The 115,343-nt window shown below is 46.2% G+C and carries 98 protein-coding genes, 1 tRNA gene, 2 pseudogenes, 1 riboswitch and 1 other annotated feature (2 of these 103 running past the window's edge); of the genes and pseudogenes, 82 read left to right on the top strand and 19 right to left on the bottom strand.

The genetic code is table 11. The features are described from left to right. Positions 1 to 258 (bottom strand): annotated as a pseudogene (locus ACGTIC_RS13445) (ISLre2 family transposase) (it extends 824 nt beyond the left edge of the window). A gap of 207 nt (positions 259 to 465) precedes the next feature. On the opposite strand from ACGTIC_RS13445, the gene ACGTIC_RS13440 reads away from it, so the two are divergent. The 9 genes from ACGTIC_RS13440 (at position 466) to ACGTIC_RS13400 (ending at position 12,798) form a co-directional block, all read left to right on the top strand. Continuing rightward, complete coding sequence (locus tag ACGTIC_RS13440) at positions 466 to 1,476, top strand: transposase (RefSeq protein ID WP_113856319.1); 1,011 nt, start codon at positions 466 to 468, stop codon at positions 1,474 to 1,476. Between the two features lie 465 nt (positions 1,477 to 1,941). Next, the gene (locus ACGTIC_RS13435) at positions 1,942 to 5,172 is read left to right on the top strand and encodes a helicase-related protein (protein WP_113856317.1); all 3,231 of its coding nucleotides are present in this window, start codon (positions 1,942 to 1,944) and stop codon (positions 5,170 to 5,172) included. Then, positions 5,173 to 5,805, top strand: a complete 633-nt coding sequence (locus ACGTIC_RS13430; protein ID WP_113856316.1) for a DUF4391 domain-containing protein — start codon at positions 5,173 to 5,175, stop codon at positions 5,803 to 5,805. Then, positions 5,792 to 6,145: a hypothetical protein gene (locus ACGTIC_RS13425; RefSeq protein ID WP_394522364.1), complete on the top strand. Its 354-nt coding sequence runs from the start codon at positions 5,792 to 5,794 to the stop codon at positions 6,143 to 6,145. Before ACGTIC_RS13430 ends, ACGTIC_RS13425 begins: the two co-directional genes overlap by 14 nt. 35 nt (positions 6,146 to 6,180) lie before the next feature. Continuing rightward, positions 6,181 to 7,680, top strand: a complete 1,500-nt coding sequence (locus ACGTIC_RS13420; RefSeq protein WP_257536553.1) for a site-specific DNA-methyltransferase — start codon at positions 6,181 to 6,183, stop codon at positions 7,678 to 7,680. Then, complete coding sequence (locus tag ACGTIC_RS13415; protein WP_113856315.1) at positions 7,680 to 8,756, top strand: YhcG family protein; 1,077 nt, start codon at positions 7,680 to 7,682, stop codon at positions 8,754 to 8,756. The genes ACGTIC_RS13420 and ACGTIC_RS13415 overlap by 1 nt, the downstream gene beginning before the upstream one ends. A gap of 1 nt (position 8,757) precedes the next feature. Then, entirely contained in the window at positions 8,758 to 11,862 is a 3,105-nt protein-coding gene (locus ACGTIC_RS13410) for a type III restriction-modification system endonuclease (protein ID WP_113856314.1), read from the top strand. 163 nt (positions 11,863 to 12,025) lie between these two features. Continuing rightward, positions 12,026 to 12,226, top strand: a complete 201-nt coding sequence (locus ACGTIC_RS13405; protein WP_113856313.1) for a 4Fe-4S binding protein — start codon at positions 12,026 to 12,028, stop codon at positions 12,224 to 12,226. After that, entirely contained in the window at positions 12,223 to 12,798 is a 576-nt protein-coding gene (locus ACGTIC_RS13400; protein WP_113856312.1) for a 4Fe-4S binding protein, read from the top strand. Before ACGTIC_RS13405 ends, ACGTIC_RS13400 begins: the two co-directional genes overlap by 4 nt. Here ACGTIC_RS13400 and ACGTIC_RS13395 read toward each other — a convergent pair whose 3' ends face one another. Beyond that, positions 12,799 to 13,743 (bottom strand): alpha/beta hydrolase, encoded by a 945-nt coding sequence (locus ACGTIC_RS13395; protein WP_257536552.1) that lies wholly within the window; start codon positions 13,741 to 13,743, stop codon positions 12,799 to 12,801. Positions 13,744 to 14,144: 401 nt separating this feature from the next. On the opposite strand from ACGTIC_RS13395, the gene ACGTIC_RS13390 reads away from it, so the two are divergent. Next, positions 14,145 to 14,705 (top strand): phosphatase PAP2 family protein, encoded by a 561-nt coding sequence (locus ACGTIC_RS13390; protein ID WP_059075634.1) that lies wholly within the window; start codon positions 14,145 to 14,147, stop codon positions 14,703 to 14,705. On the opposite strand, the gene ACGTIC_RS13385 is transcribed toward ACGTIC_RS13390, so the two are convergent. Beyond that, positions 14,696 to 15,793: a mandelate racemase/muconate lactonizing enzyme family protein gene (locus ACGTIC_RS13385; protein WP_113856310.1), complete on the bottom strand. Its 1,098-nt coding sequence runs from the start codon at positions 15,791 to 15,793 to the stop codon at positions 14,696 to 14,698. The two genes, ACGTIC_RS13390 and ACGTIC_RS13385, sit on opposite strands and share 10 nt — an antisense overlap. 395 nt (positions 15,794 to 16,188) lie before the next feature. On the opposite strand from ACGTIC_RS13385, the gene ACGTIC_RS13380 reads away from it, so the two are divergent. From ACGTIC_RS13380 to ACGTIC_RS13325, 12 genes are all read left to right on the top strand, one after another. Further along, a complete protein-coding gene (locus ACGTIC_RS13380; RefSeq protein WP_240937222.1) occupies positions 16,189 to 17,220 on the top strand; it encodes a phosphate/phosphite/phosphonate ABC transporter substrate-binding protein in 1,032 nt (343 codons plus the stop codon). 23 nt (positions 17,221 to 17,243) lie between these two features. Then, positions 17,244 to 17,993: a phosphonate ABC transporter ATP-binding protein gene (gene phnC / locus ACGTIC_RS13375; protein ID WP_113856309.1), complete on the top strand. Its 750-nt coding sequence runs from the start codon at positions 17,244 to 17,246 to the stop codon at positions 17,991 to 17,993. Continuing rightward, positions 17,990 to 19,537, top strand: coding sequence for an ABC transporter permease (locus tag ACGTIC_RS13370; RefSeq protein WP_113856308.1), 1,548 nt, complete (start codon positions 17,990 to 17,992; stop codon positions 19,535 to 19,537). The genes phnC and ACGTIC_RS13370 overlap by 4 nt, the downstream gene beginning before the upstream one ends. A 229-nt stretch (positions 19,538 to 19,766) precedes the next feature. Continuing rightward, the gene (locus ACGTIC_RS13365; RefSeq protein WP_113856307.1) at positions 19,767 to 20,729 is read left to right on the top strand and encodes a C-terminal binding protein; all 963 of its coding nucleotides are present in this window, start codon (positions 19,767 to 19,769) and stop codon (positions 20,727 to 20,729) included. A gap of 73 nt (positions 20,730 to 20,802) precedes the next feature. Then, a complete protein-coding gene (locus ACGTIC_RS13360; RefSeq protein ID WP_059075639.1) occupies positions 20,803 to 21,621 on the top strand; it encodes a polysaccharide deacetylase family protein in 819 nt (272 codons plus the stop codon). Between the two features lie 30 nt (positions 21,622 to 21,651). Next, positions 21,652 to 22,590 carry a phosphodiester glycosidase family protein gene (locus ACGTIC_RS13355; protein ID WP_059075640.1) on the top strand — a complete coding sequence of 313 codons (939 nt, stop codon included), beginning with the start codon at positions 21,652 to 21,654 and terminating at the stop codon, positions 22,588 to 22,590. Positions 22,591 to 22,600: 10 nt separating this feature from the next. Continuing rightward, positions 22,601 to 23,497, top strand: a complete 897-nt coding sequence (locus ACGTIC_RS13350; protein ID WP_059075641.1) for a hypothetical protein — start codon at positions 22,601 to 22,603, stop codon at positions 23,495 to 23,497. 50 nt (positions 23,498 to 23,547) lie between these two features. After that, positions 23,548 to 23,877, top strand: coding sequence for a hypothetical protein (locus ACGTIC_RS13345; protein WP_059075642.1), 330 nt, complete (start codon positions 23,548 to 23,550; stop codon positions 23,875 to 23,877). 231 nt (positions 23,878 to 24,108) lie between these two features. After that, on the top strand, positions 24,109 to 24,450 hold the full coding sequence (locus ACGTIC_RS13340) for a nucleotidyltransferase domain-containing protein (RefSeq protein ID WP_059075643.1): 342 nt from the start codon (positions 24,109 to 24,111) through the stop codon (positions 24,448 to 24,450). 16 nt (positions 24,451 to 24,466) lie between these two features. Then, on the top strand, positions 24,467 to 24,652 hold the full coding sequence (locus ACGTIC_RS13335) for a HEPN domain-containing protein (protein ID WP_113856580.1): 186 nt from the start codon (positions 24,467 to 24,469) through the stop codon (positions 24,650 to 24,652). A 124-nt stretch (positions 24,653 to 24,776) separates the two neighbouring features. Next, entirely contained in the window at positions 24,777 to 25,892 is a 1,116-nt protein-coding gene (locus tag ACGTIC_RS13330; RefSeq protein ID WP_394522390.1) for an RNA-guided endonuclease TnpB family protein, read from the top strand. A gap of 72 nt (positions 25,893 to 25,964) precedes the next feature. Continuing rightward, the gene (locus ACGTIC_RS13325; RefSeq protein ID WP_257536550.1) at positions 25,965 to 26,258 is read left to right on the top strand and encodes a hypothetical protein; all 294 of its coding nucleotides are present in this window, start codon (positions 25,965 to 25,967) and stop codon (positions 26,256 to 26,258) included. Positions 26,259 to 26,342: 84 nt separating this feature from the next. Here ACGTIC_RS13325 and ACGTIC_RS13320 read toward each other — a convergent pair. The 4 genes from ACGTIC_RS13320 to ACGTIC_RS13305 form a co-directional block, all read right to left on the bottom strand. After that, positions 26,343 to 26,416, bottom strand: a tRNA-Gly gene (locus ACGTIC_RS13320). A gap of 101 nt (positions 26,417 to 26,517) precedes the next feature. Further along, positions 26,518 to 26,898 (bottom strand): hypothetical protein, encoded by a 381-nt coding sequence (locus tag ACGTIC_RS13315; protein ID WP_113856305.1) that lies wholly within the window; start codon positions 26,896 to 26,898, stop codon positions 26,518 to 26,520. A gap of 30 nt (positions 26,899 to 26,928) precedes the next feature. After that, positions 26,929 to 27,267 (bottom strand): hypothetical protein, encoded by a 339-nt coding sequence (locus ACGTIC_RS13310; protein ID WP_113856304.1) that lies wholly within the window; start codon positions 27,265 to 27,267, stop codon positions 26,929 to 26,931. 198 nt (positions 27,268 to 27,465) lie between these two features. Continuing rightward, positions 27,466 to 28,464, bottom strand: coding sequence for a bile acid:sodium symporter family protein (locus ACGTIC_RS13305; RefSeq protein WP_201784354.1), 999 nt, complete (start codon positions 28,462 to 28,464; stop codon positions 27,466 to 27,468). A gap of 94 nt (positions 28,465 to 28,558) precedes the next feature. After that, positions 28,559 to 28,819: a binding site (T-box leader), on the bottom strand. A 453-nt stretch (positions 28,820 to 29,272) separates the two neighbouring features. Here ACGTIC_RS13305 and ACGTIC_RS13300 point away from each other — a divergent pair. Continuing rightward, a complete protein-coding gene (locus ACGTIC_RS13300) occupies positions 29,273 to 30,697 on the top strand; it encodes an FAD-binding oxidoreductase (RefSeq protein WP_059075646.1) in 1,425 nt (474 codons plus the stop codon). A gap of 149 nt (positions 30,698 to 30,846) precedes the next feature. Here ACGTIC_RS13300 and ACGTIC_RS13295 read toward each other — a convergent pair whose 3' ends face one another. The 3 genes from ACGTIC_RS13295 to ACGTIC_RS13285 form a co-directional block, all read right to left on the bottom strand. Further along, entirely contained in the window at positions 30,847 to 31,506 is a 660-nt protein-coding gene (locus tag ACGTIC_RS13295) for a uracil-DNA glycosylase (RefSeq protein WP_059075647.1), read from the bottom strand. Beyond that, positions 31,499 to 32,005, bottom strand: a complete 507-nt coding sequence (gene ybaK, locus ACGTIC_RS13290; protein ID WP_113856303.1) for a Cys-tRNA(Pro) deacylase — start codon at positions 32,003 to 32,005, stop codon at positions 31,499 to 31,501. The genes ACGTIC_RS13295 and ybaK overlap by 8 nt, the downstream gene beginning before the upstream one ends. 149 nt (positions 32,006 to 32,154) lie before the next feature. After that, the gene (locus ACGTIC_RS13285) at positions 32,155 to 32,529 is read right to left on the bottom strand and encodes a helix-turn-helix domain-containing protein (RefSeq protein ID WP_113856302.1); all 375 of its coding nucleotides are present in this window, start codon (positions 32,527 to 32,529) and stop codon (positions 32,155 to 32,157) included. Between the two features lie 164 nt (positions 32,530 to 32,693). Between ACGTIC_RS13285 and ACGTIC_RS13280 the strand changes: the two genes are divergently transcribed. From ACGTIC_RS13280 to ACGTIC_RS13220, 13 genes are all read left to right on the top strand, one after another. Beyond that, a complete protein-coding gene (locus tag ACGTIC_RS13280) occupies positions 32,694 to 32,933 on the top strand; it encodes a helix-turn-helix domain-containing protein (RefSeq protein WP_113856301.1) in 240 nt (79 codons plus the stop codon). Between the two features lie 59 nt (positions 32,934 to 32,992). Next, entirely contained in the window at positions 32,993 to 33,886 is an 894-nt protein-coding gene (locus ACGTIC_RS13275; protein ID WP_113856300.1) for a LysR family transcriptional regulator, read from the top strand. Between the two features lie 196 nt (positions 33,887 to 34,082). Further along, positions 34,083 to 34,895, top strand: coding sequence for a hypothetical protein (locus tag ACGTIC_RS13270; protein WP_257536549.1), 813 nt, complete (start codon positions 34,083 to 34,085; stop codon positions 34,893 to 34,895). After that, positions 34,892 to 35,785, top strand: coding sequence for a molybdopterin-binding protein (locus ACGTIC_RS13265; RefSeq protein ID WP_113856298.1), 894 nt, complete (start codon positions 34,892 to 34,894; stop codon positions 35,783 to 35,785). Before ACGTIC_RS13270 ends, ACGTIC_RS13265 begins: the two co-directional genes overlap by 4 nt. A gap of 27 nt (positions 35,786 to 35,812) precedes the next feature. Then, on the top strand, positions 35,813 to 36,589 hold the full coding sequence (locus ACGTIC_RS13260; RefSeq protein ID WP_113856297.1) for a 2-keto-4-pentenoate hydratase: 777 nt from the start codon (positions 35,813 to 35,815) through the stop codon (positions 36,587 to 36,589). A 57-nt stretch (positions 36,590 to 36,646) separates the two neighbouring features. Further along, positions 36,647 to 37,249 (top strand): 4Fe-4S binding protein, encoded by a 603-nt coding sequence (locus ACGTIC_RS13255; RefSeq protein WP_113856296.1) that lies wholly within the window; start codon positions 36,647 to 36,649, stop codon positions 37,247 to 37,249. 2 nt (positions 37,250 to 37,251) lie between these two features. Then, positions 37,252 to 38,727, top strand: a complete 1,476-nt coding sequence (locus tag ACGTIC_RS13250) for a hypothetical protein (RefSeq protein WP_257536548.1) — start codon at positions 37,252 to 37,254, stop codon at positions 38,725 to 38,727. A gap of 136 nt (positions 38,728 to 38,863) precedes the next feature. After that, positions 38,864 to 40,093 carry a benzoate/H(+) symporter BenE family transporter gene (locus ACGTIC_RS13245; RefSeq protein ID WP_113856295.1) on the top strand — a complete coding sequence of 410 codons (1,230 nt, stop codon included), beginning with the start codon at positions 38,864 to 38,866 and terminating at the stop codon, positions 40,091 to 40,093. A gap of 120 nt (positions 40,094 to 40,213) precedes the next feature. Continuing rightward, positions 40,214 to 41,737 carry an L-lactate permease gene (locus ACGTIC_RS13240; RefSeq protein ID WP_113856294.1) on the top strand — a complete coding sequence of 508 codons (1,524 nt, stop codon included), beginning with the start codon at positions 40,214 to 40,216 and terminating at the stop codon, positions 41,735 to 41,737. 16 nt (positions 41,738 to 41,753) lie between these two features. Then, positions 41,754 to 42,395, top strand: coding sequence for a nicotinate (nicotinamide) nucleotide adenylyltransferase (nadD, locus tag ACGTIC_RS13235; protein ID WP_113856293.1), 642 nt, complete (start codon positions 41,754 to 41,756; stop codon positions 42,393 to 42,395). Positions 42,396 to 42,954: 559 nt separating this feature from the next. Then, positions 42,955 to 43,737 carry a carbon-nitrogen family hydrolase gene (locus tag ACGTIC_RS13230; RefSeq protein ID WP_113856292.1) on the top strand — a complete coding sequence of 261 codons (783 nt, stop codon included), beginning with the start codon at positions 42,955 to 42,957 and terminating at the stop codon, positions 43,735 to 43,737. 39 nt (positions 43,738 to 43,776) lie between these two features. After that, positions 43,777 to 44,721, top strand: a complete 945-nt coding sequence (locus tag ACGTIC_RS13225; protein WP_075581530.1) for an AEC family transporter — start codon at positions 43,777 to 43,779, stop codon at positions 44,719 to 44,721. 82 nt (positions 44,722 to 44,803) lie between these two features. Continuing rightward, positions 44,804 to 45,970, top strand: coding sequence for a M20/M25/M40 family metallo-hydrolase (locus ACGTIC_RS13220; protein ID WP_113856291.1), 1,167 nt, complete (start codon positions 44,804 to 44,806; stop codon positions 45,968 to 45,970). Positions 45,971 to 46,095: 125 nt separating this feature from the next. On the opposite strand, the gene ACGTIC_RS13215 is transcribed toward ACGTIC_RS13220, so the two are convergent. Together ACGTIC_RS13215 and ACGTIC_RS13210 are read right to left on the bottom strand one after the other, a co-directional pair. Next, positions 46,096 to 46,899 (bottom strand): carbon-nitrogen hydrolase family protein, encoded by an 804-nt coding sequence (locus ACGTIC_RS13215; protein ID WP_113856290.1) that lies wholly within the window; start codon positions 46,897 to 46,899, stop codon positions 46,096 to 46,098. Positions 46,900 to 46,905: 6 nt separating this feature from the next. Next, positions 46,906 to 47,817 carry a LysR family transcriptional regulator gene (locus ACGTIC_RS13210; protein ID WP_113856289.1) on the bottom strand — a complete coding sequence of 304 codons (912 nt, stop codon included), beginning with the start codon at positions 47,815 to 47,817 and terminating at the stop codon, positions 46,906 to 46,908. A gap of 315 nt (positions 47,818 to 48,132) precedes the next feature. On the opposite strand from ACGTIC_RS13210, the gene ACGTIC_RS13205 reads away from it, so the two are divergent. The 8 genes from ACGTIC_RS13205 to ACGTIC_RS13170 all read left to right on the top strand — a co-directional run bounded on the left by ACGTIC_RS13205 (position 48,133) and on the right by ACGTIC_RS13170 (position 57,302). Then, positions 48,133 to 48,339 (top strand): ferredoxin family protein, encoded by a 207-nt coding sequence (locus ACGTIC_RS13205; RefSeq protein WP_113856288.1) that lies wholly within the window; start codon positions 48,133 to 48,135, stop codon positions 48,337 to 48,339. Position 48,340: 1 nt separating this feature from the next. Beyond that, positions 48,341 to 49,474 (top strand): 2-oxoacid:acceptor oxidoreductase subunit alpha, encoded by a 1,134-nt coding sequence (locus ACGTIC_RS13200; protein ID WP_113856287.1) that lies wholly within the window; start codon positions 48,341 to 48,343, stop codon positions 49,472 to 49,474. Position 49,475: 1 nt separating this feature from the next. Continuing rightward, positions 49,476 to 50,303, top strand: coding sequence for a 2-oxoacid:ferredoxin oxidoreductase subunit beta (locus tag ACGTIC_RS13195; protein WP_113856286.1), 828 nt, complete (start codon positions 49,476 to 49,478; stop codon positions 50,301 to 50,303). 2 nt (positions 50,304 to 50,305) lie between these two features. Next, positions 50,306 to 50,857 (top strand): 2-oxoacid:acceptor oxidoreductase family protein, encoded by a 552-nt coding sequence (locus ACGTIC_RS13190; RefSeq protein WP_113856285.1) that lies wholly within the window; start codon positions 50,306 to 50,308, stop codon positions 50,855 to 50,857. A 141-nt stretch (positions 50,858 to 50,998) separates the two neighbouring features. Continuing rightward, positions 50,999 to 52,498: a succinate CoA transferase gene (locus ACGTIC_RS13185; RefSeq protein ID WP_113856284.1), complete on the top strand. Its 1,500-nt coding sequence runs from the start codon at positions 50,999 to 51,001 to the stop codon at positions 52,496 to 52,498. Between the two features lie 218 nt (positions 52,499 to 52,716). Then, the gene (locus ACGTIC_RS13180) at positions 52,717 to 53,961 is read left to right on the top strand and encodes an aminotransferase class I/II-fold pyridoxal phosphate-dependent enzyme (protein WP_113856283.1); all 1,245 of its coding nucleotides are present in this window, start codon (positions 52,717 to 52,719) and stop codon (positions 53,959 to 53,961) included. A gap of 21 nt (positions 53,962 to 53,982) precedes the next feature. Next, on the top strand, positions 53,983 to 55,149 hold the full coding sequence (locus tag ACGTIC_RS13175; protein ID WP_113856282.1) for a permease: 1,167 nt from the start codon (positions 53,983 to 53,985) through the stop codon (positions 55,147 to 55,149). A 242-nt stretch (positions 55,150 to 55,391) separates the two neighbouring features. Then, complete coding sequence (locus ACGTIC_RS13170) at positions 55,392 to 57,302, top strand: fructose-1,6-bisphosphatase (protein WP_113856281.1); 1,911 nt, start codon at positions 55,392 to 55,394, stop codon at positions 57,300 to 57,302. A gap of 205 nt (positions 57,303 to 57,507) precedes the next feature. Here the strand turns inward: ACGTIC_RS13170 and gdhA are convergent, their stop codons facing one another. Then, positions 57,508 to 58,857: an NADP-specific glutamate dehydrogenase gene (gdhA, locus tag ACGTIC_RS13165; RefSeq protein WP_059075654.1), complete on the bottom strand. Its 1,350-nt coding sequence runs from the start codon at positions 58,855 to 58,857 to the stop codon at positions 57,508 to 57,510. 510 nt (positions 58,858 to 59,367) lie between these two features. On the opposite strand from gdhA, the gene ACGTIC_RS13160 reads away from it, so the two are divergent. The 10 genes from ACGTIC_RS13160 (at position 59,368) to ACGTIC_RS13115 (ending at position 68,815) form a co-directional block, all read left to right on the top strand. Beyond that, positions 59,368 to 60,096 carry a suppressor of fused domain protein gene (locus ACGTIC_RS13160; protein ID WP_159897750.1) on the top strand — a complete coding sequence of 243 codons (729 nt, stop codon included), beginning with the start codon at positions 59,368 to 59,370 and terminating at the stop codon, positions 60,094 to 60,096. A gap of 34 nt (positions 60,097 to 60,130) precedes the next feature. After that, complete coding sequence (locus ACGTIC_RS13155; RefSeq protein WP_059075656.1) at positions 60,131 to 60,961, top strand: FAD binding domain-containing protein; 831 nt, start codon at positions 60,131 to 60,133, stop codon at positions 60,959 to 60,961. A 32-nt stretch (positions 60,962 to 60,993) separates the two neighbouring features. Then, entirely contained in the window at positions 60,994 to 61,872 is an 879-nt protein-coding gene (locus ACGTIC_RS13150; RefSeq protein ID WP_113856279.1) for a polysaccharide deacetylase family protein, read from the top strand. 443 nt (positions 61,873 to 62,315) lie between these two features. Continuing rightward, positions 62,316 to 63,203, top strand: a complete 888-nt coding sequence (locus ACGTIC_RS13145; RefSeq protein WP_113856278.1) for a prephenate dehydrogenase — start codon at positions 62,316 to 62,318, stop codon at positions 63,201 to 63,203. Continuing rightward, on the top strand, positions 63,184 to 64,257 hold the full coding sequence (gene aroB, locus ACGTIC_RS13140) for a 3-dehydroquinate synthase (protein WP_113856277.1): 1,074 nt from the start codon (positions 63,184 to 63,186) through the stop codon (positions 64,255 to 64,257). Before ACGTIC_RS13145 ends, aroB begins: the two co-directional genes overlap by 20 nt. Then, positions 64,254 to 65,555, top strand: coding sequence for a 3-phosphoshikimate 1-carboxyvinyltransferase (aroA, locus tag ACGTIC_RS13135; RefSeq protein WP_113856276.1), 1,302 nt, complete (start codon positions 64,254 to 64,256; stop codon positions 65,553 to 65,555). Before aroB ends, aroA begins: the two co-directional genes overlap by 4 nt. Beyond that, the gene (gene aroC / locus ACGTIC_RS13130; protein ID WP_059075661.1) at positions 65,548 to 66,651 is read left to right on the top strand and encodes a chorismate synthase; all 1,104 of its coding nucleotides are present in this window, start codon (positions 65,548 to 65,550) and stop codon (positions 66,649 to 66,651) included. Before aroA ends, aroC begins: the two co-directional genes overlap by 8 nt. Next, complete coding sequence (gene pheA, locus ACGTIC_RS13125) at positions 66,644 to 67,495, top strand: prephenate dehydratase (RefSeq protein WP_059075662.1); 852 nt, start codon at positions 66,644 to 66,646, stop codon at positions 67,493 to 67,495. Before aroC ends, pheA begins: the two co-directional genes overlap by 8 nt. Next, positions 67,492 to 68,316 carry a shikimate dehydrogenase gene (gene aroE, locus ACGTIC_RS13120; RefSeq protein ID WP_113856275.1) on the top strand — a complete coding sequence of 275 codons (825 nt, stop codon included), beginning with the start codon at positions 67,492 to 67,494 and terminating at the stop codon, positions 68,314 to 68,316. Before pheA ends, aroE begins: the two co-directional genes overlap by 4 nt. Beyond that, positions 68,309 to 68,815 carry a shikimate kinase gene (locus ACGTIC_RS13115; protein ID WP_113856274.1) on the top strand — a complete coding sequence of 169 codons (507 nt, stop codon included), beginning with the start codon at positions 68,309 to 68,311 and terminating at the stop codon, positions 68,813 to 68,815. Before aroE ends, ACGTIC_RS13115 begins: the two co-directional genes overlap by 8 nt. A gap of 92 nt (positions 68,816 to 68,907) precedes the next feature. On the opposite strand, the gene aroD is transcribed toward ACGTIC_RS13115, so the two are convergent. Beyond that, on the bottom strand, positions 68,908 to 69,657 hold the full coding sequence (gene aroD, locus ACGTIC_RS13110) for a type I 3-dehydroquinate dehydratase (protein WP_113856273.1): 750 nt from the start codon (positions 69,655 to 69,657) through the stop codon (positions 68,908 to 68,910). A gap of 243 nt (positions 69,658 to 69,900) precedes the next feature. Between aroD and argC the strand changes: the two genes are divergently transcribed. The 6 genes from argC (at position 69,901) to ACGTIC_RS13080 (ending at position 80,087) form a co-directional block, all read left to right on the top strand. Then, positions 69,901 to 70,845, top strand: a complete 945-nt coding sequence (gene argC, locus ACGTIC_RS13105; RefSeq protein ID WP_113856272.1) for an N-acetyl-gamma-glutamyl-phosphate reductase — start codon at positions 69,901 to 69,903, stop codon at positions 70,843 to 70,845. Between the two features lie 46 nt (positions 70,846 to 70,891). Beyond that, on the top strand, positions 70,892 to 71,752 hold the full coding sequence (argB, locus tag ACGTIC_RS13100) for an acetylglutamate kinase (protein ID WP_113856578.1): 861 nt from the start codon (positions 70,892 to 70,894) through the stop codon (positions 71,750 to 71,752). Between the two features lie 98 nt (positions 71,753 to 71,850). Beyond that, the gene (locus ACGTIC_RS13095; protein ID WP_113856271.1) at positions 71,851 to 73,035 is read left to right on the top strand and encodes an aspartate aminotransferase family protein; all 1,185 of its coding nucleotides are present in this window, start codon (positions 71,851 to 71,853) and stop codon (positions 73,033 to 73,035) included. 130 nt (positions 73,036 to 73,165) lie between these two features. Beyond that, a complete protein-coding gene (locus tag ACGTIC_RS13090) occupies positions 73,166 to 74,404 on the top strand; it encodes a Zn-dependent hydrolase (protein WP_059075668.1) in 1,239 nt (412 codons plus the stop codon). A gap of 106 nt (positions 74,405 to 74,510) precedes the next feature. Beyond that, the gene (gene speC / locus ACGTIC_RS13085) at positions 74,511 to 76,667 is read left to right on the top strand and encodes an ornithine decarboxylase (RefSeq protein WP_059075669.1); all 2,157 of its coding nucleotides are present in this window, start codon (positions 74,511 to 74,513) and stop codon (positions 76,665 to 76,667) included. A 573-nt stretch (positions 76,668 to 77,240) separates the two neighbouring features. Beyond that, positions 77,241 to 80,087, top strand: coding sequence for a YadA-like family protein (locus ACGTIC_RS13080; RefSeq protein ID WP_394522340.1), 2,847 nt, complete (start codon positions 77,241 to 77,243; stop codon positions 80,085 to 80,087). Positions 80,088 to 80,224: 137 nt separating this feature from the next. Here the strand turns inward: ACGTIC_RS13080 and ACGTIC_RS13075 are convergent, their stop codons facing one another. From ACGTIC_RS13075 to ACGTIC_RS13065, 3 genes are all read right to left on the bottom strand, one after another. Further along, positions 80,225 to 80,488, bottom strand: coding sequence for a heavy-metal-associated domain-containing protein (locus ACGTIC_RS13075; RefSeq protein ID WP_059075671.1), 264 nt, complete (start codon positions 80,486 to 80,488; stop codon positions 80,225 to 80,227). 113 nt (positions 80,489 to 80,601) lie between these two features. After that, positions 80,602 to 81,459, bottom strand: coding sequence for a methylenetetrahydrofolate reductase [NAD(P)H] (gene metF, locus ACGTIC_RS13070; RefSeq protein ID WP_113856269.1), 858 nt, complete (start codon positions 81,457 to 81,459; stop codon positions 80,602 to 80,604). 30 nt (positions 81,460 to 81,489) lie between these two features. Further along, positions 81,490 to 82,323 carry a MetQ/NlpA family ABC transporter substrate-binding protein gene (locus ACGTIC_RS13065; RefSeq protein WP_113856268.1) on the bottom strand — a complete coding sequence of 278 codons (834 nt, stop codon included), beginning with the start codon at positions 82,321 to 82,323 and terminating at the stop codon, positions 81,490 to 81,492. A gap of 78 nt (positions 82,324 to 82,401) precedes the next feature. Continuing rightward, a riboswitch (SAM riboswitch) is annotated at positions 82,402 to 82,496 on the bottom strand. Positions 82,497 to 82,941: 445 nt separating this feature from the next. Here ACGTIC_RS13065 and ACGTIC_RS13060 point away from each other — a divergent pair. From ACGTIC_RS13060 to ACGTIC_RS13045, 4 genes are read left to right on the top strand one after another with little or no spacing between them, the layout of a single operon-like run. Beyond that, positions 82,942 to 83,751 carry an energy-coupling factor ABC transporter ATP-binding protein gene (locus ACGTIC_RS13060; RefSeq protein WP_059075674.1) on the top strand — a complete coding sequence of 270 codons (810 nt, stop codon included), beginning with the start codon at positions 82,942 to 82,944 and terminating at the stop codon, positions 83,749 to 83,751. Position 83,752: 1 nt separating this feature from the next. Beyond that, on the top strand, positions 83,753 to 84,436 hold the full coding sequence (locus tag ACGTIC_RS13055) for an energy-coupling factor transporter transmembrane component T (protein WP_075581510.1): 684 nt from the start codon (positions 83,753 to 83,755) through the stop codon (positions 84,434 to 84,436). A 13-nt stretch (positions 84,437 to 84,449) separates the two neighbouring features. Then, positions 84,450 to 85,940 (top strand): tryptophan transporter, encoded by a 1,491-nt coding sequence (locus tag ACGTIC_RS13050; protein WP_059075676.1) that lies wholly within the window; start codon positions 84,450 to 84,452, stop codon positions 85,938 to 85,940. After that, complete coding sequence (locus ACGTIC_RS13045) at positions 85,871 to 86,500, top strand: GDSL-type esterase/lipase family protein (protein ID WP_257536547.1); 630 nt, start codon at positions 85,871 to 85,873, stop codon at positions 86,498 to 86,500. The genes ACGTIC_RS13050 and ACGTIC_RS13045 overlap by 70 nt, the downstream gene beginning before the upstream one ends. Before the next feature lie 96 nt (positions 86,501 to 86,596). Here ACGTIC_RS13045 and ACGTIC_RS13040 read toward each other — a convergent pair whose 3' ends face one another. Beyond that, positions 86,597 to 87,781 (bottom strand): PucR family transcriptional regulator, encoded by a 1,185-nt coding sequence (locus tag ACGTIC_RS13040; RefSeq protein ID WP_162816286.1) that lies wholly within the window; start codon positions 87,779 to 87,781, stop codon positions 86,597 to 86,599. A gap of 238 nt (positions 87,782 to 88,019) precedes the next feature. On the opposite strand from ACGTIC_RS13040, the gene ACGTIC_RS13035 reads away from it, so the two are divergent. From ACGTIC_RS13035 to ACGTIC_RS13015, 5 genes are all read left to right on the top strand, one after another. Next, positions 88,020 to 89,186, top strand: a complete 1,167-nt coding sequence (locus ACGTIC_RS13035; RefSeq protein ID WP_113856265.1) for a pyridoxal phosphate-dependent aminotransferase — start codon at positions 88,020 to 88,022, stop codon at positions 89,184 to 89,186. Beyond that, positions 89,183 to 90,403, top strand: a complete 1,221-nt coding sequence (locus tag ACGTIC_RS13030; protein WP_059075680.1) for a dicarboxylate/amino acid:cation symporter — start codon at positions 89,183 to 89,185, stop codon at positions 90,401 to 90,403. Before ACGTIC_RS13035 ends, ACGTIC_RS13030 begins: the two co-directional genes overlap by 4 nt. A 142-nt stretch (positions 90,404 to 90,545) precedes the next feature. Further along, positions 90,546 to 91,535: a 2-dehydro-3-deoxygalactonokinase gene (locus ACGTIC_RS13025; RefSeq protein WP_059075681.1), complete on the top strand. Its 990-nt coding sequence runs from the start codon at positions 90,546 to 90,548 to the stop codon at positions 91,533 to 91,535. Positions 91,536 to 91,552: 17 nt separating this feature from the next. After that, the gene (locus ACGTIC_RS13020; protein ID WP_159897713.1) at positions 91,553 to 92,194 is read left to right on the top strand and encodes a bifunctional 4-hydroxy-2-oxoglutarate aldolase/2-dehydro-3-deoxy-phosphogluconate aldolase; all 642 of its coding nucleotides are present in this window, start codon (positions 91,553 to 91,555) and stop codon (positions 92,192 to 92,194) included. Between the two features lie 13 nt (positions 92,195 to 92,207). Next, complete coding sequence (locus tag ACGTIC_RS13015) at positions 92,208 to 93,008, top strand: gluconate 5-dehydrogenase (RefSeq protein ID WP_075581507.1); 801 nt, start codon at positions 92,208 to 92,210, stop codon at positions 93,006 to 93,008. Positions 93,009 to 93,121: 113 nt separating this feature from the next. Here the strand turns inward: ACGTIC_RS13015 and ACGTIC_RS13010 are convergent, their stop codons facing one another. Next, complete coding sequence (locus ACGTIC_RS13010; RefSeq protein ID WP_234995333.1) at positions 93,122 to 94,135, bottom strand: LacI family DNA-binding transcriptional regulator; 1,014 nt, start codon at positions 94,133 to 94,135, stop codon at positions 93,122 to 93,124. Positions 94,136 to 94,490: 355 nt separating this feature from the next. On the opposite strand from ACGTIC_RS13010, the gene uxaC reads away from it, so the two are divergent. From uxaC to tuf, 13 genes and pseudogenes are all read left to right on the top strand, one after another. Beyond that, a complete protein-coding gene (gene uxaC, locus ACGTIC_RS13005) occupies positions 94,491 to 95,903 on the top strand; it encodes a glucuronate isomerase (protein ID WP_113856263.1) in 1,413 nt (470 codons plus the stop codon). A 108-nt stretch (positions 95,904 to 96,011) separates the two neighbouring features. After that, a complete protein-coding gene (locus tag ACGTIC_RS13000; RefSeq protein WP_059075685.1) occupies positions 96,012 to 97,346 on the top strand; it encodes a gluconate:H+ symporter in 1,335 nt (444 codons plus the stop codon). Between the two features lie 73 nt (positions 97,347 to 97,419). Continuing rightward, positions 97,420 to 98,886 carry a tagaturonate reductase gene (locus ACGTIC_RS12995; protein ID WP_257536546.1) on the top strand — a complete coding sequence of 489 codons (1,467 nt, stop codon included), beginning with the start codon at positions 97,420 to 97,422 and terminating at the stop codon, positions 98,884 to 98,886. A 164-nt stretch (positions 98,887 to 99,050) separates the two neighbouring features. After that, positions 99,051 to 99,995 (top strand): sugar kinase, encoded by a 945-nt coding sequence (locus ACGTIC_RS12990; protein WP_059075686.1) that lies wholly within the window; start codon positions 99,051 to 99,053, stop codon positions 99,993 to 99,995. A 12-nt stretch (positions 99,996 to 100,007) separates the two neighbouring features. Continuing rightward, the gene (eda, locus tag ACGTIC_RS12985) at positions 100,008 to 100,988 is read left to right on the top strand and encodes a bifunctional 4-hydroxy-2-oxoglutarate aldolase/2-dehydro-3-deoxy-phosphogluconate aldolase (protein ID WP_236699625.1); all 981 of its coding nucleotides are present in this window, start codon (positions 100,008 to 100,010) and stop codon (positions 100,986 to 100,988) included. 157 nt (positions 100,989 to 101,145) lie between these two features. Next, the gene (gene tyrS, locus ACGTIC_RS12980) at positions 101,146 to 102,402 is read left to right on the top strand and encodes a tyrosine--tRNA ligase (protein ID WP_059075687.1); all 1,257 of its coding nucleotides are present in this window, start codon (positions 101,146 to 101,148) and stop codon (positions 102,400 to 102,402) included. A 231-nt stretch (positions 102,403 to 102,633) separates the two neighbouring features. Beyond that, a pseudogene (gene rpoB / locus ACGTIC_RS12975) lies at positions 102,634 to 106,026 on the top strand (DNA-directed RNA polymerase subunit beta); the annotation flags it as partial. A gap of 356 nt (positions 106,027 to 106,382) precedes the next feature. Then, entirely contained in the window at positions 106,383 to 110,630 is a 4,248-nt protein-coding gene (gene rpoC / locus ACGTIC_RS12970; RefSeq protein WP_059075689.1) for a DNA-directed RNA polymerase subunit beta', read from the top strand. Between the two features lie 244 nt (positions 110,631 to 110,874). Beyond that, on the top strand, positions 110,875 to 111,120 hold the full coding sequence (locus tag ACGTIC_RS12965) for a ribosomal L7Ae/L30e/S12e/Gadd45 family protein (RefSeq protein WP_059075690.1): 246 nt from the start codon (positions 110,875 to 110,877) through the stop codon (positions 111,118 to 111,120). Between the two features lie 80 nt (positions 111,121 to 111,200). Then, on the top strand, positions 111,201 to 111,572 hold the full coding sequence (gene rpsL / locus ACGTIC_RS12960; protein WP_059075691.1) for a 30S ribosomal protein S12: 372 nt from the start codon (positions 111,201 to 111,203) through the stop codon (positions 111,570 to 111,572). A 54-nt stretch (positions 111,573 to 111,626) separates the two neighbouring features. Further along, positions 111,627 to 112,097 carry a 30S ribosomal protein S7 gene (rpsG, locus tag ACGTIC_RS12955; RefSeq protein ID WP_059075692.1) on the top strand — a complete coding sequence of 157 codons (471 nt, stop codon included), beginning with the start codon at positions 111,627 to 111,629 and terminating at the stop codon, positions 112,095 to 112,097. A gap of 33 nt (positions 112,098 to 112,130) precedes the next feature. Beyond that, a complete protein-coding gene (gene fusA / locus ACGTIC_RS12950) occupies positions 112,131 to 114,203 on the top strand; it encodes an elongation factor G (RefSeq protein WP_059075693.1) in 2,073 nt (690 codons plus the stop codon). Positions 114,204 to 114,234: 31 nt separating this feature from the next. Next, positions 114,235 to 115,343, top strand: partial view of an elongation factor Tu gene (tuf, locus tag ACGTIC_RS12945; RefSeq protein ID WP_113855078.1) — the 5' portion only. Its footprint extends 85 nt past the window's final position; the window shows 1,109 of its 1,194 coding nt (coding positions 1-1,109); the start codon lies at positions 114,235 to 114,237; its stop codon lies beyond the right edge, outside the window.

The raw sequence follows: 115,343 nt of genomic DNA, 5'->3' as shown, positions 1-115,343 counted from the left end.
TCAGCAAAGCGGAAAACCGTTGGTAGGGTTTCAATCGGAGCTGTTTATCCAGTGGATAGATGCCTTTCTTTCCCGGCTTTTTATCCGCCGGCGGACAAACGATACGATACCGCACAGGCATTGCACTGTCCGTCCATCCTGGCGCTCTACGATATATCCCTGCTTTTTATATTCCGTTGCTAATTCCCGGTCGAGCGGTTCTAATGCTATCCCCAATGCGGTTCGGAATAATTCGAAAAACAGGGCTAATAATTTCATATCCCGTTCAATAACTGTATCGGAGTCCTTTATTGTTTTGATGATTTCTGTTACAATAGTTTCCATAGAAGACCTCGGTTTGATGAGATTGGTGTGGTGGCCTCTCATTATTATCAGGGTCTTCTTTCTTTTTGACAAGTCTTACCGAGAACTATTTTACACTAAGAAATCCAGGATTTACTGACCCTCAATCAATCCGACGGTTCTATGGTCATTAAAATCCGTCTTGTTGACGCTCACTGTAGCTGCCCGTATTGCAGCAGACAGACGCATATTCATGGATATTACCCACGCAAACTTACTCATTCCACATTCATCAACAGGGCATGTACCATCCCGTATCTCCAACGCAGGTATCGTTGCAACGCCTGCCAGATTACATTCAACGAACCGAATCCCTTCACGCATTCCCATGAAAGCATCACTCATGAAACTAAGATCAACATATTACAGGATCTTAAACATCCGGAAATCACCTACACCCTCGCAGCCAAGAGAAACTACATATTTAAAGCTATGGTTCTCCGTATTTTCGACAGGTATGTCCATATCGCACGCAAACCATTGCCCCAAATTTTATCTCTCAATGAGCATTATCTGCCAGACTCCGACTATGATTCTCTTTACTGCTGTCTCTTGATGGATTTTGTTACGGGGGTCATTATCGATATACTTCCCGACCGCAAGAAATCTTATCTTCTTTATTATCTCAGCCATACTAAACATGAGACGTATTCCTATGAAACTCACACAAGTGAGTTGGATCGTATTAAATATGTTTCCATCGACATGTCTGAATCATTTCGCTCCGTCTTCCAATCGTACTGCCCCAAAGCCATCATCTGTGCCGATAGTTTCCATGTCCTACAACATCTCACCAAAGATTTCAATGCGGTCCGACTGAAATGTCGCAGGGAAACACCAGACCCTGTCCTGGCATATGTATTGATGAAATTTAAAGTGGTACTGAACCATAATGTACAGCTGGATAACGTCGCTAGATACAACAAACGGTTGACTGTACTTTCCAACTGGAAACAAGAAATCGTAAATTCATTTACCGTTGTAAATGGCCGCCGTATCAACAATAGCCATATCGAATCAAAAAACCGTCAAGTACAGCGTTTATTAAACAATGCCAATGGATTCCGTAATTTCAAGAGGACCAGAAATCGTATTTTATACTGCCTGAATAAAGAAGACACGTATACCTTTTGACCACAAACATGGTCTAGGTCAACCACAAAATGTATCCAGCAAAACCACAAAACTGTAAACAGCGTGACCACAAAAAAAGGTCTAGCCCAACCACAAAAGTTGGACTAGACCCATTTTTTTTAGTTAATGGTTTTGAATTCTTTACGATGGTTCGTATTATTACTTTGGTCATGAATTTATAGTTTGTCTTGAATCCGGATAATTCATGCAGCTCATCGATGAGCTGTGTCCGTTTGTAAGAAAGGATATAATCATTTGTGATAGATAGTTTCGTTACGTAGGACCCGCTGGTATAGTTGCCAAACTCCGACTGTTCATTTTGAAGCGGGTTGCTTGTATATAGCAACTATAGGATTTATAATTGTGTTATATTGGTTAAAATGGGAAATATTAACTTCGGAGATAAAAAGCTGTAATATGATGTGTATTTAAAGAATTTATGGATAAAGATACTGGAGCAAATAAATGGAAATATTCAATAACACTACTAAGGTCGTAAAAGATGATCTAGTCAAGATAATACAATCTGGAAGCAAGGTGTCTGTGGCAGCGGCATGTTTTTCTATTTATGCATATCAGGCACTTAAACATGAGCTGGAACATTGTGATGAATTCCGGTTCATTTTTACGTCTCCCACTTTCATTGCAGAAAAAACGCCCAAGGAAAGACGAGAATTCTATATTCCGAGACTGAATCGCGAAAAGGGGCTGTATGGGACGGAATTTGAAGTCCGCCTCAGGAATGAACTGAAACAGAAAGCGGTAGCCAAGGAATGTGCAGAATGGATGCGCAAGAAGGCGACATTTCGCTCCAATAAGACCTGGGAAGGCATGAACAATTTTCTCGTCGTAGAAAATCCAGAAGACACCTATACCTATATGCCGGTGAATTCTTTTACAACAGTAGATATGGGTTGTGAACGAGGAAATAACATCAGCAATATTGTAACTCGCTTTGAGAACCCGGCAAGCAAGGAACTGTTGAATCTTTTTAATACCCTATGGAATGATAAAGAAAAACTTACCGATGTGACAAGCGAAGTTATCGATATGATTTCTACAGTCTATCAGGAAAATGCGCCGGAACTTATATATTTCATGACGTTGTATCATATTTTCAGTGAATTTCTCGATGATATTTCGGAAGACGTCCTTCCCAATGAAGCTACGGGGTTCAAGAATAGTGTAATATGGAACAAGCTTTATCATTTCCAGAAGGATGCGGTCCTTGGCATTATTAATAAATTGGAACAATACAATGGCTGTATTCTGGCCGACAGCGTAGGGCTGGGAAAAACATTTACTGCACTGGCCGTAATCAAGTATTACGAAGGCCGTAATAAAAATGTGCTCGTCCTCTGCCCGAAAAAACTCTCTGAGAACTGGATGACTTATCGTGGTAATCTGGTGAACAATCCATTGGCAGCAGACCGTTTCCGTTACGATGTGCTCTATCATACAGATCTTTCCCGTAACCGTGGGATGACATCTATTGGCCTTCCCATCGACCGAATCAATTGGGGTAATTATGATTTAGTAGTCATTGACGAAAGCCATAACTTCCGGAATGGTAATGGTACCAATACGCATGGTGGTGAAAAAGAAAACCGCTACATGCGCCTTATGAACCGTGTAATCAGGCCGGGAGTCCGCACCAAAGTACTTATGCTCTCTGCTACACCCGTCAATAACCGATTTTATGATTTACGGAACCAGCTGGCCCTTGCCTACGAAGGTAACCCGGAAGAAATCAATGAAAAATTAAAGATACAGTCAGATATCGACATGATTTTCCGCCAGGCTCAACGCGTCTATAATGCATGGTGCAAGCTCCCGGAAAAAGAAAGAACTACGAAAGCTTTGCTTTCCCAATTGGATTTTGACTTCTTTGAAGTTCTAGACTCTGTTACCATTGCCAGGTCCCGTCACCATATACAGACCTATTATGATACAGCGGATATCGGAACATTCCCGACAAGAAATAAGCCCATTTCCTTGTATCCTAAATTGACGGACCGGAAAGGGGCTATCAATTATAAAGAAGTCTACGAATGTCTGTCTGAATTGAATCTTACCATTTATACGCCTACGCAGTTCATTTTGCCGAGCAAACTGTCCAAGTATCTGTCGAAAGAGGAAACGGAGAACTTCCGAAAAGGTCGTGAAACAGGTATCCAGCGCCTCATGAGTATCAACCTCTTAAAGCGTATGGAAAGCTCTGTTCATTCTTTCCTGCTGACGGTACAAAGGGTATACCAGTATCTGTATGAAACGGACCAGATTGTCGATACCTTTATAAAGAATGGGCAGGGAAATCTAAGCGAAATGGATGATTTGTCTGGAGCAGCCGCAGATTTTGATGAAGACGATCAGAACACAGATTTCTTTTCTGTAGGGAAAAAGATACAAATTGATTTACGCGATATGGATTATATTTCATGGCAGCGTGACATCAAAGCAGACTTGGAAACCCTTTCCCTGCTCATCGGCATGGTGAAAGATATTACTCCGGAATACGATTATAAACTGAATCAACTGATTCGAGTCATTCAGAAAAAAGAAGAGGCTCCCATTAATACGGGCAACCGGAAAATCCTTATTTTTACGGCTTTTGCCGACACGGCAGAATACCTTTACGAAAATATAGCGCCTAAAGCCAAAGAGATGGGCCTTCATACGGCGCTTGTCACGGGCAGAATTGAAGGCAGAACGACGATTCCCCATTTCAAGGCAGACATGAATCATGTATTATCCTGTTTCTCTCCCAAATCAAAAGACAGGGATATCCTCTATTCAGCAGATAAGGATAAAAATATTGATATCCTGATTGGCACGGACTGCATTTCCGAAGGCCAGAATCTGCAAGATTGTGATTATTGCATCAATTATGACATTCATTGGAATCCTGTCCGTATCATTCAGCGGTTCGGGCGAATCGACCGTATCGGCAGTCAGAACAAGGTCATTCAGCTGGTGAATTTCTGGCCCGACTTGACGCTGGACGAATATATTAACCTGAAGGCGAGAGTCGAAACAAGGATGAGGATTTCTGTCATGACTTCAACCGGTGACGATGACCTGATCAATCAGGATGAAAAAGGCGATTTAGCCTACCGTAAGGAACAGCTGAAAAAGCTGCAGGAAGAAGTCGTGGACTTGGAAGATATGACAAGTGGTATCTCTATTACCGATTTAGGACTCAATGACTTCCGCATGGATTTGCTCGCCTATATGAAGGACCATCCAGATATAGAGCATATACCGCTTGGCATCCATGCTGTGGCAAAGGGAAGTAAGCCGGGCGTGATATTCGTATTAAAGAATGTAAACCCGAAAATCAACATCAAGAATCAGAACCGGCTCCATCCGTTCTATATGGTATATGTTGGCAGTGATGGTGAGATTATTACCCACCACTTGCAGCCAAAAGATACGCTGGACGAAATGCGGCATATAGCTAAAGGGAAGAAGGTTCCCATTCAGGAACTGTGCCATATCTTTAATAAAGAGACGAAAGATGGCCGAAACATGGGAAATGTTTCCAAACTCCTTGAAGCGGCTATCGAATCGATTATTGAAACGAAAGAGGAAGAGGATATTGACAGCTTTTTTTCTTCGGGAGAGACTACGTTTCAGGATATGGGATTCTCTGGGCTGGATGATTTTGAACTGATTTGTTTTATGGTGGTGAAATAAATGATTGACTTTCCGAAAAGCACGGTCATTCGTCGGAGACTTCCGAAAGAAGCGTTTTATCAGCATCTATCACTTACGGCAGCGCTGAAAGCCCGATTTGTGTCTGACGTAGAGCAGATTCAAGTCGAAAACAGTCTGACTCAGCGCAATCTGAATCTGGAAAATAAAAGTGATATAAAGGAAATCCTGCTCTTATCTCTGCGTCTTAAACAGCAGGACTTTGATGGGAAAATCGCGGAGGCTATTGCTAGACAGAATCCTCATAAGCTCATTTTTTTGCTTATGTACGGAGAATGTTGCCAGCTAGCTGTGTATCACCGCAAACTCTATCGCACGGCCTGGATGAAGAAAAATGACCTTTCCCTGGGACTTCAAGGAAATACGTTGGACGAAATATGGGATAATCTGGTACGGCAAATTGCCATTTCTTCGGAAGATGTGCTACAGAGACAAGAGCTACCTATAGATGAACAGTTAAAACGGCAGGATGAAATCAACCGTCTGAAGAAACTGATTCAAAAGACAGAAGTCGCTGCCTGGAAAGAACAACAGCCGAAAAAGCGATTTGAAATATATACCCGGCTACAAGACTATAAAAAACAATTGGAGGAAATCACTCATGGAAAAGCTTGAAATGCATACGGCTGATTTAGCAAAAGAAAATTATGAAAAACTGGCGGCCTTGTTTCCCAATGCGGTCACAGAAACCATCGATGAAGAGGGGCATGTAATCCGTGCCATCGATAAAGATGTGCTTATGCAGGAAATCAATACGCAGGTCGTAGATGATGGGCAGGAGCGCTATCAGTTTACCTGGCCGGATAAGCGGAAAACCATCATGCTTGCAAATCAGCCCATTGCCAAAACATTGAGACTGGATAGGGAAAAATCCGTCAGCCGCGATGGTACACCGGGGGGGGGAACATTGATAGTGAAAATATCTACATCGAGGGCGATAACCTCGATGCTCTGAAAATCCTGAGGGAAACCTATCTTGGAAAAGTAAAGATGATTTATATTGATCCGCCGTATAACACGGGAAATGATTTTATCTATGAGGATGATTTCTATCAAAGTATAGAAGAATATGGTGAAAACAGCGGGCAGCGAGATGTAGAAGGAAACCGAATGGTACAAAATCTGGAGAGCAATGGACGGTTTCATACAGACTGGTTGAACATGATATATCCCAGGTTAAGAATTGCAAAAGATTTTCTTTCTGATGATGGAGTTATTTTTATTTCGATTGGTGATAATGAGTCGGAAAATTTAAAAGCGATGTGTAATGAGATATTCGGCATGCAGAATTATGTAGGTACAGTAGTATGGGAAAGGGCATTTTCACCAAAAAATGATGCTAAATATTTTTCTGTAAGTCATGATTTCATATTGGTATATGCGAAAAAAATTAATAATTTTGTAATTGGTAAATTACCGAGAACAGATGAAGCAAATGCAAGATATAAAAATCCAGATAACGATCCTAGAGGTCCATGGGCAGCAGATAATATGACTGTCAAGACTTATTCTGCAACATATGATTACCCTATAACAACACCTAATGGAAAAGTTGTATACCCAACTAATGGAAGGTGTTGGTTTACTAGTAAAGAAAAAATGAAAAAATTAATTGATGAAGGAAGAGTATATTTTGGGACCAATGGGGAAAACATGCCCCGTATAAAGAGATATTTAGCTGATGTTCAACAAGGGATGACTCCAACAACGATTTGGAAATATGAAGAGGTGGGCCATAACCAAGAAGGGCGACAAGAGTTGAAAAAATTATTTGATGATAAGGGATATTTTGATGGGCCTAAACCTCAACGGCTAATGGCAAAAATACTTACTGTAGCTGCTGTGGATAATAGCTCTATTGTACTCGACTTTTTTTCTGGGTCCGCTTCTACTGCAGAGGCGATATTACATCATAATGTAAAAGTAAATAAAAATGTAAAATACATTATGGTTCAATTACCGGAAGATATACCTGCAGATAGTGATGCCTATCATGATGGATATCGTACTATTTGTGACATCGGCGAAGAACGTATTCGCCGTGCTGGCAAGAAAATCAAGGAAGAAACGGGCGCAGATATCGACTATGGTTTCCGCTGTTTCAAAGTGGATTCTTCCAACATGAAAGACGTTTATTACAAGCCAGCTGATATGAAACAGAATCAAATGGACCTTTTTGCCGATAATATCAAGGAAGACCGCACGCCAGAAGATTTGCTGATTCAGGTCATGCTTGATTTGGGTGTACTCCTTTCGTCGAAAATCGAAGAGACAGAAATAGCTGGTAAAAAAGTCTTTTCTGTAGAAAACGGCTATCTGATTGCCTGCTTTGATGAAAATGTTACCGAAGAAGTAGTAACGGCCATTGCCAAGCAGCATCCGTATTATGCTGTATTCCGTGATAGTTCCATGGCAGATGACAGCGTAGCGGCTAACTTCGAACAGATATTTATGACTTATAGTCCGCAGACCGTAAGGAAGGTGCTTTAATGGAAAAAAATCTGAGTTCATATCATTCCTTAATAAAAGATTTAGAAGTGCTTATTGCTTCTGGAAGAAAAGCTGCGTATCAATCTATCAATCAAGCGATGATTGATATGTATTGGAATATTGGGAAACGGATTGTAGAAGAAGAACAGAAAGGAAAGGCGCGTGCCCAATATGGCAAAGCGTTGATTAAAAACCTGGCGGCTGTTTTGACAGCAGAATTTGGGGCAGGTTTTACGGCTAGAAACCTTCGGAATTACAGACAATTTTATCTCCTATTTCCGGAACGCGAGATTTGGCACGCATGCGTGCCAAATCTTACATGGACACATTTTCGCTCTCTCCTTCGAGTCAGCGACGAAGATGCCCGCATTTGGTATTTACGTGAGTCATCGGAACAAGGCTGGAGTTCTCGGACACTGGATCGTAATATTAGTACCCAGTATTATTACCGGCTTCTGAAATCACCTCAAAAGAGCGCAGTGATTGCAGAAATGAAGGCTCATACGGCCCAGTATCAGAAAGAAACGTATGAACTAATTAAAAACCCGGTGATTGCAGAATTTTTAGGATTTAAAAATGAAGATTCGTATCTGGAAAGTGACCTGGAAACTGCTATCCTTTCACACATCCGGGATTTTCTGATGGAAATGGGGAGAGGATTTGCCTTTGTTGCGAGACAGCAGCATATTGTAACTGAAACAGATGATTACTATATTGACCTTGTTTTCTACAATATTGAATTGAAATGCTATGTGCTGATTGATTTGAAAATGGGGAAAATTACACATCAAGACGTTGGGCAGATTGATATGTACGTGAGGATGTATGATGACCTGAAGTGCAAAGAAGGGGATAATCCGACAATCGGCATTTTACTATGTTCTGAAACGGATGTAGATATTGCACGATACTCGGTCCTGCATGATAATGACAGACTCTTTATGTCGAAGTACTTGACATATCTTCCAACGAAAGAACAGTTAAAAGAGGAAGTTGAGAAGCAAAAGGCGATTTTCTATACTCAGCATCCGGATAAGGCCATAGAAAATTCCCAGGGAGATGAAAAGGATGACTGAGATGAAATTTAAATTTACCATACAAGACTATCAGACTGCAGCGGTGGACAGCGTGGTAAAAGTTTTTGCCGGACAGCCATTTCAGAATAAAATGAGTTATCGCCGCGATACAGGTTCAACAATGAGCGATAGAACCCTTTTTAACTGGGAAGTCTCTGATGAAGACCTTTACATTGGTTTTTCGAATACACCGGTAGCGCTTGACTCACATCAGCTGCTAAACAATATACGAGATGTCCAAAACGATAATAATATTAAGGAGTCGTCTTCTCTGGCAAAGCATTTAGGCGCCTGCTCTCTGGATGTAGAAATGGAAACAGGGACAGGGAAAACCTATGTCTACATCAAGACTATGTTTGAGTTAAATAAGCGCTATGGCTGGAGTAAATTCATCGTCGTCGTTCCGTCCATTGCAATTCGCGAAGGCGTCCAGAAGAGTTTTCAGACCATGCAGGACCATTTCATGGAACAGTATGGCAAGAAAGCCCGCTTCTTTGTTTATACCTCTAAAAATTTGACTGATATCGACAGTTTCAGTTCCAGTGCAGACCTCTCGGTCATGATTATCAATGTACAGGCTTTCAATGCCGGGTTTAATAAAGAGAAAAATAAAGAAGGCAGAGGTGGCGATAAGGCGGCTCGAATTATTTTTTCAGCAAGAGATGATTTCGGCTCAAGAAAGCCTATTGATGTAATCGCAGCGAACCGGCCCATTGTGATTCTTGATGAACCGCAGAAGATGGGCGGAAAGAAAACGCAGGAAGCATTGAAAGAATTCCATCCGCTTTTTACGTTGAATTATTCTGCTACGCATAAAGAGCATCATGACCTTGTTTACGTCTTGCATGCACTGGATGCGTATCGGATGAAGCTGGTCAAAAAGATTGAGGTCAAAGGCTTCGACATCCATAATTTGCGTGGAACAGATGGTTATCTGTATCTTGAAAACATTATCATTTCACCGAAAAAGCCGCCCATGGCCCGACTGGAATTTGAAATCAAATATGGTAAATCCATCAAGCGTGAAACCCGTATTGTCGGAGTCGATGATGATTTGTATGCTCTTTCCAAAGAGATGGAACAGTATCAGGGCTATCATATCAATGATATTGACCCGATTCGAGGCGTCGTGACCTTTACCAATGGTGCGGAAATCCACACGGGTGAAGTCCTGGGCGATGTCAGCGAAAAGGACATTCGCCGGGTTCAGATTCGGGAAACTATCCGTTCTCATTTCGAGAAGGAAAAGGAATTGTATAACCGCGGTATCAAGACGCTGTCTTTGTTTTTTATCGATAAGGTAGAGAATTATCGGAAGTATGATGAAGAAGGCAATGAAGTCAACTCAGAATATGGGCAAATGTTTGAAGAGGAATATATTTCTATTTTGAATGAGTATTTGACACTCTTTAATACACCCTATGATCAGTATCTGAAGCGGATTGATGTCCATGCAACCCATGAAGGATACTTCAGTATTGACAAGAAAGGGCATAAGGTAGATTCTAAAACAAAGCGCGGTTCAGATTTCAGTGATGACGAATCCGCTTATGAATTGATTCTAAAGAATAAGGAAAGACTGCTTTCTCTCGATAACCCAGTGCGGTTCATTTTCTCACATTCTGCGCTTCGTGAAGGCTGGGATAATCCCAATGTCTTCCAAATCTGCACCTTAAAGCATGGGGGAGACAGTACGACGAATAAAAGGCAGGAAGTAGGCCGTGGTCTTCGCCTCTGCGTCAATCAGTCTGGTGACAGGATGGATGAACAAGTTCTTGGTTCAGAAGTGCAGGAAATCAACAAACTGACTGTCATTGCCAGTGACGGGTATAAAGATTTTGTTTCTTCGCTTCAAAACGACATTAAAGACGACCTGTATGAACGTCCGACCAAAGCTACAGTGGAATATTTCCAAGGCAAGCGGATTAAAATTGGCGACGATGTGGTGACTGTTACTAGTGACCAGGCAAATATGATTTATTTCTACCTTGTCAAGAATTCTTATATAGATGAAGATGGTTATGTAACAGATGCGTATCGTGCTGATGCAGAAAACAAGACCTTAGCCCCACTTCCAGATAAAATAAAAGACATTACAGCCGGAGTGCATGCACTCGTTCAGGGCATTTTTGATGAACATGCACTGGATGGAATGATTGAAGACGGTCATCAGACCAAAATTCAGGAAAATGCGTTGAATGATAACTTCTATAAGAAAGAATTCCAGACCCTTTGGAACTATATTAACCATAAATGGAGTTATACCGTGCATTTTGATAGTCAGGAGCTGATTCAAAAAGCGATTCAGCATATTGATGAGAAGCTCTTTGTTTCTCAATTGCAGTATACCGTAACAAAAGGGAAGCAAGGCGACGATTGGTCAGCTGAGACTATAAAATCAGGGAATGGTTTTGTATCAGAAAAAAGCCATACATACGATTTGAAACGAGGCGAAACGAGCCAAGTCAAGTACGATCTTGTTGGCAAAATTGGCGCTGGGACACATTTGACTAGAAAAACGGTTGCTATGATTCTGAAGGGAATTTCTCCTGCGAAATTTGCAATGTACCGACATAATCCGGAAGAATTCATTTCCAAGGTAACGAAACTTATCAATGAAGAAAAGGCTACCATGATTGTCGATGACATTACGTATAATAGGACGGATGGTACCTATGATTCTGAAATCTTTACAGCTGAAAAAAACAAGGATTTTTCTAAGGCGTACCCGGCCAAGAAAAATGTGCAGGACTATGTATTTACTGATGGAACAGCAGAAAAATCTATAGAGCGAAAATTTGCAGAAGACATGGATTTAGACGATAAAGTGGTTGTGTATGCTAAATTGCCACGGGGGTTCCAGATTCCGACACCTGTCGGAAATTATGCACCGGACTGGGCGATAGCATTTCAGAAGGGAACTGTGAAGCATATTTACTTTGTAGCTGAAACAAAGGGCTCTATGGAAAGCATGGATTTGCGTCCCATTGAACAGGCCAAGATTAAATGCGCTAAGACTTTGTTCAATGAAATTTCAACGGACGATGTAGTCTACGGACAGGTAGATTCCTATCAAAACCTGCTAAGTATGATGAACGCTATTTGAGGAAATAGTCCGGATGCATTGGATAAAAGCTAAATAGAAGGAATCCTTGGTGTATGGTACCGGTGGTGTTTTGTCAAATGATACCGGCTCTTAAAGGTTAGCATTTATATAACAATTACGGCTGGGGCTATTGTGTCCGTTGAATGTATAAAAAGGAGTTTGTATGAGTACTATTAAGAGATATGCTGTAGTCCGACAGGAGGGCTGCGTGGCCTGTGGGAGTTGTGCCGATGTTTGTCCCCGTGGAGCTATTTCAATGTGGCATGGTTGTTTTGCCAGGGTAGATGTAACGCGCTGTGTGGGTTGTGGCCGTTGTGCCCGGGAATGTCCGGCTAGCGTTATTCATTTGGAGGTGCGCCGATGAAGAGCCGTCATTGGTATCATTATTTGTGGATCTGGTCCATTATTTATTTTTCATTGGGCTTTGTTAATATCTTGTTTGCCTGGCTGGGACTGATTAATTTCTGCCTGCCGTTGCTGTTTGCAATTATCGGTGGCAACAAATTATTTTGTAACCGCTATTGTGACCGGGGACAATTTTTGCGTTTTTTCGGGAGTCAGGCCGGGTTATCCCGGCGCCATGCCATGCCGGCATTTCTTCATAGTACCGTCTTTCGAGTCTTGTTCATGGCTTTTTTCTTTGCCATGTTTGGCAGTGCCCTCTGGACGACCTGGCTGGTTGCCGGAGGTGTGGCATCGGTTCAGGATGCGGTTATGCTGTTCTGGACAATCCGCCTTCCCTGGGAATGGACCAGTACGGCAGCTGTTTCTCCCTGGGTAGTACAATTTTCATTCAAGCTGTATAGTTTGATGCTGACTTCAGAACTCATAGCGATTGTTGCCATGCTTTGGTTCCGCCCCCGGGCGTGGTGTACGTTCTGTCCCATGGGAACACTGACACAGGGAATTTGTAAGCTCCGGAATAAGAAGGGATAATTAGCCCTTTAAATAAGAGTCAAAGAAGTCCGTGATGATGTGGAGCACTTCTTCCTGGTTCCAGTAAATACCACCATGGGCCGCGCCTTCTACCAGGTACCGTTTGGATGGGATGTTATGTTTCTGGAGAGCCTGGAAGAGCAGGTCGGTCTGGCTGGGGGAAACGATGGTATCGTTTGTTCCATGCATGAGCAGCATAGGGGCACTGGTCTGGGATATATAGGTAATGGGATTGGCTTTTTTTGCGCCTTCTGGATTGGCCAGAATGCCACCGTCTTTTCCACCGAATACAGCAGATCCGTTCACCCACAGTGCTTCTGTAGCGCCAGCCGACTGGTGGGCTTTTTTCACAACATCGCTGTAGTCGTCGCCGATGCGGGTCAGGTCGGAAAGGCCATACAGATCTACGGCCGCTTTTACCTCGCTTCCCATCTGGAGATTGTCCCCTTTATCAAAGGTCGTCGTGCCACTGGTCGTAGCTGCCATAGCAGAAAGATAACCGCCGGCACTTCCACCGATGATGCCGACCCGTTCCGGATCGATGCCGAATTGGTCTGCATGGGCTTTCAAATAGCGGATAGACGATTTCACATCTTCCAGTGGTTCCGGGAAACGTGCCGTAGGCGCTACCCGGTACTGGATGGACGCGACGACATAACCGGCTTCTGCCAGATGCATCCGGAGCTGGATGCCGTTATCCTTATTGGCATTGATGAAACCGCCACCGGTGACATAGACGATGGCAGGAAGCTTCTTCTCTGATTTTGGCTGGAGAATATCCATCTTCATAGCCACATTAGGATAGCCCCGCATCGGGACCTGTTCGTATACGACATCGGAAATCTGGTTGATGACGGGCGTCTTCAACGGGACGGAAATTTTCGTGCTTTCCACTTTTCCCGGCATATCCTTCGTAGCAGAATCGACATTGACATTCATGGCCATAGCATTGCCTCCTATCCACACAAGCCCGGTTAGGGCAAGAGCTATTAATTGTTTTTTGATTTCTGGCTGTGACTGAACAATTTTATCAGCATCTCCTTTATTTAACGTATTTGTTTCATTCTAGCATGGGATGCGGGTGGCGGCAATGATTCGCTTTTGTTATCATCTCATCTTTGGCACGCTTGAATGAAAAAAGCACTTGCAAAGCCTGATGTAATGGGGTTTGCGAGTGTTTTTTTGTTTGGTTTCCATACGTGCTATATGCCGTGCAGCGTCCCGCAGAATCAGAAATGTAACATAGGTAATCCATATGATAATCATATGGATTACCTATGTTATATATATTTTACCTGTACTCTCTTCCGTGATATACTGCGTTCATTGCGAAAGGGAGGATATGTATGGAATGGATTTTATCAACTGATGTACATGTATTATTCTGGTTGCACCGCCTGGCTGGTCCGCATATGAATAGTTTCATTACGTTGTTTACGACAGGCATCAATTGTCTGTGGCTCTGGCTGGGGCTGGCTGCTGCCGGCCTGTGGAATCGCCGCAGCCGCTGGATAACATTGACCATTATTGTGGCCGTCATTGCAGCTGTTTTCATTGGTGATGTCGTCCTGAAGCATGTGGTCATGCGGATCCGTCCGTATATCGTCATCGAAGGAGCTCCCGTGGTAGAGGCACTCAAATATCCCGTTAGTTACTCCTTCCCTTCTGGTCATTCATTCTTTTTCTTTGCCGGAGCGACGGTCATATACTGCTACCGCCAGCGTCTTGGCATATTGGCTTATGGACTGGCGGCAGTCGTAGCTTTTTCCCGGATGTATTTGTTTATGCACTTTCCCAGTGATGTTCTGGCCGGGGCTGTCCTGGGGGTTGGTGTCGGCTATGGTGCGTACCGGATTTGCCAGTATGCGAAAAAACGGTTTTTCATGAGACACAGTCTTTATCGGTAATCCCACTCCTGCCAGCCTGCCACATCGGTAATGCCCAGCCCGGGAGCCTGCGGCAGGATAAGTTCATTTCTATCATAGGAAATTCCTCCTATGATGGGATCGTCTGCCATGAGGTCGGCCGCATCGAGGTCGTTGATTGCGATGGCGGGATTACCGGCAGAGAGACTGGCTGCAGCGGTAATGCCAATTTTGCTTTCCAGCATACAGCCCATCATGCAGTCTATGCCAGAGGCTTGTGCCATGGAAGCAATCTGGGAAGCGGGCCCGAGACCGCCGGCTTTCATGAGCTTAATATTGATGAGGTCACAGGCACGGATGGCGAGAAGATGAAATACATCACCAGGACTAAATGCGGATTCATCGGCCATGATCGGCGTATCTACGTGGTCGGTGACAAATTTCAGTCCTTCTGTGTCAGAGGCTGCTACGGGTTGTTCAATCGATTCTATATTGAGGCCGGCATCTTCCATACGACGAATCGTGCGCACGGCTTCTTTGGGTTTCCAGCCCTGATTGGCGTCGAGACGAATGGCGATATGCGGGCCGGCAGCCTGACGGATGGCCCGGACGCGGCGGATATCGAGAGCAGCATCGACGCCGACTTTGAGTTTCAGATTTGTATAGCCTGCCTGTATGGCTTTTTGTGCGTCCTGAACCATTTGTTCCGGTTCTCCCAGGCTGATGGTCAGATCTGAAGTGATGCGCTGACGCAGGCCGCCGAAAAAGCGATACAGGGGTAAGCGATATTTTTGTCCGAATAAGTCGTGAACCGCTATATCGAGGGCGGCTTTAGCCGATGTATTATGCACCATACTGTGCTGGATGCGCTGAAGGATGGCTTCCCTGTCATCGATATCCATGCCAAGAATCTGTGGCCCTATCGTATCTTTGATAGCTGAGGCCACAGATGCATGGCTGTCTCCGGTGATGACAACCGTCGCCGGTGCATTGCCCCAGCCAGTATGTCCATCGTCGGTGATGACTTTGACAACCAGGTCTTCGGCCATATCGACACGACGCAGTGCCGTGACGAAGGGTGTTTTGAGTGGGATGCGTACAATTCCCACGCGTATATCTGTAATTTTCATGGGAGATTCCTTTCGTTGTTTTATGAAATATATATCAGTATTATTGTACTGGCTCGTGTCATGATTGTCCAGAAACTGCTGGCTGGAAGTGGCATATACAGGGTATGGATGAGGAAATGAATTTTACCTTGAATTTACAAATTTCATATATTATACTAAAGATGGTCTGAACGTGAATCTTGGGGGAGCTCCCTGGATTTGTTATATTTTTGAATATTAATGGCCAACATGCGAGGGAGTCCGTTTGCCGGACTGAGAGGGCGCCAGAGACGCCGACCGTTACAGATGGGAGTCATATTCCCTTTTTGTCGCATGGGTGCTGACTGTACGGAGAGGGATAGAGAGTCCCTCTCTTTTTATGTTTTATAATATGTATTATATTTTGTGAGGAGTCGATGATGATGAAAAAATGGCAGGTTCTCCTATCGGCATTGCTGGTAGGATGCGTATTCTTATCTGGTTGTGGCAGTAGTGATACGCAGAAGAACGGGTCGAAAGAGGTGGAAGAATTAAAAATCGCCGTGTCACCGTACCAGGATGCCGACACAATCCAGACAAAGACCGAACCACTGGGGAAGATGCTCCAGGAAAAAATGAAAGAAAAGGGATACAATATTAAAAAAGTTACTATCAATGTGGGGACTTCTTATAACGCCGTAGGAGAAGCTCTGAGTTCGGGCAGTGCCGATATGGGCTTTATTTCCGGAGCTACGTATGTCATGTATGATAAAGATGTCGATGTGCTGCTGACGGCGCTTCGCCAGGGTATCGATAAGGATACGACGGATTTATCTGTTTGGAACAACGGTACGCCGGAAGCCTTCAAGAAGGATCTGGTGAAATATTATCGTTCGGCTATTGTCGTAGGGCCGAGCGCCAAAGGACAGGCTATTCTCGCTAAGGTAAAACGGGGCGAAAAGCCGACCTGGGATGAATTGAATGATCTGACCTGGGGCGTCATGAGCCCGGCGTCTGCTTCCGGATATCTGTATCCGTCACTGTGGCTGAAGGATAATTATGGCAAGAAAATATCCGATCTGGCTCATGTTGTGCAGTCTGATTCGTATACGACTTCGACGGCCCGCCTGGCATCGGGACAGGTAGATGTCATCGTGGCCTATTCTCATATCCGTGCCCATATGGCAAAGAACTGGCAGGAAAAATTCGGCGGTACATCGGATATCTGGTCCCAGACCGGTGTCATCGGTGTAACGGATAAGATTTATAACGATACGGTCAGCGTCAGCAAGACCAGCAAGGTCATGCAGGATGAAAACTTCCGCAAAGCCCTCGGCGAATCGCTCATTGAAATCGGAAAGACCGATGAAGGATTGAAAGTGCTGCAGACGTTGGGCCATAAAGGATATGACTGGGCTCAGAGTTCGGATTATGATGGAGAACGGAAAGTTCAGCAGGAATTAAAGTAATGATGTGAAAAGGGGAAAGAACCATGGCTATGCTGGAATTAAAGCACGTCTGCCAGTCCTATAAAAAGCAGCATCCTGTACTGCGCGATATATCGCTTTCTATCCCGACGGGACAGTTTGTATCGGTCATCGGACCCAGCGGAGCCGGCAAGACGACATTGCTGCGCTTGTTTAACCATATGGTGCGGCCCGATTCGGGTGAGGTCTGGATTGACGGTACCCGTTTTGACAGGCTGAACGGCCGGGGCAGGCGGAAAATCCAGCAGCGGGTCGGCATGATTTTTCAGGATTTCAGTCTTGTCGATATGTGTACGTGCCTGCAGAATGTGCTGAATGGCAGTCTGGCCCGCGTTCCGCTGTGGAGAGCCTTGTCCGGGTGTTTTCCCCAGGCAGAAAAAGAAAAGGCCATGGCTGCCCTGAAAGCAGTGGGGCTGGAATCATACAGCCAGACTCCTGCCCATACATTGAGTGGCGGTCAGAAACAGCGTGTAGCTATTGCCCGGACGCTGATGCAGGATGCGACGATTCTTCTCGCCGATGAACCGGTTGCCTCGCTGGATCCGCTGACAGCCCGGCAGGTTCTGGAACTCATGCGCAAATTGCAGAAGAAACAGGGGCTTACTGTCGTCATGAACAGTCATAACGTCGAACAGGCACGGACCTGGTCGGACCGGATTATCGGGCTGAAAGATGGACGCATTTTCTTTGACGGGCCTCCGGCAGACTGGACAGATGACCGGTTGCAGGACCTGTATGGGAGGACGCAATCATGAGATATTCATTGCGCCGAACAGGCATGGGGATGCTATTTCTGGCACTGATCATCCTTTGCGGGGAAAGCACCGATGTATCTCTGTCTCTTCTATTGAGGCGGGGCGTGCGATTCTTTGACATTGCCGGAGCGATGATACCGCCAGAAACTTCCTATGCCAGGGTCGTACTGGCTCCGCTCTGGGCGACGGTGCAGATGTCTCTGGCCGGTACGGGAATCGGGGCCGTGCTGGGCCTGGTGGGGGCGTCCTTTGCCAATGCCTATCTCAATCCTCATGCCTGGCTGCGGATTCCGTTTAAGACTATCGTTCATCTCATCCGGACCATCCCGGCACTGATTCTGGCACTCCTTTGTACGTTCCTCGTCGGACTGGGAACGCTGGCCGGGACGCTGGCACTGAGTATCTATACGACGGTGGTCATGGTCCGTATGGGCTATGAAGATATGGAAAACGCCGACTTAAGAGCGGCCCAGGCACTGGAAGCAGCTGGATGCGGCCGCCTGCGGGCATTTATCCGGGCTGTATTGCCGGCTGTCCTGGCAGGGTATCTGATTAATGTATTATATATGCTGGAAGCCAATGTCCGCCATGCGGCTATCCTGGGATACGTCGGGGCCGGAGGTATCGGAATTTTACTGAATGAAAGGCTGGCCTGGCGTGAATACAGTGAAGTCGGCATGATTTTATTGCTGCTGTACGTCGTCGTCCTGCTGACAGAAGGTGTCAGTGAATGGCTGCGCCAGGTCCTTTCAGGCAGAAGTCATTTGTCCCGCATGAAAAAAGTATTGTTGTTGCTGACGCTGGCCGTACTGTTTTTTTCCTCTTTTCAGACGCTGGTGCTGCCAGATATGGATGGAAAGGGCATGGCAGCTGCAGCGGCTATTATGCAGGGAATCCTTCATCCCGACTGGTCGATGATATTTTCCCTTGCTCATGATGGCGTCCCCTGGCTCCTGTATGAGACATTTTGCATAGCCTTCCTGGGTACGCTGGGAGGTACGGTCATTGCTGCCTGGTTTTCTTTTTCGGCCAGTTTCCGCCTCCTTCCCGTGCCGGCTGCACTGGCTTCGCGGCTGATATTGCTGCTCATCCGTGCCGTTCCTGTATTTGTGTACGGCCTGATGTGGATCCGCGTTACCGGCCCCGGTCCTTTTGCCGGCGTACTGACCTTATCCTTGTGCAGTGTCGGCCTTCTGGCCAAGAGATTTCTCATCGCTATCGATGATATCCGGCTGGAACCGTACCGGGCATACCGGGCTATGGGAATATCCGTCGCACGATCCATCCGCTGGGCTGTCCTGCCACAGCTGGTACCGCGCTACGGGGCGGCTGTCTTGTATCGGTTCGATGTCAATCTGCGCGATGCCGCTATCCTGGGCCTGGTTGGGGCCGGCGGTATCGGAACGCCGCTGATACTGGCGATGATGCATTACGAATGGGCTGCAGCGGGAGCCCTTTTATGGGGCATGACCGGGCTGGTAACGATCGTAGAGATCTTTTCGGAATGGCTGCGTAAAAAACAACGGCTCAGTGAAATACAGTAATCTGATGATTCCAGACATGTTCCTCTGAGAATACTGTCTGGAATTTTTTTTCAGAGATTTGCCAGCGTGCGGAGATTTTCCTGCCGGGCCGTATTGGCGCCGGGCGGATTCAGTTCCTTTTGTGCATAAGGTTGTGCATAAGGCTTGCTATTTGACCGGTAATGTGATATATATTTAATTGTATATCTATGACTAAATTCTTTATTTCTAAGAGAGAAGGGGCTGTGATATGTACCACATAAGTATTCTTGCTACGCATCAGGATGAAGATGATTTTGGCGAGCGGTTGGGCGATATTGCCGATGTAGCGTATTGCCCGGTCACAAATGAAGAAGAAATGGCAGAAAGACTGGAAGATTGTGATGTTCTTGTCTGTCGGGATGAACCTGTAACGGAATCCCTGCTGGACCAGTTAGATGAATTAAAGTTGATTGTCGTCCTCCGTTCGCGGGTCGATCATGTAGACCTGCAGGCGGCAGCCCGGCGGGGCGTGAAGGTACTCTGTAATCCGGTGTACTGTGTGGATGACATTGCCGATCATACATGTGCTATGATGCTGGCTCTCCTGCGTCAGATTCCCGAGTATCAGAACGATATCCGCAATAACAGCCGTTGGGAATACGGCGCTGTTGGCTGGCCGCTGCACCGCGTGGGCAGCAACCTTATCGGCCTGATTGGTTACGGCCGTACAGGCAGGGCCGTTGCGGCACGGATGCAGGCTTTTGGATGTAAAATACAGGCCTATGATCCGTTTGTTGACGAAAAAATCATGATGGAAGAACGGGTCCGGCCCGTTGATTTCGACAAACTGCTGCGGACCAGCGATGTCGTATCGCTGCACATACCACTCAATGAAACGACGCGGTATATTTTTCGGGAAGAACAGTTTGAGGAAATGAAAGAAGGAGCCATATTCGTCAATTGCAGCCGTGGTGGACTGGCTGATGAAGCGGCCTTATACCATGCTGTCGATGACGGGCATATCCGCAGTGCGGCACTGGATGTCCTGTCTATGGAACATCCCAGCCCGATGATGCTCAAAATGATGACCCGGCCGGAATTTTTGCTGACACCGAGTGTAGCGTCTCACTCTGTAGAAGGAGAACAGGCACTCTTCCACGAGGCAGAGCGGCAGATACGGCTTTTCCTGGCTGGTCATGAAGAGGAACTGTCTTTCGTGCCCTATCTATAAATTTGCACCAAAAGTCAAAATCTTGTAAAATATAGTACGTAACACAAGTATACGAGAAGGGGGCTTCTAAATTTTGCGTATTTGGAAACTACTAGGCATGGCTCTGATATGTCTGTCTCTGCTGGCAGGTTGTGGCTCTTCCGGGGAAGAATCCCAGAAGAAAGATGCGCCAGCTGCCCAGACTGCACAGGTGGAAATGGCAGTACCTAAGAACGGCGTTCCGGTTCTGATGTACCATATGATTGGCGTTGATCCCGATGACCCTCATAATCAGGCCTGTCTGACAGAAGAAAATTTCCGTAAGCAGATGAAGTTCCTGAAGGATAATGATTTTCATCCGATTACTATGGAACAGCTTTATGAATACATGGTCCATAACAAACCGGTTCCTGTCCGTCCCGTTGTCCTGACCTTTGATGACGGATATCCCGATACCTATTCGATTGTCATGCCGGTCATGAAGGAATATGGGTTTGCCTGTACGGTATTCATTCCTACGTATGATGCGGATCATGGGACGCGCCTGACATGGCAGCAGATTAAAGAAATGAAGGCTGCGGGCATGGAAATTGCATCTCATGGGTATCATCATGAACGGCTGAACCAGATGGGCGGTACTACACTGGATACAGAAATGCAGAAAAGCCAGGCCGAACTCAAAGAACAGCTGGGCATAACCAATGAATTTTTCTGCTATCCCTATGGCGGTAACAGCCCGGAAGCGGAAAAGGTCATGAAGAAATATGGCATTAAGCTGGCCTTTACCATGAATCCGGGATGGGCAAAATATGGTGACAATCCCTATGCGGTCAAACGTATCTGGATTGGCAATGAAGTGGACATAGATAATTTCAGACAGCGCATTACGACTGAAAAGTACGAACAACGGTAAGGCAGCCGGTGTGCTTAGAATGAGGTAATTATGAAGCTGAAGGAAATAGGTAAATTTTTTGTAGTCCTGCTCTTGTTTTTTGCTGTAACGTCTCCCGTAGTCGTTCTCTTCGGACCTTTTGATAATATCAAGCGGACCGTTGTCGGGGCTATTCTGAAAAGCCGTCATCCCCAGTATATCACCTGGCTCTTTTCCCAGGACGAAATCGATAAGATACTGGGAGGCATCAGTACGGCACCGAAGCAGGAATTATTCAAGTTCAAAGTCCGCACTGATTCTTCGTTGAAGTTGCAAAATATCGAATCGAGCCGGTTCAAGGGATTTCTCCTGGAAATCCCCGACCCCAAACGAGTTAAGGTCGGCACAGCTGAAAATATGGATGAAAAAGGCGATACGACCAGCGGTATCGCCCAGCGCAACAACGCTGTCGCGGCTATTAATGCAGGCGGGTTCTATGATGCCAATGGTACCGGGACCGGCCGCAGTCCGTATGGATTTATCCTCCACGATGGCAAGTTTGTCCTCGGTGGCGATGCTGATAACAGTGAAGTCAACGAATTTATCGGCTTTACGAAGGACGGCAATCTCGTAGCCGGCAATTACAGTAAAGGGGAACTCATTTCCATGGATATCCAGGAAGGAATTTCCTTTGGCCCGGCATTGATTGTCAATGGTCAGAAGATGATTACCGCCGGTGATGGCGGCTGGGGCGTCGGCCCCCGTACGGCTATCGGCCAGCGGAAAGACGGGACAGTCCTGTTCCTGGTCATCGATGGACGTCAACCATCATATTCTATCGGCGCGACGCTGCGGGATTTGCAGAATATCATGTACGAACAGGGTGCTTATATTGCTGCTAATCTCGATGGGGGTTCCAGTTCTACATTGTATCTCAATGGTAAAGTTGTCAACAAACCGGCAGATCTCCTCGGAGAACGGATGATTCCGACGGCGTTTATTGTAAAGTAGGAGGGAACGAATGAAGCTGAAAAAAGTGCTTTTGGCCTTTGCTGCAGGCATAGCTATCCAGGCTGGCGTGTATTATTACCTGGATCAGTTCCTTTTTGCGCCGACGTCGGATTTCCAGATCGGTGGGACCAATCAGCAGGAAAAAATGGGATATGGGGCCGAACCCAATGGCCAGACCTATTATTCCTACGACAAGAGGTTCATGGCAACCGTTGTCGATGACACGGTTTCTATTTATGAAGCGGGTCAGAAGAGTGAACCACAACGCATCCGTCTCCATGGACGCAAGGTGTCCTTCTTTGAATGGCTGCCTGACCGGAATCTGGCTATTTTCGCGACGTATGGTAAAGATGAAAAGACTGGCCGTTATGGCGTTTATATTGCCCAGTATAACCCGATTTATCCGGACCGCGAACTCGATACGCCCATTGAAAATGCGCCACGGGACAGCAAAATCGTCGATGTCGCGTATTCGACAGCAACCAATGTGGTATACATGAAGTTGGAAGTCGATAAAGATAAATATCGTATTTACCGGACCGATGCCAACTACGATACGCGGCGCATTAACGTCCAGGCAGAAAATATCGGCCGCATTGCCGTGTTTTATGATCAGGATATTTTCTTCTATGATAATCTGCGCACGGGTGTCGTATACATGTTTGATGGTGCGACCAGCAGCTGGCGTGAAATCTCGCCGAGCGGCAAATTCCGCCTCGTAGGCATCGACGGACAGGAAATCTTCATTGCCGAAATGAATGCCGACAACGAAGTGGTTGCTGCATACCGGGGCCGTTTGAAGAAAGGCTTTACCAAGATTGCTACCTATAAGACGCCGGAAGAATTTTCAAAGATTACACTGAACAGCATGCGTGAAGCAGCTGATAAGATGGATGAAAAGAAATAACTGCCCAGGCGCCATCTTGGCGCCTTTTGGCATATAAGGAGTGAATATACATGGCAAAACATAAAATTCCCAAGAACCGTTCTCTGGAGGACATGTTCAAGGGAGTAAAAGAAGAAGTAACCTTTGAAACCGCTGACTGGGACGATGAAGAAACGGTGGCCCGGCGGCCTGTCGTAAAGAAGAAAGCTTCTCAGCAGACGGCGGAAGATTTCCGCAAGCAGTTTTTTACCGATGATCTGCAAAAAAAGGTCGGAGCTATTCTTCTCGATATCAAGATGGCTTATTATAAAGACGGTGTAGGGGATATTTCCCTGGAAGTCGTCAAAGATGGCCGCAACGTCGTCATCAAAACGGCGCCAAAGACGAGTAAAAAGAAATAAGGATACAAACGAAAGGGACTGTGTTGCATGGACAGTCCCTTTCGTTGTATCATTTATAGATGGGAGTTTGCAGAAAAAGTATACATGCGATGTACCAGAACTTTATAATCAGTGAACATAATTGCGGGATAGGTGATAAGTGCATTTATATTGTACAAACCCGGTATATTTGTTACAATGATTTTAAAGAGGCAAGATTTATCTTGGATTTTTTAATAAGGTGATGATACCATGTGCTCAGAAATAGAATTAAAAAAAATTATTAAGGCCGTGGTAGATGCATATTACCAAGCTTTTGGGGATGCCATTGATCAGATTCTACTATATGGATCTTATTCACGAAAGGATAATACGGAAGATTCAGACATTGATTTAGTGGCCATTGTACATGGCGAACGGCTGGATTTACAGGAAAAGTTAAAAAAAGTGTGGGATATTTCTGCTGATTTAGAGCTTGAATATGGAACAATTATTTCTCCTGCAGTTATCCCCTATGACGAATATATGAAATACCAAGATGATATTCCTTATTATCGTAATATAAAAAAAGAGGGAGTGAATGTAGTTGCATGAAAACCGGGTAGAGTTAATGAGATACAGGTTAAACATGGCGAAAGAAAAATTACATGCTGCTTCTATTTTGCTGGAATGCAGGAGTTATAAAGATTCTGTTAGCAGATCTTATTATGCAATGTTTACAGCAGTCAGAGCTGTTTTGGCTCTGGATGGTGTAGATTTTAAACCTGATTCTGCAAGAAGTCTCCCGCCTCTTTAGGCGGTGAGATGAATTGCAGGTTTTTCTGAGGGCTCGATGCCATCAGAAAAACAATGGCTTCACAAGTTGATTTGCAGTATAATCAGTAGTAAGAGTGAAAGGATTTGGAAAGTCAAGGCAGGTGATGATAGTGAATAAGGCATACCGTTACAGGCTCTACCCGACAAGGGAACAGAAAATGATGTTTGCCAAGACCTTCGGCTGTGTCCGATTCATCTACAACAAGATGCTGAGTGACCGCCTTGACTATTATAAGGAAACCGGCCAAAAGCTGAATAATACGCCTGCGCAGTACAAGGAAGACTTCCCTTGGCTAAAGGAAGTAGATAGTTTAGCCCTTGCCAATGCCCAAATGAATCTGAATAAGGCCTACAGCCACTTTTGGAATGACAGCAAGCATTTCGGCAAGCCGCGCTTCAAGTCCAAGAAGAATAGCCGTGCTTCATATTCCACGAATAACCAGAAGGGTTCTGTCCGAATCGAGGGCCATAAGGTGAAACTGCCGAAAGTCGGCTGGGTGAAACTATGCCAGCATCGTCCCTTGCCGGAGAACAGTATCATAAAGACCGTAACCATCAGCCAGACGCCATCAGGAAAATACTATATCAGTATGCTGGTGGAGTATGAAAACCAAATATTCCCTGTCATACCGAAGACCTTCCTGGGGCTGGATTTTGCGATGCACGGCTTGTATGTGGCTTCCGATGAGGAGGATGCTAAATATCCCGATTTCCTGCGAAAGGCAGAGAAAAGACTGGCTACGGCGCAGCAGAAGCTATCCAAGAAACAAAAAGGAAGTCACAACAGCGAAAAACAAAGGCTGCGCGTAGCTATTCTCCATGAGAAAGTGGCCAATCAACGCCGGGATTTCCTGCATAAGAAGGCCCGCTACCTCGCAGACCACTATGACGCTATTGGTATTGAGGATATCAGCGTCAAAGCGATGGCAAAGCGGAAAAAGGGTGGCAAGTTCAGCTTTGGCAAATCCGTAGCTGACAATGGCTGGAATATGTTCACGAACATGCTGGAGTACAAGCTGGCTTGGCAAGGCAAACAGCTTATCAAGATAGACAAGTGGTATCCAAGCAGCCAGCTGTGCCATGTTTGCGGATATCAGAACCACGAAACCAAGGACTTGTCTGTAAGGGAATGGGATTGCCCGAAATGTGGAAGTCACCATAATCGCGATAAAAACGCGGCCATCAATATCCGAGAAGAAGCCAGGCGAATATCAGCCTGACGTAATCCATAAAATACCGTGGGTCGCACGGGAATCTACGCCTGTGGAGAGAGTGTAAGCCGCCGCAACTCTTTGGAGTCAGTAGCGCTGTTCTCGTTGAAGCAGGAAGCTCCCGCCTCTATAGGCGGGAGTACGTTCACAAAACATGCTGGAGTTATTTCTTATTTCCAAAAGGAATATATTAAAACAGGAATTTTTGATAAAATGTATTCTAAATACCTTAGCCAGGCATTTCAGATTCGCAATAACACGGATTATGCTGACTTTTTTATTGTTTCACAATTAGAAGCAAAAGAACAATATGATAAGGCACTTGATTTTTGCCATACTGTTGAAACATATTTGGTTAAGCGCATTTCTCAATAGATGTTGTTTTATAACTGTAAAAGAAAGAATAGAAAAAGACGGCCCCATGAAGCACATATCGCTTCATGGGGCCGTCTCATCGTATGGAGCGGATGAAGGGGATCGAACCCTCGTACCAAGCTTGGGAAGCTCGTATTCTACCACTGAATTACACCCGCATATAACATATAATAGGTACTGTATTAGTTTAACAGTAAACCCCCATTTTGTAAAGACCCGAATTTCAAACCTTTACAAAACAGGGGTGTCATACATGGTATCAGCGGATGTAGCCCGGTGCATAGTTGCGGTATGTCTGGGTTTGATTCTGCTGATAAGGAGAGGCTGTTTCTTTTGTATTTTTGATTTTCTGTATATCTTTTGTTTTGTCTTTTGTCACCGTCTGTTTTTTGGGGGCAGTTTCTTTTTTGAGATTCTTCTGACTTTTTGTATCTTTCGACTGCTGTTTATCCGACAGCTGGTTTATGCCTGGCTGCTGACGGTTGTGGTCATCCTGCCCCCGCTGTACCGGTTGTACCTGTTGCTGGTCCTGACCGTACAGCCAGGGCGCATTCTGCGGTGCCTGTTGCGCAAATGCGGCGCCTCCCATCAAGGTGGTGACTACGGCTGTAATAGCTAAATAGTGTTTCCAAGTTTTCATGATATATTCCCCCTCAGGTGGTGCGGCCTGTTAGAAATGAGGCCAGTTTTGCTGATTTTGCCGATGCTGGTCATTTGGCTTTGGCATCGGTTTTTTGTAGGTCTTTTTCTTTTTGCGGTTTGCTTCTGCCCGCTGACGTTCTTTCCTTTCCCGTTCGATGCGCTTTTTTTCTTCCTGTTCGCGTTTCTTACGGATTTGTTCTTCTTTTTTCAAGTCTCTTTTCTGATTCCAAAAAGAAGACTGCTGATCGTTATGCATGGCTATGGGATTGTGGGTATAGCCATCAAAATGAGTATCTTGTGCAAACGCGGCACCACCTGCCAGCGCTGCGGCTGTAATAGATAAAGCTATAAGGCGTTTTATCTTCATATGTATCCCTCCTTCTTGTGTTTATTAGTATACGATTTGATTGTGACAATTTGGTAGCGACGTGGCTTCGTTTCCTTCACAAAACCGATGAATTTTGAAAACGGTGTCAGAACTGTTTTTTTCATCCTTATATAATACCTATATATAGGACAAAAAAAGACGCTGTGACACGAGGTCACAACGTCTCTGGGGAGCTGATTAATGAGCCGACGGAGCAGGAGCTGTTTCTTCTTTCATGGAAGCAGCCTGCTGACGGGCTTCGTATTTATCCATGTTGCGGGCAAAGAGACCGGCCAGCATGGAACCTGTGATCTGATGGACAGCAGCGCCGACAGCAGCCGGGATAGCGACAGCCGGGGCAAAGTAGATGGAGCAGATGGAAAGAGCGAGGGCATCATTCTGCATACCGACTTCCAGGGTAACCGAGTGCTGCTGGCGTTTGCCAAAGCCAAGTTTTCCCGTGATGAAATACCCAAGAGCAAAACCGAAGAGATTGTGCAGGAGAACGAGAACGACCATGAAGACGCCGAGGGAAACGATTTTTGCGCCATTGACGGCAACGACACCACCGAGGATGGAAAGAACGGCAAAAGCGGATACGAGGACGAGAACTTTCTGCATCTGTACCAAATAAGTTTCACCGACGAGACGATGGACGAGCAAACCGAGGACAAGCGGTACGAGGATGACTTTCATGACCGTCATGGCCATAGAAAGGAAGGAAACGGTAACCCACTGACCAGCCAGTGCCCAGACGAGGAAGGGCATCATGACAGGAGCGAGCAGTGTCGATACGGTCGTGATGGAAACAGCCAGAGGAACATCGCCTTTAGCGAGGAAGCTCATGACATTGGAAGCCGTGCCGCTCGGGCAGGAGCCGAGGAGAACCATACCGACGGCCAGTTCTGGAGTCAGGCCAAAGACCATGACCAACGCATAGGCGACGAGAGGCATGATGGTGTAATGGCAGACCGTTCCGGCGAGGACTTCGCGGGGACGCTGAAGGACGAGTTTAAAATCCGATGCATGGAGTGTCATACCCATGCCGAACATGACGACGCCTAGGAGCCAGACCGTATTTTTGACGGCCCAGGTAAAACCAGAGGGAACGAAATAGCCGCCTACGATAGTGAGCAATACGAGCCAGGTAAGATTCTTGCCTACGAAACCGCTTACTTTTGTAACAAAATTCATCATGATTACATACCTCCGAATAAAAAATGTAAGATTGCTGCAAATAACAAACGGCTGATTGCTTTTACCTGGAGTAAAAAAAACGCTTTGCCTCTTAGAAAGAGACAAAGCGCTATAGCTCTGCGGTACCACTCTTATTGTCGTGAACGACCACTCTACTGACATCACCGAAAGATTTCTCTGACGTTCAATGCCGGACAAGGTAACGATTGTCAATCGGCCACGCTTACTTGCGATGCGTTCAGCTGGCAGCTCCTGGGTGATATTCCTTATAGTCTTTACATCCTGCCTCTCACCGTGTAGCAGGTTCTCTGTACTGTCAGGGTCTGTAAGTACTTTTCCCAATCAACACTGTTTGGTTGTTTGCTTGATGCGTATTATACGCTACCATGGGAGAAGAAGTCAAGAGAGAAAAAAGTGATTTTATAAAATTTATCTTCATAACATATTAAGCATGCTATGGAACCAGATAGTCAGATTTTTCTTATTTTCTCTCATTTTGGCCTATTATAGAATAATAAAGCAAGCGGTACGATAACCTAAAAGAATAATAACAATTCGTAAATAGTATATAGCAAATTTTAAGCAGCCCGTTAAACGTAAAAGGTGTTGAAATTATGGGATTTATCCTGCCTCAGGCAGACCTTTTTGCAGAAAAATCAGGGCTTTACAAACGTTGCCATCGTGATATACTGTCAAACATCAAGTTCACGACGGCTATGGCCTAAGAGCTGTAAGGGTGAACTTAAATAATTAATAGACATTCTGGTCGCACATTCCACTACAAAATTACAGAAAGGTCGTGTTCCTCATGGCACATTTTAATCCCGTAACACCCGAACTGGTAGAAGAACTGAAACGCGTAATGAGCCCTAAACAGGTAAAGACTGATGAAGATTACCTCGTAGCCTATCAGACAGACGAAGAAGGCAATTCTCATTATTTCAGCAAACCGGAAGTTGTCGTTTTCCCAGAATCTACGGAACAGGTCGTAGAAATCGTCAAACTGGCAAATAAATACCTCGTTCCTATTACTCCGCGTTCGGCTGGTTCTGGTGTTGCCTGCGGCGCTATCCCCGTATACCACGGCATCGTCGTCGAACTGGAACGGATGAATAAAATACTCAAACTCGATCCGGACAACATGTATGCCGTCTGCCAGACTGGCGTCATCACTGGGGATTTACAGCGTGAAGCTGCCCGCCACGGCCTGTTGTATGCCGGCGATCCTTCCAGCGCTGACAGCAGCCAGATTGGCGGCAACGTAGCCAATAATGCCGGCGGCAACAAGGCCGTAAAATACGGCACGACCCGTCATCAGGTATACAGCCTGAAAGTCGTCACACCGACCGGTGAAGTTGTAGAAGCCGGTTCCCGTCTGAAAAAGAGTTCTACCGGCCTTTGCCTGGAACAGCTCTATGCCGGTTCTGAAGGCACCCTGGGCATTATCACAGAAGTTACGGTAAAACTCTATCCTCAGGCTCCCTACGTATTCAACATGGTCTGCGTATTCAAGACTGATGATGAAGCCTTTGCCCTGCCGAATAAGATTCTGAAAGCTGGTATTGATCCGACCAGTATCGAATTTATGGACAACGAAGCATTGGTCATGACCTGTAAATTCCTCGATATGAAGATGCCTCATGTTGATGAAGGATGCGACTATGTCATCGTTACGGTAGAATCGTTCAACGAAGAAGAATCGGACCGCAAGATGGAATTGCTCTGTGACCTGGCGGAAAATAATGGCTCTATCGACGAATTCGAAGCCGATAAACGTATCTGGACGCTGCGCAAACAGTTTGCCGAAGCAGCCCGTGATGTCGATAAAATGTTCCAGACGGAAGATTTCGTCGTACCTCTCGATAAGATTCCCGATATCACCAAACAGATTCCGGAACTCCGAGAAAAATACGGCCTGTATTGCGTAACCGTTGCTCACATCGGTGATGGCAATATCCATGTTCTGCCACTGAACAAAGAAGGCCTTTCTCCGGAAGAATGGTTCAACAAAATCAAAGCTTTCCATCGTGATTTGTTCCCCCGTGTATATGCTCTCGGCGGCAAGATGTCTGGTGAACACGGCATTGGCTTCAAGAAACTGGATGAATTTGCTAAATGCACGCCGGCTCCGGAACTCCATGTCATCAAAGCAATCAAGAAAGCACTGGATCCCAATAACATCATGAATCCGGGCAAACTCGTCGATATGACAGGCGATTTCGTTCAGGAATAAATATACAATAAAACCAGCTGTCAAGGTGTCCCGATTTGACCACTTCCGGCAGAAGGTAAGATAAAAATAGGTTGTCTCATAAAGCCACGTTGCTTTGTGAGACAACCTATTTTGATTTAGAAATGAGTATGAGATGCGGGGGGGGAAAATTAGAAATGACGACTTTCCCGGAGACTTTCGTATTGGGCAAGGAGATTTGGCTTTTCCTCACTTTTATAGGTGAAATCCGGTTCGGCTGCTACGGCTTTTTCTACGGCAGCCTTGAAATCGTAGTATACCTGCCATTTGGATTCAACCAGGTCTTTTCCAGCCTGACGCAGGAGAAATGCCGGATGATAGGTCGGCATGACCGGTATATCATGCCAGGTGAACCATTTTCCCCGGTTGCGCATGATGCTGGCCGTATGCCCATAAAAATACTGGAAGGCTACCTTACCGAGGCAGACGATGACTTTTGGTTGTACCAGTTTGATTTCTTGCACCAGATGAATATTGGCGCAGGCCTTCCCTTCTTCCAGGGTCGGGGTCCGGTTATTTTTGGGACGGCATTTGACAATGTTGGTCACATATACATGGTCCCGGGTCAGACCGACACTCCACAGAGCCTTATCGAGGAGCTGGCCCGATGGGCCCACGAGGGGAACGCCGTATTCATCTTCGACGCCGCCAGGTCCTTCGCCGACGAACATGAGCGGTGAATCGGGATCTCCGGAATAGCGCGTCGGCCCCCGGTTTCCTTCATGGCGTAATTTGCAGGCATCACACTTCATAAGCTCCTGGAGCCAATCTTGCATTTTGTCATTACTCATCGTTCTTTGCCTCCCCATAATCTGCTGTCAGACTGGCTATACCGGCGCCGGTAACCGAACAGATACAGGAGGCAGGCAATAGTACCTGGATTCCACGCTGACCGGCGCTGATACTGATGGTATCAAAATTCTCGGCAGATGTATCAATATACGTTGGAAATTGTTTTTTCATGCCAATGGGAGAACACCCGCCACGGATGTAGCCAGTGACACCGGGCAGGTCTTTGACATGGAGCAGTTCTACATGTTTGTTACCGCTGACAGCAGCTGCTGTCTTCAAATCCAGTTCCCTGTTACTGGGGATACAGAATACGACGATTCCCGTTTTATTACCCTTACCGACGAGTGTTTTGAATAACCGGGCCGCATCCATTCCAAGCTCAGCCGCCGCATGGATGCCTGATAAATCGTCTTCTGTATAGGCATATGTTTTAATATCGTACACAATCTTATGCTTATCCAAAATGCGCATGACATTCGTCTTCTTCACCTTTGCCATGTCCCATTCCTCCATCTATTGTTTCGATACTACTATAGCATAGGAAGACAGGGATTTCCAGAATTTTATTATACTATAAAGAACAAGCACATTAAAATAAAATGAGATGGGGGAGAACTTTGTGAGTTCATAGATGCAACTAGATATTTCTACTTTATTAAATAATATTTTTTTGCATGTAACATTCCTTTCATTTCACCACGTATTTCACTTCTATCTAGATTGTCAAGGGCCGTATACAGCCTTATTGCATCATATAAGTCTGGATTCTTTTCCAATAATTTTATATAAACTTGAGAGAACAGAGATTCTTGAGAAACGTCTTTCGTCCAACCCATTAGATAAGCAGGTGTGGTATTTAAAGCAAGGGCTAACGATTCCAGAATACTAATGGGTAAATCCTTTATATCTCCATTTTCATATCTATAAATAGTGGCTCTATTTTTACCTATTTTTTTTGCTAATTCATCTACTGTAAGATTTGCTTCTTTACGAAGTGTTTTTATACGAGTGCCAATCTCCACTATTATACACCTCTCTTTATAATTTTATGATACAATTTTTTTCGCATACTTGCAACGAAATATGTAAATAGAACGATAGGATAGAAGGACAATGTTGACAGAGTTGCTTTTAATGCATATACTGTAATTAAATAATCGCAAAAATGCGACAAAGGGGCGAAAGTATGGTAAATATCAATATGTTAAAATTTAAAATTATTGAAAAAGGATGGAATGTAGAAAAAATAGCAAAGAAAATAGGAATTGATAGATCTACTTTTTATAGAAAAATGAATGATACTGGATCGGAATTTACAATTAGAGAAGCGGACTATATTGCACGGTTATTAGATTTAAATTATGATGAGGTTAATGAAATTTTTTTTAGCAATTTTGTCGCATATAAGCAACAAAAGAAGAAGTAGGTTTGATATTTTGATATATTGTATAAAAATTATACTTTCTAGAGGAACAATGAATTACTATGGACATTAGAAAATATGAGGTACTTTTAAAAGTAATTGATAAAGGTAGCTTTGCTGCTGCTGCAAATGAATTAGGATATACTCCATCTGGTGTATCGCAGATGATGAGTGCACTTGAGGAAGAGTGTGGTGTTAATTTGTTACAGCGAAGTAATCGTGGGGTGCAATTATCAAAACAGGGTCAGGTAATTTATCCATATATTTTAAAAACCATCAATATGAAAGAAAAGTTAGAAGAAAAATTTGAAGAAGTCAAGGGTTATAATACAGGAAAACTTAGAATCGTTGGATTTTCTAGCACTACTTGTTCATTGATTTTGCCTATAGTTCAAACCTTTCGTCATCTCCATCCTAAAGTTGAAGTAGAAATTTTAGAAGAAAATAGTCCTAAAATTATGGCCGATTGGATTCAATCGGAAGTTGCAGACATTGCTATTACTACAAGATCTCCTTATTTTGAATGTGAATGGATAAATTTGGAAAAACATCCTTATGTTGCAGTTTTTTCTAAAGATAATCCTTTAGCTTTACAAGAGAAAATAACGGCTGAACAGTTAAGGCATGAAGATGTGATGATGTATAAATCTGCTCATGGGTATGATTTTGCAGCAGGAAAATATTTAAATCAAGAAAACATTAAAACGATATCTAATTTTACTTCAAATTCTAATTATATTATGTTGCATATGATTGAGGAAACTAATAGTATCTGTATCGTTACTAAAATGTTGTGGGATTTCAATAGACCTATGCATCCTGGACTGGTTGCTAGACCGTTGATTCCCGCATTAATGACAGATATTATTTTGGCTGTAAAATCATTTAATGATTGCTCAAATGTTGCTAACGCATTTATAAAATGCACAAAAACATACATTAAAAATAAAAAATAAAGGTTTTAGATAAAAGTCTTCTTTACATCTAAAGAAGACTTTTTAGTTATGTTATAAAAAAAATTAAAAGTGGTTTTAAAGTTTATAAATTTTCTGGAAGAGGAAATCGTATTATACTAATTACAAGAAAACATACGAAAAAGGATTAAAACGCATGAACTGATTAATGCTAATTACAACGAAAGAAGTGAAAAAATTGAATGATATAAGAGATACTCTTTTTTTTAAAATAAAGGAAAAGAAATTTTCTGCAGTATTAACTGCTGAACGGTGCGGAATACTTTCCGGAGTCAATGTAGCTTATACAGTAGCAGATGAAATTGGTGTTAGTTTAAAAATATGCAAAAAAGAGGGAGATTTACTAAACCATAATGAAGTGTTTGCCCACTTGACAGGTACACCTAAACAAATTGCCATTGCGGAAGAATGTTTAATTGGAACTCTGGCTAAAGCGTCTGGTATTGCTACAGCCGCATCTACGGCAGTTCAATTAGCTAATCATCACTTTACTATCTGTTCAGGTTCGTGGAAAAAAATGCCCATGGAGATTAAACATTTAGTGCGATCTGCAGTTGTAGCAGGAGGCGCAACATTTAGAATTTGCAATCAACCGATGGTTTATATTGATAAAAATTTTATCCGTATGTTTGGCTCTATTCCTGCAGCTATACAAGCATGTCAAACTTTTCCTGATTCTAAGATAGTTATGCAGATAAAGGGATTGACGGGAACTATTGAAGAAGAAACAAAAATGGCATTGAGGGGAAATTGTCATACTTTAATGATTGATACTGGTAAGTTGGAAGATGTGCGTTGCTGTTATGATACTGTGCTTAAATGTGGAAAAGCAGGTAAAGTTGTCATTGGCTACGCAAAAGGAATTAGAATCCGGGATATTCCTGAATTAATTAATGAACCTATCGATGTCTTATGCATAGGAAAAGAAATTGTAGATGCTCCATTATTAGACATGAAATTAGATGTTGTGCAGGAGGAAGCCACTTTATGAGTATGAATCTTCTGAAAAAAACTGAACTATGGGTAAATCACATCACACTCGATGATGTAAATTTAACCGAATTAGCTGATATTGTTGCAGGTGTTTTAGGACTCCGAAAAGGAGAAGTCATGGTTGTTGATGTCCGTCCACAACATATTACCTTTGATGTTTTAGTACAGGAAATCCCACAAGAAAATTTTTTGGGTAAAGAAAAAGCTATCTTGAATGCTTTGCAGTCTGTACAGGGAGTTACCTTATATGAAGATACATATATCCATTCTAATGGCATTTTAGGTCAAATTTGTGCAAATCTCAGTGATGAGCAAGAAAGAGAACTGTTGAATACAGTGGATACTATGACTTCGGAAATCAAAAATAATGTACTGCATCGGGCAATTGTATTTCCAACAGGCTTTGAATTGCAACAAGGATTGATAGAAGATACTAATACGCCGTATATAAAACGATTACTTGAAAACGAAGGATTCAAGGTGACGATAGGAGAAATAATGTCAGATGATTTATATGACATAAAAGAAAAACTTGAAGATGCTTTGAATCGTGGCTTTGGCTTACTAATAACAAGCGGTGGAGTTGGTGCTGAAGATAAAGATAAGACGGTAGAAGCAATTCATTCTATTGATGAAAATGCAGCGACTCCATATATTGTCAAATTTAAAAAAGGAACAGGTCGCCATGTAAAGGATGGAGTTCGTATCGGAGTTGGAACAGAGGGTTTGAGTACAATGATTTCTTTGCCAGGCCCACATGATGAAGTGGAATTGGCAATGCCTGTTTTAATAAAAGGATTACGTGAAAATTGGGATAAAATGCATTTGGCAGACTGTTTAGCAGGTGTTTTAGCAAATAAATGGAAAACAAAAAATCATCATCACTAATAATTATTATACGAGGAGGAGTTTATTATGGATTATTTCAAATTGGCCGAGAAATTGTATGATGCCGAGAAAAAGAGAAGTCAGGTTGGACGATTGACCGATGATTTTCCAGAAATGTCTGTAGAAGATGCATATCAGATTCAATTGGCGAATGTAAAGCGCCGCCTTGAACAAGGTGAGAAGTTAGTTGGGCTGAAAATTGGACTGACAAGCAAGGCGATGCAGGAGTTATTGCATGTTGACTGGCCAGATTATGGACACTTATTTGATACGATGCTTTTAACAGAAGGCGAAGTTTGTCATATGAGTGAATTAATTCAGCCAAAAGTTGAAGGAGAAATTACATTTCATATTAATAAAACGTTAGAAGGACCAGGAATTACAATTGCTGATGTGTATGAAGCGACTGATTTTATTATGCCATCGATTGAAATTGTCGATTCCCGCATTAAAGATTGGAAAATAAAATTACCAGATACTATTGCTGATAATGGATCATCTGCACGCATTATGTGCGGCAGTAATTTTTCAAGGTTGGAAGATATTGACATGCGGACAACGGGTATGATTCTTGAAAAAAATGGAGAACTGATTAATAGTGGTGCAGCAGCGGAAGTTTGGGGGAATCCCGTTGCTTCTGTAGCATGTCTGGCAAATATGTTAGCTGATTTTCATATTCCATTAAAAGCAGGTAGTCTTGTCATGGCAGGTGCCTTTACTGCAGCTATTCCTGTACAAGCTGGGGACTGCGTAACTGCAAGTTTTACCAATATGGGCTCTGCAACGGTTAAATTTGTTGAATAATTTGAAATGCGTAAATACTTATAAAATTATTTCTTAATATGTAAAGAGGTGTAAAATATGAAACAAGTTACCATTATGGCACAGGTTGACCCGGAAAAATGTAAAGGTTGTAAAACATGTGAAAAAGTTTGTCCGGTATATGCTATTCATGTAGAAAATCGTATTGCAACATCCGATCCGATGAAGTGCATGGGATGTGCAAATTGTGCTGACCGGTGTCCTTTCTACGCAATTACAATGGTCGAACGTAGTGAAGTTAAAACCGTAGGGATAGATGTATCAAAATTTGATCCGCAACAGATTAAAGATTTATGTTTAAAAGCTCATTTTAATCCTGAACAGGTTCTTTGCTATTGTGTGGGTGTTCGTGCTGAAGAAGTAGCGGCAGCTATTTTGGATGGATGCAAGACTCCTGATGAAATTTCATTGGCAACAGGCATTAGGACAGGATGCACGATTGAGTGTATCCAGCCTATTCTTCGCTTGTTGACAGCTGCTGGAATCGAATTGCATCCAGACCCCAAAGGCTGGCAGTGGTATGGCCTGACTCCGACAGCATGGGATTTGCCTGAAGATGTAAAAAACAAATATAATAGCCGGGGATTTTATTTTGATGAAGACCGCGTATTGCTGGATGAAATTGCTAAAGGAGGGAAATAATTATGGAAAAATCCCAATTCATTCATGAACCGATTATGCCAATTGCACCAAAGCCGTCTCAGTATGGTATTGATCCTTCTCTGATAAAAAAAAGAGTGGCAGAAATGCCTGGGATGTGCTCCTTGCGATTACCAGAACTGTTCCCTGAATTGCCGGATGTCGTATATCCGGGAGGACCGGACGCACTAGACAAATTTTACGAAATGGCTAAAGAAAGTTTAAGAAAAGTTGACATGTCCATGATTAAATCCACAGACAGTGTCAATGTATTAGCCTCGCATCATGGATTTACCCTGTTTGGTGGGCAGCCATATGCACTTCTTTTAAAAGCCGTGCGAGATATTATTCATGAGAAAACTGGTACAGATAATATCCGGCTTCGTGCTGGTGTCGGTATGCGTTTCCGTGAAACAGAGGAATATATTAAACGGTATGGACTCGATGAATACTATGGCAAAGGTAAAGCCAAGGGCGTCTGCCCCGTTGATGAAGGTATTCCGATTGAAACGGAAATTGGCACGTTGTATGGTATTAAAGCCGTTTATGATGCGGACTGGATTGTACATGTCCATCATACAGACGTTCGTGAAGTACATTTCCATCGTCAGGTCGATAAGGCGGTCAAGCCATTTTCTATGTCCTATGCCCGGTTGGAATCCAGATCCACCTATCACCAGAATTTAGGCCCTCGTGCAGCAAATTTTACAGCTCGTGCAATTTTTGAATCTGAATTTGTACAAAAGAAATTTGCTTTTGGGGCTTTTATGACCGTAGGACCACATGGTGTCATTGGAGTTGACGCAGATAATAATCTCTATAATATCAATGACCGTGCTACGTTTATTGGATGTCAGCTCTATGGTAAAATTATGACTTTATTTGGAAAAATCAAAGAATGCATAGCTGTACTTGATTTTCCATGTCCTGTTCCATATGTGTTTTCCGCAGGCGTAATTTATGCTAATTTTACAGGGGCTAATAAGGATTTATATGACATGGAAGGTACGCCTTTGCCCCCCTATACGTGGTATACGGAAGCCTTTTATGGCAAAGATGGTAAGCCGTTGCTTGAAGGTATTCCACCTTTAAATCCTGCCATTAAAATGTGTGTTCACAATTATGCATGGACAGGATATCCATCAGCATTTTTCTCGTCACATATTCCAACTATTGTCGTTGGAGAAGAACAAGCTAAGTTATTTGATATGGAACCGATGAATATTCATTATATGGACTATGCTGTTGTTTCGAAAACTACAGAAGAGGCTATGAATTTCGCTTATAGAGTAACTGGGACGGATAAGGTTATCATTTTTGATGGCGCAATGGGCGGCTTGAATTGTTCTGAATCATTAGCAAAAGATTTGATTGAATGGGCTCCCAAAGTCTCGAAAGAGGTAGATGAAGTATTGATGCCGAAGTGGTTTGGACAGCGAGGCGTAGATATTTCGGTATTGGATAAACTAAAGACGGAATAAATGCCTTTTAAAATGATAGTATAAAGAAAAGGAATCACCTACAAAGAGGCGTATATATTCCAATTTAGGTGATTCCTTTTTATTAATTATAATTGAAAATAGATTTGACTAAGTTGTGAATAAGAGAGGTATAACTATGGAGTTGATAGAAAAAGGCCCTGGCTTTAAATCGGGCATAAAAGACATTTCAAAATATCTGAATAGTCAAACGATTGGATCTGGTATCGTATCTACTATTTTTGGATGCACAGGCCCATGCCTGATTGTTATAGCTGCGGGTCATGAAGCGGGTTTCACTTTGGCTGATATTGTTACCTGGGTTTTTGGTATTTATGTTTTTGGTGGGTTGTTAGGAACTATCCTTGCGACGTATTATAAAATGCCGATTTCAGGGGCATACTCTATTCCTGGTGCCACGTTAATGGGAACAGCATTAGCCGGGTATTCATTTAATGAAGCCGCATGCGCCTTTATTATCGCGGGGGTTATTGTTCTGGTAATCGGCTTAACTGGTTTGATTGGCAAAATTATGAACTTTTTGCCTTTGGAAATCGTTATGGCTATGGTTGCTGGTGCTATGATGAAATTTGGAATAGGTGTAGTTAAAAGCATCAATGCTGATCCATTAGTTTGTGGTGTATGTTTTCTTGTTTTTCTTATAGTGCCGGTATTTTTTAAAAAAATACCAGGTGTGTTATCGGCTTTAATAGTGGGAGTTATTTTAGCTTATTTTACAGGAAGATTTGGTGGAAATATAGGGGATATTTCCTTTATCGCTCCGAGAATTGTCGCTCCTGAATTTAACTTCCAACTGGTTTTATCTTGTTCCATCCCATTGGCAGTATTAGTTATGGGAGCAGAAAATGCACAGGCAATGGGGGTATTAAAAGGAGCCGGGTATAAAGTTCCTGCTAATGTAATGACCATTGCTTCAGGAATTGGTGGAATCATTTCAGGTATCTTTGGTGCCCATAATGCTAATATTGCAGGACCGATGACTGCTATATGTGCATCTAGTGAAGCGGGTGAAAAAGATGGCCGATATGTTGCATCTGTTGTAAATGGCATTACTTTTGCTATCTTTGGGCTTTTTGCTGCCTATGCGATTAGCTTTGTTAATCTGATTCCGGCAACGTTAGTTGGAACATTGGCTGGGCTAGCAATGATTAATGTTTTAATTGATTCTTTAAAGACTGCTTTTTATTCTGGAAAATTTAAAATTGGTTCTTTTGCAGCATTATGTGTGGGCTTATCAGGAATTTCTATTTTACACATTGGATGTGCATTTTGGGCTTTAGTAGTTGGGGTAGTTGTTTCTCTTATTGTTGAAAGACAGGATTTTAAAAAGAATTCTGCAACTGATTAAAATTATGTAAGCAATGTAAATCTTAATATTTACATTATAGAATGGTGGAATAAATTTTTATTCCACCATTCTATCTATCTAAATATTTTAATACTAAAAGAAGGTAGAAGGGATGATACTATGGCGGATTTTATCATTGCATTAGTACCTATTTTTTGGTTTGTTATTGCTTTGGGTTTTTTCAAAGTTAGTGGTATGTATTCCTGTATCATTGCTTATATTTTATCTGCGACAGCAGGTTTTCTATGGTTTGGGTTATCTATCAGTAATATAGCTACAGCAACTGTTGAAGGGATTATTGATGGAATCTGGCCTATTCTTACAGTTATTTTTGCGGCACTCTTTACATTTAAATTAACAGAGCAAACGGGTGAACTGGAAAATATAAAAAAGATGTTATTGCATATTACTGATGACAAATTGATTCTTTTGCTAATTATTGGTTTTGGATTTGGTAATTTTTTGGAAGGCGTCGCTGGTTTTGGTACATCAGTCATAGTCCCGGCGGGAATTTTGGTTAGTATTGGAATGAATCCAGTTCGTATTGTTGGTTCTTTATTGATTATGACAACTATGACTACTGCCTTTGGTTCGGTCGGAGTTACTACATTGGTCACATCACAGGTAACTGGTATTAGTGCAGATATCTTATCATCGAATGTAATTATAATAGAATTATTGCCATTATTTCTTACACCATATGTCATGATTTATATTTGTGGGGATGGGTGGAAATCTATAAGAAATATGTTTGTCATTACAACTATTTCTTCATTGGCTTTTACTGTTCCAGCTTTTTGTATTGCTTATTTTGTAGGACCAGAACTTCCAGATGTAGCTGGTTCTATCAGCGCTATGGTCTTTACCATTCTTTTTGTTAAACTTTTTTATGTCGAGGAAAAAATGGATAAGACTGAAAAAAATGCCTTTACTTTGTACCAGGGGATACGGGCATGGAGTCCATTTATCATCATGTTTGTCTTGCTGACCGTGACATCCCGGCTTTTTCCGTTTATTCATAATATGTTAGTGTCTGTAAAATCAGTATTTACAATTTATAACGGTATCAATCCATCGAGCATTACTATTAATTGGTTAACAAATAGTGCTGATGTTATAATGATTTCCGCTATTATTGGTGGACTTATCCAAGGAATGAGCATCAAGGAACAGATTTCAGTCTTTTTTAAAGCTATTTATAAAAATTGGAGTATGATTGTAACGATATGCTCTGTCATGGCTGTTGCCATTATTATGAATTATAGTGGAATGATCCGGACTATAGCTATGTTTATGGTTGTTGCAACCGGAGGCTTTTATCCATTTGTATCCCCTTTAATTGGGGGGTTGGGATCTTTCGTAACAGGGAGTGCTACAACCTCTTCTGCATTATTTGGAAATCTACAGACTGCTACCGCAGAGGCCCTTGGAATATCCGAAGCATGGCTGGCAGCAGGTAATCTATTTGGTGGGGGTGTAGGAAAGATAATTAGCCCACAGATGATTTCATTAGGAGCATCGGCAGTACAGCAGCCCGGGTTAGATAATCGTATTTTACGAGCAACTTTTAAGTGGTTTTTTATTTTAATTGCTATTGGGGGAATATTTTGCTATTTTATTCCTATTATTTTTAAATTATATTGAAGGAGGATACAAATCGATGTTTTGTGAGGATAAAGATTTTCAGGGGAAGAAGAGAATCGGAATTATGGGGGGAGCTTTTGATCCTGTTCATAATGGACACATTCAAACGATGGAAAATGCTATAAAATCGTATCAATTAGATATGGGTGTGTTTTTGCCGACTGCAGATAAAGAAATTCACTCAAAGAAGAATAAATTAAAGGGCGAAATGCGGTGTCAAATGTTAGAGATGTCTTTGCCAGACAATCTTCCTATATATGTATCAAAATATGAGGTTGATTATAAAGGCAGTACAATTCCGTATACTGCTAAAACGATAGAACATTTTATGCATTGTTGTGATGAAAAAGATGTGAGATTTTATTTTATTGCAGGTTCGGATATTATTTATCACCTATCCAGGTGGAAGGCGATTGATGTCTTAAAAGATATATGTGAATTTATATTTGTGCCTAGAACAGATGATGCCTTTGTTCGAGTAAGCGAACAATTGCAAGGACTACGCCAAAACGGTTTGCAGTACACATTAAGTACATGGAAAACGATTCCCATATCGTCTACGCAGATTCGTAATGCTGTACGTAGCCATAAAGATGTAAGTCGGTTATTGCCCGTCCGGGTGCTAACGTTTATACGAGAAAACAAATTGTACCAGTAACTACGTGATATAAAACTTCTAATACCTATAAAAAAATATAGGTATTACCTTTTGATTGGAAAAATATCCAGATCGTTCGTAAGTTTTTGTAGTGCATTACGAATATACTTTGGGATTTTGTTTATAAAATCTTCTGCAACAGATAGATTCTTCTGTAGCGTGGAATACCTTATCAATGATGATTAGCAGTCTTTCCTGAAAAATACATATCTACATATTAAAAATCATAGGTTATTTTAAATTTGGGAGAGTTTAAATATTTAAAATTCACATTGATAAAAGATTTTAAGTCCATTTTTATTAGGACCTTAAAGCTTCTACTGTCAAATTGAACCCGGCCTTGACACTATACAAAATCAAGTTAATAAATCTTATAATACACTTATGAATATTGTGTCTAACAGTTAATTATTAAGAAGGTTATAATAGAAATGAGAAATTTTTCTGCTCTATTACAGACTTCTTATTTTTGAGTTTTTATCAGCCGTTGCATTGCCTGACAGCCTCTTATATAATAAATATGCGGGTTTGCATTTTTTGTATTAATGGGGGTGAGTCTATGAAGATAGCAGCGGTACAGGCGGCGATTCGTTATGGCGATGTAGATGCTAATTATCATATAGCCGATCAGGCTATAGAAGCGGCAGCAGCTGCAGAGGCCGATATCGTCGTATTGTCCGAGCTTTGGAATACATCGTTTTATCCGCTAAACGTATATGATCTGGCTGATGAAGAGGGAAAGAGAACAAAGGCTTTTCTTTCTGATGCGGCAAAACGGTATCATGTCCATATTGTTGGCGGTTCTGTTGCCAATAAAAAACAGGGAAAGCTGTATAATTCGACTTTTGTCGTAGATAAGACAGGTGAGGTTGTTGGAGAGTATGATAAAGTGCACCTGTTTACGCCGGGAAAAGAAGATATGGTCTTTACGGCAGGAAACCATCTGAATATTTTTGAATTAGATGGCGTGAAAATGGCATCGATTATCTGCTATGATGTACGGTTCGGTGAATGGGTGCGCATGGCAGCGCTGGCTGGCGCACAGATTCTCTTTGTACCGGCGGCCTGGCCCAATCCACGGCTGGGACACTGGCAAATTTTGAATCAGGCACGGGCTATTGAAAATCAGATGTTCGTCGTAGCTGTCAACAGCTGTGGCCAGGCTGGAGAGTATCAATTCTGCGGCGGTTCCATGATTATTGATCCCTGGGGCAAGGTCCTTTCCCAGGCAGACGGACGGGAGCAGATTATTACCAGTGATGTCGATTTGTCGGTCATCAAAGGTATCCGCAGCAGTATTAACGTATTCCGTGACCGCCGGCCGGAATTGTATCATCTCTGATGTGTGTGTTATAGTGTTATTTGAAAGAGAAGTGTTGGTATGGAAGGGGCTATACATGGCCTGCAGGGGATTTTTGAAGTTATTTTTATTATTTCCATCGGGTTTATTTTGTCCCGCAAAGGATGGTTTGACAGCAATACGAGTGCTCTTCTGACGAAGATTGTCATGAAAGTGGCTCTGCCTTTTTATATGGTAGTCAATATGGTCCGCGATTTTACGCACGATTCACTAGTACAGATTGCGCCGGATTTGGTACTGCCTTTTGCGTCTATTTTCCTGGCCTATTTTGTGGGAAGAATCGCGGCGGCAGTCCTACATATCCGCAAGGACCGGCAGGGGATATTCATTACCTGTTTTTTTATTGCCAATACAATTTTTATCGGTCTGCCTGTCAATCTGGCCTTGTTCGGTCCCAAGAGTGTGCCGTCGGTCATGCTTTATTATATGGCCAATACGACTATGTTCTGGACATTGGCGGTGTATCATATCGTCAATGACAGCACGGGCGGGAAGAATATGCCGCTTTTTTCTATGCAGACAATCAAAAAAGTGTTTTCACCGCCGCTGGAAGGATTTCTCATCGGCCTCGTTCTGGTTATGCTCGACGTGAAGCTGCCGGATTTCCTGGTCATGAGTTTCCAGTATGTCGGGAATATGGCAACGCCTTTGTCACTGATTGTCATCGGCATAGAAATGAGTCTTATATCCTGGAAAGATATTCATTGGGACCGGGATATCATCGGTGCCTTATGCGGCCGGTTCCTCGTCTGTCCCTGTTGTGTACTGGCACTGCTGCCGTTTATTCCCATTACGGATATGTCAGCGAAAGTATTTACCATGCAGGCCAGTATGCCCGCTATGACGCAAATGACAGTCGTGGCGAAATCCGTCGGTGCCGATGTGCAGTATGCAACAGAAATCAGTTTTCTGTCTATTGCCTTGGGACTGGTGGTCATTCCCCTTTATATGGCTATTGTCGGTTGAGGCGAAGGATTATATAATAGTAAAAGGACGGCTGTCCCTGTGCAGATGCCGTCCTTTTTATCTGAAACAAAAGGAGTAAATCATGTCTGTATATGATGAATTTTCTAAAAAGGTGCAGCAGTATGCTCCTGCTGCCTTTGCATTGAATTATGCGATTGCCAATGATCCCGAGTTATCCGGGGAAGAATATCATGCCTGTGCCCGCCACGTGGCGGCCTGCCGGGATGCCGGTATGGATGTGACGGAGCAGTTCAGCGGACAGGCTACGGCCTATAAGGCGGTTGCCTGCCAGACGGAGTCTCCGGCTTTACGGGTTGCCGTACTGGCTGAATACGATGCCCTTCCAGGTATCGGCCATGGCTGTGGTCATTCGGCAGGCGGGGCTATCAGCTTCCTGGCCGGGGCGGCATTTCATGGCATGACGAATCCGCCTGTATCCGTCGATGTCATCGGCACGCCAGATGAAGAATTGCGGGGCGGTAAAATCCCCATGTGCCAGCAGGGAATTTTTAAAGACTACGACCTTGCCATGATGATCCATATGTCAGCGTGTGAAACGACGCCTAATTCCCGTTTTCTGGCCCTCGATGATTATCGTATCCGTTTTCACGGACAGACGGCTCATGCGGCAGCTCACCCGTGGAAAGGCCGGAATGCGCTGAATGGGGCCATGCTGGCTCTCCATGCCATCGATATGATGCGCCAGCATGTAAAGCCTGATACGCGGATTGGTACGTACATCGTCAATGGCGGGACGGCTTCTAATATTATTCCAGACTATGCTGAAGTGGAATGCTGCGTCCGCCATTCTACCCGGACCTATCTCGACGAAGTGGTTCAGCGTCTGATGCATTGCTTTGAAGGGGCGGCCATTGCTACGGAAACGACCTTTGACGTATCCCAACTGGGTTATAAATATGATGACCTTGTATGGAATGAAACGGCGACGGAAGTCGTGCGCGGCGTGCTCCGGGATATGGATGTGCCCTTTGTAGAACCTGACTGCGGTGGCAGCTCGGATATTGCCAACGTCAGCCATCAATGCCCGGTGCTCCACGTCCATCTGGCCATGGGGGATACGTTCTATCCGGACCATTCCAAAGAAATTGCCGATATGGTCAAAAACAAGGCCATTGAACCGGTCATCATCCGCGGTGCAGAAATCATCGGGGCAACCGTATTGCGTCTGGCGGAACATGAAGACTTGTGCAAGGCGATGAAGGAAGAATTTGATGCGGCGGAAAAATAACCACCCGGATTTCCAGACCATGGAAATGGCAGAGTCTCTCTGATGTAAAACGGGGCTATCCTACAAAGACACAGTGCTTTGTGGGATAGCCCCGTTTTTGTATATATAGTATCCTGGGATTTCGTTTACAAGTCGAATACATCCGGCCGGCGTAAACTCAGATATTGCTTTTCCCGGCGCAGCCTATGTGAGGTTTGGTAATCTAGGTCAGCAATCAGCAGTTCTTCACCGCTGCCAGCCAGTGCCGTTATGGCTCCATCGGGTCCGGCGACAAGGCTCTGGCCACAGAAATCCATAGAATCTTCCCGGCCGGTACGGTTTATCATGACAGCATAATAGCTGTTCTGAAAGGCGGGAATACGGATTTCCCATTGGAATACGTCCTGTGGTTCTGTCGTCTCATTTGCGACGGCGGTGATGACCAGATCGGCTCCCTTCAATGCCAGGGTGCGGAAACTTTCCGGATAATGGCGATCAAAGCAGACGATGAGTCCCAGTTTTCCGGCAGTGGTCGGAATGACGAGAAACCCATCATTTCCCGGAGTAAAATAATCTTGTTCGTAAAAATGAGGAGCTTGTACGATATGATTTTTGGCAGCAGTAGCCAGAATGGCCCCCGTTTCATCAATTACCATCATGATAGAATAGATTTTGTCTTTTTTCAGTAATGCCAGGGAAAAAACACCGATAATGTGCATATCGTTACAGGCTTTGCGAAATCCCTGTATGTACGGATGGTCCGGTGGAATGGCGATATCTGCCGTAGAAAGGCCTTTATATTGGGCGATATAGCGCGTGAGCTGTCCTTCGGGAAAACAGATTAACTGTGCTCCCGCTTCATGGGCCTTTTTTATATATAGCAAGGTTTTTTCATAATTTTCCTTCATCGTATGGTGAATCTGCATTTGTGCACAGGCAATACGGATCATATACGGTCACTTCTTTCCTTTATTAGTCAGATATTGGTCAGAGGAACGGTCATGGATATAATTCAGAAAGGCTTCAGCAACGGCGGAAAGGCTGCGGGATTTGCTGATGGCAAACAGGCGGCGCGTTTCCAGCCCCGGCCCCAGAAGAGGAATACAGCAGATATCCTGGCTGAGCTGATCCGGGCGTACCGGCCCGACGAAAATGGCAGCGACGGTCCCGCTGGAGGCCCAGCGCAGCGGCATATAACGGGACGAACAGACGGCCCGGATATGTGGCGTAAATCCTGCATTCTGACAGATTTCCAGGATTTTCTGCCAAAAGCCGCGGGAAATGGCCAGAGGCACATCTTCCAGAGCCGTGAGAGGCACTGCATCCAGATGAGAAGACAGCCATGGACTTTTTTTGTGAAAGGCCACCATCAGCCGTTCGTCAATGGTATGGCGGACGGAAAATGACGGTGGCAACTGTCCGGCACTGCGGATGACAGCTACCTCTATCGTCCCTTTTTCCAGAAGTTCCAGCAGCTGTCCGGAATTTTCTTCGTATATATCGAAGTCGATTTCCGGATAGGTATTGCTGAAATCAAGAATCATATTGGCACTGTTGGTATCGGGCCAGGTGGGTGTGATACCCAGGTGAAGCGTTCCCTTTGTCCCGAGGATACTGGCGTTGATTTCTTTCTGCGCCGCATCTTCCAGCTGACACATGCGGCGGGCTTTTTCATAGAGAATTTTCCCGGCATTGTTGGGGGTAATGTGGCGGGGACCCCGTTCGACAAGCTGGGTGCCATACGCGGCTTCCAGTGCTTTCAGCTGGTTGCTCAGGGCGGGCTGGGCGATGTGTAATTCCCGGGAAGCCGCAGAAATTGTGCCAGCATCAATAATGGCGACGTAATTGCGGTATACTTCCAGATTCATGATGATTCCTCCTGTGTGTGTGAGAAAGACTTTATTTTTTTTGTCTTTCTGCACGGGAATAAGAGAACCGTGTCCTATACAGTCTGCATATGCTTTTTAGACGGATAAGGATGCCGGTTTCCTTCACCAATACCATCATGCCGGCCTTTAGATGAAATCATAGGAGTAAGAAGCAAGAAGTGACAAGTAAAAACTATATGATTTCATTATGGGTTCCATGTCCGACCTGTATTTTTAGTATACATTTTTGTGATGTATACTGCAACTGTAAGAAGAAAGAAGAGGTACTACGCAGAATGCTGGGAGGAATTGCATATGGGCGTAACAAAGAAATTTCAAATCATACTGGACAGCCGGTTATGCAAAGGCTGTGGCATTTGTGCCGCTTTCTGTCCGAAAGGTGTTTTTACCCGGGATGATGATGGAAAACCCGTGATATCTGACGATATGGTATGTATTGGGTGTAAGATGTGTGAATTACGGTGTCCTGATTTTGCAATCCGTGTGACAGGAGGAATTTGACATGGCTGGAACCTATGAAATTATGACAGGCAATGAAGCTTGTACCAGGGCTGCTATCGCGGCAGGGATGAGGTTTTTTGCCGGTTATCCCATCACGCCGGCTACGGAAATTGCCGAAATGGCATCGGAACTGCTGCCGAAAGCCGGCGGCACATATATGCAGATGGAAGATGAACTGGCTTCTATTGCCGCCGTCATCGGTGCCTCGGCAGCCGGTGTCAAGGCCATGACGGCAACGAGTGGGCCCGGAGTTTCGCTCATGCAGGAAAATCTGGGATATGCTATTATGGCGGAAATTCCTCTGGTCCTCGTCGATTGCATGCGTCAGGGTCCATGCCAGGGTGTGGCTACCGTACCGGCCCAGGGCGATATTATGCAGGCCCGCTGGGGTACGAACGGGGATCATCCCATCATTGCGATTGCCCCGGCTTCCGTTGGTGAATTATATGAAGAAACGATACGGGCCTTTAATCTGGCAGAAACGTACCGGAATCCTGTCTATATCCTCAGCGACGCCATGCTGGCCCATATGAGTGAACGGGTCCGCATTCCGGATCCGGGTGAATATGACGTAGTCAGCCGTAAACGTCCCACCTGTCCGCCGTCAGAATTTCAGGCCTATGCCGACGATGGTACGGGCATCCCGCCTATGGCATCATTCGGTGATGGATACCGCTGGTTCGTGACCGGCATGGTCCATGATGATACGGGCTTTCCTGTCACCAATAGTGCCGACCGGATTTCCTATCTGGTAAAACGGCTCCATGCGAAAATTGAACATAACCGCGCGGATATCGAAAAGTATGAAGAGTATAAAACTGATGATGCCGATATCCTCATCGTTTCGATGGGTGTCGTCGCCCGTTCAGTCAAAGCGGCAATCGATGATATCCGCAAGGAAGGTGTCAAGGCAGGACTGTTCCGGCCCATCACGGTATGGCCATTCCCGGAAAGCCGTCTGGAGACGCTGTGCCGCGGCGTAAAGGAAATCGTTACCTGTGAAATGAATGAAGGCCAGTTATATCATATGGTCCGTGAAGTCAGTGGTAATACACCGGTTCGCATGATTAACCAGAATAACGGCGTCATATTGTCGGCTGATACGATTCTTGCAGGACTGAGGGAGGGGAAATAACATGGCAGGTGTGCATGTATATGATAGATTTTTGCGGCAGGATAAGCTGCCTCATATCTGGTGTTCCGGTTGTGGGAATGGTATCGTGACCAATGCCCTCATCCGGGCCATTGAAAAAACGGGCATTGATCAGAATCAGATCGTCGTCGTAGCTGGCGTCGGCTGTTCGAGCCGGGCAAACGGATATCTTGATTTTTGTGGCCTCCATACGAATCATGGCCGCCCTCTGGCATATGCTACAGGAGTCAAGATGGCCAATCCCAAACTTCATGTCATCGTCGTTACCGGCGATGGGGATAGTGCGTCCATTGGCGGGAATCATTTCATCCATGCCTGCCGCCGCAATCTAGATATTACGACGGTCATCTACAACAATGACAATTATGGCATGACCGGCGGCCAGTATTCGCCGACGACGCCGACAGGGGCAAAATCCAAGACGACTGTATACGGTAATATAGATACTCCGTTTGACTTGTGCAAACTGGCCAGCGCAGCAGGTGCCACCTTCGTAGCCCGTTCGACGGTCTACCACGTGACACAGCTGGCTGACCTGATTGCAAAGGGGATAGAACACAAAGGATTTTCTGTGATTGAAGCCATGAGCTGCTGTCCGACGTTATATGGACGTCTCAATAAACTGGGGGATGGACCGGCTATGCTGCAGCGTTTCAAAGATCAGGCTATTCCAGTTCAGAAAGCCCGACAGCTGAGTGAAGAGGCATTGCAGGATAAAATCGTCACGGGTGTCTTCACGGACCGCAAAGACCGCCCGGAATATTCTGACCAGTATCAGCATGTCATTGCCAGAGCCGAAGGGAGAGAATAAGCATGGGAAAACAACATTATGAAATGCGTTTCGCCGGAAGCGGCGGCCAGGGCATGATGCTCATGGGCGATATCATGGCTCAGGCTGCGGGCGGACTGGACACGAAGGAAATCGTCCTTACCCGTTCCTATGGCCCGGAAGCACGGGGAGGCGCCTGCCGGTCTGAACTCATTATTGACGATGAACCGATTAATTATCCCAGTGTGCGCCGTCCCGATTTTGTTCTGGCCATGTCCCAGCAGGCTGCGGATACATACTGGAAAGACATGAAACCGGAAGGCATTTTTCTTATTGACCCCAAATTTGTCCATACTGTACCGGAAAACGTAAAACATGTATACGCCATTCCTCTCACCCAGATTGCAGAGGACGTGACCGGAAAAACACTGGCAGCCAACGTTGTGGCCATCGGGGCCATTGCAGCCCTCACCGGTGTAGAAGACCTGGACGTTGTCAAACGGGCTGTCCGGGAACACTTCAAACCTAAATTGCGGCCATCCAATGATAAAGCTTTTGAAGCCGGCGTGGCAGCCGCTAAAACGCTGATGAAATAAATTCCCCTCTTTCCGGATATAGGCGTATCGGCATGTACCAGAATGCTATGAATCGTGCTATACTAATATATGAAATACATACGGATTATGTTTTTTATTTATATATGATGAGAAATTTGATGCAGGAAATGAGGGATTGCAATGATTGACATTTCAGATCGCATACGAAATAAAGCATACATGTCCAGAGTTACGACGGCAGAAGAAGCGGCGAAGCTGATTCATCCCGATGATATTGTGGCTGTATCGGGGTTTACACCGGCCGGGTATCCCAAAGCCGTACCGCTGGCTCTGGCGAAGCGGATAGAACGGGAACATTTTCAGATTACGCTGTATGCTGGGGCATCCATCGGTGATGAAATTGATGGGGCCCTGGCACGGGTACACGGTATTTCCCGCCGGTTTTCCTATCATACGAATAAAGATCTGCGCCGCGAAATCAATGATGGCAGTGTGGCTTATGCCGATTATCACGTCAGCGTATTTGCCCAGATGCTAAGGGAAGGGTTCATGAAGCGCCCCGATATCGTCGTGGTGGAAGCGGCAGCTATCACAAAAGAAGGGAATCTCATCCCTACTACGTCTGTAGGAACGACGCCGGCCATGATTGACGTGTGTCAGAAAGTTGTCGTCGAAATCAATGTGACCCAGCCGCTCAGTCTGGAAGGGATGCATGACGTATACGATATTCCCAATCCGCCATTCCGTGTACCCATTCCCATCGTCCATACAGGGGACCGTATTGGGAAGCCGTATATCACCTGCGGTTGGGATAAAATCGTTGCTATTGTTCCCTGTGATATTCCCGATGCTCCCCGGTCGTTTAAACCTGTTGATGATGCGGGCCGGAAAATGGGAAATCTCATCGTGCAGTTTTTTAAGGATGAAGTAGCTAAAGGCCGGCTGCCGGAGCATCTCCTGCCACTCCAGTCCGGTGTCGGATCCGTAGCCAATGCGGTCATTCAGGGGCTGGCCAAAAGTGATTTCGAACATTTGTCTATCTTTACGGAAGTGCTCCAGGACGGCATGTTTACCCTCATCGATGCCGGGAAAGTCGATGCCGTATCGACGGCTTCTATTTCAGCATCACCGGAAGGGTTGAAGCATTTCTATGAACACATCGATGAGTACCGGAAAAAAATCGTCATACGACCCCAGGAAATTTCTAATAATCCCGAAGTGATCCGCCGCATCGGAGCTATTGCCATGAATACGGCCATTGAGTTTGATATCTATGGTCAGGTCAATTCGACACATATCTGTGGCAGTCGTCTCATGAATGGAATTGGCGGTTCCGGGGACTTTGCCCGGGCGGGATATCTGACGATTTTCTTTACCAGTTCGACGGCAAAAAACGGTGCCATCAGTTCCGTAGTTCCCATGTGCTCCCACGTAGATCACACGGAGCACGATGTGGATGTCCTCTGTACGGAACAGGGCATTGCAGACCTGCGCGGTCTTTCTCCTGTCGAACGGGCAAGGACTATCATAGCTAACTGTGCCCACCCGGATTACAGAGACCAGCTCACAGATTATCTGAACCGGGCTATTGCTGCAACGGGTAGCCAGCATGAACCACAGCTCCTGAAAGAGGCCCTGTCATGGCAGCAGCGCTACCTGGAAACAGGGAGTATGAAGTGAAATTGTATGAGAACTTGTCATACTGGCTGTCAGATTGTCTCCTGTATCTGACAGTCAGCATACCAATATGATTTATGCGGATTGCAGGAATGTTTACCAGCCTGTATATATGCTACTATTATGCATTTTTTATAGGCCGGGGTATTTTTTTACACAGAAACAGCTCAGAGATGAATAAATAATAAAAATAATAAAATATTTATTAGGAGGGATGCAGTATGTCCACGTTAATGGCGGCTTCGAACAGGGAAGGAAAGAAACTGAATGATGTTATTTTTCAGGCGGGAGCAGCTGTACGTCAGGCCATTGCTCAACATGGCAGTGATGCCGTTGTTAATGGTACGCTGGGTTCATTTGCTCTCGATGATGGAAGTGTGGCCTGTTTGCCCGTTGTAGAAAAGCTATTCCATGCGTTACCAATGAATGAATTTGTTTGTTATGCACCTCCGGTAGGGTTGCCGGGATATAAGGATGCTGTTATTCATGCTATTTTTGCAGATCAACAGCCAGATGCTTTTATCGATGCTGTGGCATCGGCGGGAGGGACGGGCGCCGTGCATATGGCTATTGCCAATTATTCCGAACCGGGGGATGCCGTACTGACGTCTGATTGGCGCTGGGATGCATATGGTGCTTTGTGTAGTGAAATTGGTCGTAACTTGCAGACTTTTTCGCTTTTTGATGGGCAGCGTCATTTCAATGTGCCACATTTTCAGGCGATGGTAAATGCTGTATGCCGCATGCAGGATTCTCTTCTCATCATACTCAACACGCCAGCACATAACCCGACCGGATTTAGTCTTTCCTCTGATGAGTGGGATGCCGTTATAGATGTTACCTTGGCACAGGCTCGTAAAGGTAAGAAAATGACGATACTAGTTGATATTGCCTACATTGATTATGCAGGTGAAAAGAATGACGTTCGTTCTTTTATGAAAAAATTTACTGGTTTACCTGATAATGTACTCATTTTATTTGCTTTCAGTATGTCGAAAGGATACACTTTATACGGTCAGCGTGCTGGTGCACTGGCAGCTCTTTCCTGTAGTAAGGGAGTCATTGAAGAATTTCATCATGTTGTAACGTATTCTGCCCGGGCAGCCTGGTCCAATGTCAATCGCGGGGCTATGACGATTTTGACGATGATTCAGAATGATAAAGCACTGCAACAGGAATTGGAGCGGGAACAGCGAACAGTATTTGAAACAATTCGTAAACGGTCTGGCATTTTTATAAAAGAAGCCAGTGAGTGCCAGCTTCCGGCTCTTCCGTATCAATCGGGATTTTTTATTTCCATTCCTGCCCACGATTCGGCGGCTGTTTGTAATCATCTTCATGAAGATCTTATTTTTGCCGGTCCTTTAGCTATGGGTGTCAGATTTGCTGTATGTTCCGTTTCGGCAGATAAGATGACAGGTGTAGCTGCAAAAATAAAAAAGGCTTTTGACGTTGTTGGAGAATAAGATACCCGGGGAGGAATACCTATGATTACATTCAGTATCAATGAAATCAGTACGTTACTGCTGGCTATTTTTACGATTGGGATTTTTGGGTATCTCATCGGCCATGTATCCGTTCACGGTGTCAATCTGGGGACCGTAGGTGTGTTTGTAGTTGCTCTTATTGCCGGTCACTTCGGCATTTCTGTTCCAAATGGCATTACTAATGTAGGACTAATTATTTTTATTACCGGCGTAGGACTTAGTGCCGGACCAGGCTTTATTGCAAGTATCAAGAAAAATGGAATAAAATATTCTATTCTCTGCATCATGACTATTGCTGTTGGTGGAGTAGTTTGTGCCGTTATTGTCGCTGTATTCGGGCTGCGCCCGGAATTAACCGTTGGTATGATGAGTGGCGCATTTACAACGACACCGGGAATGTCTGCTGCCAGGGATGTCGTGTCTGCCAGCGCAGATGCTGTAACGTATGTGGTTACCGGTTATGGCATTATATATCCGCTAGCAGCCCTTTTTAAGGTATTGTTTATGCAGATTTATCCTAAAGCAGTTCATGCAGATATGGAATATGAACGCAGCCTGATTCAGATAAAAAAGCCAGGTTTGATGCAGAATTCGGCTCAATCGCTGCGTCACTATCTGACAGTAGACCCACAAGGGATATTTTGTCTGGCACTGGCTTCGGTTCTTGGCGTGTTTTTTGGTTCCTTTGCCGTACCGTTGCCACATGGGGCACAATTTGCTCTTGGTATTACAGGCGGACCACTTATCGTATCCCTTCTTATGGGACATTGGGGTCACATAGGTCCCATCAATTTACAGGTGAGCAAGAACATATTGGATCCTGTAAAGGAAATTGGTCTGTTTTTGTTCTATGTAGGAGTCGGTACCCAGGGTGGTCACAGCATGGTACGTATTATTATGGAGAACGGGCTGATACTGGTATTCATTGGCATGTTGCTCGTCATTATCCCTATGTTTTTTGGAGCATTAGTCGGTACGCGTATTTTACGACTGCCTTTGCTTAATTGTCTGGCATGTAATGCGGCCAGCATGACCTTTACGCCAGCCATGGCGGCACTGGCTGAAAAATCTCAATGTGATGATGTAGCCTCCGCATATGCATCGACGTATCCGTTAGCTTTACTGACATTAGTCCTTACGTGTCAGATATTGGTAACGATACTATAAATCCCCCGCGGGTCCATCCCGCATTCTCTACAAGAAACTGTTGTATGAAGTAAATTGCTTTATACAACAGTTTCTTCTTTTAAAGCAGAGATTTATCGTAATACAAGAAAAAACATGATGTGACAGGCCTGTGCCTTGCAATCTGCAATTAAACTAGATGATTTTGCCGATATCGTGTACAATATAGGTAAAGACTTTGTATATAATGATCGGCACGGCCGAAGAATGGGGAGATACGATAAATGGAAAATTATGCTGGATATTCCGATGAATATATCAAATATCTGGAACTCCTGGCTAAAGAATACCCGACCCAGGAAGCGACGTTTACAGAAATCATCAATTTGCAGGCTATCGTGAATCTGCCAAAGGGAACGGAACATTTCATGAGCGATCTCCATGGTGAATATGAAGCGTTTTATCATATATTGAATAATTGCTCCGGTGTTATCCGGGAAAAAGTGGAAATGCTCTTTTCCAATTCCATGAGTCAGGAAGAACGGGATGACCTGCTGACACTCATTTATTATCCAAAAGAAAAACTGGATCTTATGAACCGCAAAAAGCTGGTAACGGACAAATGGGCCCGTAAGACGCTCCATCATCTGATTCGTCTGGCGAAATTGCTTTCGTCCAAGTATACCCGTTCCAAGGTACGTAAGGCGATGCCACCGGTTTTCCGGTTCGTTATCGATGAATTGCTTCATGCCCAGCCGGATGAAGATAAAAACCGTCATGTCTATCATTCCAAAATCCTCGACACGATTCTGGAAACGGGGAGTACCCGTTCTTTTATTTATGCGCTGACGGCTTTGATTAAACGGCTGGCTGTGGATCATCTGCATATTATCGGCGATATTTATGACCGGGGTCCCCATGCAGATAAAATCATGGATAATCTCATGCATCATCATTCCATGGATATCCAGTGGGGTAATCATGACATTCTCTGGATGGGAGCTGCCGCCGGCAGTGCTGCCTGTATTGCCAATGTCCTGCGCAATAATATCCGATATCATAATTTGGAGATTCTGGAAAGCGGGTATGGCATCAGTCTGCGTCCGCTGGCCCTGTTTGCCTTGAAAATGTATACCAAAGATGACGGCATCGAACCGATGGTTAAGGCAATCAATGTCATCTTATCCAAGCTGGAAGGGCAGGTTATATTCCGTCATCCGGAATATAATATGGATGATCGCCTGCTGTTCCATAAAATCAATCTGGAAACAGGGACCATTACGCTGGATTCCGGAACCTATGAACTGACTACGACGGATTTTCCTACGTTCAATCCTCAGGATCCCTATACCCTGTCTCCGGAGGAACATCGCATTATGGCTGATCTGCAGACTGAATTTTTGCAGAGCGAACGGCTCCAGCGGCATATTCAGTTCCTGTACAGCCATGGCTCTATGTACCGTTGCTACAATAACAATTTATTGTTCCATGGCAGCCTGCCGCTCAACGATGATGGCAGCTTTAAAGAAATTTATTTCGATGGACATGGGTATAAGGGCCAGGCTTTTATGGATCATGCCGATTATATGGCACGGCGCGCCTATACCAAGAGGGATACGGACAGCCTGGATTATATGTGGTATATGTGGGGCGGCCCCGATTCTCCTGTGTCCGGGCGTATTGTAAAGACCTTTGAACGCAGTTACATTGCCGATAAAGATACGTGGAAAGAACCAGAAAATGCCTATTTCCGCCTGAACCGGGATAAAGACGAATGCATCAAGATTCTTCATGAGTTCGGGATTGATTCGCCGCAGGGACATATTATCAACGGACATACGCCGGTAAAAGTGAAAAAAGGGGAAAGTCCGATCCGGGCCGAAGGCAAGGAACTTTGCATTGATGGGGGCTTCTGTAAAGCCTATCAGAATTCGACAGGGATTGCTGGGTATACATTGATTTTTAATTCCCACGGAATCCGGATCAAGGCTCATTATCCCTTTACGGATGTAGAGGAAGTATTGCGGACCAATGCCGATATGGGGTCCGAATCGACTCAGGTAGAACTGGAACCTAAACGGGTCATGATTGGTGATACGGACAATGGCAAAAAATTGTTGCAGATGATTGATGACTTGAAGGCCCTGCTCCAGGCATATCGGCAGGGGATTATCATCGAACGGCGTGGTGAATGATGAAGCGCACGTGAACTGCTGTATAGAAAATGAAGGAGATTGCATGGGGCTGAAGCCCGTATGCAGTCTCCTTTTTTTGCGTTGCGCGTTCTTTTGCCGGATAACGTATGATATGACCTCGCTCACATCGGCATCGCAGCGGCATGAAAAAGAGGCTGTCTAAAAGACAGCCTCCTGATAGTACATGAGTTATGGAGTTGTAGATTTAGAATACACCCTGCTGGAGCATAGCATCGGCTACACGTTCGAAACCGGCGATATTAGCACCTGCTACGAGATTATATCCGAAACCGTTGCGTTCTGCTGCGTCTACAGAATTCTGATAAATCGTGTTCATGATTTCATGGAGACGGGCATCGACTTCTTCTGCAGTCCATACGAGTCGTTCGCTGTTCTGGCTCATTTCCAGAGCGGACGTAGCAACGCCACCGGCGTTTACGGCTTTGGACGGAGCAACGACCATGTTCGGCTGTTCCATCAAATATTTCAATGCGTCGTTAGTAGTCGGCATGTTGGCAACTTCGATGTAGTACCGGATACCATTAGCGACGATTTGTTTTGCTTCTTCCATATGTACGTCATTCTGCATAGCCGACGGCATAACGATATCAACTTTGACGCCCCACGGTTTTTCACCCGGATGGAATTCTACGCCAAATTTATCAGCATAGTCCTGGACGCGGTTGCGACCGGAAGCACGCATTTCGAGGAGGTAATTGATCTTTTCTTCAGTTACGACGCCATCAGGATCATAGATATATCCGTCCGGACCAGAGAGGGTAACAACTTTGGCACCGAGCTGGGCAGCTTTCTTGCAGATACCCCAGCAAACATTACCAAAACCAGCGGCGGCAATCGTTTTGCCTTTGATGTCTTCGCCATCGTGTTTGAGGACATTTTCCAGATAGTATACAGCACCATAGCCTGTCGCTTCCGGACGAATACGGGATCCACCATAGCTGAAGCCTTTCCCGGTCAGTACGCCGTTTTCGAAGCAACCTTTCAGACGACGATATTCGCCGAAGAGGTAACCGATTTCACGGCCGCCAACGCCCATATCACCAGCCGGTACGTCGATGTCCGGACCGATGTAACGATAAAGGGCCTGCATGAAGCTCTGGCAGAAACGCATAATTTCTGCATCGGATTTGCCATCGGGATCAAAGTCTGCGCCACCTTTGGCGCCACCGATAGGAAGACCCGTCAGAGAGTTCTTGAAAATCTGTTCGAAACCGAGGAATTTAATGATACCGGGATATACGTTTTTCTGGAAACGGAGACCACCTTTATATGGCCCGATTGCGCCGTTGAACTGGCAGCGATAACCTGTATTGGTATGGATTTTACCGTTATCATCTTCCCAGACAACGCGGAATGTAAACATCCGTTCCGGTTCGACCATGCGATTCAGGAGATCGTATTTTTCGTATTCCGGATGACGTTCTACGACAGGATCCAGGGACGAGAATACTTCTTCTACGGTCTGGACAAATTCCGGTTCATTAGCGTGTTTCGTTTTGACGTTTTCGATTACAGATGCAAGATACTTGTTCATAAAGCTTCACCTCATTTGAAAAATTAGTTTACCCCGAACTTCTCTCTACGGCCTTATCATAACACTTTTTTTTTCGTTTGCAAATACCATAATGTGAAAATAAATTATAACATTTTCAGGAAAATACTAAAAATATAAATAAACGCAAATAAAATATAATGAAAAAAATTAATTTATATTAAAAAATAAATGAACGGCTGTATCATGCCTTAATATTATTTTATAAATGATAATTTGTAATGTATTATAAATAGACTATATTTGTTTGCTATATAAGGACAAAATGCGTAATGCGATATAGATGGTATATGTGATATGATGAATATCCGTACATCATATAATGTATATATAGCATATACTTACCGGTACAGATAATGCAGTCTTCCGGATATCTGTTTTCCCATATAAACCGGCATTAGAGACCTGACTAAAAAAGGAAAGGGCGTCTGATGGGTTCAACAAATGGCCGGTCTATGTTATAGTAAGATAGAACATAAGGGAGTGATACCGATGGACCGTTGTCCGATTCCTAAAATCACACATTTTTTTTCTATGAATGATCTGGTAATGAAACCGGTGCCCGTATTGCATCGTGAATATACCGGAGCAGTGGAACAATACTTCCATACGTTGTTTCCCAACCGGAAACGGACGGTCCTGGCTGATACGGAACCGGTTCCGCTGCCTGTTGATATAGAGGTTTTATATCCTACGACAGAAGAGCCGTTTTATGTTATTCATACTCTGGGGATGAGTGCCACACCGATGACTTATCCCGAAGGAACGGAAAGTAGCGAAGTGCGGGAATCATATAGTGAACTGTGTCTGATGCTGCCATCTGACTGGCCGTTTGCCCATGACCGAATTCTTTCTATGGGGGAACAGGCTGCCTGGCCGCTTCGGATGATCCGTGATCTGGCTAAATTTCCGCATGCTCATCATCTGTGGATGTCTTACGGGTTCATCCTTCCCAATTCAGAGTCAAACGAACCATTCACTACGGAAAGTGATCTTTGTGGAGTCCTTATGGTACAGTTTGATGGTGAATTGGGAGAACTGACTTTGGACGATGGCATAATTATCCAATTACTAATGCCAGTCCTGTTGTATGCCGATGAACTGGAAGCCTATGATAGGCTGGGGCCGGATGCACTGATTGAGCGGATCCTGGATTGTACTCATGAGTCGTTTCTTTTGGATTTGCACCGCAGTCATGTTGCACAAGGACTATTAAAGTAATAGAATAAAACTGTTGTGAAAGGAGGTGCGCCAAGTGGTATCGAGTGATAGTGTCATTGCTCCCCATACATCGGCTGAAGCGTATAGTGCTTACCGGACTGTCGCATCGTCAGTTCTTGTAGCCGGTGCGCAGGAGTTGAAACGTAAAGATACTCATTATAAACTGGCCATCGAATTGGATCATGCCGGGCTTTCCTATATCCGGGACGGAGGAGAAGAAATCGCTGTCGGCGCGATGACGACGATGGCAGAAATAGAGAAATCGCCACTGTTGAAGGGCCTGGCAGGAGGGGCCATATGTGCATCTTTGAGAGAGGTACCGGACCGGGAACTGAAACAGAGGGCAACGCTGGGTGGCCTGATTGCTTCCAAACAGCCTTTTTCCATGCTGCTTCCTATTCTCTTGTCCCTGACTGTCGATGTGGTCCTGGAAGACAAAGGGCGTATGGAATTGCGGGATTATCTTTCGTGTCCTCCTATGGGGGAATTAATCACAGAAATCGTGATTGCCCGGGAGTTCGTCTATACCGCGTATATGGCCTACAGAAGTGAGACGGGCCAGCAGCCATATCTGACTGGCGCTGTCACTATGGGAGAAGATCAGTGGCGGATTGTCGTCGGCGGTCGTCCCGGTGCAGCAGCTATTGCAGAAAAGGCTAGTGAGGAATTGTCTGCCAAAGGACTGCAGGCCAGAGAAAATGTGGCTCACATGGTCAGCGAAGAACTGGATTTTGAAAATTTCGGCCCTTGTTCTGAGCAGGAACGCCGGGAGCTGACTATAGATATGATGCGCATATTGATTAAAAAAGCGTGGAAGGGATTCAGCCGTCAGAACAGCCTGACGATGAAATCTGTTAAAAGGTAAGGAATGGAATCAAAAGGTAAGGAGTAGAGAACGTGAAGGGAAGAATAATAACTGGTTTATTGGCCATATGTGTGTTAGCAGGTAGTGGATGGTTTTTGTATAATCATCACGGACATATAGCACCGGAGGTACAACAGGCTGCTGCCATATCTCACCCCGATGTGGCATTTGTGGGAGATGATTTTACTCTGCCAGCTGTCGATAATGACCTGCCTGTGTATGATCATTATACGGTACAGCAGCGTAAGGACAAAGGTCTTCCTCTGACATACGGTACGACCAGGGATTATTATTATGGGGATCATGTGGCCTATCTAACCTTTGATGATGGGCCGAATAAAGAAAATACGACAAAAATACTGAAAATCCTGAAAGACGAACAGATTCATGCTACGTTTTTCCTGACAGGCAATAATGTAGAACGGTACCCTGATGTCGTGAAGGCTATTTATGAATCGGGCAATGCCATCGGCATCCATTCCTACAGCCATAATTATAAGAAACTGTATGCGTCGCCTAACGCCTATATGGATGAAGTCAATCAGACGGCCGGTCTGATTTATGATGTCATCCACGTGCGTCCTATTATCAGCCGTGCGCCGGGTGGCACATCGGGACATTTTACCAAGGCGTTCTGGCAGGCTCTCAACCAGGAAGGGTATATCGAAGTAGGCTGGAATGCCCTGACGGGAGATGCCGATGGGACGGGTAAAACTGCTGGAAAAGAAATAGAAAATATTAAGAAGCAGCTGGCATTGCGGCCATATCTCCACAGCCACCTGGTCATTCTCATGCATGATGCCAGTGGCCATCAGGCGACGGTAGAAGCTTTGCCGGGACTCATTAAACTGCTCAAGAGCCAGGGCTATACATTCCGCGTCGTCACAACGGCTATTCCGCCAAGCTGGTGATGGTATACAAAAGTCCTTGACAAGGAAACAATTTCGGTATAATATATATTCATCTTATTTTAAATTTCAGTTCTGCAAGGAGCCGTACCATGAATAACGCTATGTCTTTCACGGCAGTTGCATATAGCTTTAGAAACAGCCAGGCCTACCTGTATTTGGGCACTGGCTATTTTTGCTGTGATAAATGCATAGACGAGACAAAGACATGGGTTGTTTGAATCAGTGGGAAAATATCACTGTATAAGACGGCAGCGGCGGATGCAGCATAAGGCAGGCTCATGGGAGCCTGCTTTTTTTATGGTATGCTATCTGATTCCTGTTATTGACTGTACGGTATAAAAGAAAATCAGGGGAACCTCTTTTTCTAGTGTACGTCATTTAGTATACTAAAGAGGAAACGTTGCCAACAGCTATCAGGCAGCGAATATTTTGGGGGGAACGCAATGGAAAATACAGACAGTGGTTTTTTTACGGATTATGTCATCGCGATTGTCGGGCTGGGACTTATTGGCGGTTCGTATGCCAAGGGATTACGAAAATTACATGTCAGGTCTATCATTGGGATTGACGTTAATCAGGCGGCTCTGGCAGAGGCACTGGCCGATGGTTCCATTGATGAAGCATCGAATGATGGCAGTCAGCTTCTAGGGGAGGCCGATATAGTCATTTTCTGCATGGCTGCAGATGCTATGATGGCGTTTATTGGACAGCACCGTCAGGATTTTAAACAAGGGGCTCTGCTGACAGATGTCGCTGGCATCAAAGGAGATTCGGCTGACCGGATCAGGTCACTGCTCCGGAATGATCTGGATTTTGTCCCGGGACATCCAATGGCAGGAAGGGAAGGCAGTGGCTATGGCATGTCCCGGGCTGAAATTTTTGATGGCGCCAATTATATACTCGTACCTATGGAAGGCAATAAGCCGGAACATGTCGATGTGATTGAACGGATGGCACGTGCCCTTGGCTGTGCCCACGTGGTACGCGTAGGAGCAGCAGAACACGATAAACTTATTGCTTATACGAGCAGTCTGCCCCATGTTTTGGCCATATCTCTCATAAATAGTGAATCGATGGATACGATGACGCGGTATTTTGTTGCCGGCAGTTTCCGTGACGGGACACGCGTTGCAGATATTAATGCCCCGCTCTGGACCAAACTGTTCCTTTCTAATAAGGATAACCTTTTGAAAGAAATTGACCGGTTCAGTGCATCGTTGAAAGCGTTTGCCGAACTGCTTTCTGATGAGGATACCAAGGGCATGACCCAATTTTTACAGCAGGCCGCTTTGCGGAGAAGGGAATTAGTTCATGAAACAAATCCACGTTGAATTAGGAAACGATTCGTATGAAATCTATATTGAAAATGGCCTTCTCGACCGGGCCGGCAACTATATCCGCAGTCTGACAAAAGCAGAAACAGTTGCCATCATTACGGACAGCACATTGGAACCACTCTATGGTAAACGCCTGGAACGGAGCCTGCAGCAGGCAGGATTCCGGACCGGATGCATTGTCATTCCCGCAGGAGAAGCGTACAAAAATGCCAATCAGCTGTTAGACATCTATCAGAAGCTGTCGGACCTGGGTATTACCCGGTCGGATATGATTATTACCTTCGGTGGCGGCGTCGTCGGAGATCTGGGAGGTTTTGCGGCAGCTACGTTCCTGCGGGGCGTGCCGTTTGTTCAGATTGCTACCTCTATCATCGCCCAGGTGGACAGCAGTGTCGGTGGTAAAGTGGCGATTGATCTGCCGAGCGGCAAGAATCAGGCCGGTGCTTTTTATCAGCCTAAAGCCGTATTAATTGACCCGGATTTGTTGCAGACACTGCCGGAACGGTTTGTCCGCGATGGATTGGGAGAAGTCATCAAATACGGTTGTATCCGTGATGCGGGCCTGTTTTCCCTTATGGAAACACTGGATGAACATAGCATTACTTCTCATTGGGATGAAATTATAGAAACTTGCTGCCGGATTAAGGCGGATGTGGTGGAACACGATGTGTATGATATGGGGGAACGAATGATCCTGAATTTCGGCCATACAATCGGGCATGCGATTGAACGCTTGTATGGGTTTGGTCACTATACTCATGGGGAAGGCGTTGCCATAGGAATGGCTCTTCTCACGGCACGGACTGAGGCACTGGGACTGACCGAAGCGGGGACGGCCCGACGTCTGGTGGACATCCTGAAACGATATCACCTTCCGTATACGGTGGACGCATCGGCTGACGACTTGTTACCTTATATCGGACATGATAAGAAAAAACGCGGTTCCCATATGACACTCATCATCCTCAATCGGATTGGTTCCTGCCGGCTGCTGCCAGTGGAACTGGCTGATCTTTCGACTTATATCACAGGAGGCACACCATCATGAATATCTGCATGACACCCCATCCGTTCGGGGGCGTACTGGCCGTCCCATCATCGAAAAGCCTGGGACACCGCGATCTTATCTGTGCCGCTCTGGCAGAAGGAGAAAGCGTGGTCGAACATATTTCCCCATCGGAAGATATCGAAGCGACTTGCCGGGTTCTCCGCCATTTTGGTGCTCAAATAGAAGAAATTTCCGATACACTTCCAGGCCGCGTTTCCTATCGAATACAAGGCGGTATCCGCCAGGGTCGCAATCCTGTGACGGTTGATTGTGGTGAATCGGGTTCGACACTGCGTTTCCTTATCCCGCTGGGACTATTGACCGGCCGCACTGTCACGTACACGGGCCGGGGACGCCTTGTTTCACGGCCTCTCCAGCCATATTATGCTATCTTCCAGTCCCGCCATATTGCCTATCAGACAGCTGACGACGGCGGTCTTCCTCTGACGGTGACGGGGACACTCTCTCCCGGCGCGTATACTCTGCCGGGCAATGTCAGTTCCCAGTTCTTTACAGGGCTGCTCCTGACACTGCCACTCCTTACGGGAGATTCGGCTCTCTATAGCTCGACGACACTGGAATCAGCCAGTTATGTCGGCCTTACCCTGGATACGATGGCCCGCCATGGCGTGCAGGTTGAAGAAGAAAAACCAGGTGTGTATCAGATTGCTGGCGGTCAGTCGTACCAGCCGGGCCGGTACGAGGTAGAAGGAGATTATTCCCAGGCTGCATTCTGGCTGGCCGCAGGCTGTCTGGGCCATGATGTGAAACTGACCGGCCTCCGCCGCCACAGCGCCCAGGGAGATGAAGTCATCGTCGATATTATCCGCCGCATGGGTGGCAGGATAACAGAAGAACCAGACGGCCTCATGGCCAGTCCGTCTGCTTTAAAAGGGACGACGATTGATGCCGGCGACTGCCCGGATCTGGTCCCGGTGCTGACGGTTTTGGCGACGGCTGCCAGCGGCACGACTCATATCGTCAATGCCGCCCGTGTCCGCCTCAAGGAATGTGACCGGCTCCACGCCATGGCAGAAGAATTGAATAAATTAGGCGGCAGGATAACAGAAGAACCAGACGGCCTCATCATTGAAGGTACCGGCCAGGTTCATGGTGGATGCGTACAGGCCTGGAACGATCATCGCATTGCTATGTCTCTGGCAGTGGCTTCCCAGATTGCTGAAGGGCCGGTACAGATCGATGGGGCAGAATGTGTCAGGAAATCCTATCCCCGGTTCTGGCAGGATGTGGCGGCTATGGGCGGAACATATACAGAGGAGGCTGGCAGTGATGAATAATACCTTTGGATATCATGCAGGACTGACAATTTTTGGAGAATCTCATGGAAAGGCCATCGGGGCCGTCCTGGACGGACTTCCTGCCGGTATTTCTATCGACTGGGATGCCGTACGGCAGGAAATGGCCCGTCGTGCTCCCGGAAGGAATGCTATGTCTACGGCACGACAGGAAGCCGATGCCTTTGAAATCGAAAGCGGTTATTTCAACGACCACACGACAGGAACACCGCTGTGTGTCCTGATACGCAATAATGATCAGCACAGTCGGGATTATGACCAGCTGCGCCATATGATGCGGCCCGGTCATGCCGATTACAGCGGTAAGGTACGGTATGACGGATACAATGATTACCGCGGGGGCGGTCATTTTTCCGGCCGTATTACAGCACCACTCGTCTTTGCCGGTGCCATAGCTTCCCAAATCCTGGCCAGGGAAAGTATCTGCATAGGGGCCCATATCCTGCGCATCGGACAGGTTGCTGACCGCCATTTTGCTCCCTGCGGTGAGTCGCCATCCCTGTTTCAGCAATTGAAACAGCAGACGCTGCCTGTCCTTGATGGAACTAAGGCGGCTTTGATGGAACAAGAAATCCTGACAGCCAAAAGCCAGCTCGATTCGGTAGGTGGCTTGATAGAAGGGCAGATATTGGGACTGCCGGCAGGCCTGGGTGATCCGTTCTTCGATTCGGTCGAAAGCCGGCTGTCTCATATGTTTTTCTCTATTCCTGCCGTCAAAGGGGTAGCCTTTGGTGATGGATTTGACATGGCATCGCATCATGGCTCTGAAATCAATGACTCCTTTTATTATGACGGGACAGTGGTCAGGACGCGCACCAATCACAATGGGGGAATCAATGGCGGTATCACTAATGGGATGCCGGTCAATTTCCACCTGGTCATCAAGCCGACGGCATCCATTTCGAAAGAACAGGATACCATCGATACGGATACACAGGCGGATTGTAAACTGGTCATTAAAGGGAGACATGATCCCTGCATTGTCCAACGGGCCGTACCTGTCGTAGAAGCGGCCACGGCCTGGACCATACTGGATATTTTCCTCGGCAGCAGGAAGACAGGTGGCGCTCATGACTAAGACGAAGCCAATGGCCATCGCTTGTTTTGGCTTGCCCGGGTCTTATACGTATGAAGCGATGATGTCCTATTTTGACGGGAAAGATATAGAACCTCAGTATGCCTCACAGTTTGAAGATGTCGTCCAGGCCGTGGCGCGGCGACAGGTGCGTTACGGGGTCCTGCCCATTGAAAATTCCTCAACGGGCGGTATTACTGATGTGTACGATCTGATTCACCGCTATGATTGCCACATTGCCGGAGAAAAGTACGTGCGTATCGAACATAATCTGCTGGGAGTGCCCGGAGCGACTCTGGCCGATATACACGAAGTCTATTCCCATCCCCAGGGCATTGCCCAGTGCCGGGATTTCCTGAAAGGACATGAAGACTGGCTGCTTCATCCCTATTTCAGTACGTCCCAGAGTGCCGAAATGGTGCATAAGACGGGCGATGTCCACATCGGAGCCATTGCCAATACCATATCGGCCGATATGTACGGGCTTACCATACTGGCCCGCCATATCAACGACAACACCATGAACTATACCCGGTTTTTCATTATTTCTGCAGAAATGGAAGAAAGCGATGATATGGACAAGATTACGCTGGTATTGACGACCAAACACAAGCCCGGTGCGCTGTATCATGTGTTAGGCCATTTCTTCTATAATGCCATGAATATGACTCATCTGGAATCGCGGCCTATCAAGGGGCGTCCGTTCGAGTATTTTTTCCATATTGATGTCATGGGTAATATACGGAATCCGGCAACAGCTATCGTACTGCACAATCTGGAAGAACATTGTAATTATTTTAAAATCCTTGGGAATTATCCATCTGACAAAGGGGGCAATATTCGATGAAAGCAGGACTAATAGGAAAAAAACTGGGGCACACGGCTTCTCCGGCTATTCATGAAAAAATTTTTCAGGCCATGGGTGTGTCCGGAACCTATGATGTACTGGAAATGCCCCTAGACAGTCTGGCAGAAAATTTAAAACGCCTGGCACAGGATGGATATACAGGCTGTAATGTTACCATTCCCTATAAAAGGGATGTCATGCCCTATCTGACGGATATATCCCGGGAAGCACGGATCATCGGGGCCGTCAATACGATTCATTTCACCGATGAAGGAGCATTCGGATATAATACCGATTATGGCGGATTTGGCAGGTCTCTGGAACAGGCTGGTATCGGAGTTGCCGGACAGGACTGCGTCGTCCTGGGGACCGGAGGAGCCGCCAGAGCCATCATCCAATATCTGGCAGACAAGAACGCCAGGTCGATTACAATTGTTTCCCGCCATCCTCATTCCAAGATAGAATTTGATGCATTCACGAAGAAAATCGGAGCATCGGAGATAGATTACCAATCGCTTGAAATGTCTCGCGGCGGGGATGTACTGGTCAACTGCACGCCTGTAGGCATGTTTCCCCGCATGGACGGATGCCCTGTTTCTGAAGCATGCATTGCGGCCTTTCCGGCTGTCGTAGATCTCATTTATAATCCCAAAGATACAGAACTTTTGAAAACGGCACGCCGCCATGGTGCCCGGACACGGAACGGCATGTACATGCTCGTGGCTCAGGCAGTGGGGGCAGAAGAACTATGGACGGGGCAGAAAATTGCTTCATCCATAGTTGAACAGATTGCTAAGGAAATGGAGCACCTCTATGAATGATAAACGGAATATTATCATTATTGGCATGCCCGGCTGTGGGAAAAGTACGTTGGGAAAAGCTCTTGCCAGCCGGCTGAACCGCTCCTTTTATGATGCCGATGATGTCATTGTCTGGCAGGAAGGAAAATCCATTCCGGAACTCTTTGCCATCAGTGAAGACTGTTTCCGCGATGCCGAAGTCCGGGCCAGCCGGTTTCTGGCGTCTAAAGAAGGGATTGTCGTCGCCTGTGGGGGAGGCGTCATTAAACGGCCGGAAAATATCTCTATATTCAAGAAAACGGGTACGGTCTTTTTCCTGGATCGTTCTCCCGAAGATATCGTCAGCGATGTTGATGTCTCCGTACGGCCCCTCTTGAAAGACGGCAGGCAAAAAGTGTATGATCTCTATGAAGAACGCATCGGTCTGTACCGGGAGGCTGCCGATTACTGTATCCGCAACGATAAGCCTATGGAATCGGTCCTCGACGAATTTGAAACACTGATTGGAAATATCCCGTAATATAAAAACCGACTGCCGTGTGGAGCAGAAATTGCTTCATGCGGCAGCCGGTTTTTGTCGTATGCTGGGAAAAAGAAAATGAGCAGTGTGATTCAGCCATGGAGCGCCTGTAAAATCTGGTGCAGTGTCGTTACTTCCAGCTGGCCCGGGGCAGAGGCCTTTTTGGCTGAACCAAAGGTCAGAGAAGATCCGAAACATTCTCCGCTGATGCGGCTGATAGCACCGAGGCGTCCCATAGACATGGTGATGAGTGGTTCATCAGGATACTGGGATTTGATAGCTTCCGTCGCCGATAAGAGGGTCAATACGTCCTTCGCTGATTTGGGCATGCAGGCCAGTTTTGCAACATCAGCTCCCAGCTTTTTCATGCCGATGAGACGGCCTGTGATTTCGTCGAAGGATGGCGTCTTATGAAAATCGTGGCTGCTCATGATGACCGTGATGCCATATTCTTTGGCAACTGTCAAAGTCTTTTTGATGCCCTCGCGGTCACGGAAGTATTCAATGTCCACAGCATCGATGGTACCGCTTTTGATAGTATAGTCCAGGAGAGAGAAGTAGTAGCTTTCGGGAACGTCCGTTTCGCCGCCTTCTTCTTTCGTGCGGAACGTGAACAGGATGGCTTCGTCCGGTAATTCCTGCCGGACGACTGTCAGGGCCTGGCCGACGGCATCCAGGGACAGGACATCCTTTAGAAAGTCGATGCGCAATTCGACGACATCATATATCTTATCCTTTAGATAGCGGCATTCCTGGACGAGTTCGTCCAGGGAACGGCCGACAATGGGAACACAAATTTTCGGCATGCCGTTATCGAGAGGCACGTTGCCAATTTTTACCATAATATATATTCCTCCTAATGCAGCAGATTTTTCTCTTTTGACGATATTATAACGTACGCAGCTGATGCAGGCAATGAAAGACTATCAGAATATAGCCGGATGACAGGGGAAAGATACAGATTTTGGGTCATACGGTACTTTTTTCTTGACAAATGGTATGACATTAACTATAATGAATAAAAATTCAATAAATATTCATTAAAATTAATTAAGCTGCACATACGGCATCTAAGGAGTGGCACCATGAAAACAAAAGTATTTATTGACGGTCATTCAGGTACGACAGGACTGCGCATCCATGAACGGCTGGCAGCACGTCAGGATATTGAATTATTACAGATTTCTGAAGAATTGCGAAAAAATCCGGATGAAGTAAAAAAATATATGAAAGCGGCAGATATTGCATTTCTCTGCCTGCCTGACGCAGCGGCCGTCGAAGCGGCCGGACTGGCTGAAGGAACCGGTGTCAAAATCATCGATACGTCTACAGCTCACCGAATTGCCCTAGGATGGGTCTATGGATTCCCTGAATTATCAAAAGAACAGAGTGAAAAGATTGCTCATAGCAGTCGTGTCGGCAACCCCGGCTGTCATGCCAGCGGCGTCATTTCCCTTGTCCAGCCTTTGACCGCTGCCGGTATGATGCCTGCTGACTATCCCGTTACCGCTTTTTCACTTACGGGGTACAGTGGTGGTGGCAAAAAGATGATAGCTGCCTATGAAGGAGAAAAGACGACAGACCTCCTGTCACCCCGCCAGTACGGACTGGGACAGACGCATAAACATCTGCCAGAAATTGTTACCATCTGTCATCTGGCGGATAAACCGATGTTTTCGCCGATTGTAGATGATTATTACAGTGGCATGGAAGTGACCGTCCCGGTCTTTACGAAACTGCTGAAGGGCGCGCCGGGCATACAGGATGTATGGGAGACATTGGCGGCCCATTATGATGGCTGTGACTTTATCCATGTACGCCCCCTGGGAGAAGATAAAGGCGGTTTTCTGGCGGCTAATGACATGAGTGGCCGCGATGACATGGAAATTTTCGTCACAGGCAATGATCAGCGGATTCTCCTTACTTCCATTTTTGACAATCTGGGAAAGGGAGCATCGGGAGCTGCTATCGAGAATATGAATATCATGCTTGGCATAGATCCGAAAACGGGTCTGAATCTGGGAGATTAAGGAGAATCGTACAGTTATGACAACGACAACTTTTATGGATCACGACATACAGGAAGTGAGCAATGCCCAGAAGGCACGCATTTTGCGCGATGCCCTTCCTTATATCCGGGAGTATTACGGCAAAGTCGTAGTCGTCAAATATGGCGGCAATGCGATGGTCAATGAAGAACTCCGCAAAGCCGTACTGGCAGATATTGTGCTTTTGCACCTCATTGGTGTCAAAGTTGTCCTGGTCCACGGCGGCGGACCGCATATCAAGGATATGCTCAATCAGGTGGGGTTGGAATCGAAATTCCTGAACGGCCTGCGTGTAACTGATGAAGCGACGATGAAAATCGTTCAGATGGTACTGGCCGGTCAGGTCAATAAGGATCTGGTCAACCTCCTGGGATCATTGGGAGGCAAAGCCATTGGTTTATGCGGTATCGACGACGATATGATCCAGGTAAAAAAACAAAGTGATGAACTGGGACTGGTCGGGGAAATCACTCATATCAATCCGGAACTCATCCATGACAGTCTGGCCAATGGATACATTCCCGTCATTTCGTCTATTGGAACCGATGGCAAAGGCGTTTCCTATAATATCAATGCCGATACGGCGGCGGCTGAAATTGCCGGTGCTCTCCAGGCAGAGTGCATGATTTCCCTGACCAATATCGACGGTGTGCTCCGCAATCCTGAAGATCCGTCCACCTTGTTCCATAGCCTGACTATGCAGGAGGTGCAGAAGCTTACTGACGAAGGAATCATTGCCGGTGGCATGATCCCCAAAGTCAAATGCTGTACTGACGCTATCGACTGTGGTGTAAAGCGGGTATTCATCATCAATGGTACAGTACCTCACGCTATTCTCATCGAAATGCTGACCGAAGAAGGGCTGGGAACTATGTTTGTTAAACAATAATGCCTCGATGACTGTTGTTTCAGCAGCCATTGGAATTACTATACGTATCCGGGCATCTGCTATATGTATACAGGGTTGTTTTAAAGGAGGAAATAAATATGTCTGCAGAAACAGAAAAGAAAGAATTTGAAAAATTAGATAAAGAATATATCGTTAATGTATATAACCGCCTCGATGCCGTTCTCGATCATGGCAAAGGCTCTCTGGTATACGATGTCAATGGCAAGGAATATATCGACCTCAGTGCCGGCATTGCCGTCAACGTGTTTGGCGTTTGCGATGACGTATGGCAGAAGGCTGTCATCGATCAGCTGGGCAAACTCAGTCATATGTCCAACGTTTTCTATACAGAACCACAGATTGTCCTGGCAAAAAAAATCTGTGAAAAAACAGGCATGAAGAAAGTCTTTTTCTCCAATTCCGGTGCTGAAACAAATGAATGCGCCATTAAAGCAGCCCGTAAATATTCCCACGATAAATATGGCGATGGCCGCTATACTATCATTACTCTGAAAAATAGCTTCCACGGCCGGACAATGGCTACTCTTACTGCCTGCGGTCAGGATTCACTCCATCAGGACTTCGGTCCCTTCCTGCCGGGATTTGTCTATGCCGAACCGGATAATTTCGAATCGGTCAAAAAACTGGCTGAAGAAAATAAGACCTGTGCCATCATGATGGAACTGGTACAAGGTGAAGGCGGTGTTCATCCGCTGAATCCGGATTTCGTCCATCAGGTTGCGGATTATGCCAAAGCTCATGACATCCTGCTCATTATCGATGAAGTGCAGACAGGTAACGGCCGTACGGGCGCCCTCTATGCTTATATGAGATATGGCATACAGCCAGATATTGTAACGACGGCCAAGGCCATCGGTGGCGGGCTGCCATTTGCAGTGACGATGTTTGCTGACTCCTGTCAGCACGCCCTGACGGATCATACCCACGGCTCGACTTTTGGCGGCAATCCTATCTGCGCTGCCGGAGCCATTTCCATTATTGACCGTCTCGATGATGACCTCATGGCCGATGTCCGTAAAAAAGGCGAATATATCAAAAAAGAACTGGAAAGCTGCCAGAATGTAGAATGGGTATCCGGCTTGGGTCTCATGCTGGGCGTCAAACTGAAAAAAGATCTTATGGAAGTCGTCAACGGATGCGTCGATGCCGGCGTCCTGGTCCTGACAGCCAATGGACTCCTGCGCCTGCTGCCTCCGCTGAATATCCCCATGGACGTACTGCAGAAGGGTATAGAAAAAATTAAAGCCGTCATTGATGGCTGATACAATCTAAAACAGAAGCTGCTGTGAGAAACAGAACCCAATCCCCGATAAACGGGCTCTCATGGCAGCTTTTGTTTTTATGCTGTTCATGCTATGATATGTCATAGTATATAAAGAAAGGAAAGTTTCTATGATAACAAAAGCAGAACGAATAAAGAAAGATATAACGACGATTGCCCAGTTTCAGTCGAAGAAAGGACGGGGATGTAACCGTTTTTCCTATACACCGGCGTTCCGGCAAGCTGCTGATTATATCGCAGAAGAAATGAAAAAAGCCGGACTTACCGTACGGGAAAATGCCGTAGGTGCCATATTAGGGACCTTGCAGGGAGAACAACCGGAACTCGCCCCTGTTGTTTCAGGCAGCCACCTCGATTCTGTGCCAGAAGGAGGCAATTTCGATGGGATTGCAGGTATCTGTACCGCACTGGAAGCGGCGAGGGCTTTTCACGATGTAGGAATCCGGCCCCGCCGGCCTTTTTGCTGTATAGCTATTCCGGAAGAAGAAGGACCTCAGTTTGGCTCTGGCCTGTTTGGAAGCCGGGCTATGTGCGGGCAACTTTATGACGATGAAATTCATCGTTTCCGCAATGCTCAGGGGCAATCGATTGCAGAGGTCCTTACGGCCTATGGTAAGAATCCTGAAAAAATTGCCAGTGAGACGATACATACAGGAGACTGGGCTGCTTTTTTAGAATTGCATATCGAACAAGGGCCTGTCCTTGACCGGGAACATCTTGAACTGGGAATCGTTGAAGCAATTGTAGGATTGAAATATTATTTTGTTACTATTAAAGGAATTTCTAACCATGCAGGTGCCACACCGATGACAATGCGGGCTGATACTGTATTAGCTATGGCAAACGCTGTATCGGCCGGCGCTGATACAGCGTTGACATTGGGAGACGGTACGGTCTTTACCACCGGAATAATCCAGACTCATCCTGGGGCAGGTAATATTATCCCGGATAAGACGGTGTTTTCCATTGATTGCCGGAGCCGGAACATGAATAGTATTGAAACGGTCATGAAGGCTGTAAAGGCCTCATTGGAAACGAGTAAGAAACAGAATCCCGGCCTTTCCTATGCTATAGAAGAGCGGTTACATGCCGATCCTGTCGAAATGGATCAGTCTTTGCAGAACCTTCTGGAAACTCAGACACAGATGCTTCATATTCCATACAAACGCATGTGTTCTGGAGCCGGTCATGACACAATGGTTTTCAATCATTTGATGCCGACTGCTATGATTTTCGTACCCAGCCGGGATGGAAGAAGCCATGTGCCGGAAGAATGGACCGATTACAGGTATATCCAACAGGGGGCCGAAGTCCTCTATCAGACACTTCGACAGCTTACGGCACAATAGGAATGAATATATCTTATTAAATTACCTGTCAAGTCTTGTTATTCTTATATATTAAGACTAAAATAGGGCTATCAAATTGAAAGGAAGAGGATAGGAGAGAAAACATATGAAACATTTAAAGATTGCGTACAGTTTTGACGTGCAGTATTATTTTGTGGACAGCGACCGGGAAATCGTGCCTGTAGAACAGACGGATTTTACCGATGTGGCTGTCGCCGTCTTATCAGATCAGGACTATGACTACATTGATACCATCGATGCTACCGGGTTTGGCATCCCTATCATGGTCATCATGCCAAGTGGAGAAAAGCTGCCGTCTCATTATCTGGATAAGGTAGACATGGTCCTTTCGGAAGAAATGGTCAATAAGAGCCGTTGCATTGAAACGGCGGAACGTCTGGCCAGTAATTATGAACAGACTGTATTACCTCCGTTTTTCGGGGAGCTTGTCGAATACGTCAGCGAAAAGAACAACCCATTCGACTGCCCGGGCCATCAGGATGGCGCCTTTTTCAAGAAGCATCCGGCAGGCAGGTATCTGTACGATTTCTTTGGTTCTCATATTTTTCAGTCAGACATCTGTAATGCCGACGTTACTCTGGGGGATCTGCTCATTCATGAGGGGCCGGCTCTCGATTCGCAGGATTTTGCGGCCAAGGTCTTTCATGCAGACAAGACCTACTTCGTCCTCAATGGGTCATCGGCATCCAATCGTGTCGTGACTAATGCGCTTCTTACGCCGGGTGACCTGGTACTCTATGATCGGAATAATCATAAATCAGTAGCCATCGGGGCTCTCATACAGGCCGGGGCTACGCCGGTATACCTGGAAACGGCCCGCAATCCCTATGGGTTTATTGGCGGCATTGATGCTCATTGCTTTGATGAAACGTATCTGCGGCAGCTTGCTGCTGAACGGGACCCGGAAAAGGCGAAGCAGCCCCGCCCGTTCCGTCTGGCAGTCATTCAGCTGGATACGTATGATGGGACTCTGTATAATGCCCGCTACGTAGTAGACCGCATTGGTCATCTCTGTGATTACATCCTCTTTGATTCAGCCTGGGCCGGATATGAACAATTCATTCCCATGCTCAAAGATAGCAGCCCGTTGCTCCTGGACCTGGGAAAAGACGACCCGGGCATCTTTGTCGTCCAGTCTGTACACAAACAACAGGCCGGTTTTTCCCAAACGTCACAGATTCACAAAAAGGATAGTCATATTCACGACCAGCCGCGCTATGTGAATCACAAGACTATTAATAACGCATTCATGGCTCAGGCGACGACGAGCCCGTTTTATCCGCTCTTTGCTACTCTCGATGTCAATGCCAAAATCCATGCCGGTGACGCCGGGCGCAAGATGTGGCGGGACTGTGTAAAAATGGGAATAGAAGCCCGCAAAGATATTCTTCGCCGCTGTCACTATATCCGTCCCTTTGTGGCACCTGTAGTGCATGACCGGCCGTGGCAGAAGGGAAATACGGAAGCTATGGCCGATGATATTGATTACTTCACTTTTGAACCCGGTGCCAGATGGCATGCCTTTGAAGGGTATGGTCCCAATCAGTATCGCGTCGATCCCTGTAAACTGCTGCTGACGACGCCGGGAATCGATGCCGAAACGGGAGAGTATGAAAACTTCGGTATCCATGCCAATATTCTGGCTACGTATCTGCGGGGAAATGGAGTCATTCCGGAAAAATGCGATCTCAATTCTATCCTGTTTTTGCTGACGCCGGCAGAAAATAAGAATAAACTCCGTTTTCTCACGAGCCAGCTTGTCCGCTTTGAACGGTTTGTGGATAACAACGTCCCTATGCAGGAAGTCCTGCTGGGCGTATACAATAAGTACCCCGGCCGCTATACGGGATATACGCTGCGGCAGCTTTGTCAGGAAATGCACGACTTCTTCAAAGACCGGAATGTTAAGGATTTGCAGAAAAAACTATTTCGCAAAGAATTTTTCCCGGAATACGTCATGCGTCCCCAGGAAGCTCATTATGCCTTTATCCGGGGTGAACGGGAACTGGTGCCTCTCGATGAAATCGAAGGCCGCATTGCTCTGGAAGGAGCGCTGCCATATCCGCCGGGCGTCCTTTGCGTCGTACCAGGTGAACGCTGGTCCCATACGGCTGTCCAATATTTCAAGGCATTGGAAGAAAGCCTGAATGAACTGCCCGGCTTTGCCCTGGAAATCCAGGGCGTATACCTGGAACACGAAGGTGACCGCATCCGTGCGTATGGATATGTATTAAAAGAATAGAACAGGAATGTTGCTGTGCATTATAAAATAAAAGTCTGTCGCATGCCAGGTGCGGCAGACTTTTTGTCTACAGTGTCAAAATTATTGCTTACGTATACGATGCTAATGAATATTTGCATATATTTTAAAACAAAATTGACATGGAAAAGATAGCACATTACATCAATAGGATAATAATATATCCATTTCGTGACAAATATATGTAAATTTGATACAATAGGGTCAAGCAAAAAGATTTATTTTTTTGTTTATTATTTTATAGGAAGGAGGTGGCAATATGGCTCCTGACCAGTGTATATTTGTGCCGATGATGTGCAATACAATATATGAAAAGAAGAAAATTTTTGCGCCTCGAATATACCGGGGGGGGGTATTTGTTCGACACTATTTTCTATTAATATAAGAAATCATTACTATAAATATAAAAAAAGATACAGCTATTACAGCATGCTGCCTGTTTTATATTCTCTGCTCCTTTCCTTGGGTAACCTGACATGCCGGTCAGGAACAAGGGAAATTAGTTCGTGAAATAAAAATTCATAAGTGTATTTCATGTAACAGGAGGAGAGAATCATGAATTTATCAGGGAAAAAATTGACGACGGCTATTTTAGCAGGCTTGATGGGTGCCACCATGTTCGGTGGCAGTGTATTTGCTGAAGTTACGGATCAGGAATTTAACGAAGTAAGACAAGGCGTTAATTCAAATACACAAAGAATTTCACAATTGGAAAATGCTCAATCGGCGGCAAAGGATTACTCCACGGATATTGCTGCTAATAAGACGGCTATTGCTGATGAAGCTACTGCCCGTACGGATGCCGATACGCAGCTGGATACCCGGATTACCAGCGTAAAGGAATATTTGGAAAATCAGACAGCAGCCAATTACGTCAGCAAGACCGATGCAGCGGTACAAGATGGTGCTGTTGCTAAAGCTGGCAATACCATTGGCGAAAATGTAACTAATCTGGATGGCGCCTTGGCCAAAGAAACGGCAGCCCGTATTGGTGCTGATGCTGCGCAGGATAAGGTTATCAAACAGGTCAATGATAATCTGGTAAGTTCTGTCAACACGATTAACAAGAACGTGGCTGATGGGTTCAATGCACTGAGTGCCGCAGACCAGACCTTACAGAAGAATATCGATGCAGAAGCAACTGCCCGTACGGATGCCGATACGAAGCTGGATACCCGGATTACCAACGTAAAGGAATATTTGGAAAATCAGACAGCAGCCAATTACGTCAGCAAGAGCGACGCAGCGGTACAAGATGGTGCTGTTGTTAAAGCTGATAAGACCATTGGTGAAAACGTAACCAACCTGGACGGCGCCTTGGCCAAAGAAACGGCAGCCCGTATTGGTGCCGATGCCGCACAGGATAAGGTTATCAAACAGGTCAATGACAATCTGGTAAGTTCTGTCAACACGATTAACAAGAACATTGGAACGATTACCGATCAGCTCAATAAAAACGATCTTGCTGAAGCTCAGGCCCGTGATGCTGCAGACCAGACCTTACAGAAAAATATCGATGCAGAAACAACAGCTCGCCAGACTGATGTTGCCAACCTTCAGAAAAATATTACCGACTCTTTAACTAACCAGGGTAAGATTAATGAAACGTTGACTACAGCCGTTCAGAATAACTCTAAGGCTATCGTTGATAGTGCAAAGAATTTGGAAAAACATCTTTCTGACACCGATGGCCGGGTAGATAAGGCAAATGCTGAAATCCATACAAATGCAGGCAACATTGCCCAGAATAAACAGGATATTGCTGATATTCAGAATACCTTGAAAGATGCAAATGCCCTTGCATCTGCCGATGCGACTAAAGCTGCTACGCAGGCAGCCAATGATGCTACGGCAGCTGCTAAAAATGCCAATGACGTTGCAGATGGATTGAAAGACCGGGTCGATTTGATTTCTAATAATCAGAATGTCACATCGGAAAGTGATTTGATTAAGAAAAATCAGTCTGTCGGTCAGAATCTCACTAATGTAGATACGGCTCTTCATAAGGAAATTGCAGATCGTATTGGTGCCGATGCCGCACAGGATAAAGTCATCAAACAGGTCAATGACAATCTGGTAAGCTCTGTCGATACGATTAACAAAAACATCGGTACGATTACCGATCAGCTGAATAAAAACGATCTTGCTGAAGCTCAGACTCGTGCAGCTGCAGATAAGACGTTGCAGGATAATATCGATGCAGAAGCTACTGCCCGTGATCAGGCCGTTGCACAGGAACGAGCTGAACGCAAGGGCGCTGATGCCGCACAGGATAAGGTTATCAAACAGGTCAATGACAATCTGGTAAGCTCTGTCGATACGATTAATAAAAACATCGGTACGATTACCGATCAGCTGAATAAAAACGATCTTGCTGAAGCTCAGACTCGTGCAGCTGCAGATAAGACGTTACAAGATAATATCGATGCAGAAGCTACTGCCCGTGATCAGGCCGTTGCACAGGAACGAGCTGAACGCAAGGGCGCTGATGCCGCACAGGATAAAGTCATCAAACAGGTCAATGACAATCTGGTAAGCTCTGTCGATACGATTAACAAAAACATCGGTACGATTACCGATCAGCTGAATAAAAACGATCTTGCTGAAGCTCAGACTCGTGCAGCTGCAGATAAGACGTTGCAAGATAATATCGATGCAGAAGCTACTGCCCGTGATCAGGCCGTTGCACAGGAACGAGCTGAACGCAAGGGCGCTGATGCCGCACAGGATAAAGTCATCAAACAGGTCAATGACAATCTGGTAAGTTCTGTCAACACGATTAACAAGAACGTAGCTGATGGATTCAATGCGCTGAGCGCCGTCGATCTGCAGGAAGCCCAGACCCGTGCAGCAGCAGACCAGACGCTGCAGAATCAGATTGCAAACAATGCACAGGCTATCGGCACGACGAAAGATGGCAACTATGTCAAGAGCAACAATAGCGTTGGCCAGAATCTGAATGCCCTGGATGAACAGGTAGGTCAGAACAGTGCTAATATTAATCAGTTGTTCAGCGATTACAGCTCCATGAAGACAGACATCAATAAAGTCGGTGCTCGTTCGGCTGCATTGGCCGGTCTCCATCCTCTCGACTTTGACCCGGCTAATAAACTCAACTTTGCTGTTGCTTCCGGTTCGTTTAAAGGAGAAAACAGCGTTGCTCTCGGCGCATTCTATCGCCCGAACGAAAATGTTATGTTCAGTGCTGCCAGCACTATGGGTGATTCCGACAATGCGTATACCTTTGGACTGAGCTTTAAGATTGGCCCGTCCTCGGCTAAGATAAAGACTACTTCGCCCGATGCGGAAGAACTGTACAAAGTTGTTGGTCAGTTACAGGATCAGTTAGCTGCTCAACAGAAAGAAATTGAACAGCTTAAAGCAGAAAAAGCTGCCAAATAACCTGTCGTAGCAGAAACAACAGTGGAAGTAAAATAGAATACACTACAAAGAACTAGAGCCTGTCATCTGACAGGCTCTAGTTCTTTGTATGCGGCATCGTAAGTACACATGCATCAGAATGGTAGTGACGACGCTTTTTATTCTTTTGTATCGGTAATTTTGTCTACGGAATAGCCGGCATTGACGACGGCTTTAAACATGGCTTTTTCATCGGCTTCATCGGTTACATGGACGGTAGCCCGTTTGTCCATAAGGCTGACTTTGGCTTTCACGACGCCAGGCACGGCTTCCAACGCTTCTTTTACGTGGGCCGCGCAATGGTCGCACATCATGCCGCTGATATAGATATATTTTTCTTTTCCTTCCTGACTGGAACCGAAAAGGTTACTGAAGAATCCCATGTATATCCCCTCCATATCTCGCATATGAGAATGAATTTTATTATATACATCTATTATACGGAAGAAATGGCAAAAATACAAGTCAATGCAATCCGGTGTTTGTCTTATGAGTCCTATAGCAGTGTGCGGATAGCGTCGGCAATGCGCGTGGCCACGTATGGATTGTTCATAGTGTAAATGTGGACACCGTCTACACCATTGGCCAGGAGATCTACTATCTGATCGATAGCATAGGCAATTCCGGCATCGCGCAGGGCGGTATTGTCATGACCGTACCGGGTCAGGATTTTCTGGAACTTCAGAGGAAGGGTAGCCCCGCAGAGAGTGACCATCCGTTCAATCTGTTTCTTGTTGGTTACGGGCATGATACCCGCTTCGATAGGAACGCGGATTCCAGCCTGGGTCGATTTGTCGAGGAAGTTGTAAAAATCGCGATTATCGAAGAAAAGCTGGGTGATGAGTTCGCTGGCACCGGCATCGACTTTGATCTTCAGATGGTCTATGTCTTCTGCCAGTGTTTTAGAATTGGGATGGCCTTCGGGATAGCATGCGCCGATGATATTGAATTCATCACCTGTCTGTTGACGGATGAAGGCGATGAGGTCACTGGCATGGGGAAATACGCATTTCGGTTCGATGCCGGGCGTTTTATCTCCGCGCAGGGCCAGAATATTTTCGATACGGTGTTCCCGTAATTTCTGCAATGTATCCAGTACTTCATCTTTGTCCAGGTTGATGCAGGGCAGATGGGCTGCCGTTTCGCAGTTCAGGCTTTTGATTTTGGAAGCGACTTCTACGGTGAGATTTCCTCCTTTGCCGCCGGCACCGCAGGTGACGCTGATAAAATCCGGATGGAGACCGCTCAGTTTTTCCAGTGTCGGATAGACCGTTTCAACGGGAATTTCTTTTTTTGGCGGAAAGACTTCAAAGGAAAAAACAGTTTTCTTAGAAAATAAATCACAAGTTTTCATCTACATACCCCTCGTCATGAAATAGTGTTATCAGAAGCTGGGAATAATAGCTCCGTTATATTTTTCTTCAATAAATTTCTTTACTTCCGGTGATTGCAGTGCTTTTGCCAGTTTCTGGATTTCCGGACGATTTTCATCACCGCGGCGTACGACCAGAACGTTGGCATAAGGCGAATCCTTGGATTCGGTGAATAAGGCATCCTGGAGCGGATTGAGTCCGGCTTCGAGAGCGTAATTGGTGTTGATAAGTGCGATATCTACATCATCCAGGGAACGGGGAATCTGGGCGGCATCGAGTTCGATGAACTGGAGGTTTTTGTCATTTTTTTCAACATCCTGCACGGTAGATGCGATACTGCCTCCGTTCTTCAGGCTGATCAGGCCGGCTGTCTGGAGTACGAGAAGTGCACGGCCACCGTTTGTAGGATCATTGGGGATGGCGACTTTGGCATTTTGTCCAAGCTGGGCCAGTTCCTTGATCTTATGGGAATAGATACCCATTGGTTCGACGTGGACCTTGCACAAGGCAACCAGGTCCGTACCGTGTTCACTGTTGAATTTTTCCATATAGGGTTCATGCTGATAGAAATTGGCGTCTAGTTCTTTATCCTGCAAGGCCAGATTCGGTTTGACATAATCTGTGAATTCGATAATGTTCAGGTCTACTCCTTCGGCGATGAGCATGGGCTTGATTTCTTTCAGGATTTCCCCATGTGGTACCGGTGATGCACCGACAGTGATTTTGACATTCTGAGATACTTCCCGGCCACCGACCGGTTTCTGTCCACCGCAGCCGGTCATGAGAACAACTGCAGTTCCTATAGCGATGGCAGCAGCGGTTATCCAGACTTTCCATTGTTTCATACTATCCCTCCTGTAATTTAAGGCCTCCAGAGGGCATAAAAAAGACTCTTTCCCGAAAGAGAAAGAGTGCAATGATTTTCTTTATCTCCCGGAATTTCTTCCGCAGGAATTGGCACCGTATTATCGGTTGCCGGGTTTCATAGGGCCCGTCCCTCCGCCGCTCTGGATAAATGTGTATACTGTCATAAGACAGTATGTAATGAAATTGTTGAAGCTATTTTACCATGATTGCGGAATTTGTCAAGGAAGAAAAAAGATTGGCTGATTTCTCTTGACTTTAAGGAAAAAAGCCGTATAATTACAATTAATCTACATAGCATTGTCGATGAACGAAACGAGTACGTGTACAGCGACAGCTACAGCGAGCCGATGGCAGTGAGAGTTCGGCGCCGGTCCGTACAGGGAATGGATTCGGGAGATGCGGCCTGAACGGTGACCAGTAGGGCTCGACGGTGTAGTTCCACCGCTATCAAAGAAACGTGTATCGCTCTTTTTGAGGGCCGTACATAGTGAGATGGGCTTTATAAGCCAATGTGGGTGGTACCGCGGAAGAATCAGACCTTTCGTCCCTTTAGAGGGATGAAAGGTTTTTTATTGTTTAAGAGAGGATGAACAGGAATGCTGGAAATGAGAGATGTGACGTTCCACTACACAGACGGTACACCTGTATTGGAACATATGAACCTGACGATTGGTACCGGTGAATTTATCGGCTTGGGCGGTCGCAACGGCTGTGGGAAGACGACGGTAACCCGCTTGCTCATGGGTCTTGAAAAACCCGTATCGGGAGATATTTTCCTCGATGGGAAAAGAATCAACGATGAAGAAGCGGCAGCCCGCAGTCCCTATATTGGATATGTATTCCAGCGGCCGGAACGGCAGATGTTCCGACCGACTGTGCGGCAGGAAGTAGCTTATGGACCGGAACAGCTGGGCCGCAGCCGTGAAGAGGTTGCATCGGCTGTTACAGCAGCGCTGCAGGCTACAGGGCTGGAACATCTGGCAGAAGCTTATCCACCCAATCTCAACCGGGGAGAAAAACAACGCGTTGCCATTGCGTCGGCCATTGCCATGCATACACAGTACCTTATCCTCGATGAACCGACGAGTGGCCAGGACAGTGCCGATAAAAAATCGCTCATGGCACTTTTGTCCCGGCTTCATCGGGATGGACTTACCATTCTTATCATCAGCCACGATATGGATATATTTGCCGAATACTGTCAGCGGGTCATCGTTATCGGACATCATACGAAAGCCTTTGACGGGACACCACAGGATTTGTTTACGAAAAGAGAAGACTTGTATGAATTAGGATTGAACCGGCCTGATGCCGTGACGTTGTCTCAGGCTGTAGCGGGACTTCCATATTGCAAGTCCGTTGATGAATTTACGGCAGCCATGCTGCAGCGTCTGGGAGGGAAATAAGATGAAACATTTTGTACCAGTAACAAAATTATTAGGCACTGTTGCTTTTTCGTTCTGGGCTCTCGTGCTGCACACGCCAGGCCCTCTGGCAGCCCTGGTCGTCATCGAACTAGTCCTTTTGGGCTTTACCGGCAATATAGCTCGCAACTTTAAGGCTGCCATGAGCCTGGCTGTCTTTGCTGTTTTCCTGGCAGTGGTACAACTTCTGGGAGGCGGTTCTCTCGAATCGGCTTACGTTACGGGACTTCGGATGCTGGCGATGACCATCGTATTTATCATCCTTCTCACGACAACGCGGCTGCAGGATTTGACAGCGGCGCTGGTCAAACAAATCCATATTCCATATGAATATGCGTTCATGTTTACAGCAGCACTGCGGTTTGTCCCCGATTTCATTGCCGAAAGCAAAACGGTTCAGGAGGCACAGGCCTGCCGGGGGCTTTCAACAAAAGGTAATGTCTTTAAGAAATGCATTCATTACATGGGTGTCATTCAGCCGTTGATGCTTAAATCCCTGGGGCGTTCAGAAACGATGGCGCTGAGCTTGGAATTACGGGGGTTTGGCAATAATGAACATAGCTTTATGGCAAATGTACGGCCAGCCGGCTGTGACTATGCCGTTATGGCTTTATTCGTGGGAGTGAGTGTACTTGTCGTGTATATGCGTATTTTTGGCATAGTCTGAGGGGGAACGGGAAATGAAACATATTGAAGATATCAGCACATTAGAATTTCATCACCGTCAGGGTGGACAATTCCGCTGGATTACCATTACGACGCTGATGCTGGCTATTGGTACTATCTTGCATCTCGTATCGCCAAGCGTTGGCGGTGTCACGCCAAACTGGACCATTGCAACGTACTGTGTGGCTATCTGCCTGACCAAACCGACCTATCGGCAGGCTCTGGGCATTGGCCTGGTAGCAGCACTGATCAACGTCCTTACCTCTAAATCAGGCTTTCCTTATGGCAATCTCATCAGTGAACCCATAGGAGCTCTGACTTGTGCTTTTCTGGTTAAGAATCTCGCTTTTCTGAAATTCCGCGGCCATTCGTGCCTGCCTGTCCTGACGGGCTTCGCGGCTACCTGTATGAGTGGCGGTGCTTTCGTCACGATTTTGAAATTTGCCTTAGGCCTGCCAAATAATGTTTATTTTACAGGCATGCTGCCGCTGGTTGTTATCGTCGGTGCACTCAATGCTGTAGTAACACCACTTATGTATTTTCCGGCTCTTCGCCTCTTCGTATCGCGGGGAATCCTCGATTCTCTGGAAGAACAGAGTGTCACTTCGGATCACAGCCAGTATGATTTGAAGCCGTCTGTCCCGGGACTTATTTCCATTGAACATCTGTCTTACACTTACAACAAACAGACGACGCCGGTCCTCGACGATGTGAGCCTGGCTGTGCATAAGGGAGATTTCCTTGTCATTACCGGCGAAAGCGGCAGTGGCAAGAGTTCCCTCTGTATGGCTATGACCGGTGCCATTCCTCATTACTTTGGCGGTGTCATGAAAGGCATGGTGTATGTGGACGGAAAGGCTACGACGCAGACAACCATTTCCCGTCTGGCCAGCCGTGTCGGTGCTATGCTTGACGATTATGACAGTCAGCTCGTGGCTATGACGGTGGAAGAAGAAATCGCCTTCAGCCTGGAAAATCAGGGTGTAGCACCGGATAAGATTGAAACGGCTATTACGGAGGTATTGGAAAAGGTTAAACTGACGCCGTACCGTACACGGCAGCTGACCAATTTATCCGGCGGACAGCGTCAGCGTCTGGTTATTGCCGGAGTGCTGGCGACCAATCCGGAAATCCTCGTATTCGATGAACCGACATCGGCTCTCGATCCGGAAGGAACCCATGATTTCTATGAACTGGTTCACGAATTGAATGTTCGTTACGGACATACTATCGTGGTTATTGAACATAATCTGGAAGCGGCCCTTCCTTATGCCAACCGGCTGGTGCTTCTCGACCATGGCCAGCTCCGGTCGGATGGAGATGTAGAAACGACACTCCGCTACATGTATGACCATGATATCTATGCGACAGCGGTACCGAAAGTGTTTGCCTGCCAGATGGATCTGGAAAAGGCGGGATATCAGTTTGATCAGCCATGGCTTTCTGTAGAAGCGGCAGTCCGGTCATTGCAGGATGCGGCACCGGCACTGGAACGGGCGGTGTAGCCATGCACCTTCTTTGTCTCGGTGACAGTCTGACTTATGGATACGATGTACCTCCGGAAAAGGGCTGGGTGAATCTCCTGTCGGATTCCCTGAAATGGGAAGTCGATAATCGCGGATTGTGCGGAGATACAACCTGGGGAATGCTGACACGGCTGCGCCGGCTTGCCTTGTCCGGGTACGACGCTTTTTTCCTCATGGGCGGATCTAATGATATACTGGAAGATATTCCGGTGCGGGGGATACAGGCTAATATAACGGCTATGATACGGCTTTTGCAAAAACAACATAAACCCGTTTATCTGGGCATTCCGCCCTGCACACGGCAGGAAAGCGCAGACTATGGCTGGCAGGCCCGGGAAGATGTAGATAGGCATAATGATATTTTATCAGATTACCGGATATGGCTTCTTCAACAGTGTCAGACAGAAGACCTCCATCCCATCGACTTCTATACAGTCCTGCAGAAATCACCGCATTACGCAGACGGTGTTCACCCTGATGAAACCGGCTATCGGCTTCTGGCAGATGCAGCCATATCGGCCATGAAGTTGGGATATTGAAACGTGTGGTATAACACCGATTATACCGACACACATATTGTTAAGAAAAATGAATCGCCAATGCAATGATTCCCTTTTGATTGCATTGGCGATTTTTTATAGTTCGATATTGCTGCATTCTTCTATCTTTATAGCTAAGGATAGTTTTTCATATGATTCTGGTTGCAAGAGATTGCATGATAAGAGGTGGCTAATCTGTTTCAGACGATACCGGATTGTATTTTTGTGCTGGCCTAGCTCGTCAGCCGTTTTGTCGATATTGCCACCACATCGTACGAATGATATAGCCGTTGTCATCAGGGCGGTATGATTTTCTGAGTCATAATCGCGGATAGGGTTTAAAATAGAAGAAGTAAAGTGCTGCATAGCGGGTTCGTGACAATAGGGAAGCAGAATGCTATGGATGCCTAACGTATCATACATTTGATAAGGGTGTGACAAATCTGTGTGGAAATAACTGCTGTAGATAGCTTCTTCTATACAGAGTTTTATTTTTCGTTCCCGGTAGTGGATAGAACTAACACCCATATGATACGAAACAGCCAGTGAGCCAACTGGTGTATCCAGAATTTGCTGGGCTAATTCGTCTGGCCGGGCATTTTTAAAGTTATGGGAAGAATAAATGTATAAAAGTCCGTTTTTGTATCGTAAAAGGGTATTATACGAGGTCAACAATCCTGCGTATTTGGCCGCAGATTCCATCTTCATATAGTCATTGGTAGTTAGTGGTGTATCAGAGCGGAAATACATGCAAAAGATATCAGGCTGCAAACAGGGGTTAATTTCCAGTTGTAGTTCTTTTTGTTGTTTGTCATGTTCGGGTAAAGTAATAATACGGGAAATAATGTGCTCAAATTTGTCGAAATCATAAAGAGACTGCAGCCGTTTGTAAATATTGATAATTATTTTTTCAAAATATTGTTCGGAGTTTTTTATAAGAATAATGGGAAAACCAGCCGAGTCGGCGAATCGTAATACATGGGGAGATAAAGGCAGACTATACACATTTTTTATAACAAGACCGCTACAATTGCGGTGATGCAAAAGCCGTATAGCGTCAATTAGACAGCCGGGATCTTCTTTAGCATATTGCAGACTGGATAAGATAAGCTGGTTGGGGATGAAACTTAATTTCGTGTATTTATTTTTTAATGTCCGGTCATATTCATAATCCAAAATTCCGCATGAGGTTATTTGATTGGAAATACCCGTAGCACCTGCAATGAGAGTAAAACCAGAGAACTCAGGATAATGCAGAATCTCAGCGATTGTTAATTTCAATAAAACCACCTCGTATATTTTGTATAAATAAATAAGATATATTTAGTATATCTGCATAAAAAAGAATCTGCAATATGAAAATGTGAAGAAATATACTCTAAAAAATTATATAAAAAAATAAAAGTATAAGAAAAAATTAGAAAATAATACAATAATCATATGTTGAATGCATTATTTATTTTATATAAAATTTATTTAGAAAACGATAGTAAATAAAAATGCTGAAGGGAGGAGTAATATGGTTGTTTTAAGCAAAAGAGCCCAAAACCTTCATCAAGGGGCTATCCGGGCCATGTTCGATAAAGCAGCAACTATGGATCGTGTTATCAGTATGGGCATTGGAGAGCCAGATATGGCAACACCTATGCCCATCTGCGAAGCTGCAGCTATGGCACTGCGGAATGGTCAGACACACTATACGCCGAATGCAGGGACATTAGAATGCCGGCGGGCTGTTTCTGAATGGGGCAGTATAAAAGAACTTCATTATGATCCTCAAACGGAGATTATTATCACGCCTGGAGGAATGGGAGCATTATCTTTGCTCTTGTCCGTTATTGTGGAAGATGGTGTTGAAATACTGATTCAGGATCCTCAATGGTTGAATTATGCCAGTCAGGTTCAATTTTTTGGAGGCATTCCAGTTTCTGTTTCTACGTGTGCAGAACGAGGGTTCGTCATTCAGGCGGAAGATATAGAGCACAAAATTACGGAAAAAACCAAAGCTCTTATGCTGAATTCACCTAATAATCCGACGGGAGCTGTCATTCCAGAAGAAGAACTTGGAAAAATTGCAGAAGTGGCTGTCCGCCACGATCTTCTCGTAATTTCCGATGAAGTATATGATACGCTGTATTATAAGGATAAGCCAGTCTCTATCAGTACTTTACCGGGAATGAAAGAAAGGACCGTTGTCATCAATAGCCTGTCTAAAGCATTTGCAATGACTGGATGGCGGATTGGTTTTGCTGCCGGACCTGCGGAAATCATTAGCAAAATGGTACCTGCCCAGGAAAATATCAGTGCTTGTGCCAATGCGCCAGCCCAGGCAGCAGCGGTGTATGCTTTACATCATCCTGAATTATCGGAAACATTGTGCACGATATTCAGGCAAAGGCGTAAGATTATCACGGACGGTCTGAATGCGATACCGGGGATTTCCTATGATGAACCTGCTGGAGCCTTTTATGTATTTCCCAATATCCAATCTTTCGGAATGACGAGTTCTGAATTCTGTAATCGCCTGTTGGAAGAAGAACATGTAGTCTGTATTCCTGGCAGTGCATTTGGACAGGCGGGGGAAGGGTACATGCGCATGGCCTATACGTGCAGTGAGGATGAGTTAGTGGAAGGATTGCAACGGATAAAACGCTTTTGTGAAACCATAAGGGGGAATCAGATATGAGTAGTGTATTCAGGTACATGAATCAACATTTTGCACTGTGTTTGTTTGGAGCGGTCATTGTTGGTATTGTTCTTTCTTTTGTCATGGGAGAGCAGGTCGTATTGTTGAAGCCTCTGGGTACTATTTTTACCAGACTTCTGGTTATGATCGTACCTGTATTGGTATTTTTTTCTATTGCGTCTTCCTTTGCGAACATCGGCGATGCTACCCGGATGAAACGGTGGGCTGGAAAAATTATTGGATGGTTTGTTCTTTCGATGCTGATAGCCACGTTTTTAGGCATTGCTATGGGGCTTATTTTTAAACCAGGTCTGGGCATTGAATTGCATTCTGCTGATTTTAAAGTGACAGAAATTACAGTTGATATGTTTATTAACTGGCTTCCTAAGAATTTTGTTGGCTGCATTGCAGAAGGAAATACTATCCAGATTGTGTTCTTATCCATTTTTGTAGGAATAGCTGTGGTCATGATGCCTGAAGGAAAATCTAAGACATTCCTGACTAATATTCTTTCGTCAAGTCAGGATTTGATCTTGCAGATTGTAAAAGGAATCATGTATTATGCGCCTATTGGGGTGGCGGCTTTAATGGCTACGTCTATAGGAGAATTAAAAGGTTCGTTTGTTTCTCAGATGGGTAGTTTTCTGGCGGCTTACAGCATTGCCTTTGTTCTGCAGGTAGCTATCGTATATTTCCTGCTTTTGTATGTTATTGGCAAAATTAATCCATTCCGCTTTACCAGAAAAATGTTTCCTGCGCTGATTACCGCTTTTACAACGACCAGTTCGGCGGCTACTCTGCCTGTAAACCTCCGTTGTGTCAAAGAAATGGGAGTCGATAAGGAAATGACAGACTTTGGCCTTCCCCTGGGAGTTACATTTAATATGGATTCAATGGGGATTGAAATCCCTCTGTATATCATGTTAGGGATGTATGCTGTAGGAACCGCACCTACTATTGGGCAGCTTTTCCTTTTTGTTATCATGGGGATAGCCTTTTCGATAGGTTGTGCCGGTGTTCCAGGTGGTGGACTGGCCATTGCCGTCATTCTGGTTAATGCGTTCGGATTGCCGACAGAAGTTGTTGCCTGGATTGCAGCAGTATTCTTCTATCTGGACATTACAGGAACGCCTATGAATATATGGGGAGATGCAGTTTGCACGGCTATTGTAGCAAGCAAAGAGGGTAAAATTGATTGGGATAAAATGAATTCTTAAGTTTTGATTGTAAAGAGCCGGTACATGCCTGTGCCGGCTCTTTTGAAAATCAGATATGATAGAAATGCGTTTCTTTCATGGACAAGTCTGGTTGTACCATGCTACAATGCAAGTAGTGGTATGGTGCAGAAAGGGTGATGATATGTATATTGCAACGATTGATGGAGGGACGAGTAATACCCGCGTTTTTGTCTGGCATGATGGCATCATTGCCGGACAGGCAAAGGCGGCTGTTGGTGTGCGTAATACGGCTATGGATGGGACGAATCAGAGATTGCAGGAAGCTGTCCGGGATACTTTGGCTGAGGCGGCCCGCATGGCGGGTGTTGCAACTGGTGATATATCGATCGTATTGGCAGCGGGAATGCTGACGAGTAATGTGGGACTGTGCGATATTCCTCATGTGACAGCGCCAGTCAGTCTCGAAGGGCTGGCTCAGGCCATGGTAGTCAAAGAATTGCCTGCTATATGCCAGCAGCCACTATGGTTTGTCCCCGGTGTACGGAACTGTGATCCGGCAACGCTCACTCCGGATCAGAGTATCGATATGGATATGATGCGTGGCGAAGAAGTAGAAGCGGCCGGTCTATTGGCACAAGCGGCTCCTGAGGGAAAAGCCGTATTCGTCCTGCCGGGCTCACATAATAAATATGTTATGATTGATGAACAGCAGCGTATACAGGGATGCCTGACAACGTTATATGGCGAACTGCTTCATTCCCTGACATTTGATACCATACTGGCCGATACACTGAACCGGTCATTTGCATCAGAATTTCTGGCAGGACCATTCCGGAAGGGCGTCAGTGATTATTATCAGATGGGACTTTTACATGGTGCTTTTATGACGCGAATCCTTGGGATGTTCTGTCATTATACGGCACAGGAAGCGCAGAATTATCTCCTTGGGCTGCTCATGGCGGATGATATGACGGCACTGAAGAGAAGCCGGATTTTTGCCGGATTGGAAAAAGCCATCTTTGTCGTAGCCGGTAATACGGTCATGCAAAAAGCCTACGAGGCAATCCTGAAAAAAGATGGTTATCAGGTCGTGCTGGCCGCAGAAGAACAGCAACAGGCCTTATCTGGCCGGGGCGCCCTTTATCTGGCTGGTTTGCGCGGACTGCTTTAAGGGAAAGGAGAATGGATATGAGTTTATTGCAAGACATGCTGGATGCTAAAATTATTTCTATTATCCGCGGCGTTGCCAGTCAGGATATTGTGCCAGCTGTAGAAGCTCTGCAGCACGGGGGCGTGCGCTTTGTCGAAGTGACCTACCGGCCTGGTGATGAAGAAGCCTGCAAGGATACGCTGCGGAGTATTGCTATCCTGCAAAAACAGTTTGGCGGCCGGATGCATATTGGCGCCGGTACCGTCCTTTCTGTAGAGCAGGTAGAAGATGCGGCACAGGCCGGAGCCGAATTCATCATTTCACCGAATACGAATACGGATGTCATCCGGTATACTAAGCAGAAAGGCCTGATTTCACTGCCTGGAGCTTATACGCCGACAGAAGCCGAAACGGCCTGGGAAGCCGGGGCCGATATTGTCAAAATTTTCCCGGCCGGTAATCTGGGACCTTCGTATTTCAAAGCCGTCAAAGCGTCTTTATCCCAATTGCGCTTATCGGCTGTTGGCGGCGTATCGGAACATAATATTGGAGATTTTCTGGCGGCTGGCGTAGATTCCTTTGGTATTGGCAGCAATCTGGTCAGTGTTGACCGGGTGCGCCGCAGAGATTTTGACGAAATTGAGAAAGCTGCCGCCTTTTATACAAATGCTGTGCGATAAGGAGGAAATAGACATGAGTTATATGGATATGTTTTCCCTGAAAGGAAAAGTCGCTCTCGTTACTGGCGGGTCATATGGCATAGGGTTTGCCATTGCCAGAGCCTATGCCCGGGCTGGAGCCCGCATCGCCTTTAATTGCCGCAGCCAGGAACATCTGGACATGGCCATGACTGCCTATGAAAAAGAAGGAATTGAGGCCCAAGGGTATATTTGTGACGTGACAGATACAGAGAAAGTCCGGGATATGGTAGCAGATATTGACGCCAGCCTGGGGACCATTGATATCCTCGTCAATAATGCCGGCATCATCAAGCGGATTCCTATGTGTGATATGGATGAAGCGGATTTCCGCCAGGTCATCGATATCGACCTCGTCGCACCGTTCATCGTATCCAAAGCGGTTATCCCCGGCATGATTGCCAAAGGTGAAGGAAAAATCATCAATATCTGCTCTATGATGAGCGAACTGGGCCGGGAAACGGTATCGGCTTATGCGGCTGCCAAAGGCGGTCTCAAGATGCTGACCCGTAATATCTGTTCGGAATTTGGCGGAGCCAATATCCAGTGCAACGGCATTGGCCCGGGATATATTGCAACGCCCCAGACTGCCCCACTCCGGCAGCGGCAGTCTGATGGTTCCCGTCACCCTTTTGATGCCTTCATTGTTTCCAAGACGCCGGCAGGCCGGTGGGGGACTACGGAAGATTTGGAAGGACCGGCTATTTTCCTGGCCTCGCATGCTTCCGACTTTGTAAATGGGCATATTCTTTATGTTGATGGGGGAATCCTTGCCTATATTGGCAAACAGCCATAAGGTGTGGCTGCATAGAAAAACGAGGATGTGACAAAATGATTTTGACAGAGCATTTTGTTACATCCCCGGTATATAAAGGCTAAGAGAGTGAGACACGTTTAAAATGAAGTGTTTCACTCTTTTTTTGTCTGGAAGCTTTCACGTTCTACAAGGATAGCACTGAATTCTGTGCGGACAGGGACAGGCTGATCCTGTCCGGAGAGAAGCTGGGTCATGGACTGGACGGCGCTGGCACACAGGCTGTCCAGCCTGTTGTCGATACTGCTCAGGGTAGGAGTGGCGCAGGTGGCAAGGATGGAATTGTTCCAGCCGATGACTGGTACATACCGGCCGTTTTCCAGGGCAGCTCTTTGTGCTCCGACGGCAAGAATGTCTTCTGATGTGACAATCGCATCGAAAGGAACATTGCGGGAGACAAGGTTTTCAATCGCTTTTTCAGCACCTTCCAGGTTGAGAGAAACTTGCTGGATGAGTGCCGGATTTTCTTTTATGCCCAGTTCTTTCAATCCCTGACGCAGGCCCTGCAGTTTATGACGGCCACTGTAGGTGCGGACATCGTACAGATAGGCGATGTGCCGGCAGTGTTGTCTGGCAAGCGTGTGGACAAGACGCCGCATGCCTTCTGCTTCGTTACAAACGATGCTATAAATGCCAGGCTGGTGGTAATCGCAGTTGATGGTGAGAACCGGAATTTTGCCGGCAGCTGCAGTAAGGGCTGCAATATCAGGCTCTGAAGAAAAGACGGTGCCTACTGTAATCAGGCCGTCGACATGCTTATTGACCAGACCGGTGATATATGGGCTGTTATGACCTGTATTGGGGCCTGTGCAGGAGAGCATGATATCGAAGTGGTGCTGCCTCATTCCGTCTTCGATGAGGGATACGGCACGGGCAAAAAAAGCATCGGTCAGACTGGTACAGAGAACACCGACGATTTTCATAGAGTCCAGACCCAGACCGCGGGCAAACGGATTAGGTGTATAACCCATGTCCTTTATGGCATCCAGCACGATGCGGCGCGTTTTTTCGCTGACCCGGCTGTTGCCATTAAGGACCCGCGACACGGTGGCAATAGATACATGACATTTTTTTGCTATATCATAGATGGTTACGTTCATATCCGACATAGGAGAACCTCTCTATCATCATGAAAAATCCTATATTTACATTGAGTATAGCATAAAATGAGAAAGAGAGTAAATACATATCGTGAAAGTGGTTACACAAAAAATACAGAAGCATTGCATTATACTAACTAGATGGAAAATGCGTGCATGTATCATAAGAAATAAGCTTTGCTACCGGATTTTTCAGGATATAATTGATGAAAAAGTGATGTTTTGATGAGTTTAAGTTAATAAAAAACATAAATTATATCTATTTCGCATGAACATTGACAGACCGGTGGAGGCATGTTACATTTCTCTATGTAATAAATTATTGTAAGCGCTTACACAAAAATAGAGAGGGTGTGGCACGACGATGACAGAATTTATGACGGAAGATTTCCTGCTCCATTCCCGTACGGCGCGGCAGCTCTATCATGGATATGCCGAAACGGAACCTATTGTAGATTATCATTGTCATATTTCTCCCCGGGATATCGCTGAAAATCACCGCTTTTCCAGTATTACCGAAGCCTGGCTGGGTGGTGATCATTACAAATGGCGGCTCATGAGGGCCTGCGGGATACCTGAGCGGGATGTGACCGGTGAGGAAAGTGATTTAGAAAAATTCACAGCTTATGCGAAAGCGCTTTCTCGTGCGCCGGGCAATCCACTGTATCATTGGAGTCACCTGGAATTACGGCGCTATTTTGGCTGCCGGCAGGTATTATCAGAGCAGACGGCTCCGGATATCTTCCATCATTGTCAGGAAATACTGGAATGTGATGATAGTCTGCGCGTGCAGGGGCTTCTCCAAAAATCCCGGGTACGGGTCCTGTGCACGACAGACGATCCGGCTGATGATCTTCATTGGCATCAGGTGCTTCACGATAGCCAGTTCCATTCTGCCCGGGTCGTACCGGCGATGCGCCCTGACAGGCTGATGCACATTGAAGGAGATGATTTTTCTTCTTATGTGGAACAGCTGGGGGAATCGGCAGATATGACGATTCATACGTTTGCCGATATGTGCGATGCATTGAAGCGGCGGATGGATGTATTTGCTGAAATGGGCTGCCGGGCAGCCGACCACGCTCTGGATGAAGTCGTCTATCAGCCTGTGCCGGCGGCTTCGCTGGAACGTATTTTCCAAAAAGGACTGAGTCATAAAACTATCTCTTCAGATGAACGGGAACAGTATCTTACAGGCCTTCTCCTATTCCTGGCTGGTGAATACCGGCACCGGGGATGGGTCATGGAACTCCATATGGGGGCTCTTCGCAACGTCTATACCGATATGTACCGGCGTTTCGGGGCTGATACCGGGTACGATGCGATTGGCCGGTGCTGCAATATTGAAAAATTAGCCCGCTTCCTGGATCACCTGGAACGGGAAGGCAGTTTGCCGAAGACTATTTTATTTTCAGCGTCACCGTATGATTTGATGGCTCTTACGGTTCTGGGAGCATCTTTTCCCAAAGAAGGGATTGCGTCCCGTATCCAGCCGGGCGTTCCCTGGTGGTTCAACGATACGAAACAGGGGCTCCTCGACTATCTGACGATTGTATCGGAAGAAACCGTATTAGGTAATATGGTGGGGATGCTGACCGATTCCCGGTCGTTCTTATCGTATCCGCGTCATGAGTATTTCCGGCGTATTCTTTGTGACTGGCTGGGGAATCTAGTGGAATGCGGGGAATTTCCTGATGACGAAGCACAGCTGGCGTCGCTCATCCACCGGCTCTGTTATGGAAATGCCATATCGTTTTTCCAGTTTCCCTGTCAGTAAGGGGTTGCTTTTGCCTGTTATACTTTTACTATTTTAGTTTTAGTATTTATTTATCATTATTATGCAGACGGACAAGAAAAATGACAGGCTTGTCCAAAGGAGGTTATTATGGAACACTGGTTACCTGTGCTATGGGTAGTCGTAGCCATTGCCATGCTGTTGTTCCTGACCGTAAAGGTCAAGCTGCACAGCATGATTACGTTGCTCTTAATGGCTATTTTTGTTGCGTTTATGGAAGGGATGGATGCCGGTACACTGGTCAAGACGATCAGTAAAGGGGCTGGCAGTACGCTTGGCGGCGTCGGCCTTATCGTCGTCCTGGGGGCAGCTCTGGGTCAGCTCATGACCGACTGCGGGGCGTCCAAAAAAATTGCCGATACCATCGTCAAGCATTGTGGTGTCCGCACGTTGAAATGGGGCGTCCTTATCGTTGGTGTCATCTTTGGTATTTCCATGTTCTTTGAAGTGGCTTTTATGGTCGTAGTGCCGCTGGTCGTCAGTATTGCCAAGGAAGCCAAAGTTCCATATATGTTCCTGATTATTCCGGTTCTGGCAGCAGTTGCCCAGGCACACAGCATTTTCCCACCTCAACCGGGCCCGGTTGCCCTGGTGGACGCCTTTGGTGCTGACAGCGGCATGGTCTATCTTCTGGGACTGGTCGTCGTTATTCCGTCTATTATCTGTGCTGGTATTGTTTTACCAAAATTCCTCAAGGGAATCGACACCTATGCAGAACCTAAACTGGGGAATCTCAGCGAAGTGGCTGTCGGCCAATACAAGCTGCCACCGTTTCTGGTCTGCCTGATTATTCCCCTCCTGCCAGCTATTTTTATGATTGGCAATACGATCGTCGAAGCTACGGCTGGCAAGGGAACGGCCCTTGCTACGGCTTTTGGCTTCTTTGGCAGCCCGAATGTCAGCCTGCTTACGGCAGTTTTGGTCGCTATTTATGTATTCGGTATCCGTGCAGGCCGCACGGTAGATGAAACGTCTACGTCTATTACTAATGCAATCAAAGGTATTTCTACGGTGGTCCTCATCATTGGTGCCGGCGGCGTATTCAAACAGGTCATTGTCGATGCCGGTGTTGGACAGCATATTGCTGCCGCTGTTACAGGACTTTCTATTTCCCCGCTTATCCTGGCCTGGATCATTACGGTCATTATCCGCTGGGCTACAGGGCAGGGCGCTGTTTCAGCCATTACTGCAGCCGGCATTGTAGCTCCACTGATCCCCGTATTCCATGTGGATCCGACGCTGCTCATGCTGGCTACGGCTGCGGGCAGCAATACCATTACGATGCCGAATGATGCAGCGTTCTGGATGATGAAAGAAACATTCAATCTTTCTATGGGACAGACATTCAAAACCTGGGGGCTCCTGGAACTTACCAACTCCGTCGTTGGTCTGGCAATTGTCCTCGTATTATCACTGGTCATTTGATGCGGAATACAAATCCGGATGCTGCCTGCCGGCGGTATCCGGGTTTTTCTCTTATCGGGAAGGAATGGTGAAGATGATGGAATCTATTGAATCCTGTTTTACCCATAGCCGGCATCCGGTCCGGGTCCTGCAATTCGGGGAAGGACGGTTTATGCGGGCGTTTGTCGATTATGCCATTGATGTAGCTAATGAAGAACAGGGCTTTGATGGCAATGTGGTAATTGTGACGCCGCGGGCTGCCAGACGGCCGGAATCGTTTGCCCGGCAGCAGAATCTCTATACAGTACGCCTCCAGGGAATGCAGAATGGCCGGAAAGTCGTATCCGACCGTGTCATCACCTGCATTGACGATGTCCTGTCCCCTATTGCTGATTATGATGCCTATATGGCGTTGGCCAGACTCGATACGCTTGCATATATAACGTCCAATACGACCGATGGGGGTATCGTTTTTTCTCCCGGAGATAAGCTGGAAGACCGGCCGCCCCGGACGTATCCGGCCAAGCTGACTCAGTTCCTTTATGCGCGTTATCGCTATTTTAATGGGGCAGAAGATAAGGGACTGGTCATTCTGCCGGTCGAACTAATTGATCATAATGGCCGGACCCTGCGTGCCTGTGTCAATCAGTATGCTGCACTCTGGAACCTGCCGTCTGCATTCTCACTGTGGCTCGACAAGGCCTGCCAGTTTACAGATACTCTCGTAGACCGCATTGTCACAGGATACCCTGATGAACAAACAGCACAGGCGGTTCAAAAAGAGCTGGGCTATACGGATGAACTCCTGGATATAGCTGAACCTTTTGCGCTCTGGGCTATTGAAAGTCCGGGACTGGAAAGACGGCTGCCCTTTACTTCGACCTATTTTCAGGCAGTTTTCACGACGGATATTACGGTGTATAAGGAACGGAAAGTGCGAATCCTGAACGGAGCACATACGTCGATGGTCCTTGGCGCCTATCTGGCTGGTCTGGATTATGTAGGCCAGTGTATGGCAGACGAAGATATCCGCCTATCGCTGGAACAGACGGTCTATAACGAAATCCTTCCGACGGTTCCTATGAATCAGAATGATGTGCGGTCGTTTGCCAATGCTGTATTTGAACGGTTTGAAAATCCCTTTGTCCACCATGAACTTCTGGCGATTTCCCTTAATTCGACGGCAAAATGGAGAGCCCGCATTCTTCCATCTTTGAAAGACAGTCTGCGTGCTACGGGACAACTGCCGCAGTGGCTGACCTATTCCATGGCAGCTCTGCTGGCTTTTTACCGTTCGCAGGACAAAGGAAATGATTGTCTCATCGGACACCGCGGTGGGGATACATATCCTATCCGTGACGATGCGGACAGACTGGCATTTATCGCTTCTCATGCGGCACTTCCTGATGTAGCGTATGTTGCGGCAGTCCTGAAGCAGATGGACTGGTGGGGCGAAGATTTGACAGAGATTCCCGGCTTTTCTCAGGCTGTGACCGATCATCTGAGCCGTATAGATACGATTGGCGTCCGTGCTCATATCCGGGAAATGCTGAAAAAATAATTTTTCTTCCTAACAAAAATATAACATAAATTCTAGTATGTTAGAAAAATATTGGTTTTTGATGGCGGCAGGAGAATTGATGTTTCCCTGTCGCCATGGTAGTATAAATAGAGGAATTTATAGTAAAAATAAATAGTATATCCGTTATGAAGGAGGCTGTTAGGATGGGTAAAGTCCTGACCATCGGGGAAGCGATGGGGCTTCTCGTTGCAGAAAGTGAAGGTCCGCTGGACCAGGTGAAACATTTTGAACGCCATGTCTGCGGCGCGGAATTAAATTATATTGTCGGCATGGCACGCCTGGGGTTTGATGCCTATTATGTATCCCGTGTGGGAAACGATCCTTTTGGGACATGTATCTGCAATTTCCTCCGGGAAAATCATATTCATGATACGTACGTACAGGTCGATGATGCGTATATGACGGGGTTCCAGATGAAGGAGAAAGTATCCTGTGGTGATCCGAAAGTTGCCAATATCCGGCGTAATACGGCATTCACTCATTTGACTGCAGCGGATTTTGCCGGTATCGACTGGCAGGGCGTGCAGCTTCTGCACGTGACCGGAATTCCTCTGGCATTGTCCGATAATTGTCGTCAAGCCATCGCTTTTCTCATGGAAGAAGCTCATCAAAATGGCGTGCCCGTATCCTTTGATACGAATCTCCGGCCCATGCTCTGGCCGGATGAACAGACGATGTGTGATACGGTATGCAAGTTTTCGCTCAAAGCCGATATCGTACTGCCCGGCCTGAGTGAAGCACTGCGGATTACAGGACTTGCTGATGAAAAGTCTATCGGCCAGTTCTATCTTGATCATGGTGTAAAAACTGTTGCCATTAAACTTGGCGGCAGTGACGGTGTCTATGTCTGCACGGCAGAAGAAACACATTATGTGCCCAGCTATCACGTCGATCATATTGTCGATACCGTTGGGGCTGGTGATGGATTTGCCGCAGGATTTACAAGCGGCCTGCTGGACGGGTTGTCTTTGTATGATGCGGCACGGCGTGGTGCGGCCATCGGTGCTCTGCAAATTCAGGTAGCCGGTGATAATGAAGGCCTTCCTACGCGCAGCCAGTTGCAGGAATTTCAGGAACGTGCGAAATAAGGAGGAAATAATATGATTAGTGAAAACATGAAAATGATGTTTGATATTGGACTTGTTCCACTCGTCGTCATTGACGATGCGGCAGATGCCGTTTCGTTTGGACAGGCCCTGGTCGATGGCGGAGTGCCCGTGGCTGAAGTTACATTCCGCACTGATGCCTGCCTTGATGCAATCCGGGCTATGCGCCAGCATGTGCCGGGACTCCTCGTCGGTGCCGGTACGGTGCACAACGTTGCCCAGGCCGATGCCGCTGTCAAAGCTGGTGCAGAGTTTATCGTTACACCGGCCTTTAATCCGGCTGTTACCCAGTGGTGTATCGACAATCACGTAGATATCGTTCCGGGTACGGTCAGCCCAGCCGATATCGAAGCGGCAAATGGCATGGGAATTGAAGTTTGCAAGTTCTTCCCGGCTGCTGCATATGGTGGCGTGAAGACGCTGAAGGCGCTGGCCGGTCCATTTCGTGATATGAAGTTCCTGCCTACGGGGGGAGTCAATCTCGAAAATATGACCGAATATCTTGACCTTTCCAATGTTGCCGCTGTCGGTGGCAGTTTCATGACACCGTCTGATATGGTCCGGAACAAAGACTGGGCTGGCATTACGGCGACCTGCCGTCAGGCTGTACATAATCTGCTGGGTTTTGAAATTTGTCATACAGGCATCCATTGTAAGACACAGGCGGAGGCAGAAGACGTAACGGATCGTCTGTGCGCACTCCTGGACCAGGAAAAAATCACTATTCCCGGGGTGTCTTATTTTGTCGGTACGGTTGTCGAAGTATGCTATCAGACTCTTCCTGGGGAAAAAGGGCATATCGGGATTGACACGCGCGATATGGAACGGGCTATGGCATATTACAAACACCGTGGCGTAGAATATGCTGATAATGGTCTGTTTTATGATGACCAGGGACGGGTCCGCCTGGCATATTTCAAGGAATTGTATCATGGTTTTTCCGTTCATCTTCGCCGGAAGCCCGTGGCAAAATAATTGATTGTCTGTCAACAGAGAATAAAGAAGGCTGCTGCATAAAACGAATCTTTGTGCGGCGCCTTCTTTTTCTATTGGAATGGGTTTGACGGACCGGGCCGGGTAGGCTATAATGAATAATTAGAACACAATCCTATGAAGATAAGGAGCCGATTTCATGAATATTATTGACGAACTGACCTGGCGTGGAGCCATCAATCAGATGACAGAAGAAGAAAATCTCCGCAAATTGACTGATGAAAAGAAAATCTCTCTGTATTGCGGCGTCGATCCTACGGGCGATAGTCTCCATATAGGACATCTTATTCCTTTTATGATGCTGAAACGGTTTGCCCTTCAGGGGCATCATCCTTATATCGTCATCGGCGGCGGTACCGGTGCTATCGGTGATCCCAGCGGCCGTAAGACGGAACGCAAACTGCAGACCATGGAAAAAATCCATGACAATGCGGAAAAGTTGAAAGCACAGTTTACTCATCTTTTTGGCGATGATGAAAATATTACGTTCGTCAATAATTTCGATTGGCTTTCCCAGATCAGCCTCCTTGATTTCCTGCGTGATTATGGTAAGTTATTCCCTATTAATGTCATGCTTGCCAAGGAAGTCGTAGCCAGCCGTCTGGAAGCGGGCATCTCGTTTACGGAATTTACCTATCAGATTCTTCAGGCTGTCGATTATGAACACCTGTACAGCAAATATGACGTGCAGCTCCAGGTCGGCGGTGCTGACCAGTGGGGCAATATCACCGGCGGCATTGATATGATCCGCAAGATGCATGGCGGCAATACGCCGGTATATGCGCTGACGATTCCTCTCATGCTCAAATCGGATGGAACAAAATTTGGCAAGACCGCCGGTGGAGCTATCTGGCTGGATCCGGAAAAGACATCTCCCTTTGAATTCTATCAGTTCTGGCTCAATCAGGACGATGCCGATGTCGTTAAGTATCTCAAATACTTTACATTCCTCAGCAAGGAAGAAATCGATGCCTTGGCGGAAGCTGTTGAAAAGGAACCGGAAAAACGCCTGGCCCAGCGCCGTCTGGCAGAAGAAGTCACCCGGTTCGTACATAGTGAACAGGCTCTCAAAGAAGCACAGAACATCACAGAAGCCTTGTATCACGGCAGCATTGCTGACCTTACAGAACATGAACTGGAACAGGCCTTTGGTAAAATGCCGACCGTCGATGTGACGGATGAAGAAAAAGATGTGGTTAACTGGCTGGTCGATTCTACTATTTATTCGTCCAAACGGCAGGCCCGTGAAGATATCACTAATGGTGCTGTAACAATCAACGGTATCAAAGTGACCAGCCTTGACGAAATCGTACGGCCACATAAGAATTCCAATGGTAAATATGTCGTCGTCCGTAAAGGCAAGAAAAAATATACACTGGCTAAAATCAGTAAATAAATAAAATTATATATTGACGGAAGCGACTCCATGTGCTATAATAACTCATTGCAAAATGTTCAATTTGCGAGTATGCTATTTGTGAGATACATGGAGGAACTGCTTCCGGTTAACAAAAATTAAGCAAGGTTCAATCTATTCTTGATATGGAGCCTTGCTTTTTTGTCGCTTTTCGCAAGTTTCACACACATTCATTGGTGATTTAGTTTTTATAAGGGGTGAAGTAACAGCATGTTCAAACCTGTACAAGTTGGGAAAAGGACCCGCTATACGTATGCGAAAATCAACGAAGTCTTGAAGATGCCGCATTTGCTGGATTTACAGATTAAATCCTACGAATGGTTTTTAGAAAAGGGGCTCAAAGACATATTCAGGGATATTTCGCCGATTGAAGACGCTGCGGGGAATTTATCCTTATCTTTTGAAGATTTTAAATTAGGGGAACCGAAGTACGATATCCGTGAATGCAAGGAACGGGATACGACCTATGCCGCACCGCTCCGCGTCCAGATCCGTCTCGTCAACCATGTGACCGGCGAAATCAAAGACCAGGAAGTATTCATGGGAGACTTCCCGCTGATTACTGATACAGGTACGTTTATTATTAACGGTGCAGAACGTGTTATAGTCAGCCAGCTCGTCCGCTCACCAGGTGTGTATTATGGCCGTGAAATCGACCCCATGGGTATCCGTCTGTACAATTCGACGGTTATCCCGAACCGCGGTGCCTGGATTGAACTGGAAACGGACGCCAATGATATCGTCTATGCCCGTATCGACCGCAACCGGAAAATCCCTGTGACGGTACTTATCCGTGCCCTTGGCTGGTCTACCAATGCGGATATTCTCGACCTTTTCTATGATGATAAGCGCCTCAAAGCCACTTTTGAAAAGGATACGACCGAATCACAGGATGAAGCCCTTGTAGAAATTTATAAAAAACTGCGTCCTGGTGAACCACCTACGGTAGAAAGCGCCCGCAATCTTTTTGAAGGACTCTTCTTTGATTCCCGCCGCTATGATATGGCCCGCGTAGGCCGCTATAAGGCTGGCAAGAAACTGGGATGGCAGCGCCGCCTGTTCGGACTGACTCTGCATGAACCGATTGTCAATCCGGAAACAGGGGAAGTCGTCATACCGGCAAAAACGGAAATTGGCGACGCTGAAGTACAGAAAATCAAGGAAAGCGGTGTATTTTCCGGAGACGGACTGGCCATCGCTTTTGTTGAAAAAGCGGATGGTTCTGTCTACAAGATTATCTGCAATAACAGCAACTTGCCATATGAACACCGCACGATTACGAAGGAAGACATTATTGCCAACATCGATTATCTCCTCAATCTGATGGATGGCTTTGGCAACGTCGATGATATTGACCATCTGGGCAACCGTCGCCTGCGCTGCGTCGGAGAATTACTGCAGAATCAGTTCCGCATCGGCCTGACCCGTATGGAACGGGTTGTCCGTGAACGTATGACTATCCAGGATTCGGAACAGATCACGCCGCAGGTATTAATCAATATCCGGCCTGTCGTAGCTGCTATTAAAGAATTCTTTGGTTCCAGCCAGTTATCCCAGTTCATGGACCAGACCAATCCTCTGGCCGAACTGACACATAAACGCCGTCTTAGTGCCCTTGGCCCCGGTGGTTTATCCCGTGAACGCGCCGGGTTTGAAGTCCGCGACGTTCATCATTCCCATTACGGCCGTATGTGTCCGGTAGAAACGCCTGAAGGTCCGAATATCGGTTTGATTTCTTCTCTGGCCTGCTTTGGCAAGGTCAATGAATTCGGCTTTATCGAAGCACCGTACCGCCGCGTGGATAAGGAAACCCACGTCGTTACCAACGATGTACACTACATCACGGCTGATGAAGAAGAACAATATATCATTGCCCAGGCTAACGAACCGCTGACAGAAGACGGTCATTTCGTACACGAACGTGTCGCCTGCCGTCATGGGGAAGATACCCGTGAATTCCGTGCTGAACGGGTCGATTTCATGGACGTATCACCTAAGGAAGTCGTATCTGTCGGTACCTCTATGATTCCATTCCTGGAAAACGACGATGCCAACCGTGCCCTCATGGGTGCTAACATGCAGCGTCAGGCTGTGCCTCTTCTCCGAACCCAGGCTCCGCTTGTCGGCACCGGCATGGAATATAAGGCGGCCTGCGACTCCGGCGTCTGCATCTTGGCTAAACATGCCGGCGTCATCAAACGTGTTACAGGTGATGAAATTATCGTCAGCACTGACAGCGGTACAGAAGATACATACCGACTGATCAAGTTTGTCCGTTCCAACCAGAGTACATGTATCAACCAGCGTCCTCTTGTGTATAAAGGTGAACATGTGGAAGAAGGCCAGGTGCTGGCTGATGGCATGGCTACCGATGGTGGCGAACTGGCCCTCGGCTATAACATCCTCGTCGCATACATGCCTTGGGAAGGCTATAACTACGAAGATGCTGTCCTATTGAGCGAAGATTTACCGAAAAACGATTTATATACATCCATCCACATCGAAGAATACGAATGCGATGCCCGCGATACGAAACTGGGATCTGAAGAAATTACCCGCGAAATACCGAATGTCAGCGAAGACAGCACGAAGAACCTTGACGAAGACGGCATCATCATGGTCGGTGCCGACGTATTCCCCGGGGATGTCCTGGTAGGCAAGGTCACGCCAAAGGGAGAAACGGAACTGACTCCGGAAGAACGGCTCCTGCGCGCTATTTTCGGTGATAAAGAACGGGAAGTCCGTGATACATCGCTGCGTGTGCCTCATGGTGAATCCGGTAAAATTGTCGATGTCCGTATTTTCTCCCGTGAAAATAATGATGAACTGCCGCCGGGCGTCAACCGTCTCGTCCGTGTATACATTGCCCAGAAACGTAAAATCCATGAAGGGGATAAGATGTCCGGCCGTCATGGTAATAAAGGTGTCGTTTCCCGCGTTATGCGCCAGGAAGATATGCCGTTCCTGCCGGATGGTACACCGGTACAGATTGTGTTGAATCCGTTGGGCGTACCGTCCCGAATGAATATCGGTCAGGTATTGGAAACTCATCTGGGCTGGGCTATGCATGAACTGGGATTACAGATTAAAGCAATGGATCCGACACTGGAAAGCAAACTCCGGGCTGTTGGATATGATTATGATAAATATGGCATGCCGAAACCGGATAAAGCCGGTATCCACATTGCTACGCCGGTATTTGATGGTGCCCATGCAGAAGATGTCTTTGAAGCTCTGAAATTGACCGGTCTTCCGGAAGATGGGAAATCCATCCTCTATGATGGTCGTACAGGGGAACCGATGGACCGCCGTGTCACGGTCGGGTACACATACTTCCTCAAACTGCATCATCTCGTCGATGATAAAATCCATGCCCGTTCGACCGGCCCGTACTCTCTGGTTACACAGCAGCCGCTCGGTGGTAAAGCCCAGTTCGGCGGCCAGCGTTTCGGGGAAATGGAAGTCTGGGCCCTTGAAGCCTATGGCGCTGCCTATACGCTGCAGGAAATGCTGACTGTCAAGTCCGACGATGTCGTCGGCCGTGTCAAGGCATATGAAAAGATTGTCAAAGGGGAAAATATTCCGGAACCGGGCGTTCCTGAATCGTTTAAAGTACTGCTGAAAGAATTGCAGGCTATTGGCCTGGATGTGCAGATTCTCAATGAAGACGGTGATGAAGTTGTCATCAAGGAATTGGATGATGATGACGATGTCGAACCGGAACAGAATGATGATCTGCGCCGTGTCATGGAAGGGGAACATGAAGGAGACGGAAACGCTCCGACCGAAGCTCCGGCTGATGATGCAGCCGATGTCAGTGATGATGAATATGTCAATGCTGGCGAAGAAGATGACATCATGAGTGGCATGACGTATGAAACCGTCCCGGGAGAAGATAGCGCGGATGATGAAACTAATGAAGATGAATAATAGTCACTATAGAGAAGGGAGCGGTATTTGTGCTGGATGTGAATGAATTTGATTCAATGCGGATTGGTCTGGCATCACCGGAAAAAATCCTGGAATGGTCTCATGGCGAAGTAAAGAAGCCGGAAACAATTAACTACCGTACGCTGAAACCGGAACGGGACGGCCTGTTTTGCGAACGCATCTTTGGGCCGACCAAGGACTGGGAATGCCATTGCGGGAAATATAAACGTATTCGTTATAAAGGTGTTGTCTGCGACCGTTGCGGTGTTGAAGTAACCCGTGCCAAGGTCCGCCGCGAACGGATGGGCCATATCAAATTGGCTACACCCGTATCTCATATTTGGTATTTTAAAGGTATTCCGAGCCGTATGGGCCTGATTCTCGATATCTCGCCCCGCTCTCTGGAAAAAGTATTGTATTTTGCTTCTTTTATCGTTCTTGACCCCGGTGACACGCCGTTGGTTAAAAAACAATTGCTGACAGAAACGGAATACCGCCAGTATCAGGAAATGTATGGCGATAAATTCCGCGTCGGCATGGGGGCTGCTGCTGTCAAGGAGCTCCTTCAGGAACTGGATCTGGACCAGCTCGATAAGGATTTACGGGAAGAACTGCGTGACTCTTCTGGTCAGCGCCGTGTCCGTGCTATCCGCCGTCTGGAAGTAGTAGAAGCATTCCGCCATTCAGGAAATAAACCGGAATGGATGATCATGGATGTCATCCCGGTCATTCCGCCGGAACTGCGTCCAATGGTACAGCTGGATGGTGGCCGGTTTGCTACATCGGATCTGAATGATCTGTACCGCCGCGTCATCAACCGTAACAACCGTCTGAGCCGCCTGTTGGAACTGGGTGCGCCGGATATCATCGTCCGCAATGAAAAGCGTATGCTCCAGGAAGCCGTCGATGCGCTTATCGACAATGGCCGCCGTGGCCGACCGGTCACCGGCCCGGGCAACCGTCCTCTCAAATCTCTTTCCGACATGCTGAAGGGGAAACAGGGCCGTTTCCGTCAGAACCTCCTCGGTAAACGTGTTGACTATTCCGGCCGTTCCGTTATCGTTGTTGGTCCGGAACTGAAAATGCATCAGTGCGGTCTGCCGAAGGAAATGGCACTGGAACTGTTTAAGCCCTTCGTCATGAAGAAACTCGTTGAAAAGGGTATTGCTACTAATATCAAGAATGCCAAGAAAAAGGTCGAACGTGTCAGCAATGAAGTATGGGATGTCCTGGAAGATGTCATTAAGGAACATCCGGTTCTCCTCAACCGTGCCCCGACACTGCATCGTCTCGGTATCCAGGCTTTCGAACCGATCCTTTGGGAAGGCCGGGCTATCAAACTGCATCCGCTGGTCTGCACGGCATTCAATGCCGACTTCGATGGTGACCAGATGGCATGCCACCTGCCACTTTCGGTGGAAGCCCAGTCGGAAGCCCGTACACTCATGTTGTCGGCACACAATATCTTAGCTCCGAAAGATGGTAAACCTGTTGCCGTTCCGACACAGGATATGGTCCTTGGTGCCTACTATCTGACGCTGGTCAAACCGGCTGCCAAAGGTGAAGGTAAGATTTTCTCCAATTATGATGAAGTCATGCTGGCCTATGATGCCAAGGCAATCGATATCGAAGCGCTTATCAAAGTCCGTATCCCTGGCCATGGCCTGATTGAAACGACGGCTGGCAAGCTGTTATACAATTACCAGATTTATGAACCACTGCGCTTGTTCCATACGGATAAAGTCATGGTTTTCACCAATCCGGAAGATGCCGTATTCGCTTATGAAAATGGTCTCATCGATACGACCCATTTCGTTAAAATCAAGGATAGCGAAGGCCGTATCCTCGACTATGGTTTTTCAGCCCTTAAAGAAAAATTCGGGGTCGATCTCCTGAAGACCCGTCCGCTCCCGGCACGTAAAGTAGATAAAGAAGCAGTAGCGGAATTCAAGAAAGATAAAGAGTACGTCGATGTGAACTGCCTTGGCGTACTCATGAATAAAAAACAGATTGGCAAGCTCGTCGATGCCTGCTTCCATCTTGTCGGCAATACAAAGACGGCGGAACTTCTGGATAATATCAAGGCAATCGGTTATCATTATGCCCGTCAGGCTGGTATGTCCATTGCTATTTCTGATATTCAGATTCCTGCTGAAAAATGGGACATCCTCGATGCCGCCGATAAACAGGTACAGAATGTATCCAAAATGTATCTCCGCGGCCTTATAACGGAAGACGAACGGTATCGTAAGACCTGCTCCATCTGGGAAAAAGCAACGGATGACGTAACGGAAGTCATGATGGATAACATGGATCCGTTCAACTCCATCTTCATGATGGCTGACTCCGGTGCCCGTGGTAATAAACAGCAGATTCGTCAGGTTGCCGGTATGCGTGGCCTGATGGCTGACCCGTCGGGCCGAATCATCGACTTGCCCATCAAGGCAAATTTCCGGGAAGGCCTGTCTGTACTGGATTACTTCACATCGTCCCATGGTGCCCGTAAAGGTCTGGCCGATACGGCATTGCGGACCGCCGACTCGGGATATCTGACCCGTCGTCTCGTCGATGTTTCCCAGGATGTCATTGTCCGGGAAGAAGACTGTGATGTTTTCGGTATCGACCTGATTCGCGAACGGGCCCGTCTGGCCGGCTCTACCCGTCAGGCTGTGGCTCTCATGGCGGATAAGATTATCGGCCGTGTATTGGCTGCTGATATCGTCGATGCCGGTACAGGTGAAGTCATTCTGCCGGAAGGACACGTCCTCACGACAGATGATATGGATGAACTCGTTGCCTATAAGGTACCTAAACTGTCTCTCCATGGCAGCCAGCTTGATATTAATGATGACATGAATCATACTAATGTCATTGAAAACGTCTATCTTGGTGCGCCGGAAGAAAGCATCCGCTCTTCCCTGCGCCAGGCCATGATTGAAAATATGCTTGGCAAATCTGTCGAAGAAACGGTCATCGACTCCAATGGCATGGAAATCTGCCCGGCCGGCACTCCCCTTACGGAAGATGCTATCGACCGCATCCTGAGCAGCGATGTAACAGAAGTCAAAGTACGCAATAATGATATCCGTGGTGTCTACGTTACAGCTATCGTAGAAGGCAATGGCATCATTGAACCGCTGGAAGACCGGATTGAAGGCCGTACGGCAGCGGAAACACTGATTAACAAAGATACGGGCGAGGTTATTGTTCCTCTCAACGAAGAAATCATGGCGGATCAGGCAAAAGAAGTTGCCAAGTATTATGATAAAGTTAAGATCCGCAGTGTCCTTACCTGCCGCAGCCGTTACGGTGTATGCGCTAAATGCTATGGCCGCGATCTTGGTACAGGCGGCAAGGTCAACGTAGGCGAATCGGTTGGTACGATTGCAGCACAGTCTATCGGTGAACCGGGCACACAGCTGACTATGCGTACATTCCATACAGGCGGCGTTGCATCTGCTGGTGATATCACACAAGGTCTGCCCCGTGTCGAAGAATTGTTTGAAGCCCGTAAGCCGAAAGGCAATGCTATCATCACTGAAATCGACGGCACTGTTTCTATTACGGAAAAAGAAGACCACCATGACATCAATATCGTCCATGTTCTTTCCAAAGATGGCGAAGAACGAAGCTACACGATTCCCTTTGGCGCTCACCTGGTAGTTCACGAAGGCGACGTCATCGAAAAGGGCAGCCGCATTACATCCGGTTCCATTAATCCTCACGATATCCTGCGCATCCAGGGTGTAGAAGCAACACAGCGGTACCTCGTATACGAAGTACAGAAGGTTTATAAATCCCAGGGCGTTGGTATCAACGATAAGCACATCGAAGTTATCGTACGCCAGATGCTGCGTAAGATTAAGATTGAAGATGCTGGAGATGCCGATGTATTGCCAGGCGATTATATTGATGTCAATGTCTTTGAAGATATGAACAAACGTATAGAAGCCAATGGCGGCAAACCGGCTATAGGCAAGCCTATGCTGCTCGGCATTACTAAAGCGGCCCTGGCTACCGATTCCTTCTTGTCAGCCGCTTCCTTCCAGGAAACGACCCGCGTCCTTACCGATGCAGCCATCAAGGGCAAGATCGATCCGCTTCTCGGCCTCAAGGAAAACGTCATCATCGGCAAGCTGATTCCTGCCGGTACCGGCATGAGCCGCTACCGCAAAGTGAAAGTCGTTAAGACGGTCCCTACCGTTGAATATGAAGATGAAGATGGCAATCCCATTGACATCCAGCCGGAAGATACGACACCAGAAGCCGGACATTAAGATCGCATAAATGAAACATCACATGAAGAGTGATTAACATCTTCATGTGATGTTTTTTTTACCTCTTATCATGCGGAATTCATATATCAGATAATACAATTATTGAACCACGCGGGACTGTGTAATAATAAATGGCTTATTTTACGAAAAATACATTGACATGGAAATAGGGGAATGATAAAATATCTAAGTGTCGCAATGCGAGTTGTGCGGCCAAATTGTATGTTTTAAGGAGTGATGTTTCGTGAGCTTGGAATTGCTCGGTACGGCCAGAAAGACGGTCGGTGCCAAACAGACGCTGAAAGCAATGAAACGAAACGAAGTCACACAGCTGTATATTGCCAATGACTGTGATGAACAGGTAGCAGCACCGCTGCTCACGCTTGCCGTTGAAATGGGAATTGCCACGGATCGCAATTATACTATGGCAGAACTGGGGCTGGCCTGCCGGATCAAGGTTGGGGCTGCAGCTGTCGGACTGCTCAGCTGATTCTGGTAACATCATCCTGAAGCTGACGCTTCATTGATGATTACATTATAAATCTAATTGTTTGGAGAGGAGGTGCCCACATGCCAACAATTAACCAATTGGTTCGTAAAGGTCGTCAGGTCGCTGTCACAAAATCGACAGCACCGGCTTTGAAAAACTGCCCGCAGAAGCGTGGCGTATGCACTCGTGTATACACAGCTACGCCGAAAAAGCCTAACTCGGCTCTGCGTAAAGTTGCCCGTGTCCGCCTGACGAACGCTATCGAAGTAACTGCGTACATTCCTGGCATTGGTCACAATTTACAGGAACATAGTGTTGTTTTAATCAGAGGCGGTCGTGTCAAAGACCTTCCTGGTGTACGTTATCACATCGTCCGCGGTGCTCTGGATACAGCTGGTGTATCCGACCGTAAACAGTCCCGTTCCAAGTACGGCGCTAAAAAAGGCAAATAAGATTTGCTGATTAAGATGAAAAGATAACCTGCATGATATAAGGAGGAATTAGACATGCCAAGAAAAGGCCCAGTGCCGAAGCGCGATGTGCTGCCGGATCCGGTGTACCATTCTAAACTGGTTACGCGCTTCATCAACAAAGTAATGCTGGACGGCAAAAAAGGTGTCGCTGAATCCATCGTTTACGATGCATTTGACATCATCCGTTCCAAAATGAATAAAGAACCATTAGAAGTTTTCGAACAGGCCCTCAACAATGTTATGCCTGTCCTGGAAGTCCGTGCACGCCGCGTCGGCGGTGCTAACTACCAGGTACCTGTCGAAGTACGTGCTGACCGCCGTCTGTCTCTCGGTATCCGCTGGACAGTTGGTTACGCCCGCAAACGTGGCGAACGTACGATGAAAGAAAAACTGGCTGCTGAACTGATGGACGCATTCAACAATACCGGTGCTGCTGTCAAGAAAAAGGAAGATACGCACAAGATGGCCGAAGCCAACAAAGCTTTCGCTCATTATCGCTGGTAATTTAGACTATTTACATGAGGAGTGGAAAAAATCGTGGGTAGAGAATTTCCTTTGGAAAAAACGAGAAATATTGGTATCATGGCTCACATCGATGCCGGTAAAACCACGACAACAGAACGTATCCTTTTCTACACCGGCCGTGTTCATAAAATCGGCGAAGTTCATGATGGCGCTGCTACCATGGACTGGATGGCCCAGGAACAGGAACGTGGTATCACTATCACGTCTGCTGCTACGACGGCCCACTGGAAAGGATATCGTATCAACATCATTGATACTCCGGGGCACGTTGACTTCACGGTAGAAGTTGAACGTTCTCTGCGTGTACTTGACGGTTCTGTTGCTGTTTTCTCTGCTAAAGGCGGCGTAGAACCGCAGTCTGAAACGGTTTGGCGTCAGGCAGAACATTATCATGTCCCCCGTATCGCGTTCGTCAATAAGATGGATACGACCGGCGCTGACTTCCTTAACGTAGTTCAGATGATGAAAGAACGTCTCCAGGCTAACGCTGTTGCCGTTCAGCTTCCTATCGGTTCTGAAACGACATTCCGCGGTATCATCGACCTCATTACCATGAAAGCAGAAGTCTATGATGATGCTCTTGGTAAAGAAATTGAAGTCGTCGATATCCCTGAAGATGAATTAGACGAAGCAAAGAAATATCATGACATCATGGTAGAAGCTGTATGTGATACCGATGAAGATCTCATGATGAAATACCTCGAAGGTGAAGAAATCACCATCGATGAACTCAAAGCAGCTATCCGCAAAGCTGTTTGCACGAACAAGTTGTTCCCTGTACTCTGCGGCTCTGCTTACAAAAACAAGGGTATCCAGATGTTGCTCGACGCTGTCGTTGACTACATGCCGAGCCCGCTCGATATCCCCCCTGTAAAAGGGACAAATCCCGATACGGATGAAGATGAAACGCGCGAAGCTTCTGACGATGCTCCGTTCTCGGCTTTGGCATTTAAGATCATGGCCGACCCGTTCGTCGGTAAGCTGGCATTCTTCCGCGTGTATTCCGGTACTCTCGAAGCAGGTACTTACGTATACAACTCCACGAAGGGTAAGAAGGAACGTGTAGGCCGTATCCTGCGCATGCACGCTAACCATCGTGAAGAAGTATCCATCGCATACACCGGTGATATCGGCGGTATCGTTGGCCTGAAAGATACGACGACTGGTGATACACTGTGCGATGAAAAACATCCGATTATCCTTGAAAAGATGGAATTCCCTGATCCGGTTATCTCCGTTGCCGTTGAACCGAAGACGAAAGCTGACCAGGAAAAAATGGGTATCGCCCTTGCCCGTCTTGCTGAAGAAGATCCTACTTTTAAAGTCAAGACCGATGCTGAAACAGGCCAGACTATTATCTCTGGTATGGGCGAATTGCATCTGGACATCATCGTAGACCGTATGTCCCGCGAATTCAAAGTTGCCTGCAACGTAGGTAAACCGCAGGTTGCTTATCGCGAAACGATCCGCAAAGATGTCAAGGCACGTGGTTTCTTCAAACGCCAGTCCGGCGGCCGTGGCCAATATGGCGATTGCTGGCTGGAACTTATTCCGCAGGAACAGGGCAAAGGCTACGAATTTGAAAACAAAGTCGTCGGCGGTGCTATTCCTAAAGAATATATCGGTTCTGTCGAAGCCGGTGTCAGAGAAGCAATGGAAACAGGTGTTCTTGCTGGTTTCCCGATGGTCGATATCAAAGTCGTCGTATACGACGGTTCCTATCATGAAGTTGACTCCTCGGAAATGGCCTTCAAGATTGCTGGTTCTATGGGCTTTAAAGATGGCGCTAAAAAGGCTGATCCGGTTCTCCTTGAACCGTACACGAAAGTCGAAGTCGTCGTTCCGGAAGAATACATGGGCGATGTCATCGGCGACCTCAATTCCCGCCGCGGTCGTGTAGAAGGTATGGAAATGCGCTCTGGCGCAGAACATATCAATGCCTTCGTACCGCTGGCAGAAATGTTTGGCTACGCAACGGATCTGCGTTCTAAGACACAGGGCCGTGGTGTTTATACGATGACCTTTGACCACTACGAAGAAGTTCCTAAGAATGTAGCGGAAAAAGTTATCAGCGAAAGAGGTTAAAAATTTTAAATACGCATTGGAGGAAATGCAAATGGCTAAAGAACATTACGAAAGAACCAAACCGCATGTTAACATTGGTACCATCGGTCACGTTGACCACGGCAAAACAACATTAACGGCTGCTATTACAAAGGTCCTTTCCGAAACGGAAGGCTGCAAAGCTCAGTTTGAAGCATATGCTGATATTGATAAGGCTCCGGAAGAACGTGAACGTGGTATTACGATCAACACGGCACACGTTGAATATGAAACTCCGACCCGTCACTATGCACACGTTGACTGCCCGGGGCATGCTGACTATGTCAAGAACATGATTACCGGTGCTGCCCAGATGGACGGCGCTATCCTCGTCGTATCCGCTGCTGACGGCCCGATGCCCCAGACTCGTGAACACATCCTCCTGGCCCGCCAGGTTGGTGTACCGGCTATCGTTGTATACCTCAACAAAGCTGACCAGGTTGACGATCCGGAACTGATCGAACTCGTTGAAATGGAAGTCCGCGATCTCCTCACTTCCTATGACTTCCCTGGCGACGATGTACCTATCGTAGTCGGTTCTGCTCTGAAGGCACTGGAAGGCGATCCCGAAGCTGTACAGTCCATCAAAGACCTCATGAAAGCCGTTGATGAATACATCCCGACGCCGGACCGTCCGACGGACAAACCGTTCCTGATGCCGGTCGAAGACGTATTCACCATCACAGGCCGTGGCACTGTTGCAACAGGCCGTGTTGAACGTGGTACGATCAAAGTCGGCGACCCCGTAGAAATCGTAGGTCTGGCAGATCAGCCGAAAGATACGGTTGTAACGGGCGTAGAAATGTTCCGTAAGATCCTGGATCTGGCAGAAGCAGGCGATAACATCGGTGCACTGCTCCGTGGTATCGACCGCAAAGAAGTAGAACGCGGCCAGGTACTTGCAAAACCGGGCACGATTCATCCGCACACGAAATTCAAAGCACAGGTATATGTCCTGACGAAAGAAGAAGGCGGCCGTCATACACCGTTCTTCAACGGCTATCGTCCGCAGTTCTACTTCCGTACAACGGACGTAACGGGCGTAATCCAGCTGCCGGAAGGCACGGAAATGTGCATGCCTGGCGATAACGTCAAAATGGACGTTGAACTGATCACTCCGAT

Source organism: Megasphaera hexanoica, assembly GCF_043520715.1.
In the GTDB taxonomy this organism is placed as follows: Bacteria; Bacillota; Negativicutes; order Veillonellales; family Megasphaeraceae; genus Megasphaera; species Megasphaera hexanoica.
The sequence above is the reverse complement of the archived record's forward strand: the minus strand, read 5'-3'. Positions and strand labels throughout refer to the sequence as shown.

Coding starts and splice junctions, on each gene's coding strand:
- nadD (WP_113856293.1), top strand. CDS start 41,754: ATGTTTTGTGAGGATAAAGATTTTCAGGGGAAGAAGAGAATCGGAATT.
- ACGTIC_RS13305 (WP_201784354.1), bottom strand. CDS start 28,464: ATGATGAATTTTGTTACAAAAGTAAGCGGTTTCGTAGGCAAGAATCTT.
- aroB (WP_113856277.1), top strand. CDS start 63,184: ATGAAACAAATCCACGTTGAATTAGGAAACGATTCGTATGAAATCTAT.
- ACGTIC_RS13340 (WP_059075643.1), top strand. CDS start 24,109: ATGTGCTCAGAAATAGAATTAAAAAAAATTATTAAGGCCGTGGTAGAT.
- ACGTIC_RS13195 (WP_113856286.1), top strand. CDS start 49,476: ATGGCAGGTGTGCATGTATATGATAGATTTTTGCGGCAGGATAAGCTG.
- ACGTIC_RS13025 (WP_059075681.1), top strand. CDS start 90,546: ATGTATATTGCAACGATTGATGGAGGGACGAGTAATACCCGCGTTTTT.
- ACGTIC_RS12995 (WP_257536546.1), top strand. CDS start 97,420: ATGATGGAATCTATTGAATCCTGTTTTACCCATAGCCGGCATCCGGTC.
- gdhA (WP_059075654.1), bottom strand. CDS start 58,857: ATGAACAAGTATCTTGCATCTGTAATCGAAAACGTCAAAACGAAACAC.
- pheA (WP_059075662.1), top strand. CDS start 66,644: ATGACTAAGACGAAGCCAATGGCCATCGCTTGTTTTGGCTTGCCCGGG.
- ACGTIC_RS13400 (WP_113856312.1), top strand. CDS start 12,223: ATGAAGAGCCGTCATTGGTATCATTATTTGTGGATCTGGTCCATTATT.
- ACGTIC_RS13075 (WP_059075671.1), bottom strand. CDS start 80,488: ATGGGATTCTTCAGTAACCTTTTCGGTTCCAGTCAGGAAGGAAAAGAA.
- tyrS (WP_059075687.1), top strand. CDS start 101,146: ATGAATATTATTGACGAACTGACCTGGCGTGGAGCCATCAATCAGATG.
- phnC (WP_113856309.1), top strand. CDS start 17,244: ATGGCTATGCTGGAATTAAAGCACGTCTGCCAGTCCTATAAAAAGCAG.
- ACGTIC_RS13160 (WP_159897750.1), top strand. CDS start 59,368: ATGGACCGTTGTCCGATTCCTAAAATCACACATTTTTTTTCTATGAAT.
- ACGTIC_RS13260 (WP_113856297.1), top strand. CDS start 35,813: ATGGATTATTTCAAATTGGCCGAGAAATTGTATGATGCCGAGAAAAAG.
- ACGTIC_RS13035 (WP_113856265.1), top strand. CDS start 88,020: ATGGTTGTTTTAAGCAAAAGAGCCCAAAACCTTCATCAAGGGGCTATC.
- ACGTIC_RS13050 (WP_059075676.1), top strand. CDS start 84,450: ATGAAACATATTGAAGATATCAGCACATTAGAATTTCATCACCGTCAG.
- ACGTIC_RS13215 (WP_113856290.1), bottom strand. CDS start 46,899: ATGATCCGTATTGCCTGTGCACAAATGCAGATTCACCATACGATGAAG.
- ACGTIC_RS13145 (WP_113856278.1), top strand. CDS start 62,316: ATGGAAAATACAGACAGTGGTTTTTTTACGGATTATGTCATCGCGATT.
- ACGTIC_RS13255 (WP_113856296.1), top strand. CDS start 36,647: ATGAAACAAGTTACCATTATGGCACAGGTTGACCCGGAAAAATGTAAA.
- ACGTIC_RS13250 (WP_257536548.1), top strand. CDS start 37,252: ATGGAAAAATCCCAATTCATTCATGAACCGATTATGCCAATTGCACCA.
- ACGTIC_RS13280 (WP_113856301.1), top strand. CDS start 32,694: ATGGTAAATATCAATATGTTAAAATTTAAAATTATTGAAAAAGGATGG.
- ACGTIC_RS13345 (WP_059075642.1), top strand. CDS start 23,548: ATGGCAAAACATAAAATTCCCAAGAACCGTTCTCTGGAGGACATGTTC.
- ACGTIC_RS13010 (WP_234995333.1), bottom strand. CDS start 94,135: ATGTCGGATATGAACGTAACCATCTATGATATAGCAAAAAAATGTCAT.
- ACGTIC_RS13225 (WP_075581530.1), top strand. CDS start 43,777: ATGGAAGGGGCTATACATGGCCTGCAGGGGATTTTTGAAGTTATTTTT.
- ACGTIC_RS13405 (WP_113856313.1), top strand. CDS start 12,026: ATGAGTACTATTAAGAGATATGCTGTAGTCCGACAGGAGGGCTGCGTG.
- ACGTIC_RS13310 (WP_113856304.1), bottom strand. CDS start 27,267: ATGAAGATAAAACGCCTTATAGCTTTATCTATTACAGCCGCAGCGCTG.
- ACGTIC_RS13065 (WP_113856268.1), bottom strand. CDS start 82,323: ATGAAACAATGGAAAGTCTGGATAACCGCTGCTGCCATCGCTATAGGA.
- ACGTIC_RS13190 (WP_113856285.1), top strand. CDS start 50,306: ATGGGAAAACAACATTATGAAATGCGTTTCGCCGGAAGCGGCGGCCAG.
- ACGTIC_RS13435 (WP_113856317.1), top strand. CDS start 1,942: ATGGAAATATTCAATAACACTACTAAGGTCGTAAAAGATGATCTAGTC.
- ACGTIC_RS13425 (WP_394522364.1), top strand. CDS start 5,792: ATGGAAAAGCTTGAAATGCATACGGCTGATTTAGCAAAAGAAAATTAT.
- ACGTIC_RS13095 (WP_113856271.1), top strand. CDS start 71,851: ATGTCTGCAGAAACAGAAAAGAAAGAATTTGAAAAATTAGATAAAGAA.
- rpsG (WP_059075692.1), top strand. CDS start 111,627: ATGCCAAGAAAAGGCCCAGTGCCGAAGCGCGATGTGCTGCCGGATCCG.
- ACGTIC_RS13380 (WP_240937222.1), top strand. CDS start 16,189: ATGATGATGAAAAAATGGCAGGTTCTCCTATCGGCATTGCTGGTAGGA.
- ACGTIC_RS13275 (WP_113856300.1), top strand. CDS start 32,993: ATGGACATTAGAAAATATGAGGTACTTTTAAAAGTAATTGATAAAGGT.
- ACGTIC_RS13295 (WP_059075647.1), bottom strand. CDS start 31,506: ATGAGTAATGACAAAATGCAAGATTGGCTCCAGGAGCTTATGAAGTGT.
- ACGTIC_RS13220 (WP_113856291.1), top strand. CDS start 44,804: ATGTCTGTATATGATGAATTTTCTAAAAAGGTGCAGCAGTATGCTCCT.
- ACGTIC_RS13315 (WP_113856305.1), bottom strand. CDS start 26,898: ATGAAAACTTGGAAACACTATTTAGCTATTACAGCCGTAGTCACCACC.
- ACGTIC_RS13245 (WP_113856295.1), top strand. CDS start 38,864: ATGGAGTTGATAGAAAAAGGCCCTGGCTTTAAATCGGGCATAAAAGAC.
- eda (WP_236699625.1), top strand. CDS start 100,008: ATGATTAGTGAAAACATGAAAATGATGTTTGATATTGGACTTGTTCCA.
- uxaC (WP_113856263.1), top strand. CDS start 94,491: ATGACAGAATTTATGACGGAAGATTTCCTGCTCCATTCCCGTACGGCG.
- ACGTIC_RS13370 (WP_113856308.1), top strand. CDS start 17,990: ATGAGATATTCATTGCGCCGAACAGGCATGGGGATGCTATTTCTGGCA.
- aroD (WP_113856273.1), bottom strand. CDS start 69,657: ATGGTAAAAATTGGCAACGTGCCTCTCGATAACGGCATGCCGAAAATT.
- ACGTIC_RS13030 (WP_059075680.1), top strand. CDS start 89,183: ATGAGTAGTGTATTCAGGTACATGAATCAACATTTTGCACTGTGTTTG.
- ACGTIC_RS13410 (WP_113856314.1), top strand. CDS start 8,758: ATGAAATTTAAATTTACCATACAAGACTATCAGACTGCAGCGGTGGAC.
- ACGTIC_RS13180 (WP_113856283.1), top strand. CDS start 52,717: ATGTCCACGTTAATGGCGGCTTCGAACAGGGAAGGAAAGAAACTGAAT.
- aroE (WP_113856275.1), top strand. CDS start 67,492: ATGAAAGCAGGACTAATAGGAAAAAAACTGGGGCACACGGCTTCTCCG.
- ACGTIC_RS13365 (WP_113856307.1), top strand. CDS start 19,767: ATGTACCACATAAGTATTCTTGCTACGCATCAGGATGAAGATGATTTT.
- ACGTIC_RS13430 (WP_113856316.1), top strand. CDS start 5,173: ATGATTGACTTTCCGAAAAGCACGGTCATTCGTCGGAGACTTCCGAAA.
- ACGTIC_RS13115 (WP_113856274.1), top strand. CDS start 68,309: ATGAATGATAAACGGAATATTATCATTATTGGCATGCCCGGCTGTGGG.
- ACGTIC_RS12990 (WP_059075686.1), top strand. CDS start 99,051: ATGGGTAAAGTCCTGACCATCGGGGAAGCGATGGGGCTTCTCGTTGCA.
- ACGTIC_RS13355 (WP_059075640.1), top strand. CDS start 21,652: ATGAAGCTGAAGGAAATAGGTAAATTTTTTGTAGTCCTGCTCTTGTTT.
- ACGTIC_RS13210 (WP_113856289.1), bottom strand. CDS start 47,817: ATGAATCTGGAAGTATACCGCAATTACGTCGCCATTATTGATGCTGGC.
- metF (WP_113856269.1), bottom strand. CDS start 81,459: ATGAAAACTTGTGATTTATTTTCTAAGAAAACTGTTTTTTCCTTTGAA.
- ACGTIC_RS13420 (WP_257536553.1), top strand. CDS start 6,181: ATGATTTATATTGATCCGCCGTATAACACGGGAAATGATTTTATCTAT.
- ACGTIC_RS13350 (WP_059075641.1), top strand. CDS start 22,601: ATGAAGCTGAAAAAAGTGCTTTTGGCCTTTGCTGCAGGCATAGCTATC.
- ACGTIC_RS13385 (WP_113856310.1), bottom strand. CDS start 15,793: ATGAAAATTACAGATATACGCGTGGGAATTGTACGCATCCCACTCAAA.
- ACGTIC_RS13015 (WP_075581507.1), top strand. CDS start 92,208: ATGAGTTATATGGATATGTTTTCCCTGAAAGGAAAAGTCGCTCTCGTT.
- argC (WP_113856272.1), top strand. CDS start 69,901: ATGAAAACAAAAGTATTTATTGACGGTCATTCAGGTACGACAGGACTG.
- ACGTIC_RS13185 (WP_113856284.1), top strand. CDS start 50,999: ATGATTGACATTTCAGATCGCATACGAAATAAAGCATACATGTCCAGA.
- ACGTIC_RS13000 (WP_059075685.1), top strand. CDS start 96,012: ATGGAACACTGGTTACCTGTGCTATGGGTAGTCGTAGCCATTGCCATG.
- ACGTIC_RS13200 (WP_113856287.1), top strand. CDS start 48,341: ATGGCTGGAACCTATGAAATTATGACAGGCAATGAAGCTTGTACCAGG.
- ACGTIC_RS13395 (WP_257536552.1), bottom strand. CDS start 13,743: ATGGCCATGAATGTCAATGTCGATTCTGCTACGAAGGATATGCCGGGA.
- ybaK (WP_113856303.1), bottom strand. CDS start 32,005: ATGGCAAAGGTGAAGAAGACGAATGTCATGCGCATTTTGGATAAGCAT.
- ACGTIC_RS13240 (WP_113856294.1), top strand. CDS start 40,214: ATGGCGGATTTTATCATTGCATTAGTACCTATTTTTTGGTTTGTTATT.
- ACGTIC_RS13090 (WP_059075668.1), top strand. CDS start 73,166: ATGATAACAAAAGCAGAACGAATAAAGAAAGATATAACGACGATTGCC.
- rpsL (WP_059075691.1), top strand. CDS start 111,201: ATGCCAACAATTAACCAATTGGTTCGTAAAGGTCGTCAGGTCGCTGTC.
- aroC (WP_059075661.1), top strand. CDS start 65,548: ATGAATAATACCTTTGGATATCATGCAGGACTGACAATTTTTGGAGAA.
- ACGTIC_RS13330 (WP_394522390.1), top strand. CDS start 24,777: ATGATAGTGAATAAGGCATACCGTTACAGGCTCTACCCGACAAGGGAA.
- ACGTIC_RS13175 (WP_113856282.1), top strand. CDS start 53,983: ATGATTACATTCAGTATCAATGAAATCAGTACGTTACTGCTGGCTATT.
- ACGTIC_RS13170 (WP_113856281.1), top strand. CDS start 55,392: ATGGAAAATTATGCTGGATATTCCGATGAATATATCAAATATCTGGAA.
- ACGTIC_RS13390 (WP_059075634.1), top strand. CDS start 14,145: ATGGAATGGATTTTATCAACTGATGTACATGTATTATTCTGGTTGCAC.
- speC (WP_059075669.1), top strand. CDS start 74,511: ATGAAACATTTAAAGATTGCGTACAGTTTTGACGTGCAGTATTATTTT.
- ACGTIC_RS13045 (WP_257536547.1), top strand. CDS start 85,871: ATGGCTTTCTGTAGAAGCGGCAGTCCGGTCATTGCAGGATGCGGCACC.
- ACGTIC_RS13265 (WP_113856298.1), top strand. CDS start 34,892: ATGAGTATGAATCTTCTGAAAAAAACTGAACTATGGGTAAATCACATC.
- ACGTIC_RS13080 (WP_394522340.1), top strand. CDS start 77,241: ATGAATTTATCAGGGAAAAAATTGACGACGGCTATTTTAGCAGGCTTG.
- ACGTIC_RS13440 (WP_113856319.1), top strand. CDS start 466: ATGGTCATTAAAATCCGTCTTGTTGACGCTCACTGTAGCTGCCCGTAT.
- ACGTIC_RS13020 (WP_159897713.1), top strand. CDS start 91,553: ATGAGTTTATTGCAAGACATGCTGGATGCTAAAATTATTTCTATTATC.
- ACGTIC_RS13205 (WP_113856288.1), top strand. CDS start 48,133: ATGGGCGTAACAAAGAAATTTCAAATCATACTGGACAGCCGGTTATGC.
- ACGTIC_RS13230 (WP_113856292.1), top strand. CDS start 42,955: ATGAAGATAGCAGCGGTACAGGCGGCGATTCGTTATGGCGATGTAGAT.
- ACGTIC_RS13300 (WP_059075646.1), top strand. CDS start 29,273: ATGGCACATTTTAATCCCGTAACACCCGAACTGGTAGAAGAACTGAAA.
- ACGTIC_RS13335 (WP_113856580.1), top strand. CDS start 24,467: ATGAGATACAGGTTAAACATGGCGAAAGAAAAATTACATGCTGCTTCT.
- ACGTIC_RS13415 (WP_113856315.1), top strand. CDS start 7,680: ATGGAAAAAAATCTGAGTTCATATCATTCCTTAATAAAAGATTTAGAA.
- ACGTIC_RS13060 (WP_059075674.1), top strand. CDS start 82,942: ATGCTGGAAATGAGAGATGTGACGTTCCACTACACAGACGGTACACCT.
- aroA (WP_113856276.1), top strand. CDS start 64,254: ATGAATATCTGCATGACACCCCATCCGTTCGGGGGCGTACTGGCCGTC.
- ACGTIC_RS13055 (WP_075581510.1), top strand. CDS start 83,753: ATGAAACATTTTGTACCAGTAACAAAATTATTAGGCACTGTTGCTTTT.